The sequence below is a fragment of the Streptomyces sp. NPDC037273 genome (assembly GCF_055603625.1).
Genome location: NZ_JBVJVO010000011.1, coordinates 1 through 114,929, shown reverse-complemented (window position 1 = coordinate 114,929; position 114,929 = coordinate 1). Strand labels below are relative to the sequence as shown.

Annotated in this window: 99 protein-coding genes and 2 pseudogenes (1 of these 101 running past the window's edge); 66 read left to right on the top strand and 35 right to left on the bottom strand. The window is 70.9% G+C overall.

The genetic code is table 11. The features are described 5' to 3' along the window. The 5 genes from fasR to fabF form a co-directional block, all read left to right on the top strand. On the top strand, positions 1–207 hold the 3' portion of the coding sequence (gene fasR / locus ACZ7G1_RS26745; RefSeq protein WP_017239141.1) for a fatty acid biosynthesis transcriptional regulator FasR. It extends 975 nt beyond the left edge of the window; only the last 207 of its 1,182 coding nucleotides appear in the window; the start codon falls outside the window, past its left edge; its stop codon occupies positions 205–207. Positions 208–296: 89 nt separating this feature from the next. Further along, a complete protein-coding gene (locus ACZ7G1_RS26740) occupies positions 297–1,214 on the top strand; it encodes an ACP S-malonyltransferase (protein WP_470873313.1) in 918 nt (305 codons plus the stop codon). Between the two features lie 18 nt (positions 1,215–1,232). Then, positions 1,233–2,264 (top strand): beta-ketoacyl-ACP synthase 3, encoded by a 1,032-nt coding sequence (locus ACZ7G1_RS26735; protein WP_470873311.1) that lies wholly within the window; start codon positions 1,233–1,235, stop codon positions 2,262–2,264. Between the two features lie 60 nt (positions 2,265–2,324). Continuing rightward, positions 2,325–2,573 (top strand): acyl carrier protein, encoded by a 249-nt coding sequence (locus tag ACZ7G1_RS26730; protein WP_017239144.1) that lies wholly within the window; start codon positions 2,325–2,327, stop codon positions 2,571–2,573. Between the two features lie 79 nt (positions 2,574–2,652). After that, positions 2,653–3,915 carry a beta-ketoacyl-ACP synthase II gene (fabF, locus tag ACZ7G1_RS26725; RefSeq protein ID WP_470873309.1) on the top strand — a complete coding sequence of 421 codons (1,263 nt, stop codon included), beginning with the start codon at positions 2,653–2,655 and terminating at the stop codon, positions 3,913–3,915. A 258-nt stretch (positions 3,916–4,173) separates the two neighbouring features. On the opposite strand, the gene ACZ7G1_RS26720 is transcribed toward fabF, so the two are convergent. Together ACZ7G1_RS26720 and ACZ7G1_RS26715 are read right to left on the bottom strand one after the other, a co-directional pair. After that, positions 4,174–5,727: an outer membrane protein assembly factor BamB family protein gene (locus ACZ7G1_RS26720; RefSeq protein WP_470873307.1), complete on the bottom strand. Its 1,554-nt coding sequence runs from the start codon at positions 5,725–5,727 to the stop codon at positions 4,174–4,176. 67 nt (positions 5,728–5,794) lie between these two features. After that, on the bottom strand, positions 5,795–6,289 hold the full coding sequence (locus ACZ7G1_RS26715; RefSeq protein ID WP_470873305.1) for a DUF3145 domain-containing protein: 495 nt from the start codon (positions 6,287–6,289) through the stop codon (positions 5,795–5,797). A gap of 258 nt (positions 6,290–6,547) precedes the next feature. Here ACZ7G1_RS26715 and ACZ7G1_RS26710 point away from each other — a divergent pair, with 258 nt between their 5' ends. Then, the gene (locus ACZ7G1_RS26710; RefSeq protein WP_470873304.1) at positions 6,548–7,429 is read left to right on the top strand and encodes an SGNH/GDSL hydrolase family protein; all 882 of its coding nucleotides are present in this window, start codon (positions 6,548–6,550) and stop codon (positions 7,427–7,429) included. A gap of 56 nt (positions 7,430–7,485) precedes the next feature. On the opposite strand, the gene ACZ7G1_RS26705 is transcribed toward ACZ7G1_RS26710, so the two are convergent. Continuing rightward, positions 7,486–9,921: a beta-glucosidase gene (locus ACZ7G1_RS26705; RefSeq protein ID WP_470873302.1), complete on the bottom strand. Its 2,436-nt coding sequence runs from the start codon at positions 9,919–9,921 to the stop codon at positions 7,486–7,488. Positions 9,922–10,079: 158 nt separating this feature from the next. Between ACZ7G1_RS26705 and ACZ7G1_RS26700 the strand changes: the two genes are divergently transcribed. Next, a complete protein-coding gene (locus ACZ7G1_RS26700; protein ID WP_470873301.1) occupies positions 10,080–10,649 on the top strand; it encodes a TetR/AcrR family transcriptional regulator in 570 nt (189 codons plus the stop codon). 11 nt (positions 10,650–10,660) lie between these two features. Here ACZ7G1_RS26700 and ACZ7G1_RS26695 read toward each other — a convergent pair whose 3' ends face one another. Next, on the bottom strand, positions 10,661–11,458 hold the full coding sequence (locus tag ACZ7G1_RS26695) for an NAD(P)-dependent oxidoreductase (RefSeq protein WP_470873300.1): 798 nt from the start codon (positions 11,456–11,458) through the stop codon (positions 10,661–10,663). 49 nt (positions 11,459–11,507) lie between these two features. Between ACZ7G1_RS26695 and ACZ7G1_RS26690 the strand changes: the two genes are divergently transcribed. After that, positions 11,508–12,425: a LysR family transcriptional regulator gene (locus ACZ7G1_RS26690; protein WP_470873298.1), complete on the top strand. Its 918-nt coding sequence runs from the start codon at positions 11,508–11,510 to the stop codon at positions 12,423–12,425. A gap of 32 nt (positions 12,426–12,457) precedes the next feature. Next, positions 12,458–13,171, top strand: coding sequence for a carbon-nitrogen hydrolase family protein (locus ACZ7G1_RS26685; RefSeq protein WP_470873296.1), 714 nt, complete (start codon positions 12,458–12,460; stop codon positions 13,169–13,171). Positions 13,172–13,304: 133 nt separating this feature from the next. Here ACZ7G1_RS26685 and ACZ7G1_RS26680 read toward each other — a convergent pair whose 3' ends face one another. Beyond that, positions 13,305–15,491, bottom strand: a complete 2,187-nt coding sequence (locus tag ACZ7G1_RS26680) for a M4 family metallopeptidase (RefSeq protein ID WP_470873294.1) — start codon at positions 15,489–15,491, stop codon at positions 13,305–13,307. Positions 15,492–15,638: 147 nt separating this feature from the next. Between ACZ7G1_RS26680 and ACZ7G1_RS26675 the strand changes: the two genes are divergently transcribed. Then, positions 15,639–16,601, top strand: a complete 963-nt coding sequence (locus ACZ7G1_RS26675; protein WP_470873292.1) for a LysR family transcriptional regulator — start codon at positions 15,639–15,641, stop codon at positions 16,599–16,601. Positions 16,602–16,618: 17 nt separating this feature from the next. Here ACZ7G1_RS26675 and ACZ7G1_RS26670 read toward each other — a convergent pair whose 3' ends face one another. The 4 genes from ACZ7G1_RS26670 to ACZ7G1_RS26655 form a co-directional block, all read right to left on the bottom strand. Continuing rightward, positions 16,619–17,428, bottom strand: coding sequence for an EI24 domain-containing protein (locus ACZ7G1_RS26670; protein ID WP_470873290.1), 810 nt, complete (start codon positions 17,426–17,428; stop codon positions 16,619–16,621). Between the two features lie 53 nt (positions 17,429–17,481). Then, complete coding sequence (locus ACZ7G1_RS26665) at positions 17,482–19,221, bottom strand: protein kinase domain-containing protein (protein ID WP_471204277.1); 1,740 nt, start codon at positions 19,219–19,221, stop codon at positions 17,482–17,484. Positions 19,222–19,354: 133 nt separating this feature from the next. After that, positions 19,355–19,777: an organic hydroperoxide resistance protein gene (locus ACZ7G1_RS26660; RefSeq protein WP_086831271.1), complete on the bottom strand. Its 423-nt coding sequence runs from the start codon at positions 19,775–19,777 to the stop codon at positions 19,355–19,357. A 63-nt stretch (positions 19,778–19,840) separates the two neighbouring features. Next, positions 19,841–20,860 carry an NADP-dependent oxidoreductase gene (locus tag ACZ7G1_RS26655; RefSeq protein WP_470873286.1) on the bottom strand — a complete coding sequence of 340 codons (1,020 nt, stop codon included), beginning with the start codon at positions 20,858–20,860 and terminating at the stop codon, positions 19,841–19,843. Between the two features lie 105 nt (positions 20,861–20,965). Between ACZ7G1_RS26655 and ACZ7G1_RS26650 the strand changes: the two genes are divergently transcribed. After that, positions 20,966–21,400 (top strand): MarR family winged helix-turn-helix transcriptional regulator, encoded by a 435-nt coding sequence (locus ACZ7G1_RS26650; protein ID WP_470873285.1) that lies wholly within the window; start codon positions 20,966–20,968, stop codon positions 21,398–21,400. A gap of 19 nt (positions 21,401–21,419) precedes the next feature. Here the strand turns inward: ACZ7G1_RS26650 and ACZ7G1_RS26645 are convergent, their stop codons facing one another. Further along, positions 21,420–22,403, bottom strand: coding sequence for an SCO2400 family protein (locus ACZ7G1_RS26645; RefSeq protein ID WP_470873283.1), 984 nt, complete (start codon positions 22,401–22,403; stop codon positions 21,420–21,422). A 298-nt stretch (positions 22,404–22,701) separates the two neighbouring features. Here ACZ7G1_RS26645 and mreB point away from each other — a divergent pair, with 298 nt between their 5' ends. After that, on the top strand, positions 22,702–23,772 hold the full coding sequence (gene mreB / locus ACZ7G1_RS26640) for a rod shape-determining protein MreB (RefSeq protein WP_470873281.1): 1,071 nt from the start codon (positions 22,702–22,704) through the stop codon (positions 23,770–23,772). A gap of 103 nt (positions 23,773–23,875) precedes the next feature. Beyond that, positions 23,876–24,037 (top strand): annotated as a pseudogene (locus ACZ7G1_RS26635) (histidine kinase); the annotation flags it as partial. A gap of 164 nt (positions 24,038–24,201) precedes the next feature. Here ACZ7G1_RS26635 and ACZ7G1_RS26630 read toward each other — a convergent pair. The 3 genes from ACZ7G1_RS26630 to ACZ7G1_RS26620 form a co-directional block, all read right to left on the bottom strand. Beyond that, on the bottom strand, positions 24,202–24,348 hold the full coding sequence (locus ACZ7G1_RS26630; protein ID WP_470880234.1) for a hypothetical protein: 147 nt from the start codon (positions 24,346–24,348) through the stop codon (positions 24,202–24,204). Positions 24,349–24,457: 109 nt separating this feature from the next. Next, positions 24,458–25,597 carry a non-hydrolyzing UDP-N-acetylglucosamine 2-epimerase gene (wecB, locus tag ACZ7G1_RS26625; protein WP_470880236.1) on the bottom strand — a complete coding sequence of 380 codons (1,140 nt, stop codon included), beginning with the start codon at positions 25,595–25,597 and terminating at the stop codon, positions 24,458–24,460. Between the two features lie 639 nt (positions 25,598–26,236). Further along, on the bottom strand, positions 26,237–28,327 hold the full coding sequence (locus tag ACZ7G1_RS26620) for a CHAT domain-containing protein (RefSeq protein WP_470880238.1): 2,091 nt from the start codon (positions 28,325–28,327) through the stop codon (positions 26,237–26,239). 200 nt (positions 28,328–28,527) lie between these two features. Between ACZ7G1_RS26620 and ACZ7G1_RS26615 the strand changes: the two genes are divergently transcribed. Then, positions 28,528–29,064, top strand: coding sequence for a GNAT family N-acetyltransferase (locus tag ACZ7G1_RS26615; protein ID WP_470880240.1), 537 nt, complete (start codon positions 28,528–28,530; stop codon positions 29,062–29,064). Between the two features lie 88 nt (positions 29,065–29,152). On the opposite strand, the gene ACZ7G1_RS26610 is transcribed toward ACZ7G1_RS26615, so the two are convergent. Together ACZ7G1_RS26610 and ACZ7G1_RS26605 are read right to left on the bottom strand one after the other, a co-directional pair. Continuing rightward, the gene (locus ACZ7G1_RS26610; RefSeq protein ID WP_470880242.1) at positions 29,153–31,042 is read right to left on the bottom strand and encodes a TerD family protein; all 1,890 of its coding nucleotides are present in this window, start codon (positions 31,040–31,042) and stop codon (positions 29,153–29,155) included. 529 nt (positions 31,043–31,571) lie between these two features. Further along, on the bottom strand, positions 31,572–32,273 hold the full coding sequence (locus tag ACZ7G1_RS26605) for a YoaK family protein (protein WP_470880243.1): 702 nt from the start codon (positions 32,271–32,273) through the stop codon (positions 31,572–31,574). 1,708 nt (positions 32,274–33,981) lie between these two features. Here ACZ7G1_RS26605 and ACZ7G1_RS26600 point away from each other — a divergent pair. Beyond that, positions 33,982–34,545, top strand: coding sequence for a GNAT family N-acetyltransferase (locus ACZ7G1_RS26600; protein ID WP_470880245.1), 564 nt, complete (start codon positions 33,982–33,984; stop codon positions 34,543–34,545). 116 nt (positions 34,546–34,661) lie between these two features. Here the strand turns inward: ACZ7G1_RS26600 and ACZ7G1_RS26595 are convergent, their stop codons facing one another. After that, a complete protein-coding gene (locus ACZ7G1_RS26595) occupies positions 34,662–35,267 on the bottom strand; it encodes a hypothetical protein (protein ID WP_470880247.1) in 606 nt (201 codons plus the stop codon). A 375-nt stretch (positions 35,268–35,642) separates the two neighbouring features. On the opposite strand from ACZ7G1_RS26595, the gene ACZ7G1_RS26590 reads away from it, so the two are divergent. After that, a complete protein-coding gene (locus ACZ7G1_RS26590) occupies positions 35,643–37,367 on the top strand; it encodes a lamin tail domain-containing protein (protein WP_470880248.1) in 1,725 nt (574 codons plus the stop codon). A 280-nt stretch (positions 37,368–37,647) separates the two neighbouring features. Here ACZ7G1_RS26590 and ACZ7G1_RS26585 read toward each other — a convergent pair whose 3' ends face one another. Then, positions 37,648–38,160, bottom strand: coding sequence for a GNAT family N-acetyltransferase (locus ACZ7G1_RS26585; RefSeq protein ID WP_470880250.1), 513 nt, complete (start codon positions 38,158–38,160; stop codon positions 37,648–37,650). A 141-nt stretch (positions 38,161–38,301) separates the two neighbouring features. Between ACZ7G1_RS26585 and ACZ7G1_RS26580 the strand changes: the two genes are divergently transcribed. The 5 genes from ACZ7G1_RS26580 (at position 38,302) to ACZ7G1_RS26560 (ending at position 42,436) form a co-directional block, all read left to right on the top strand. Further along, positions 38,302–38,664: a DUF1304 domain-containing protein gene (locus tag ACZ7G1_RS26580; protein ID WP_470880252.1), complete on the top strand. Its 363-nt coding sequence runs from the start codon at positions 38,302–38,304 to the stop codon at positions 38,662–38,664. Continuing rightward, on the top strand, positions 38,661–39,227 hold the full coding sequence (locus ACZ7G1_RS26575; RefSeq protein ID WP_470880253.1) for a TetR/AcrR family transcriptional regulator: 567 nt from the start codon (positions 38,661–38,663) through the stop codon (positions 39,225–39,227). Before ACZ7G1_RS26580 ends, ACZ7G1_RS26575 begins: the two co-directional genes overlap by 4 nt. Positions 39,228–39,861: 634 nt before the next feature. Next, on the top strand, positions 39,862–40,455 hold the full coding sequence (locus tag ACZ7G1_RS26570) for a hypothetical protein (protein WP_470880255.1): 594 nt from the start codon (positions 39,862–39,864) through the stop codon (positions 40,453–40,455). Further along, a complete protein-coding gene (locus tag ACZ7G1_RS26565; protein ID WP_470880257.1) occupies positions 40,452–41,456 on the top strand; it encodes a nucleotidyl transferase AbiEii/AbiGii toxin family protein in 1,005 nt (334 codons plus the stop codon). The genes ACZ7G1_RS26570 and ACZ7G1_RS26565 overlap by 4 nt, the downstream gene beginning before the upstream one ends. A gap of 590 nt (positions 41,457–42,046) precedes the next feature. Next, positions 42,047–42,436: a VOC family protein gene (locus ACZ7G1_RS26560; protein WP_470880259.1), complete on the top strand. Its 390-nt coding sequence runs from the start codon at positions 42,047–42,049 to the stop codon at positions 42,434–42,436. A gap of 224 nt (positions 42,437–42,660) precedes the next feature. On the opposite strand, the gene ACZ7G1_RS26555 is transcribed toward ACZ7G1_RS26560, so the two are convergent. Continuing rightward, positions 42,661–43,227 (bottom strand): TetR/AcrR family transcriptional regulator, encoded by a 567-nt coding sequence (locus ACZ7G1_RS26555; protein WP_470880261.1) that lies wholly within the window; start codon positions 43,225–43,227, stop codon positions 42,661–42,663. A 160-nt stretch (positions 43,228–43,387) separates the two neighbouring features. On the opposite strand from ACZ7G1_RS26555, the gene ACZ7G1_RS26550 reads away from it, so the two are divergent. Then, positions 43,388–45,184 (top strand): MFS transporter, encoded by a 1,797-nt coding sequence (locus ACZ7G1_RS26550; RefSeq protein ID WP_470880263.1) that lies wholly within the window; start codon positions 43,388–43,390, stop codon positions 45,182–45,184. Here the strand turns inward: ACZ7G1_RS26550 and ACZ7G1_RS26545 are convergent. Continuing rightward, positions 45,068–45,835 (bottom strand): class I SAM-dependent methyltransferase, encoded by a 768-nt coding sequence (locus tag ACZ7G1_RS26545; protein WP_470880264.1) that lies wholly within the window; start codon positions 45,833–45,835, stop codon positions 45,068–45,070. The two genes, ACZ7G1_RS26550 and ACZ7G1_RS26545, sit on opposite strands and share 117 nt — an antisense overlap. On the opposite strand from ACZ7G1_RS26545, the gene ACZ7G1_RS26540 reads away from it, so the two are divergent. The 3 genes from ACZ7G1_RS26540 to ACZ7G1_RS26530 all read left to right on the top strand — a co-directional run bounded on the left by ACZ7G1_RS26540 (position 45,725) and on the right by ACZ7G1_RS26530 (position 47,581). After that, positions 45,725–46,021 (top strand): hypothetical protein, encoded by a 297-nt coding sequence (locus tag ACZ7G1_RS26540; protein WP_470880356.1) that lies wholly within the window; start codon positions 45,725–45,727, stop codon positions 46,019–46,021. The genes ACZ7G1_RS26545 and ACZ7G1_RS26540 overlap by 111 nt on opposite strands. Before the next feature lie 309 nt (positions 46,022–46,330). Beyond that, on the top strand, positions 46,331–46,615 hold the full coding sequence (locus ACZ7G1_RS26535) for a DUF2283 domain-containing protein (RefSeq protein ID WP_470880265.1): 285 nt from the start codon (positions 46,331–46,333) through the stop codon (positions 46,613–46,615). A 351-nt stretch (positions 46,616–46,966) separates the two neighbouring features. Continuing rightward, complete coding sequence (locus ACZ7G1_RS26530) at positions 46,967–47,581, top strand: YdeI/OmpD-associated family protein (RefSeq protein WP_470880266.1); 615 nt, start codon at positions 46,967–46,969, stop codon at positions 47,579–47,581. Positions 47,582–47,809: 228 nt separating this feature from the next. Here the strand turns inward: ACZ7G1_RS26530 and ACZ7G1_RS26525 are convergent, their stop codons facing one another. Next, positions 47,810–48,121: a hypothetical protein gene (locus ACZ7G1_RS26525; RefSeq protein WP_470880267.1), complete on the bottom strand. Its 312-nt coding sequence runs from the start codon at positions 48,119–48,121 to the stop codon at positions 47,810–47,812. Between the two features lie 241 nt (positions 48,122–48,362). After that, entirely contained in the window at positions 48,363–49,028 is a 666-nt protein-coding gene (locus ACZ7G1_RS26520; protein WP_470880268.1) for a class I SAM-dependent methyltransferase, read from the bottom strand. A 387-nt stretch (positions 49,029–49,415) separates the two neighbouring features. On the opposite strand from ACZ7G1_RS26520, the gene ACZ7G1_RS26515 reads away from it, so the two are divergent. Together ACZ7G1_RS26515 and ACZ7G1_RS26510 are read left to right on the top strand one after the other, a co-directional pair. After that, complete coding sequence (locus tag ACZ7G1_RS26515) at positions 49,416–53,372, top strand: CHAT domain-containing protein (RefSeq protein WP_470880270.1); 3,957 nt, start codon at positions 49,416–49,418, stop codon at positions 53,370–53,372. Positions 53,373–53,376: 4 nt separating this feature from the next. Beyond that, positions 53,377–53,610 (top strand): hypothetical protein, encoded by a 234-nt coding sequence (locus tag ACZ7G1_RS26510; RefSeq protein ID WP_470880272.1) that lies wholly within the window; start codon positions 53,377–53,379, stop codon positions 53,608–53,610. Between the two features lie 65 nt (positions 53,611–53,675). On the opposite strand, the gene ACZ7G1_RS26505 is transcribed toward ACZ7G1_RS26510, so the two are convergent. Continuing rightward, complete coding sequence (locus ACZ7G1_RS26505; RefSeq protein ID WP_470880274.1) at positions 53,676–53,873, bottom strand: DUF397 domain-containing protein; 198 nt, start codon at positions 53,871–53,873, stop codon at positions 53,676–53,678. Next, positions 53,870–54,733, bottom strand: a complete 864-nt coding sequence (locus tag ACZ7G1_RS26500; protein WP_470880275.1) for a helix-turn-helix domain-containing protein — start codon at positions 54,731–54,733, stop codon at positions 53,870–53,872. Before ACZ7G1_RS26500 ends, ACZ7G1_RS26505 begins: the two co-directional genes overlap by 4 nt. A 525-nt stretch (positions 54,734–55,258) precedes the next feature. Here ACZ7G1_RS26500 and ACZ7G1_RS26495 point away from each other — a divergent pair. The 6 genes from ACZ7G1_RS26495 (at position 55,259) to ACZ7G1_RS26470 (ending at position 60,074) form a co-directional block, all read left to right on the top strand. Further along, positions 55,259–55,768 carry an ATP-binding protein gene (locus ACZ7G1_RS26495; protein ID WP_470880277.1) on the top strand — a complete coding sequence of 170 codons (510 nt, stop codon included), beginning with the start codon at positions 55,259–55,261 and terminating at the stop codon, positions 55,766–55,768. 271 nt (positions 55,769–56,039) lie between these two features. Further along, positions 56,040–57,080 (top strand): phosphotransferase, encoded by a 1,041-nt coding sequence (locus ACZ7G1_RS26490; RefSeq protein ID WP_470880279.1) that lies wholly within the window; start codon positions 56,040–56,042, stop codon positions 57,078–57,080. Then, positions 57,077–57,970: a lactate/malate family dehydrogenase gene (locus tag ACZ7G1_RS26485; protein ID WP_470880281.1), complete on the top strand. Its 894-nt coding sequence runs from the start codon at positions 57,077–57,079 to the stop codon at positions 57,968–57,970. The genes ACZ7G1_RS26490 and ACZ7G1_RS26485 overlap by 4 nt, the downstream gene beginning before the upstream one ends. Next, positions 57,967–59,070, top strand: a complete 1,104-nt coding sequence (locus ACZ7G1_RS26480) for a hypothetical protein (RefSeq protein ID WP_470880283.1) — start codon at positions 57,967–57,969, stop codon at positions 59,068–59,070. The genes ACZ7G1_RS26485 and ACZ7G1_RS26480 overlap by 4 nt, the downstream gene beginning before the upstream one ends. Positions 59,071–59,262: 192 nt before the next feature. After that, on the top strand, positions 59,263–59,766 hold the full coding sequence (locus tag ACZ7G1_RS26475) for a hypothetical protein (protein WP_470880285.1): 504 nt from the start codon (positions 59,263–59,265) through the stop codon (positions 59,764–59,766). Positions 59,767–59,876: 110 nt separating this feature from the next. Beyond that, positions 59,877–60,074, top strand: coding sequence for a DUF5999 family protein (locus ACZ7G1_RS26470; RefSeq protein WP_470880286.1), 198 nt, complete (start codon positions 59,877–59,879; stop codon positions 60,072–60,074). 69 nt (positions 60,075–60,143) lie between these two features. Here ACZ7G1_RS26470 and ACZ7G1_RS26465 read toward each other — a convergent pair whose 3' ends face one another. Continuing rightward, the gene (locus ACZ7G1_RS26465) at positions 60,144–60,368 is read right to left on the bottom strand and encodes a hypothetical protein (RefSeq protein WP_470880288.1); all 225 of its coding nucleotides are present in this window, start codon (positions 60,366–60,368) and stop codon (positions 60,144–60,146) included. Between the two features lie 572 nt (positions 60,369–60,940). Between ACZ7G1_RS26465 and ACZ7G1_RS26460 the strand changes: the two genes are divergently transcribed. Then, on the top strand, positions 60,941–62,584 hold the full coding sequence (locus tag ACZ7G1_RS26460; RefSeq protein WP_470880290.1) for a hypothetical protein: 1,644 nt from the start codon (positions 60,941–60,943) through the stop codon (positions 62,582–62,584). 189 nt (positions 62,585–62,773) lie between these two features. Here the strand turns inward: ACZ7G1_RS26460 and ACZ7G1_RS26455 are convergent, their stop codons facing one another. Then, positions 62,774–63,541 (bottom strand): hypothetical protein, encoded by a 768-nt coding sequence (locus tag ACZ7G1_RS26455; RefSeq protein ID WP_470880291.1) that lies wholly within the window; start codon positions 63,539–63,541, stop codon positions 62,774–62,776. Positions 63,542–63,806: 265 nt separating this feature from the next. Between ACZ7G1_RS26455 and ACZ7G1_RS26450 the strand changes: the two genes are divergently transcribed. From ACZ7G1_RS26450 to ACZ7G1_RS26440, 3 genes are all read left to right on the top strand, one after another. Beyond that, complete coding sequence (locus ACZ7G1_RS26450; RefSeq protein WP_470880293.1) at positions 63,807–65,567, top strand: helicase HerA domain-containing protein; 1,761 nt, start codon at positions 63,807–63,809, stop codon at positions 65,565–65,567. Positions 65,568–65,762: 195 nt separating this feature from the next. Further along, positions 65,763–66,692, top strand: coding sequence for a hypothetical protein (locus tag ACZ7G1_RS26445; RefSeq protein WP_470880295.1), 930 nt, complete (start codon positions 65,763–65,765; stop codon positions 66,690–66,692). A gap of 1,244 nt (positions 66,693–67,936) precedes the next feature. Next, complete coding sequence (locus tag ACZ7G1_RS26440) at positions 67,937–68,287, top strand: hypothetical protein (protein WP_470880296.1); 351 nt, start codon at positions 67,937–67,939, stop codon at positions 68,285–68,287. A gap of 136 nt (positions 68,288–68,423) precedes the next feature. Here ACZ7G1_RS26440 and istB read toward each other — a convergent pair. After that, positions 68,424–69,258 (bottom strand): annotated as a pseudogene (istB, locus tag ACZ7G1_RS26435) (IS21-like element helper ATPase IstB). 920 nt (positions 69,259–70,178) lie between these two features. Between istB and ACZ7G1_RS26430 the strand changes: the two are divergent. The 22 genes from ACZ7G1_RS26430 to ACZ7G1_RS26325 all read left to right on the top strand — a co-directional run bounded on the left by ACZ7G1_RS26430 (position 70,179) and on the right by ACZ7G1_RS26325 (position 93,322). Next, positions 70,179–71,123, top strand: coding sequence for a hypothetical protein (locus ACZ7G1_RS26430; RefSeq protein WP_470880298.1), 945 nt, complete (start codon positions 70,179–70,181; stop codon positions 71,121–71,123). Between the two features lie 14 nt (positions 71,124–71,137). Further along, on the top strand, positions 71,138–71,479 hold the full coding sequence (locus ACZ7G1_RS26425) for a hypothetical protein (RefSeq protein WP_470880299.1): 342 nt from the start codon (positions 71,138–71,140) through the stop codon (positions 71,477–71,479). After that, positions 71,476–72,015, top strand: a complete 540-nt coding sequence (locus tag ACZ7G1_RS26420) for a hypothetical protein (RefSeq protein WP_470880301.1) — start codon at positions 71,476–71,478, stop codon at positions 72,013–72,015. Before ACZ7G1_RS26425 ends, ACZ7G1_RS26420 begins: the two co-directional genes overlap by 4 nt. Continuing rightward, the gene (locus tag ACZ7G1_RS26415) at positions 72,012–74,597 is read left to right on the top strand and encodes an ATP-binding protein (RefSeq protein ID WP_470880302.1); all 2,586 of its coding nucleotides are present in this window, start codon (positions 72,012–72,014) and stop codon (positions 74,595–74,597) included. The genes ACZ7G1_RS26420 and ACZ7G1_RS26415 overlap by 4 nt, the downstream gene beginning before the upstream one ends. Next, a complete protein-coding gene (locus tag ACZ7G1_RS26410) occupies positions 74,594–74,959 on the top strand; it encodes a hypothetical protein (protein WP_470880303.1) in 366 nt (121 codons plus the stop codon). Before ACZ7G1_RS26415 ends, ACZ7G1_RS26410 begins: the two co-directional genes overlap by 4 nt. Then, on the top strand, positions 74,956–77,397 hold the full coding sequence (locus tag ACZ7G1_RS26405) for a hypothetical protein (RefSeq protein ID WP_470880304.1): 2,442 nt from the start codon (positions 74,956–74,958) through the stop codon (positions 77,395–77,397). Before ACZ7G1_RS26410 ends, ACZ7G1_RS26405 begins: the two co-directional genes overlap by 4 nt. After that, the gene (locus ACZ7G1_RS26400) at positions 77,394–78,506 is read left to right on the top strand and encodes a C40 family peptidase (RefSeq protein ID WP_470880305.1); all 1,113 of its coding nucleotides are present in this window, start codon (positions 77,394–77,396) and stop codon (positions 78,504–78,506) included. The genes ACZ7G1_RS26405 and ACZ7G1_RS26400 overlap by 4 nt, the downstream gene beginning before the upstream one ends. 257 nt (positions 78,507–78,763) lie before the next feature. Further along, positions 78,764–79,162 (top strand): hypothetical protein, encoded by a 399-nt coding sequence (locus tag ACZ7G1_RS26395; protein ID WP_470880308.1) that lies wholly within the window; start codon positions 78,764–78,766, stop codon positions 79,160–79,162. A 230-nt stretch (positions 79,163–79,392) separates the two neighbouring features. Continuing rightward, a complete protein-coding gene (locus tag ACZ7G1_RS26390; RefSeq protein WP_470880310.1) occupies positions 79,393–79,983 on the top strand; it encodes a hypothetical protein in 591 nt (196 codons plus the stop codon). 404 nt (positions 79,984–80,387) lie between these two features. Further along, positions 80,388–80,867, top strand: a complete 480-nt coding sequence (locus tag ACZ7G1_RS26385) for an ATP/GTP-binding protein (protein WP_471204274.1) — start codon at positions 80,388–80,390, stop codon at positions 80,865–80,867. A gap of 59 nt (positions 80,868–80,926) precedes the next feature. Further along, on the top strand, positions 80,927–81,631 hold the full coding sequence (locus ACZ7G1_RS26380; protein WP_470880314.1) for an SAF domain-containing protein: 705 nt from the start codon (positions 80,927–80,929) through the stop codon (positions 81,629–81,631). After that, on the top strand, positions 81,631–82,473 hold the full coding sequence (locus ACZ7G1_RS26375) for a hypothetical protein (RefSeq protein WP_470880315.1): 843 nt from the start codon (positions 81,631–81,633) through the stop codon (positions 82,471–82,473). The genes ACZ7G1_RS26380 and ACZ7G1_RS26375 overlap by 1 nt, the downstream gene beginning before the upstream one ends. After that, on the top strand, positions 82,463–83,983 hold the full coding sequence (locus ACZ7G1_RS26370; RefSeq protein WP_470880317.1) for a CpaF family protein: 1,521 nt from the start codon (positions 82,463–82,465) through the stop codon (positions 83,981–83,983). Before ACZ7G1_RS26375 ends, ACZ7G1_RS26370 begins: the two co-directional genes overlap by 11 nt. Beyond that, the gene (locus ACZ7G1_RS26365; protein WP_470880318.1) at positions 83,983–84,888 is read left to right on the top strand and encodes a type II secretion system F family protein; all 906 of its coding nucleotides are present in this window, start codon (positions 83,983–83,985) and stop codon (positions 84,886–84,888) included. Before ACZ7G1_RS26370 ends, ACZ7G1_RS26365 begins: the two co-directional genes overlap by 1 nt. After that, complete coding sequence (locus tag ACZ7G1_RS26360) at positions 84,885–85,766, top strand: type II secretion system F family protein (protein ID WP_470880320.1); 882 nt, start codon at positions 84,885–84,887, stop codon at positions 85,764–85,766. The genes ACZ7G1_RS26365 and ACZ7G1_RS26360 overlap by 4 nt, the downstream gene beginning before the upstream one ends. A 51-nt stretch (positions 85,767–85,817) precedes the next feature. Continuing rightward, a complete protein-coding gene (locus tag ACZ7G1_RS26355) occupies positions 85,818–86,048 on the top strand; it encodes a hypothetical protein (protein ID WP_470880322.1) in 231 nt (76 codons plus the stop codon). Between the two features lie 32 nt (positions 86,049–86,080). Continuing rightward, a complete protein-coding gene (locus tag ACZ7G1_RS26350; RefSeq protein ID WP_470880324.1) occupies positions 86,081–86,497 on the top strand; it encodes a TadE family protein in 417 nt (138 codons plus the stop codon). Further along, positions 86,497–86,973 carry a TadE/TadG family type IV pilus assembly protein gene (locus ACZ7G1_RS26345; protein ID WP_470880325.1) on the top strand — a complete coding sequence of 159 codons (477 nt, stop codon included), beginning with the start codon at positions 86,497–86,499 and terminating at the stop codon, positions 86,971–86,973. Before ACZ7G1_RS26350 ends, ACZ7G1_RS26345 begins: the two co-directional genes overlap by 1 nt. Then, complete coding sequence (locus ACZ7G1_RS26340; protein WP_470880326.1) at positions 86,970–87,428, top strand: pilus assembly protein TadG-related protein; 459 nt, start codon at positions 86,970–86,972, stop codon at positions 87,426–87,428. The genes ACZ7G1_RS26345 and ACZ7G1_RS26340 overlap by 4 nt, the downstream gene beginning before the upstream one ends. Before the next feature lie 8 nt (positions 87,429–87,436). Further along, positions 87,437–90,865 carry a LysM peptidoglycan-binding domain-containing protein gene (locus ACZ7G1_RS26335; protein WP_470880328.1) on the top strand — a complete coding sequence of 1,143 codons (3,429 nt, stop codon included), beginning with the start codon at positions 87,437–87,439 and terminating at the stop codon, positions 90,863–90,865. A 143-nt stretch (positions 90,866–91,008) separates the two neighbouring features. Further along, on the top strand, positions 91,009–91,743 hold the full coding sequence (locus ACZ7G1_RS26330) for a prepilin peptidase (RefSeq protein WP_470880330.1): 735 nt from the start codon (positions 91,009–91,011) through the stop codon (positions 91,741–91,743). Positions 91,744–92,152: 409 nt separating this feature from the next. After that, positions 92,153–93,322 (top strand): UDP-N-acetylglucosamine--N-acetylmuramyl-(pentapeptide) pyrophosphoryl-undecaprenol N-acetylglucosamine transferase, encoded by a 1,170-nt coding sequence (locus ACZ7G1_RS26325; protein WP_470880332.1) that lies wholly within the window; start codon positions 92,153–92,155, stop codon positions 93,320–93,322. Between the two features lie 77 nt (positions 93,323–93,399). On the opposite strand, the gene ACZ7G1_RS26320 is transcribed toward ACZ7G1_RS26325, so the two are convergent. From ACZ7G1_RS26320 to ACZ7G1_RS26310, 3 genes are read right to left on the bottom strand one after another with little or no spacing between them, the layout of a single operon-like run. Next, positions 93,400–94,530, bottom strand: a complete 1,131-nt coding sequence (locus ACZ7G1_RS26320; RefSeq protein ID WP_470880333.1) for a DegT/DnrJ/EryC1/StrS family aminotransferase — start codon at positions 94,528–94,530, stop codon at positions 93,400–93,402. Then, complete coding sequence (locus tag ACZ7G1_RS26315; protein WP_470880335.1) at positions 94,527–95,756, bottom strand: ATP-grasp domain-containing protein; 1,230 nt, start codon at positions 95,754–95,756, stop codon at positions 94,527–94,529. The genes ACZ7G1_RS26320 and ACZ7G1_RS26315 overlap by 4 nt, the downstream gene beginning before the upstream one ends. After that, positions 95,746–96,771 carry a dTDP-glucose 4,6-dehydratase gene (locus tag ACZ7G1_RS26310; protein WP_470880336.1) on the bottom strand — a complete coding sequence of 342 codons (1,026 nt, stop codon included), beginning with the start codon at positions 96,769–96,771 and terminating at the stop codon, positions 95,746–95,748. Before ACZ7G1_RS26310 ends, ACZ7G1_RS26315 begins: the two co-directional genes overlap by 11 nt. A 193-nt stretch (positions 96,772–96,964) precedes the next feature. Between ACZ7G1_RS26310 and ACZ7G1_RS26305 the strand changes: the two genes are divergently transcribed. Next, entirely contained in the window at positions 96,965–98,347 is a 1,383-nt protein-coding gene (locus tag ACZ7G1_RS26305) for a sporulation protein (RefSeq protein ID WP_470880338.1), read from the top strand. A gap of 686 nt (positions 98,348–99,033) precedes the next feature. On the opposite strand, the gene ACZ7G1_RS26300 is transcribed toward ACZ7G1_RS26305, so the two are convergent. Then, complete coding sequence (locus ACZ7G1_RS26300) at positions 99,034–100,032, bottom strand: DNA polymerase Y family protein (protein ID WP_470880340.1); 999 nt, start codon at positions 100,030–100,032, stop codon at positions 99,034–99,036. Then, entirely contained in the window at positions 100,029–103,478 is a 3,450-nt protein-coding gene (locus ACZ7G1_RS26295; protein WP_470880341.1) for a DNA polymerase III subunit alpha, read from the bottom strand. The genes ACZ7G1_RS26300 and ACZ7G1_RS26295 overlap by 4 nt, the downstream gene beginning before the upstream one ends. Positions 103,479–103,889: 411 nt before the next feature. On the opposite strand from ACZ7G1_RS26295, the gene ACZ7G1_RS26290 reads away from it, so the two are divergent. From ACZ7G1_RS26290 to ACZ7G1_RS26270, 5 genes are all read left to right on the top strand, one after another. Beyond that, positions 103,890–105,059, top strand: a complete 1,170-nt coding sequence (locus ACZ7G1_RS26290) for a tyrosine-type recombinase/integrase (RefSeq protein WP_470880342.1) — start codon at positions 103,890–103,892, stop codon at positions 105,057–105,059. Next, the gene (locus tag ACZ7G1_RS26285; RefSeq protein WP_470880343.1) at positions 105,056–107,557 is read left to right on the top strand and encodes a hypothetical protein; all 2,502 of its coding nucleotides are present in this window, start codon (positions 105,056–105,058) and stop codon (positions 107,555–107,557) included. The genes ACZ7G1_RS26290 and ACZ7G1_RS26285 overlap by 4 nt, the downstream gene beginning before the upstream one ends. Next, the gene (locus tag ACZ7G1_RS26280; RefSeq protein ID WP_470880344.1) at positions 107,554–108,069 is read left to right on the top strand and encodes a hypothetical protein; all 516 of its coding nucleotides are present in this window, start codon (positions 107,554–107,556) and stop codon (positions 108,067–108,069) included. The genes ACZ7G1_RS26285 and ACZ7G1_RS26280 overlap by 4 nt, the downstream gene beginning before the upstream one ends. A 79-nt stretch (positions 108,070–108,148) precedes the next feature. Further along, positions 108,149–108,319, top strand: coding sequence for a hypothetical protein (locus tag ACZ7G1_RS26275; RefSeq protein ID WP_470880346.1), 171 nt, complete (start codon positions 108,149–108,151; stop codon positions 108,317–108,319). A gap of 492 nt (positions 108,320–108,811) precedes the next feature. Beyond that, positions 108,812–110,620: a vWA domain-containing protein gene (locus ACZ7G1_RS26270; RefSeq protein ID WP_470880347.1), complete on the top strand. Its 1,809-nt coding sequence runs from the start codon at positions 108,812–108,814 to the stop codon at positions 110,618–110,620. A gap of 189 nt (positions 110,621–110,809) precedes the next feature. Here the strand turns inward: ACZ7G1_RS26270 and ACZ7G1_RS26265 are convergent, their stop codons facing one another. Further along, complete coding sequence (locus tag ACZ7G1_RS26265; RefSeq protein WP_470880349.1) at positions 110,810–112,108, bottom strand: metal-dependent hydrolase family protein; 1,299 nt, start codon at positions 112,106–112,108, stop codon at positions 110,810–110,812. A 153-nt stretch (positions 112,109–112,261) separates the two neighbouring features. Between ACZ7G1_RS26265 and ACZ7G1_RS26260 the strand changes: the two genes are divergently transcribed. After that, entirely contained in the window at positions 112,262–112,705 is a 444-nt protein-coding gene (locus ACZ7G1_RS26260) for a GNAT family N-acetyltransferase (protein ID WP_470880351.1), read from the top strand. A gap of 256 nt (positions 112,706–112,961) precedes the next feature. On the opposite strand, the gene ACZ7G1_RS26255 is transcribed toward ACZ7G1_RS26260, so the two are convergent. The 3 genes from ACZ7G1_RS26255 to ACZ7G1_RS26245 are packed head-to-tail and all read right to left on the bottom strand — an operon-like array spanning position 112,962 to position 114,749. Further along, the gene (locus ACZ7G1_RS26255) at positions 112,962–113,225 is read right to left on the bottom strand and encodes a metal-sensitive transcriptional regulator (RefSeq protein ID WP_470880352.1); all 264 of its coding nucleotides are present in this window, start codon (positions 113,223–113,225) and stop codon (positions 112,962–112,964) included. A 52-nt stretch (positions 113,226–113,277) separates the two neighbouring features. Continuing rightward, positions 113,278–114,171 (bottom strand): sulfite exporter TauE/SafE family protein, encoded by an 894-nt coding sequence (locus tag ACZ7G1_RS26250; RefSeq protein ID WP_470880354.1) that lies wholly within the window; start codon positions 114,169–114,171, stop codon positions 113,278–113,280. Next, positions 114,168–114,749, bottom strand: coding sequence for a rhodanese-like domain-containing protein (locus tag ACZ7G1_RS26245; RefSeq protein WP_200430224.1), 582 nt, complete (start codon positions 114,747–114,749; stop codon positions 114,168–114,170). Before ACZ7G1_RS26245 ends, ACZ7G1_RS26250 begins: the two co-directional genes overlap by 4 nt. Between the last annotated feature and the right edge of the window lie 180 nt (positions 114,750–114,929).

Genomic DNA, 114,929 nt, shown 5'->3' with positions numbered 1-114,929 from the left:
CTCGAAACTCTCAGTGTCTATCTGGAGCAGGCGAGCAGCCTCGAAGGCGCCGCCCGGATGCTCTTCGTCCACCCGAACACCGTGCGCTACCGGCTTCGACGTGTGACCGACGTCACCGGCTGGTCACCCTCCGATGTGCGTTCGGCCTTCACGCTGCGGATCGCCCTCATCCTGGGGCGCTTGGCCGACGGAGATCCGCAGTCCTAGACTTTTGTCGAAGACCAACAATTCCCCCGACGGTTCTTCGTCCTTGTCCCCACGGGCGCCGGGAGCCGTCCCCAAGAGAGAGTGTGAGGGTGCTCGTACTCGTCGCTCCCGGCCAAGGCGCTCAGACGCCCGGCTTCCTGACTCCCTGGCTCGAACTCCCCGGCGCCACCGACCGCATCGCGGCCTGGTCCGACGCCATCGGACTCGACCTCGCCCACTACGGCACGAAGGCGGACGCGGACGAGATCCGTGACACCGCCGTGGCCCAGCCGCTGCTCGTCGCCGCCGGCCTCCTGTCGGCCGCGGCGCTCGGCGACGTGGCCCCCGGCGCCGTCGCCGGTCACAGCGTCGGCGAGTTCACCGCCGCCGCGTTCGCGGGCGTCCTCGACGACACCGCCGCGCTGCGTCTCGTACGCGCCCGTGGTCTCGCGATGGCCGAGGCCGCCGCGATCACCCCGACCGGCATGTCCGCGCTGCTCGGCGGCGACCCCGAGGTGACCGTCCCGCACCTGGAGAAGCTCGGCCTGACCGCCGCCAACGTCAACGGCGCCGGCCAGATCGTGGCCGCCGGCACCCTGGAGCAGCTGGCCGCCCTGGAGGCGGACAAGCCCGAGGGCGTCCGCCGGGTCGTCGCGCTCAAGGTCGCCGGTGCCTTCCACACGCACCACATGGCCCCGGCCGTGGCGAAGCTGGAGGAGGCGGCGGCCCAGCTGTCCCCGGCCGCCCCGAGCACCCGCTACGTCTCGAACAAGGACGGGCAGGTCGTCACCGACGGCGCCGAGGTCGTGGCCCGCCTGGTCGGCCAGGTCGCGAACCCGGTCCGCTGGGACCTGTGCATGGAGACCTTCCAGGCCCTGGGCGCGACGGCGCTGATCGAGGTGTGCCCCGGCGGCACCCTGACCGGCATCGCCAAGCGTGCCCTGCCGGGCGTGGCCACGGTCGCGCTCAAGACTCCCGACGACCTCGACGCGGCCCGTACGCTCATCGCCGAGCACGCGGCCGTCTGACAAGGAGTGTCGAGAAACATGTCGAAGATCAAGCCCAGCAAGGGCGCCCCGTACGCGCGGATCCTCGGTGTCGGCGGCTACCGCCCCACCCGGGTCGTGCCGAACGAGGTGATCCTCGAGAAGATCGACTCGTCCGACGAGTGGATCCGCTCGCGCTCCGGCATCTCCACCCGCCACTGGGCCTCGCCGGAGGAGACCGTCACCGCGATGTCGGTGGAGGCCTCGGGCAAGGCCATCGCGGACGCCGGTATCACCGCCGAGCAGATCGGTGCCGTGATCGTCTCGACGGTCTCGCACTTCAAGCAGACTCCGGCCGTCGCCACCGAGATCGCCGACAAGGTCGGCGCCGGGAAGCCGGCCGCGTTCGACATCTCCGCCGGCTGCGCGGGCTTCGGCTACGGCCTGACCCTCGCCAAGGGCATGATCGTCGAAGGTTCGGCCGAGTACGTCCTGGTCATCGGCGTCGAGCGGCTCAGCGACCTGACGGATCTGGAGGACCGCGCGACGGCCTTCCTGTTCGGCGACGGCGCCGGTGCCGTGATCGTCGGCCCCTCGGACGAGCCGCACATCGGCCCCACCGTCTGGGGTTCGGAGGGCGACAAGTCCGAGACGATCAAGCAGACCGTGCCCTGGAACGAATTCCAGGTCGGCGACGTCTCGAAGCTCCCGCTCAACGAGGCGGGCGAGATCAAGTTCCCCGCCATCACGCAGGAGGGTCAGGCGGTCTTCCGCTGGGCCGTCTTCGAGATGGCGAAGGTCGCCCAGCAGGCGCTGGACGCCGCCGGCATCACGGCGGACGACCTTGACGTCTTCATCCCGCACCAGGCGAACATGCGGATCATCGACTCGATGGTGAAGACTCTGAAGCTGCCGGAGCACGTCACGGTCGCCCGTGACGTGGAGACCACCGGCAACACCTCGGCCGCCTCGATCCCGCTCGCGATGGAGCGGCTCCTGGCGACCGGGAAGGCGAAGAGCGGCGACACCGCGCTCGTCATCGGCTTCGGGGCGGGTCTCGTCTACGCCGCGACGGTCGTTACCCTCCCCTAGGCACCCGGATCCTTCCGGAAGCCCCCTTTTACCGAAGTAACCGCAAGAAGGAGCGCCACTATGGCTCACACCCAGGAGCAGATCGTCGAGGGTCTCGCCGAGATCGTCAACGAGATCGCCGGCATCCCCACCGAGGACGTCCAGCTGGACAAGTCCTTCACCGACGACCTGGACGTCGACTCGCTGTCCATGGTCGAGGTCGTCGTGGCCGCCGAAGAGCGCTTCGACGTCAAGATCCCGGACGAGGACGTCAAGAACCTCAAGACCGTCGGGGACGCTGCCGACTACATCCTGAAGCACCAGGCCTGATTCGGCCCCTGCTGACTCGGTCCGCCACCCGGCGGTGGCGCCGTATTCCGACCATCACACACATGGAGAACGAATTCCTGTGAACTCGACCAATCGCACCGTGGTCGTTACCGGTATCGGCGCAACCACACCGCTGGGTGGCGACTCCGCGTCGACCTGGGAAGGTCTGCTCGCCGGACGCTCCGGCGTCAAGCCGCTCGAAGGCGAGCGCTTCGCCGAACTGCCGGTACAGATCGCCGCGACGGCCGCCGTCGACCCCGGTGACGTCCTGCCCCGCCCGCTGGCCCGCAAGCTGGACCGCTCGGCGCAGTTCGCGCTGATCGCGGCCCGCGAGGCGTGGGCCGACGCGGGCTACACCGCCCCCGCCGGCGAGGACGAGAAGATCGTGCCCGAGCGGCTCGGCTCCGTCATCGCCTCCGGCATCGGCGGTGTCACCACGCTGCTCGACCAGTACGACGTGCTGAAGGAGAAGGGCGTCCGCCGCGTCTCCCCGCACACCGTGCCCATGCTCATGCCCAACAGCCCCTCCGCCAACGTCGGCCTGGAGGTGAACGCCCGGGCGGGCGTCCACACCCCGGTCTCCGCGTGCGCGTCGGGTGCCGAGGCGATCGGCTACGCCGTCGAGATGATCCGTACCGGCCGTGCCGACGTCGTCGTCGCCGGTGGTACCGAGGCCGCGATCCACCCGCTGCCGATCGCCGCCTTCGCCAACATGATGGCGATGTCCAAGAACAACGACGAGCCGACGAAGGCCTCGCGTCCGTACGACACCGGCCGTGACGGCTTCGTGCTCGGCGAGGGCGCGGGCGTCGTGATCCTCGAGTCCGAGGAGCACGCGAAGGCCCGCGGCGCGCGCATCTACTGCGAGGTCCTCGGCCAGGGCCTTTCGGCCGACAGCCACCACATCGCGCAGCCCGAGCCGACCGGCCGCGGCATCGCCGCCGCGATGCGCAACCTGCTCGACTCGACCGACCTCAAGCCGTCCGAGGTCGTCCACCTGAACGCGCACGCCACGTCGACGCCGCAGGGTGACGTCGCCGAGATCAAGGCGCTGCGTTCGGTCCTCGGCGACGACCTCGACCACGTCGCGATCTCCGCGACCAAGTCCATGACCGGCCACCTCCTCGGCGGCGCCGGCGGCATCGAGACCGTCGCCACGGTCCTCGCCCTCCACCACCGCCTTGCCCCGCCGACCATCAACGTCGACGACCTCGACCCCGAAGTCGACGCCGACGTCGTCCGCGGCGAACCCCGCGAACTCCCCCAAGGCACCATCGCCGCCATCAACAACAGCTTCGGCTTCGGCGGCCACAACGTGGTCCTGGCGTTCCGCAGCGTTTGATCGGCGTCTGATCCGCGTCACACAGTGAGGCCCGCTCCCAGCACTGGGGGCGGGCCTCCGCCACACCCGCCGGACGGCGTCCGGCACAGCGCCCCGAAGCCCGCGAAGCGGCGCGAGGGACGCACGAAGAAGAGGCCAACAGCTTCGGCTTCGGCGGCCACAACGTGGTCCTGGCGTTCCGCAGCGTCTGACCCACGCCAACAGCACCACGAAGGCCCGCTCCCAGCACTGGGGGCGGGCCTTTCGTGTGGGTGGGGGTCAGCGGAGGGCGTAGGCGGCGGGTTCGGTGTGCATGAGGATTTGGTTGAGGATGAGGTGGCCGCCGGGGACGGGGACGAGTTCGGGGTAGATGGAGAGGTCGGCGCGCTTGGTGGTGCCGGGGGCGATGCGGGCGGTGGGTTTGCCGGTGGTGGGGGCGAGGAGGGTGATGGCGCCGCTGCCCTCGTTCTCGAGGACGGCGAGGCGGCCGTCGGGCTCGGCGGCGAGGGCCATGGTCTGGTGTTCCGAGTGGTACGACCAGACTTGGCGGCCGTCCTTGAGGGAGTAGGCGACGGCGTTGTCGGCGACGATCGCCTCGCGCTTGGAGAGGGTGACGAGGAGGCCGTCGACGACGAGGGGCCTGAGGGCGTCGTCGTGGGTGACGGCCTTGGGGGCGGAGAGGACGCCGTCGGGCCCGGAGAGGGGTACGGAGACGGTCGGCGCGCCCTTGTCGTCGAAGCCGAGGAAGGCGTGCGTGCCGCGCGTGTCGTCCTCGTCGACGGCGACGACGACCGGGGAGACGGAGACGACCGCCGCGGAGGCGTCGGACTCGACGGGCAGGGCCCTGGTCCACCGCGGTGTGCCGGTACGGGTGTCCAGGGCGAGGAGGCGGGCGCCCTTGCCGCACTGCTCGACGAGGAGCGTGCGGGTGGCGTCGGCGTCGACCGCGAGGGTCTCGCAGCCCTTGGGCACCTTCCGCTCCCAGCGCTGTGTGCCCGACGCGGTGGCGCGGGCGCGGACGGAGCCGTCCTCGGCGCTGACGGCGGTGGTGCCGCCGACGCCGAGGGCCTCCTGGACGAGCCCCTGGCCGTCGAGGTTCCGCTGCCACAGGACCTTGCCGTCGGAGGCGCGGACGGCGAGCAGGCGGGCGCAGGGCTTGTCGTGGCGGCCGTACGCGATGAGGCCGACGCCTTCCTCGGTGTCGGGGGTCATGGCGCACAGGGCTTCGCGGGTGGGTGCGGGGACGCTCCAGCGGGTCCTGCCGTCGGCGGAGTCGTAGGCGAAGAGTCCGTCGATCCGGCCGTGGGCGACGGTCGTGCCGAGGCTCCAGAAGCCGGTGGCGTCGTCCCCCGCCTGGCCGACGCCCGGCACGCTCCAGGCGACGGACGGCTTGTCGTCGAGCGAGGCGGTGGCTGAGGGCTTGGCGGGGGGCTTCGCGGGCGCCTTGCCGGCCCGCGCGGGCGCCGCGTCGTCGTCCCCGGCCGTCACCGCCCAGACGCCGGCGGCGACGAGGGCGAGCGCCCAGACCGCGGTGGCGGCAAGGAGGTAGGACCGTCCGGTCGTGGCGGTATGGGTACGGGTACGGGTACGAGTACCGGGCTCCGCGTCGGTCTTGGCGAGGCCGACGGCCGGCCGCGCGTCCTGGATCCCCGCGTCCTGAACCCCCTCGTCGCGGTTCCGGCGCGACGCGAGGAGCGTGGTGCCCAGCGCCCCGCAGACGAGGGCGCAGGCGAGGGCCGCCCAGCCCGTCGGCCAGGCGCCGCCGAGCGCGCCGGCGGCCAGGAAGACGACCGCGGCGCCGAAGAAGGCGCCGGGCACACCGTCACGTGTCATTTCTCTCCCCCCGGGCGCGCCCCCTGCGCGCCCGGGCGGGAATGTACAGCGTGTGGGTGAAGGGCTGTCAGACGACCTGGTGGAGCCAGCGGACGGGGGCGCCTTCGCCCGCGTACCGGAAGGGTTCCAGCTCGTCGTCCCAGGGCTTGCCGAGGAGTTTCGCGACCTCGGCCTCCAGTTGGGTCTCGCCCTGGAGGGAGCGCGCGAGGGCGGCCCGCAGCCGGTCCTCGGGGATCAGGATGTCTCCGTGCATGCCGGTCACGGCGTGGAAGATGCCCAGGTCGGGGGTGGCGCTGTAGCGCTCGCCCTCGGCGGTGGGGCAGGGTTCCGCGGTGACCTCGAAGCGGAGCATCTGCCAGCCGCGCAGCGCGGAGGCGAGCTTGGAGGCGGTGCCGGTCTCGCCCTGCCAGGAGAACTCGGCTCTCCAGGTGCCGGGGGAGGCCGGCTGGCGGATCCAGTCGAGCTGGACCCTCGCACCGAGGACGCCCGCCACCGCCCATTCGACGTGCGGGCAGAGCGCGCGCGGTGCGGAGTGTACGTACAGGACTCCACGTGTCGTCACCGGGACCTCCAGTGTGGGACGAGGATCGCCTTCCCGGCGGCCTCAGTAAACAGCATCAGGAGTGAAACGTCACAAACCGCCAAAAAGGGGACAGGATGTGACGTGATGTAATTTACCGGAGCCGGTCGGCAAAGGTGCCTCTGGTTCGACGGGGGAAAAGCTACCGTGCCGCACCGTCATCGGTGTGACGTACGGTCGGTCCGGGGGCGGGTGAACACGAAGCTTTCACTCGCCAGGACGCCGAAGGAGGGGCCGGGGATGCGCGGCCGACGCCGATTCCGTACCTCTGCCGCCACGGTGACGGCGGCTCTGCTGTGCGCGGGAGCGCTCGCCGGCTGCACGGCCGGGGAGCCGGCGACGAAGGCCGTGACGGCGAGACCGGTGCCGAAGGCGGCGCCCCTGTGGGACGTCTCCCCCGCCTCGGTCGCGGCCGTCGGCGACTCCGTCACCCGCGCCTTCGACGCCTGTTCGGTGTTGACGGACTGCCCCGAGGTGTCCTGGGCGACCGGGACGGACGCGGCGGTGAACAGTCTGGCGCTGCGGCTGCTCGGCCCGGCGAAGGTGGCCACGCACAGCTGGAACCTGGCCCGGACCGGCGCCAGGATGGCGGAGCTGCCCGAGCAGATGGCGGGCGCGGCGGCCGAGAAGCCCGAGCTGGTGACGGTGATGATCGGCGCGAACGACGCCTGCCGGCCCACCCCCGGGGCGATGACCCCGGTCGCCGATTTCCGCGCCTCCTTCGAGGCGGCGCTCGCCCGGCTGCGGGCGGGCGCGCCGAAGGCGCAGGTGTACGTGTCGAGCGTGCCCGACCTGCGGCGTCTGTGGTCGACGGGCCGGGTGAGCCCGGTCGGCCGCCAGGTGTGGAAGCTGGGGATCTGCGGCTCGATGCTCGCGGACGCGGAGGACCTCGGTGCCGCGGCGGAGCGGCGGCGGGCCGAGGTGCGGGACCGGGTGGTGGCGTACAACCGGGTCCTGGAGGAGGTGTGCGCGAAGGACGCGCGCTGTCGTTACGACGGCGGCGCCGTCTTCGGTTTCCGTTTCGACGGCGGCCAGTTGAGCCCGTGGGACTGGTTCCATCCGAGCAAGGACGGGCAGGCGCGGCTCGCGGAGCTCGCGTACCGCCGGATCACGAAGGAGTGAGGGCCCCGGGGCGGGCGTCAGGTCCGCCCCGGGGCCGGTCGGTGGGGTGTTCCCGGTCAGATGTCGAGGAGCGTCGTCAGGCGGGCGTCGCCGAGGGAGTGGGCGGCCACGACCTCGTAGGCGCCGGTGACGAGGGTCCAGTCGTGCTTCTCCTCGTCCCAGATCTCGAAGGCGCGGCGGGGCAGCGCGATCGTGGCCTCGACGGTCTCGCCGGCGGCGGCCTCGACGCTCGCGAAGCCGGCGAGCCAGCGGGCGGGGCGCTCCACCGTGTCGGACACCGGGGCCAGGTAGACCTGGACGACCTCGCGGCCGGGGCGGTCGCCGGTGTTGGTGACCTCGACGGTGACGGTGTCGGGGGTGGCGGTCAGGGAGTCGTACGACCAGGTGGTGTAGCCGAGGCCGTGGCCGAAGGGGTAGGCGGGGACGGCGCCGGCCTTGTCCCAGGCGCGGTAGCCGACGAACACGCCCTCGGTGTAATCCAGTCGGCCGTCGGTGGGGGTGACCTCGGTGACGGGGACGTCGGCGAGGGCGACGGGCCAGGTGGTGGGGAGGCGGCCGCCGGGCTCCTCGGCGCCGGTGAGGACGTCGGCGAGGGCGGCGCCGCCTTCCTGGCCGGGGAACCAGCCGAGCAGGATCGCGGCCACGTCCTCGCGCCAGGGGAGTTCGACCGGGGAGCCGGCGTTGACGATGACGACGGTGTTCGGGTTGGCGGCGGCGACGGCCCGTACGAGGTCGTCCTGGCGGCCGGGGAGGGCGAGGTCCTTGCGGTCGAAGCCCTCGGACTCGACGCGCTCGGTGGTGGCGACGACCACGACGGCGGTGTCGGCGGCGCGGGCGGCCTCGACGGCTTCGGTGATCAGTTCGTCGGGGTCACGGCGCGGACCGAGGTGGACGAAGGAGAACATGACGGCCGGCAGCGGGGCCGCGAACTCCTTGTCGAGGGTGTGGAGGAGGGAGACCTCGACGGTCTCGCCGGCGGTGAGCGCGACCTTGGCGCGCTCGACCGGCGAGCCGAAGAAGGCCTCGAAGGGGTCGGTCTCGGGGCCCATCGCCTGGACGCCGTCGAAGAGGGTCTCGCCGCCGACGGAGAGGCGGAAGGCGCCGAGGCCGCGGGTGCCGAAGGCGTGCTCGCCGGTCTCGCGCGGGGTGAAGCTGCCGACCACCTCGATGGAGGCGAGCGCCTCGTGGGTGACGCCGGCCGGCAGGTCGTCGCCGATCCACTGGACCTGGCCGTTCGGCAGGGAGCCCTCGCCGAGGAGTGTGCCCGCGGCGTCGCGGCAGCGGGCGCGGAGGGTGAACCCCTGTTCGGCGGGGGCGAGTTCCTCGCTGGGGTCGGCGCCGATGGTGAAGGTGAGCGCCCCGTCGGGGAGTGCGGCGGTGAGGCCGTCGAGCGGGGAGACGACGTGGTCGGGGAAGACCTGGGCGGAGCCGCCGCCGAGGACGCGGGCGTCGCGGGCGGCGGCGCCGGAGAGGGCGACGGTGCCGCTCTTGAGGGGCAGGGCCCGGTTCTCGTTGCGTACGAGGACGAAGCCGCGGCGGGCGATCTCGCGGGCGAGGGCGTCGCCGTCGATGGTGGCCGGGGGTTCGGTGACGGCCGCGGGGGCGCCTTCGAGGGCGCCGACGCGGGCGGCGAGCCGCAGGACGTTGCGGACGGCGGTGTCGACGGTGGACTCGGCGACCTCGCCGGCGCGGACGGCGGCGGCGAGCGCCTCGCCGTAGACGGTCTGCGGGCCGGGCATGGCGACGTCGAGGCCGCCCTCGATGTCGCCGGTGGTGGAGCGGGCGGCCATCCAGTCGGAGACGTTGTAGCCGTCGAAGCCCCATTCGCCGCGCAGCACCTCGTTGACGAGGTGGTGGTGCTCGGTCATGGTCACGCCGTTGACCTGGTTGTAGGCGGTCATGATGCCCCAGGGGTGGGCGTTCTTGACGATGGCTTCGAAGGGGGCGAGGTAGACCTCGCGGAGCGGGCGCGGGGCGACCTTGTTGTCGACGGTGAAGCGGTCGGTCTCGGCGTCGTTGGCGACGAAGTGCTTGACGGTGGTGCCGACGCCGCCGTCCTGGACGCCCTGGACGTAGCCGGTGCCGATCTCGCCGGTGAGGTACGGGTCCTCGCTGTAGGCCTCGAAGTGGCGGCCGCCGAGCGGGGTGCGGTGCAGGTTGACCGTGGGCGCCAGGAGGACGTGGACGCCCTTGCGGCGGGCCTCCTGGGCGAGGAGGCGGCCGGCCCGGCGGGCGAGCGCGGGGTCCCAGGCGGCGGCGAGCGCGGTCGGGGAGGGCAGGGCGACGGACGGGTCGTCGGCGGTCCAGCGGACGCCGCGGACGCCGATGGGGCCGTCGGACATGACCAGGGACTTCAGGCCGATCTCCGGCAGGGCGGGCAGGGACCACATGTCCTGGCCGCCGAGCAGCCGCGTCTTGGCGTCCAGGTCGAGCTTGCCGAGCGCCGTCTCGACGGCCGCGTTCCTCACGGTCTCCGCGCTGGTGTCCGCCATGGCCGTACCTCCTCGTTGACGTACCGATGACCCCGATGCGCCCATCGTGCACCGACCTACCTGTAGATCGGTAGGTGACGTTACGATTCTGTTACTTCCATGCGCAGGCGAGGAGGTACCGTCCTGTCGGGACGAACCTGCGAGAGGAGGCCACGGCGATGGTGCGGGCCAGGAGCGAGGAGCGGCGCGCGGACATCCTGCGCGCCGCCCTCGAAGTGATCGCCGAGCGCGGCTACCGGGGCGCCACCCTCGGCTCCGTCGCCGAGCGCGTCGGGCTGACCCAGCAGGGGCTGCTGCACTACTTCCCGACCAAGGAGGCGCTGCTCGTCGCCGTGCTCGAAGAGCGCGACCGCTGGGACACCAGCGGCGGCAGGGACCGCGAGGGCTGGCGGCTCGACCTGCTCGAATCCCTCGTCGAGTACAACGCGATGCGGCCGGGGATCGTGCAGACCTTCTCCGCCCTGCTCGGCGAGAGCGTCACCGACGAGCATCCGGCGCGGGCCTTCTTCACCGAGCGGTACGCGCAGGTCAGGGCCAACATGGCGGACGTACTCCGGCTGGAGTTCGGCGACCGCCTGCCGGGCGGCCTCACCCCGGAGCGCGCGGCCCCGCTGCTCACCGCCGTCATGGACGGTCTCCAGTACCAGTGGCTCCTCGACCCGTCCTCGGTGGACATGCCGGGTGCCTTCCGGGACTTCCTGCGCCTGCTTCGCGGGGACACGCCCTAGCGAGCCACGGCTCAGCGGGCCACCGCCGCCAGGTCCTCGGCGAGCAGGGCGGGGTCCTCGGTGAGGGCGGTGTGGACGGCCTCCAGGAGGGGGAGCTTCGCCAGGGCGGTGGCCAGGGCGACGTCCTTCGCGGCGAGGGCGACGGGGAAGTGGGAGCCGGTGGCGGTGGCGCGGCCGACGGCTCCGGCGAGGGGGCCCGCGCCGAGGGTGCGCAGGGCGAGTTCGCGGGGCAGGCCGAGGGTGTCGGCGAGGCTGAGGGCCTCGGCGACTAGGGCGACCCCGCCGATGACGGCGTTGATGAGGACGAGCTTGAGGGCGGCGCCGGTGCCGGGGCCGCCGCAGGCGGTGACGGCTCCGAGCCGGTCCAGGACGGCGGCGACGGGGGCGGTGTCGCCGCCCGCGAGGATCAGCAGCTCGCCGGTGGCGGCCCGGTCCACGCTGCCCATGACGGGCGCGTCGATCAGGGTGACGCCGGCGGGGAGCTGGGCGGCCAGGGCGGCGACGGCGTCCGGGCCGATGGTCGAGGTGTCGATCCAGTGGGTGCCGGGGCGCAGCGCCGGGATGAGCTGGTCCGCGACGGCGAGCGCGGCGGCGGGGTCGGCGAGCATCGTGACGACGACGTCGGCGTCCCGGACGGCCTCGGCGGGGGTCGCGGCGCGGACGGCTCCTTCGGCCACGAGGGCGTCGGCCTTGGCGGGGGTGCGGTTCCAGACGGTCAGGGGGTGTCCGGCGCCGAGCAGCCGGCGGGCCATCGGCAGACCCATGGATCCGAGGCCGAGGAAGGCGATGTTCTGCTGCGTGTTCTCCATGTCCTCGACGCTAGGCGCGGCCTGGTCATGCGACAAGCGAATGTCTAGCATGGTCGGCATGCCTGTCTCGCATGGCCTTTACGAGGCGTTCCTCGCCGTCGCCCGTGAGGGCTCCTTCACCGCGGCCGCCCATGTCCTCGGCTACACGCAGTCCGCGGTCTCCCGTCAGGTCCAGTCCCTGGAGGAGGAGATGGGGGCGGAGCTGTTCGAGCGGCTGCCGCGCGGGGTGCGGCTCACCGAAGCGGGCCGGGTGCTGCTTCCGCACGCCGAGGCGGTACGGGACCGGCTGTCCGCCGCGCGGGCCGAACTGGCCTCGCTGCGCACGCTCGACGGCGGGCTGCTGCGGCTCGGCGCCTTCTCCAGCGCCACGGCCTCCCTCGTACCGCGTGCGCAGGCCGTGTTCAGGGAGCGGCATCCGGGGGTGGCGGTCACCCGGGTCGAGGGGCCTTCGGTCAAGCATCTCGGTCTTGTCGTCGCCGGCGAGGAGGACCTGGCGGTGGTCAGTCCGGCGCTCGGCGCTCCCCCGTCGTCCGGTGTGACGCTGCGGCATCTCCTCGACGAGCCGATGCTGGTGGCGCTGGAGCCGGGGCATCCGTACGCGGGGCGGCGGGCGGTGCGGCTGGCGGAACTCGCCGACGAGGAGTGGATCGTCGGGAACGAGCGCCTGGAGGACACCCTCTTCCGCCCGGCGGTCGCCGCCGGGTTCCGGCCGCGCACCGGGCTGCTCGCGCACGACTGGATCGCCAAGCTGGGGGCGGTCGCGGCGGGGCTCGGGGTCACGCTGGTGCCCGCGCTCGCGGCGGCCTCGGTGCGCCGGGACGTCGCACTGGTCACGATCCACCCGGACGACGTGCCGTACCGCCGGATCTGCGCGGCGACCCCGCCGGTCCCTACGGTCGCGGCGACCGCGTTCCTCGCGGTGCTGCGCGAGACGGCCCGGGAGCTAACAGACTCTCACCTATATTGACCCTTACACGTGGGCGCGGGAGGATGGCGGCCATGATCGTCGCAGCCACCCAGTTCGCCCCGGTCGCCGGGGACATCGACGCCAACGTCCGTACGATCGCCGGCCTGGTGAGGGCGGCCGGGGCCGCCGGGGCCCGGGTCGTGGTCTTCGCCGAGCTCTCCCTGACCGGGTACGAACCGTCCCTGATCCGGGACTCCCCCGCGCTCGTCCTCGCCGAGGACGACCCGCGCCTCGACCCGCTGCGGGAGGCGTGCCGGGCGGCCGGCGCGGCGGCCGTGGTCAACGGGCCGGTGCGGACTGCCGGTTCGCGCCCCGGGCTGACCACGCTGGTCATCGGCCCGGACGGCACGCTCCTCACCCGCTACGACAAGCGGAACCTGTACGGGGTCGAGGCCGAGGCCTTCGAACCCGGCACCGTCGACGGGCGGTTCACGCTCGACGGGGTCCGGTTCGCCCTCGCCACCTGTTACGACAACCGATTCCCCGAGCTCGCCGAGCGGGCCGCCGCCGACAACTGCTCGGTGTACCTGGCGAGTTCGGTGCTCGGCGCCGACAACGACTCCTTCGAGACGGTGTACCCGGTACGGGCCAGGGACTTCGGCCTGTACGTGGTGCTCGGCAACGTCCTGGGGCCCAACGAGGACGGCATCGGCACCGGCCGGGCCGGCGCCTGGGGCCCGGACGGCGGGCGGATCGCCGACGCGGGCCCCGACGAGCCGGGCTTCGTCCTCGCCGAGGTCGGCTGACCGTCCACGGACCGGGCCGGCCCCCCGTACCGGCCCGGCACGCGCGGAAGCCGGGCGGCCGTGGGACATACGGCCGCCCGGCTCCGGGATCGCCGTCACGGAACCCCCGGTCCGCGACGGCGCCCCGTCCCCGTTACGGGGCGCTCAGGCCCAGCGTGTACGCGCCGGAGCCGCTGTACGCGTGGACCACGTACCGGTAGTAGCCCGCGGTGCCGTAGTAGCTGGTGTTCTCGTCGGCCGATGCCGTGCCGCCGACCGCCACGTCCGCCCAGGCCGACCCGTTCCACTTCTGCAGGTACAGGTCGAAGTCGGCGCCGGCCGGGCCGCGGAGGCAGCCCGTGTGGGTGCCGGCGGTCGCCGAGTAGTAGTACGAGCCGTCCGGCTGCGCCTGGGCCTGGCCGGAGGCCAGGGTGCCCTGGTAGGTGTTCTCCGCGCCGGAGCAGCCGGTGGGCGGGGTCGTGCTGCCGACCGTCAGCTGGTAGGTGACCGTGTGCGTGGCGGAGCCCGTACCGGTGACGGTGATCGGGTAGGTGCCGTTGGCCGTGCCCGCCGCGACCTGGACGGTCATGGTGGACGAGGAGCCCGAGGTGACCGAGGAGGGGCTGAAGGAGACGGTGACGCCGCTGGGCGCGCCGCTCGCGGAGAGCTGGACGGTCTGCGCGCTGCCGCCGGTGGTGGAGGTGTTCACCGTGGAGGTGACCGAGGCACCCGCCTGGACCGAGCCCGAGGACGGGTTCAGGGCGAGCGAGAAGTCCGGGGTGTTGGTGCCGCCGCAGTCGGTCTCACCGGACTGGGCCGGGACGCCGACCGCGTTCCAGGCCGCCTTCACCGCGTTGCACTCGACGCTGCCGTAGGTGTTCTTGGCGCTGGTCAGCGTCGCCTTGCGGGCGGCGAGGTGGTTCCAGGAGGAGGTCTTCATGAGCAGGGCGCCCATGAACACCTTGCCGGCCTTCTGGATGCCGATGCCGGTCACCGAGGAGGGACCGCCGGAACATATGGGGCTGCTGGGCTTGCCGCCGCCCGGGTTGGAGCCCTCGGCGAGCAGGTAGAACCAGTGGTTCTGCGGGCCCGCCGCCGCGTGCACCTCGGTGCCGGAGGTCAGCTGCGGGTAGCAGTTGGGGTCGCCGCCGACGAGGGAGGGGTTGTACATGTTCCGGATCGGCTTGCCGTCGCCGAAGAAGTTGACCTTCTCGCCGACCGTGTAGTCCGGGGTGTCGTTCGGGTTGTTGGCGTAGTGCTCGGTGAGCGCGCCGAAGATGTCGCCCGTCGACTCGTTCATGCCGCCGTTCTCGTTGGACGAGCCCGAGCTGCCCGGCGTCCGGTCGAAGATCTCGTGGCCGTACTCGTGCGCCACGACGTCGATGCCGGTGAGCTGGTTGGAGCCGGTCTGGGCGCGCCCGTACGTCGTCTTCGTGCCGTCGTAGTAGGCGTTGACCTCGGAGAGTCCGGCGCGGGCCGGGACCATGCCGCCCTGGCCGTTCTGGCCGTTGTAGCCGAACCACTCCTTGAGCATGGAGTGTTCCTTCTGCGCCGCGTACATGATGTCGACGCAGGCGGTCACCAGGTCGTTGGCGCCGTTGTTGCCCCACGGCGAGGAGCCGGTGTAGGCGCTGCCGTTCTGGCCGCCGCACTTGAAGCCGCCACGCGTGGTGTCGGTCATGGAGGAGGCGGCGGTGTCGATGGTGACGTTGCCGTTGTGGTAGCCGCGGCCGTCGGCGTGCAGGATCTTGTCGGTGGCGCGGGTGACGGCCCCGGTGCGCGCGTCGACGAAGGTGTCGAGGGAGCTCGGCGCGTTCTGCGCGGTGCGGCCGATGACCAGGGTGTGCCAGGTCAGCACGGCCTTGCCGCCCTTGAGCAGGACGGTCAGCTCGGGGGCGCTCGCGCTCTCCACGGAGGCCAGCTGGCCGCGGGCGGTGGCGAGGGCCGCCTCGGCGGTGACCTTGGCCTTGGTGGAGACCTTGAAGGCCGGTACGGGGGCCCCGGTGACCTCGCGGACCTTGCCGGCGCTGTCGGAGACGACGACCGCGTCGCCGCCGACGACGGGGAGGCCGCGGTAGGTGCGCTCGTACGAGGCGTAGTACAGGCCGTTCGTCCACGGGGTGACCGAGGTCCGGACGAGGTCTTCGTCCGCGCCGTGCCGCAGCTCGTCGAGACCGCTCGCCGCGGCGCCGTCGGCGGCCGCGAGCGCGAGGGACTTTCCGTGGCCCGGGGGTACGGGCTGCGCCTGCGGGGCCGCGGTGGCGGTGCCGGCGAGGGCGGTCGCGAGGCTCGCCGACAGTGCCAGGGCGGCCACGGTCGCCGTGAGTCTGGTGGGGTGCAACGTCTGCTCCGATCGGGGTGTGGATCGTGGTGGGGGAGACGGATCGTCGCGCCGAGTATGGGCGTGGACATGGCTAGTTCGGGACATCTCACGCGGCATAAGACGCGGGTTATGGTGCGCCCGCGCGGTGCTGCGTACGCTGCTGAAATGCAGCTGGAGTTGAGGCATCTTGAGGCCGTCTGCCGGATAGCGGAAGCGGGCAGTCTGGGACGCGCGGCCGGGCGGCTCGGCGTCTCGCAGCCGGCCCTCTCCGCACAGTTGCGCCGCATCGAACGCGTCGCCGGCGGGGAGCTGTTCCTGCGCGGCCCCCGCGGTGTGGAGCCCACCCCGCTGGGCGAGTTCGTCCTCTCCAAGGCCCGGCTCGTGCTCGGCGAGATGGACGCGCTGGCCGCCGGGGCCCGCGCCGTCGCCCCGCACACCCCGCTGCGGCTCGGCTGCATCCTGCTCGTGCTCGTCGACCGGCTCCTCGGGGAGCTGGAGGAGGTCATGGCCGGGCAGGACATCTCCGTCACCGTGGAGCACTCGGCGACGACCCTCACCCGGCAGCTCGGCGCGGGACGGTACGACGCCGTCCTCTACGGCGAGGTCAACGACCACGAGGTGCCGCTGCCCGAGGGGACCACCGCCCGCACCCTGATCCCCAGGGAACCCTTCTGCGTACGGCTCTCGGCGGCCCACCCGCTGGCCGGCAAGGACCGGATCGCCCTGGCCGAGCTGGCCGGCGAGTCCTGGATGACGCTGGTCGAGGACGACGACGGCGGCCCCGAGGCCCTGGTCGCCGCCTGCCGGAAGGCCGGTTTCACGCCCGTCCTGCGGCACCGCGTCGCCGACCGGCAGATGCACTACGGTCTCATCGCGTCTGGCCGCGCGATCTCCATGAGCCAGCCGACCGCCCCGCCGGCCGAGGGCACCGTCCTGCGCCCCCTGGAGGGCGACCCCGTCATGGGCCGCATCCGCCTCGCCTGGAACCGCGCCGCCGTCCCCGCCCCGCACGCGGACCTCATGTACCGGGCCGCGGCCCGCGCCTATCTGGCGAACGTCGACAACAACGCCTTCCACCGCACCTGGTGGGACGCCCGCCCGGAACTGCACCCCGTCATCGAGGGCTGAGCCTCCCGGCGGCCGGGCTAGCCGACGGAAAGGCCGCCGTTCTCCCGATCGCCGTTCTCCCGGTCGTCGTCCTCGGTCTCGTCGTCGGCCGTCTCGCCGCGCAGGTCGCGGACCATGAGGGTGGCGCCGGCGACCGCGCCCGGCATCAGGAAGACCGCGACGAACGGGACGAGGAAGGCGAGGGTCAGGGGTACGCCGAAGCCGAGCACGGCCAGGCGCCGCTGCCGCAGCATCCCCAGCCGCTCCTTCAGTTCGACGCCACGGCGCTGGAGCGCCACCGCCGTCAGCTCCTCGGCGAGGAAGAACCCGGAGACGCAGAAGCCGAGCGCGGGCACGACGGTCTGGCCGACCACCGGGATGAAGCCGCAGGCGAAGAGCAGGACGCCGTAGAACGCGACCCGCAGCAGCACCCGCAGGCTGTCCCTGGCCGAGATCCACAGCTCGCGCCAGAGCGGCAGCCCGGACTCGGGCACCTCGCCGCCCTCGCCGCGGTCGACCTCCTCGGAGAGGGACTCGTAGAAGGGCTGGCCGACGAGCAGCGTGACGGCGGTGAAGGTGATGACCGCAAGGAACAGGCCGAAGGCGAAGACCAGGGCCGTCAGCGTCCCCCGGAACAGTCCGAGCCAGGGCGAGGTCCAGTCGTCGGCGAACGGCGTCGCCCACGCGGCCAGGTCGTCGGCGCCGTAACCGAGACCGACGAGCGCGCCCACGTACAGGACGAGCGTCACGAGACCGGGCAACAGCCCGAACCCGAACCACCGCCCGTGCCGGCCCACCCACTTCTGGCCTTCGACCAGGTACTTGAAACCCACCCCGAGATCACGCATGGGGCTCACCCTATCGGTGCCCCCGACGGCCGCCCGGGGGCCACCGTGGCAGGTCAGCGGCCCGATGTGCGGAAGGTGTCGACCGCCGTGTCGAAGTACCGCCGGGCCTCCCCCGCCCGGTCGAGGGGGGCCGACGCCCACACGTCGTACAGCGTCCCCGCCTGCTCCCAGCAGACGTCGACGGTGTGCCGGGGCCCCTGCGCGCTGGTGAAGCCGTTCCAGGTGAACTCCCAGCGCGCGGCGGGCAGTCCGTTGTGCCGGGTCTCCTCGACCGTCGCGTCGCGGTACCCCGGATTGGTCTTCGGACCGCTCGCGTCCGCGTCCCGCATCAGCCCGATCGCCCCGCCGGCCGGGATCGCCCTGATCCTCACCCCGACCCACGCGGCCCCGTCCGGCGTCGTGTAGAACACCCGCGCCCCGTCCGTCGACCGCCGCGCCCCGGCCGGCACGGCCAGCGTGAACCCGCGCTCGTCCTCGACGGTCGTGTACCCGGCGGGGGCGGCGGGCGACGGGGAGCCGGCGGTGCCCGTGGGCGTCGGCGACGCCGGGGCGCTCGGGGCGCTCTCCGGTCCCGCCGCCTTCGACGGCTCGTCCCGTCCGGCGAGCAGCACCGCCACCGTGACCGCCGCGACGGCCGCGGCGATGACCGCGGCCACGAGCGGCACGGCGAGCCCGGCCCGGCGCGCGGGCCGGGCGGCGGGGTCGGTAAGGGGGTCGGTACGGGGCTCGGTGGCCGCGCGGTCGGGTGCCGCGGGACCGGCCGGCGTCTCCGGCGCCGAGGGCAGCCGCGGGGTGGCGGCCTGCGCGTGCCCGGGGGCGGTCGGCGGGCGGACCGGCGTCGGCCCTTCGCCACCGGCTCCGGCGGCGCTCGGCAGGACCGGGGTCGGTCCGTCGCCCCGCGCGGCCGGCGGCCGGACCGGCGCGGGCGCTTCTTCCGGGTCGTCCCCGGTCGCGCAGGCGGCGAGCATGCGGCGGGCTTCGGCGGGGGCCAGGCGGCGGTCGGGGTCGCGTTCGAGGAGGCCGAGGACGACGGGGAGGAGGGGGCCGAGCCGCTCGGAGGGGCGGATCTCCTCGTACACGACGGCGTGCAGGACGGCGCCGATCGAGTCGCGGCGGAAGGGCGAGGTGCCGGTCGCGGCCGCGCAGAGGAGCGCGCCGAGCGACCAGAGGTCGGATGCCGGGCCGGCGTCGTCGCCCTGCATCCGCTCCGGCGCGGTGTACTCGGGGGTGCCGACGAAGACGCCGGTGCCGCTGAGGGTGGTGGCGCCGGGGAGGCTGGCGATGCCGAAGTCGGTGAGGACCGCCCGGCCGCTGCCCTTCTCCAGGAGGACGTTGGCCGGTTTCACGTCCCGGTGCAGGACGCCAAGGGCATGGGCGGCGCCGAGCGCGTCGAGCAGGTCGAGGCCGAGGCGCGCGGTCTCCCGGGGCGACAGGACGTGTCCCGCGGCCAGCCGGTCGGCGAGCGATCCGCCGTCGACGAGCTCCATCACGAGGGCGGGCCGGCCCTCGTGCTCGACGATGTCGTGGACGACGACGACGTGCGGGTGCCGGATGCGGGCGACGACCCGCGCCTCCCGCAGCGCGCCCGCCGGGTCGGCGCCCTCGTCGAGGGCGAGGGTCTTGACCGCGACCGGGCGTCCGAGGAGTTCGTCGGTGGCTTTGCGGACGACGCCCATGCCGCCCTGGCCGAGCCTCTCCCCCAGGCGGTACCGCCCGCCGATCAGCCCGTGGCCGGCCTGTTCCGGCCCGTTGTACGACGACACTCGACTCCCCCGTCCGCTGGACAGGGACATGATGCCGTAGCCGACGGGTTCCGGACACGGCGAGGGCCGCGGGCCGGCCCGCCGCCACGGCCGTACGACGAGGGCGAGGGCCGCACCCCGGTCGGTCGGAGTGCGGCCCTCGCCCAGTGTGCGGGTACGGCGGTCAGACGGCGAGCTCGACCGTGATGTTGCCGCGGGTCGCCTTGGAGTACGGGCAGACCTGGTGGGCCTTCTCGATCAGGCTCTTGGCGGTCTCGGCGTCCACGTTCGGGATGGTCGCCGAGATCTTGACGATGATGCCGAAGCCGTCGTCGTTCTTGCCGATGCCGACCTCGGCGGTGACCGTCGAGCCGGAGACGTCCGCGTTCTCGTTGCGGGCGACGACGCCGAGCGCGCCCTGGAAGCAGGCGCTGTAGCCGGCCGCGAAGAGCTGCTCGGGGTTGGTGCCGGCGCCGGATCCGCCCATGGCCTTCGGCGGGTTGACGACGACGTCGAGCTGGCCGTCGTCGGTGGCGACGCGCCCGTCACGGCCGTTCTCGGCGGTGGCGACGGCGGTGTAGAGGACGTCCGACTGCTGGATGGACATGCGGGTACTTCCTTCTGCGGTTCGCCGCGACTCGCGCCCACGATCGCGACGGCTGAGGGAAGACTAGCGGGTCACCGAGACGATCATCTTTCCGGTGTTGTCGCCGCGGAGGAGTCCGAGGAAGGCGTCGACGCCGTTCTCGATGCCCTCGACGAAGGTCTCGCGGTGCTTCAGCTCGCCGGAGCCGAGCCAGCCGCCGACCTCCTGGACGAACTGCTTCTGCAGGCCGTAGTGGTCGCCGACGAGGACGCCCTGGAGGCGCAGCCGCTTGCCGATGATCATCGCCATGTTGCGCGGTCCGGGCACCGGCTCGGTGTCGTTGTACTGGGCGATCATGCCGCAGATGGTGGCGCGGCCGTGCACGTTGAGCGAGGAGATCGCGGCTTCGAGGTGGTCGCCGCCGACGTTGTCGAAGTAGACGTCGATGCCGTCCGGGGCGGCCTCCCTGAGCTGGTCCTTGACCGGGCCGTTCTTGTAGTTGAAGGCGGCGTCGAAGCCGAGCTCCTCGACGAGGAACTTCACCTTCTCGTCGGAGCCGGCGGAGCCGATGACGCGGGAGGCGCCCTTGAGCTTCGCCATCTGGCCGACCTGGCTGCCGACGGCGCCGGCCGCGCCGGAGACGAAGACGGCGTCGCCCTCCTTGAAGGAGGCCACGTCGAAGAGGCCGGCGTAGGCGGTGAGGCCGGTCATGCCGAGCACGCCCAGGTAGGCGGAGAGGGGGGCGAGGGCCGGGTCGACCTTGGTGGCGCCCCTGGCGGGGACGTCGGCGTACTCGCGCCAGCCGAGGCCGTGCAGCACGTGGTCGCCGACGGCGAAGCCCTCGGCGTTCGAGGCGACGACCTCGCCGACCGCGCCGCCGTCCATCGGGGCGTCCAGCGCGAAGGGCGGGATGTAGGACTTGACGTCGTTCATCCGGCCGCGCATGTACGGGTCGACGGAGAAGTGCAGGTTGCGCACGAGGATGCGGCCCTCGGCGGGCTCGGTGACCGGGGTCTCGCGCAGCGCGAAGTCCGCGGGGACGGGCCAGCCGTGCGGACGGGCGACGAGGTGCCACTCACGGCTGGACGCGGGAAGAACGGACATGAGCACGGCCTCCAGAAAAGCTTTGGATCACAAAAGGTTGACTACCTCAAACAACCATGCGCCTAGATATTTCATGTTGTCAAGTATCTGGGTAGACTGCCGCCCATGGCCACCTCTCGCACGGACCCCCTGACCCTCGAAGTCGTCGAGCTGATCGGCACGGTCGTGGCGCGCTACTACGAGGAGTACGAGCAGGCGGCCGCGCAGCACGCGCTGACCGGCGCCCAGGCCCGCGTCCTCGGCCTGCTCTCGCTCGACCCGCTGCCGATGCGCCGCATCGCGCAGAAGCTGAAGTGCGAGCCCTCCAACATCACCGGCATCGTCGACCGCCTCGAAGCGCGCGGCCTGGTCGAGCGCCGCCCCGACCCCGACGACCGCCGCGTCAAGCTCGCCGCCCCCACCGAGGCGGGCCACGAGACCGCCCGCCGCCTCCGCGACTCCCTCGACTTCGCCCGCGAACCCCTCGGCGAACTCTCCGAGGCCGAGCGGACCCTCCTCCGCGACCTCCTCCGCCGCATGCTCGGCGCCGACCTGGCATAGGCCGGGCCGGACCCGGGACCTACACGCACCACCAGAGGAAGCGGGTGCAGGTCTGCTCCGGGCTCGGGGTGGTGGTCGGGGTCGGGCCGGTGGTCGACGGGCCGGGGGTGCCCGGGGTGGGCGATCCGGTGGAGCCCGGGGTGCCCGAGCTCGTGGAGGGCGTCACGGTCGGCGAGCCCGGCGCGGTCGGCGAGCCGGTCTCCGTCGGCCCCTGGGCGGGGTCACCGCCGCCGCCCTGACCCGTACCGGAGGCCGGGCCCGTGCCCCCTCCCGGTCCCGAGGCCGCCGGTCCCGGCCCGCCGCGCCCGCCCGCACCGGCGGCCGCGCTGACCTGGCGTGGGCGGGCGGACGTGGCGCTCGGGGCCTCGGTGACCGGCGACGGGCCGGTGCCGTCCGGGGGCTCGGTGGCGTCGGAGGGCCCCGGGGTGAGCGGGGTCGCGGTGACCTCAAGCTCCTCCACGGCCGTGGCCGCGCCGTCCTGCGGCGGATCCTCCAGGGCCAGCCGGGCGAGGCTGAGCGTTCCCGCCGCCAGGACCAGGCCGACCGTGCCGACCAGGACCGTACGGCCCCCGCGCGACCGGGAGCGCCGCCCCTTGCGCGCGGCGGTACGGCCCCGCCCCTCGCGTTCCTGAGCGGCGGCGATCCGCGCGGCACGGCGACCGCCGGCGGCGGGGCGGGGCCGCTCGACGACGTCCAGTTCGTAGACGTGCTCGGGCGCGTAAGCGTCTTCACGCACGGGCTCGGGCGCGGGCGCGTACGCGTCTTCGCGCACGGGCGCGTACGCGTCTTCGCGCACGGGCGGGTAGGCGTCCTCGGCGACGTACGCGGGTGCGTAGGCGTCCGGGGCGGTGTAGGCGTGGTCCGGGGTGGGGACCTGGACGGGAGCCGGCCGGTGGGCCGGTATGTGGGGGGTCTCGTACCGCAGTTCCTCGACGGGGGTCCCGCACCCTGCGCAGGCGAGGGCCCCGTTGAGATGCCGCCGGCACGCGTGGCAGTAGTCCATGGGGCCCGCAGGCTATGCGCCGAAGTGCGGTGGCCAGGGGTCGGGGAGGTGAGGATTGTGTGAGGAAACCGCAGGTCGTCGGCGGTGCGTCGCGATTCTCCCGCTTCGGGAAGGATCACCTCCACGGGGCCCCGCCCGTACCGGCTCCCCCGTCACCACCCCCGTGACCGCCTCCGCGTGGGGCCCCGGGCGGCGCAGCCCAGCGCGCGCGGCGCCCCGGACGGCCCGACGATGCGAACAGGAACGCGATGAGCGAACCGCCTCGCCCGTGCCAGCACCGCACTCCGGAGGATCCGCCGTGACCGTCAGCCTTGAGCAGCTGCGTCGTTGCCATGTCGCCGTCGACCTGGGTGCCGCCCGCACCCGGGTCTTCGTCAAGGGCGCCGGACTCGTCGTCGACGAGCCGAGCGTCGCCGCCGTCAACACCCGTACCGGAGCGCTGATCGCCGTCGGCGCGCTGGCCGAGAAGATGACCGGCCGCACCCCCGACTACATCCGGGTGGTCCGCCCGGTCTCGGGGGGCACGGTCGTCGACATCGAGATGGCGCAGCGGATGCTGCGTCACCTCCTGGGCGAGAAGCTGCGCCGGCAGCTGCGCCGCAAGCCCCGGCTGCGCGCGGCCGCGTGCACCCCGCACGACAGCGATCCGCTGGCGCAGCGCGCCGCCGTGGAGACCCTCGTCGGTCTCGGCGCGCGCCGGGTGGAGCTCGTCGACACGCTGATCGCCGCGGCGGTGGGCTGCGGCCTGCCGGTCGAGCAGCCGACCGCGACCATGATCATGGTCTGCGGGGCGGCGACGACGCAGGTCGCGGTGTTGTCGCTCGGCGCGATCGTGACGGCCGAGCGGATGCCGGTGGGCGGCGACGCCATCGACCACGCGGTCATCCAGCACCTGCGCCACCACCACGAGCTGATGCTGCCGAGCCAGTCGGTCCGTCCGCTGCAACTCGCCCTGAGCGGCAATGGCCTGACGCCCCACGGGCCCGCCAGGACCGAGATCCACGGCCGTGACGTGGCCACGGGCCTGGCCCGTTCGGTCACGGTCGACACCGCCGCCGTGCGGGAGGCCATCCACACCCCGCTCACGGCGGTCCTCGACGGGATCGGGAAGGTGCTGCGGGACTGCCCGCCGGACCTGGTGGCGGACCTCGCGGACCGCGGGATCATGATGGTCGGCGGCAGCGCCCTGCTGCCGGGCCTCGACCAGATGCTGCGCGAGGCCACCGGCATGCCGGTGCACATCGCCGAACGCCCGGACGTCTGCGCGGTCCTGGGCCTCGGCGCCATGCTGGAGGGCAAGGTCCAGCCGATGGTCCTCGACCCGCTGGGCAGCGGTGTCCGCGAGGCGGCGACGGCCGACGAGGACTGACGTTCCGGAGGATCGGCGGGTGACCGGCGAGAACCGGCCACCCGCTTGCCACCCGGCGGTACACAAATCGGCCATAGAGCATGATTCGTACGACAATGAGACCATGACGATCATGGATGAGGACACGGACGAGGACACGCCCCGCCTGCCCATGCTGCTCGAAGCGGTCCTCAGCGTCGGCACGGACCTCGAACTCCGCACCACGCTCCAGCACATCGTGGACTCCGCCACCGAGCTGACCGGGGCGCGCTACGGGGCGGGGGGGGGGGGGGGGGGGGGGGGGGGGGGGGGGGGGGGGGGGGGGGGGGGGGGGGGGGGGGGGGGGGGGGGGGGGGGGGGGGGGGGGGGGGGGGGGGGGGGGGGGGGGGGGGGGGGGGGGGGGGGGGGGGGGGGGGCGGGGGGGGGGGTTCCCCCCCCCCCGGGCCGAGGTCAGCCCTTGGCCGCCTTGATACGGGCGGAGCGCACCATCAGGACGCCGCCGAGCACCAGGGCGACGGCGACGAGGGTCGCCACCAGACCGGGTGTCCCGCCGGTCATGGCGAGCTGACCGCCACCCACGACCACTCCGGCGCCCACAGCGCCCTTTCCTGCCGACCCGTACACGGGTCCTCCTTTCGCCGAGAGCCCGCCGGCCGTTCCGGATGGCTCGATGCCGCCGCGTGGTCGCGGCGACTGCTGGGGGTGTTCAGCGGCCCGGCGCGGCGCCCGGCAGGGGCATGCCGTCGGCCAGGGCCGTCGCGAGGGCGTGAATCTGGTGTGAGGCGCTGCCGTCCCCGTACGGCGACGGCGTCTCCCGCAGCCGATCGTCCACGCCCGGATCGGCGAGCATGGCCCGCGCGGCGTCGAGCAGCTCGGGTCCCGGTTCGACGAGACGGCTGAATCCGGCTGTGACCGCCTCGGGCCGCTCCGTGCTGGTACGCACCACGAGCAGCGGCTTCTTCAGGACGGTGACCTCCTCCTGGACGCCCCCGGAGTCGGAGACGAGGAGCCGGGCACGGGCGGCGAGGGCGAGGAACGTGGGGTGGTCTACCGGGTCGACCACCGTCAACCTCTCGAGAACATGCTCCAGACCGAACTCCTTGGCCTTGGCCCGGGTACGGGGGTGCAGCGGCAGCACCACACGCTCGCCCAGGTCGGCAAGGGCCCCGAGGAACGCGCCCAGGCGCGCGGGGCTGTCGGTGTTCTCCGGCCGGTGCACGGTCGCGAGCACGAACGACCCCTCGACGCCGTGCTCACGCGCGACACGCTCGCACGAGGCAGGATCGGGCAGCGACATCAGCGTGGCCTCGACGACGGTGTTACCCGTGACCCGTATCCGCTCGCCCACCGTTCCGGCCGCCAGCAGATTCTCCGCGGCCTCCGCGGTGGCGGCGCAGTGGACATCGGCCAGCACACCGACGACGAGCCGATTGATCTCCTCCGGCATCTCCCGGTCCCCCGACCGGAGCCCCGCCTCGACATGGACCACCGGTATGCCGCAGTAGTGCGCGGCCTGCGCCCCGGCCGACGTGCTGTTCGTGTCGCCCTGGACCACCACCACCCGCGGCGGATCCTCCACGAACGACCGGGCCAGCTCCGCCGTCAACGAACCGATCTGCGCCCCACGCCCCCACGGCCCCGTCGCCCCGTCCAGCAGCAGATGCGGCCGCGGCAGTCCGAAGTTGGAGAAGAACGTCCCCGACAACGCACTGTCGTAGTGCTGTCCCGTGTGCACGACCCGCGCCCGCTCACCCAGCAGACGGATCAACGGCGCCAACTTGATGATCTCGGGACGCGTGCCGAGCACCACCGCCACATCGCCCTCACCAGCGCGCTTCTCAGCCATGTCGTCCATGCTTCTGCCGCGCACAGCGAAGTCACGGGCTCTCCCGCGCGCGGCCTGGTACCCGAAGCCACGGCCGGATCGACACGACAGCTGCGCGCAGCGTACGAGTCGTCGGTTGGCCGAAAAGGCTTTCCATCCACTCTTGTGATGAAACTGTGTTCAAAGCGCGGAGATGTAATGTCACTGGTTTGAACGAATGGGATTAGTCGGCCAGTTGGTCTTGAATCGGACGTCGACGCAGGCGTACTTGTGCCCGTATGGCGTCTTGCCAGGAGTCCCCGCGGCCTGGCGCGACCATCTGAATCCGGCCACTGGACGCGCGGACCGGTCAGGCGGCGACGGCCGTCAGGATCCGCTGGATCGACCTCGGCCTCGGGGACGGCGCGTGCCTCACCCCCGGCCCGTCGACGGTCCTACCTCGGCACAAACTGCGCACGGCCGCCGCTACCGTCAGAGCGACGTCCACCGGATGTCCCACCACCGCATGGCGGCCCACAGCAGCGGCGTACCTCGCCGGCCTTCCTTGCGCGGCGCGGCGCGGGACCGGGGCGGTACTCGGCACTCGGTCAGGGAAGGGGCCGACCTCGGGGCGGCGCGGGGTCGCACCGGTGGCCTCCGCGGTCTGGCGACGCCCCCGGCTCATTCCAGGAAGGCGGCGCTTCCCCAGTCGAAGATGGTCGGGTGCTTGAAGTTGGCGAGGGGCTCCGCCACGAGGGCCCCGATGCCGTAGTCGCCGAGGCGCCGGGCCACCGCGGCCCACTCCCGTTGCAGACCACACAGGGCGTTGGCGAACGCCTCCGGGTAGGTGCTTCCCTCGACGAGTTCGATCGCGAGGAGCGCACCGAAGAGCGTGGCAGCGTCTCCGTCGACCGGCCACAGGTGCCCGATGACCGCTTGGTCGGGGCCCGCCAGGGAACGGGCGATGCCCCGGTCGTCATAGGGACCCTGCGTGTCCGCAGCCGCGCTGTCGCAGGTGTTGAACACCACGAGCCGCCGGGTCGAGGCCGGGGGACGTGTCACGCGAGCGAGGTCGTCGAGCAAGACGCTTTCGGTGGCACTCAGGACGATGGCGGACCGGTCGGGGTCGTAAAGAGGGTGACTACCGTGTGCGACCACCCAGATGACGTCGTAGTCGTCACGCTGGAACTCGGCGAGGAAACGGTCACCAGTGAGGTCGGGGCCCGTCAGCACGTCGACCGTCGCACCGGCGCAGGAAAACAGGGTCTCGACGATGGAGGCTTCCGCGCGAGCCGAGGGAGCCTCCCCGCACCACAGCTGTACGCGTTCCACCGGTCGGTCCGGCAGTGGCGCGCGCAAACTGACCGCCAAGGGTAGAACCGGGCCGTCGGCGCGGGCCAGCATCGCCTGCACGGGGACCAGGCTCGGCAGCAGCGAGACGAAGGCGGCCGCCCTCTCTGTGGACGCGAAGTCCGCCAGGTCCGCCACATCGAGATGGGCGTGCAGGGCGTCGGACAACTCACCTGCGTACGCGGGGTCCTTGCGTCCGCTGGCAGGGACCGTCAACTTGGTGTCGTCGTGGCCTTGGGCGACCAGGGCGTGCCCCAGCGCCCTGTTGAAGGCTGTGGTGAGTCGGGCGAGCGAGTCGGAGGGGTCCGGGGACGGGGCCGAGCCGGGCCGGAACCAGGCCCTGCTTCCGGCGTTCGCCAGCGTCAGGCACCGGTCCGTACGGCTTTGGTCCGCCGGCACGCCACGCCAGATGCTCTGCAGACGGGCGAGATGTGCGGCGTCACCGGACTGCAGGAACCGGGACTGGAGCCGGCCGACTATGGAGAAGACGAAGCCTCGATCGCGCGACACCTGCGCGGGATCGTCGTCGCTCTCGACGAGAGCGACGACCGCCTCCACCTGGCGCAACAGTGCGGGCAGGAAGGCCTCGGCCTCACCCACCGGCATCCCCATGAAACGCTGCACCTGGAGGGAGAGGCCTTCGAAAGGGGCCATGGACACGTGCCTCACCGCCCACGCGGCGATCTCCGCAGGCGAACGGTGGGTCACAGGGGGCTGCGCACCGGCCAGTGCCGCGGCGATGGCGCCAGCGAATGGGTGCCCCGGGTCGGAGAACAGGAGGCGCTCCAACGCGTGGCCAAGGAGGCTCGCTCGCGGATGGGAGCCGCGCGCGGCCAGGTACAGCGTCAGGGCGAGCGTCGCCTCGGCCACGTGCGGGTCCCCAGTCGGCAAAGTCCGTACGCAGGAGAGGAGAACCGGTTCTCGGAAGCCCTGAGCCAGGTGCTCGGAGGAGCCGTCGAGGGCCAGACGAAACACCATAGGGGCCAGAAGGACGAGGCAGCGCGCCACGGGCGCGCCCCAGAGCGGATTCCGCAAGGCGCGGTCGACCGGTCCCATGTCGATGTCGACCGAACCACCCTCGTCCTCCGCGATGGCGAACGCCCGATGCAGCCATTCCCACGTCGCGAGCGGCTGCGCACACTCGAACGCCAAACGCGCCGGACCCCAGCAGACACCCAGCCCCAGCAGCACGCGCGCTCCCTCCGGCACCTCGGGAGCGGCAACGGGAGCGCTTCTCAGGTCGCTCAGGAGCACTCTCGTGAATCGCTCCCAGGCGTGGGGGGTGTCCTGCAGGGAGTCCTGATGGCGGCGGAGGTGGGTGAGCAGCCGCACCACACTGTTGGGGTCGGTGGGATCGACGTCGAAGTCGAACGGCAGGTCGAGGTGTCCGGCAGCTGAGGGGAACAGTTCGACCGGGTGCACGGGCGTCACCCTATCGGGCACGTGCCGGGGGGCGACGACATCTCCGAGTCCTCGTCGGTCAACGCCTGCTTCCGCACCAGCCACCGACCCGTCGGCCTTACCACCGCGCCTGACAACGTCCGTCGACCGAGAGCGACAGCGTCCGGTGTCGGCGGCGAAGCGGCTTGGCCGGTGCTTGGCGGAGAGATCATGATGGGGGAATGCCTGACAACCGATCCTCCGTGGCACCGACCGTGGTCCGCCTTCCCCAGTACACGAAGGCGGATCAGGAAGAGATCCTTGGCAACGGCGACGATCCCTTCGGTGTCGCCTCGACCAGCCTGACCTGGTTGCCGAAAGAAGAACACTTCGGCATCAGACACGAAGACCGGCTCGTGGCACACACCGGCCTGCGGCGACTGCCCGTCGCGATCGGCGACACCGAGACAGAGGTGGTGGGCGTCGGTGGAGTGGCCGTCGCACCCAGCATGCAAGGCCACGGCCTGGCGCGGCGCGTGGTCACAGCTGCTCTGGAACACGCCCGCACGATGGGTCCTCGGCACGCACTCCTGTTCTGCCGACCTCCCCTCGTGCCGCTCTACCAGCGCCTTGGATGGCATCCGCTCGACCAGGACGTACTCGTCGCACAGCCCGAGGACCGCCTGGTGACCATGCCGCTGCGGACCATGGTGACGCCCCTGCACGACGATTCCCGCTGGCCCGCAGGGCCAGTACGTCTGCTCTCGCTCCCCATGTGACACGGGGCCACCCGGCACGGCGACACGGGTTCTCCCATCGGCCCACCCTCCGTGGCCGCCGACGGAATCCCGTGCCGGCCCCGTCGGACTACTGCACGTCGACCCCGTAGCCGCGGACCACAGCCTCGAGATCATGGTCGTATCCCTGCCCGACCGCACGGAATCGCCACAACGGGCCGCGCCGGTAGATCTCGGCGAGGAGCAGAGTGCGTTCGCTGGTGGCGGCGTCCAGTGTCGCCTGGGCCGCGGAGGGTGCGTCGGCACCTGGTGTGAGGGTGAGTTGTACGGCTCCGATGTCGCCGAAGGTGGCGGGGCCATCGATGGCGGCGGCGACCGCGATGCGGTGAGCGGCGGGTGGGAGCGCGGCGAGGTCGATGGTGATGGTCTGCTCGGTCGGACCGTCGCAGAGGAGACGGACTGCGCCGTCGGGGCTCTCGGGGGCACCGTAGAAGACGAAGTCGCCGTCGGAGGAGACCTGTTCGTCCTCGTCGAGGACGAACGCCACGACATCGATCTCGCATGCGGTCTGCCGTGCCCAGGAGGCGCCGATGTGCCAGCGGCCGGCGGATGGATGGCCGGGGACGTCGATGACTCCGCCGCGGGGGAGGAGTGCGGTCGCGGAGCCGCTTCGGGCGGGCGGGGCGGCCGGCTCGGGGATGGGTGTCGCGAGCCATTGCGACGTGTGTACGGGCAGGCCCAGTGAGGTGACGCGGGCCATGCGGCGGTCACCTTCACCGCCGGGTAGGACGACGACGTCGGTGACACTCGCCGAGAGGTTCAGCGCGGCGGCCCAGCCCACCTCGACGACCCTGGCTCGGGCCGCTGCCGCCTCCTCGTGGGTTCCGCCGAGCACCAGGATCCGGCGCCGGGAGCGGGGAGCAGGAGCAGGCCTGGGTGCGGACCGCGGAGAGGGCAGAGACAGCGGCTCAGCGGACACCGCGGCCGGGAGCGGCTCAGCCGGCTCCGATGCAGGGGCGAGGGGCTCAGCGGAGACGGGCTTCTGAAGTGTCTCGGCCGCGTCCGGCGCCGGTTTGGTGGCCACGGACCGCTGCGTCACGTGCGGCGTACCGGGGCGCACATTGCCCAACAGCCCGAGGAAGGCGTGCTCGTCGAGAACCGGGACACCCTCGACGGCCGCGCGCCTGGCCTTGGTCGACCCGGAGCCCGCCTCGTTGGTGACCAGAGCACTCGTATGCCGGCTGACCGACGACATGATGTTCAGGCCCGCGGCGACAGACCGAGCGACCAGCTCCGACCGCGCGGTGGCTGTCTGGCCCGTGATGGCGACTTTCATCCCCTGGACCAGCGGGCCCCCGGGCTCAAGACGGCCGGGGTTGCGGTAAGCGCACGGAGTCTTCGGCGGACTCGGAGTGAACTGCGGGTCCTGCCGGGGCGGACACGCCACCAGAGGCAGGGGCAGGTCCAGCCGCGCCGCCTCGGCGAGTGAAGCGCGAAAGATCCCCGCGAGAACACGGGTGTCATCGAGCGCGTCATGCGCCCTGGTCTGCGCCACCCCATAGTGAGCAGCCAGCGACGCCAGACTCAGATCGCCGGTGGGCGGCTCCACCCGCCGATTCAACGCCAGCGTGCACAACCGCTGCGCCACCGGCAGATACAACCGGGCACGCGCGAACTCGTGAGCCAGGAAGTCATAGTCGAACTGCGCGTTATGGGCCACAAGAACCCGGTCCTGCAGCAGCGCGCCGATACGTCCGGCGACCTGGTCGAACGACGGTGCGCCCGCCAGGCGCTCCGCGGTGAGCCCGTGGACATGCACCGGCCCCGGATCACACCCAGGGTTCACCAGACTGCTGAACTCCCCGGTCTGCGTCCCATCGGGTCCGAACGTCAGCACGGCCACCGACAGGACCCGGTCGCGTCGAGCGATCAGACCGGAGGTCTCGACATCCACCAGCGCCCAGTCATGGGCGTAGTCGGGCAGACGGGAAACATCGAGGGCGGCGGCTTCCGGAAGCATGACGGTAAGGATGATCTGGTGCGATCATTGATTCAAGCCGAAGAATGCTTTGTCCCTCTATGTCACGATTAGCGCCATGCTTGAGCATGACGACCGGCAGCCCGGCGCAACGCCTTCGCTCGGTCCGTCGACTGTCTCACCGGCGGGACGACAAGCCACCTCCGGACGGCGATTCTCCAAGACCACCTGATGGGCTCGCCACGCGTCGGGGAGCTTCGGTGGTGCGTCGAAGTGGACCAGGTTCGTGACCCGTGTCCGTCAGACGGCCACCAACTTGTCCGAGCAGTTCGCGCGGCATCCCCGCGCCGCCGCAACGGCCCCAGTGGCGGACCACCACATGCCGTCGAAGAGAACCCCGGCCATCCCCAGACCCTGGCCCTACCCCACGCAAGCTTGGTACCCCGACACCTCGGATCGGCAGGGTCTGGTCGGGTTGGCGAGCGACTGGCCAGGGCACTCGCCAGCCCCTGTGCAACGGCAGGCGAGGAGCTGCCCCGACTACCCCGGCGAACACCCCTGTGTGGTGGTTCTACTCACGTTGGGGCAGCGAAGGAGGCCGGCTTTGCGGTCCTTGGTTTCGGGAGCGGGCTACCGCGATGGCACTGAGGAGTAGGGCGAGGGCAGTGCCAAGTACGGCTTCTGTCCCGGCGTGGATGTGCAGGAGACCGCCGGTGAGCGCTCCTGCGGCCAGCATGGTGACCGATGCCGCGCGTCGGAGGCTGGCGGGGCCAGGGCGGTCCACCGCGAGTCCGGTCAGCGTCCGTGTCATCACGGTGGTGGTGAGATCCGGTACGGCCAGGCGGTGTACGACGGCATTCTGCAGTCCCATCCCACAGGCCAGCGGCACCAGGACCGCGTACCGGCCCCAGCCGGCCGCCCGAGCGGCGAGCGCGAAGGCGAGCAGCAGGGCTTGGAACGTGATCAGCTGAGCGAACAGATTCCCCGGTTCGTACATCCGGCGCCACATGCCGCCCGCGAAAGCCCCGGCGAGGAAACCTGCCAGCGCAACCGCCGAAGCCAGGGCCGACAGCTGTGCCACGCCCGACAGAGCGAATCCGAGGAAGACCACGTTGCCGGTCATGTTGGCCACGAACACCCGTTCCAGCCCGAGGAAGCTCGCCGCGTCCACCAGTCCGCTGACGAACGTCAGCACGAGCAGCAGGGGAGCGAACCGGTCGTAGCGGTGCCCGCCGGGGAACAACCATCCTGCGATCTTCCCACCACCGCTCACCAGCAGCTCTCCCCGCCGATACGGCCCTGGCCCCCGCAGGCGGACCCGCACGGGGGAACGCCGGCTTCGTTGCTGAGTCGCGTTCCTTTCATCTCCTCACTGGAGCAGAAGGTGGCGAGGCAGCGGGGTGTTACACGCCGGGCCGTGGTCGGCTCGACCGCCATGCCACAGAGGAGATCCCTCGGGAACGGCCATCACCCTGCCCGATTGAGGTCAGGATTGACGAGGAGCGCGGGCCGAGGGCCACGCACGCCCATTGGTGCTTCCACGCCCTGGCGGTGAAGGCCCTGAAAGGTCAGGAGCTCGACGCCGTTCTGGCGGAGGTCTTCACCAACGTCACTACCGCTGGCTGGGATCGGGGAGTGTGGTGGTGCGCTAGCTGTGCCTGCGGCAGCACGCGCCTGCCAGCCTCCCGGGCAGGATCGCACCCACGGCCTGGCTTCGAGGACAAGGGTCACAGACTCGCGCGACACCTGAACGTCGTCACACGAGGGACCCTGCTGCGGCATGGGCGTGGGCATCCCGTGGAAGGACGAACATGACCCGGGATCGCAAGCGCAAGTTGGCCGTCCGCGCTCTGCAGAAACGTACAAGGCAGAGGTACACGCAGGCCGCCAAGGCCCTCGGCTCATCAGAACTGTGCCCCGTCGGTGGGAGGCTCCGTCTTCCTGACCTGCTGCACGAGTGCGCCACGCTTCCCGCAGCGTCATCTGCCGATGGCGGTGACAGCTACTTCGACTCTGGACCTTCGGCCTTTCACCCCCGCGTCCTGGGGGCTGCCGTCCCCTTCTCCACCGAGCTGCAGCTGGCCGGCGTCCTGGCGGGAGAGGTACACCCCGCGGAGCTCACCCTGGAATCGGTGGACCTCACGAGCGCGCGGTCGTCGTGTGCGGAGAGCGTCGGTTCGCGATGACCCGCGAAAGCGGATGCTGCGTTGGATCGGAGGAGGATCCGGCCCTCCTGGAAAAGCTTCCCGAAGCTGACCTTCTCATCAGCGCCGCCGTCGGAATCGGCGCCTACACCGAGGTCGTGCAGGCCTGGCTCGACACCTGCTTCGTCCCCTTGGACGAGATCGACGACTTGCTCTGGGGGAACGAGGACCGGGCCCTGTCCATGCGGCATTCGGTGGAGCGCGAGCGATTGAGTCTGGACCGCGTGGCGCGCAAGGAAGTTCGGCGACTGCGCGCGGAGACCACTGTGTGCCGGGCATGCGACAAGCCCCGGCGTGGCTGGGACATGCAGGCCCATCCGCTGTACTGCTCGCCGACACCTCTCCCCGCCCCGATCCCCGGCCCCGCCGGTTCCGTTCTGACCGGCCAGCGGCACAGTGGCTACCTGGGCCGCCGTGCCGCGCACGTGGGTCAGCCGGTCAGAGGCCGATGCCTTCGGTCGTCGCGCTGTCCTCCCACGGCTCGCCCTCGTGGTTGGACTCCCCAAGACGCGGACGACTTCTTGGCGCCAGGCCGCCTGGGCACCCAGTACCTCGGGCCGCGCGCCGGGGCCTGTTCCCTGTACCCGCGGGGATGGTCCCGGCGTCCCGGACGCGACCCAGGGTCGGGCCACCTGCTCCCCGTATCCGCGGGGCATGTACGGCACTGCGGACTCGCCATCCACGCTACACGCCCGGCGCCACCTGGAGACAGACGCGCCCTGACCATCCGGATAATCGGTTGGCCGAGCGCGAGCAGGACGGGGCAGGATGCCCCGCATGACACTGCCCACCCCCCAGCTGCACACCGCCCGCCTACGACTGCGGCCGTTCGCCGAAGCCGACGCGGCGCCGCTCTACGCGCTGCACAGCAGCACCCACGTGATGCGTTACTGGGACTCCCCGCCGTGGACCGAACCGGCCCGCGCCCAGCGATTCCTCTCGGCCTGCCGGAGGGTCGAGGAGGAAGGCACCGGAGCGCGGGTGGCCGTCGAACGCGTATCCGACGGCTCGTTCATCGGATGGTGCGGCCTGACCAGCTGGAACCCGGAGTTCCGTAGTGCGTCCCTGGGCTACGTCTTCGACCCCGCCGCGTGGGGCCGCGGTTACGCCACGGAGACCGCGCATGCCGTCCTGCGGTGGGCGTTCGACACCCTGGACCTGAACCGCGTCCAGGCCGAGACCGACACCCGCAATGTGGCGTCCGCCCGGGTCCTGGAGAAGCTCGGCTTCGTCCGCGAAGGCACCCTCCGCGAGGACTGCGTCGTCAACGGCGACGTCTCCGACTCCTGGGTCTTCGGTCTCCTCCGCCGCGAGTGGAACCCGACAACAACCAGCCCCTAGAACGAGACCCGCCCACCTCCAGTCCGCAACCCCCGCCTTCCACCGCACAGTCGCGTGCCCCCGGGAATGGAGAACGGCTTCCCGTCCGACTGCTGCCTCAAGCACTGGTCAGTGCGTCATTCGTGACCAGCGATGGCCTCTGCGAGCGGCGCGAAGAGCAGTGTCCAGTTCCCGGGCAGCAGCTTCACGGACGTGAGGTAGTGGTGGACCACCGTCCGCTCGTCCGGGCGGCCGCCGCCTCCGTTCTCCAGGATGGCCTGCAGGCACGCGCCGATGCCCTTGGCGAGGCCGTACCCGTCGAACCCCAGCCGGGTGTATGCCTGCTGAACGTCCGCCGGCGGGGTGAAGGACGCCTCCCAGTCGCTGGCCGTGTCCAGCAGATAGAGCAGGTGACTCCCCGGGGACGGCAGGCCGGCGCGCAGGCCTCTCGTAGTGAACTCGCGCGCTGTCTGCTCCCAGACCAGCTCCGACTCCTCGACCGCGCCGGCGACGAGGTCCGCCCAGTAGGCATCGCCGTGCTGGCCATCGGTCTGCCGCATGTGCTCGGCCGCGAATGCGGCCATCGCCCCGGGGTCGTCTATCAGCGGCGAGACGACGAGGTCGCTGGTGTAGTCGAAGCCGAAGAAGTAGCGGCGCTCGTCGAGCGTGAGTGACTCGACGCCAGCCACGTGGCCGACCCGTCCGGGCAGGGGATCGAAGCGCTTGGCAAGGTCCTGTTCCATGCCGGGGAGAGTAACCGTGGCCTCTGACAGCGCCATTGAAGCGGCTCGGGTCGAGGAGGTGAGGTGTGGCCGGAGCGAAGTCCAGTGACGCGGAGCCGGGGTGCCACCAGGATCCGAAGGCACTGGCATCGGCATCAGCGCGTTGAAGGCCACGGTTCAACGGGCGATTCCTGTACGAGCAACAGCGCTGTGCCCGACACCTGGTGCACACCGCGCAACGCGCGTAGAAGTGACATGGGGCGGAAACCTTCCGGTACCCCGCAGGCAACCCAGCCCGCCTAGAACTGCCCTGCCGCCACGGCGCGTCCCCTCCCACACACGCGCCCGGTGCGGTGCTCCGCGAACCGTCCGCAACCGCTCGCGAAAGGCACCCTCATGTCACCTAGTCACATACCTGTCAGACGACGCCCCGGCCGCGTCGCCGCGCTCGGCGCGGCCCTCCTGGCCGCCGCTCTGACGCTGGCAACGCTGACCACCGCCCCGGCGGCGAATGCCGCCGCCTCGGTTCCCTCGCAGGGATCGCCGACACAGCTCGATGTCGGCAACTGGAACGTCGAGTGGTTCGGCGCACCGGACTTCGGCCCGACGAACGAGGCGCTTCAGCAGCAGAACGTTCACGACGTCATGGCGGGCGCCGACATGGATGTGTGGGGCCTGTCCGAGGTCGTCAGCACCTCGGCGTTCGACACACTCGTGGCCGGCATGCCCGGGTACACGGGAGTCGTGGCCAACGACCCGATCGTCACGAACGGTGCGCAGTACTACTCGGACTTCGGCGACACCGAGCAGAAGGTCGCTCTCGTCTGGCGCTCCAGCATGGCCACCCTGGTGAGCGCGAAGGTCATCCTGACCGGCCAGAACGCCAACTTCGCGGGCCGCCCGCCGGTGGAGTTCACGCTGCGCGGCACGTTCGACGGTGTCACCCGCGACCTCGTCTTCATCGTCCTGCACGCGAAGGCCGGGTCCACCCAGGACGCGTGGAACCTGCGCAATCCCGCGTCGCAGGCCCTCAAGTCCTACCTCGACACGACCTACCCCACCCAGAACGTCTTCGTCGTCGGCGACTGGAACGACGACGTCGACACCTCCATCACCGCGGGGAAGGCATCGCCCTACGCCAACCTCGTGAACGACGCGGCACGCTACACCTTCCCGACACGGGCCCTGTCGCTGGCAGGCGTCGCCTCGACGGCGGGTTACCCGGACTTCATCGACCACCAGCTCACGACCAACGAGGTGCAGGCGAAGTACGTCGCCGGCTCGGCGACCGCCTTCCAGCCCCAGGCATACATCCCGAACTACGCGACGACAACCAGCGACCACTACCCGGTGCTGGCCCGCTACGACTTCGTCCTCGGTGGTGGCGGCGCGAACCAGCAGCCCACGGCCTCGTACACGCACTCCTGCACCGCTCTCACCTGTACCTTCACCGACGCCAGTACCGACCCCGACGGCACCATCGCGAGCCGCGTCTGGGACTTCGGCAACGGCCAGACCGCGACGACGACGAACCCGACCGTGACCTACGCAACGGCCGGGACCTACCCGGTCTCGCTGACCGTGACGGACAACGGCGGGGCCACCCACACCACGACCAAGAACGTCAACGTCACCACCGGCACCGGCGGCGGACCCGCCAACGTCATCATCAACGAAGTGCTGGCCAACGAACCGGGCAGCAACACCGCCGGCGAGGCCATCGAGATCGTCAACACCGGCGGCACCGCCACCAGCATCGCCGGCTGGACCGTCTCGGACGGGTCGGCGGTGCGGCACACGTTCGCGGCCGGCACGACGCTTCAGCCCGGCAAGGCGATCACCGTCTTCGGCGCCGCCTCCGCGATCCCCGGTGGCATCGTCGCGGTCGCCGCCGGCACGGGCGGCCTCAACCTGTCCAACAGCGGCGACCAGGTAATCCTGCGGGACGCGTCCGGAGCGACGGTCCAGACACTGACCTACAGCTCAAGCCAGGCAAGCTCCGACGGCGTGTCCATCAACCGAAGCCCCGACGGCTCGGCGACCGGCAGCTGGGTCAAGCACGACACCATCAGCTCCCTGTCCCGCTCGCCCGGCCAGCGCGCCGACGGATCGGCGTACTGAGGCACCATCCGCCGACCCCACCTCGAAGCGATCGCCGAGACCGCATGCTCGTGACGGCCTCCTGAGCCATTCGCATGCCTGTCCTCGGCCCGGGCATCCCTGCCGGATCGTTCCTGCGGGCCCGACCCCGGCCCGGGCCGGGGTCGGGGCCGAGCCATCAGCGTGGAGTGGGAGAGCGGGGGAGTGGGGGAGTGCTGGTCATGACGATGGCTGTGCCGATGGGGCCTCGCCGCATGCCACGGCCCAGGCGCGCCCCACTCCCCGCACCCCGCGCCTGAGCTCAGCGCACCAGCTCAGCGGCCAGCAGATCCATCAGGAGACCGTCGTGCCAGGTGCCGTCCGGGCCTCGCTCGTACTGGCGCATCACGCCGACGGGCCGGAACCCGACCTTCTCGTAGCAGCGGATGGCGGGCGTGTTGTCGGCGGCAGGATCGATGACCAGCCGGTGGTATCCGCGGTCGTCGAGGAGATGTCGGGCCAGGGTGCGGACGGCGTCCGTGCCGAGACCCCGGCCATGCACCGAAGGATCGACGAACACGTCGATTCCGGCGTGGCGGTATCCCGGGTCCTCCTCCGCGTACCACTGGATCATGCCGACGATCCGGCCGCCGTGCCGGATCGTCAGGCAGTGGGTGGACGGATCGTCCAGATCGGAGACGACCTCTCCTTCCAGATCGTCCTCGCCGAGCCACCGCGCGCGGACCTCGGGCGTGGCCCGGATCGCGGCCAACGCGGCGACGTCCTCAGGGACGGAGGGACGCAGAACGACACCAGCACCGTACAACTCGCTCATGAAGCCCAGCCTGCCCCACGACCCGGCACCCGTACCGCTGCTTTTCCGTGCAGGCCGACGGGTTCCGACTCCCGAGGGAGAAAATGGACAGGTGTCCAGCTATCATGGACACCTGTCCATTATCTATGAAGAAGGCAGCCCGTGAACGTAACCGCGCACGTACTGGTCGCGCTGATCGCCGCCCTGCACGCGTACATCCTGGTCCTCGAGATGTTCCTCTGGGAGAAGAAGCCGGGTCGCAGCCTCTCCGGCTTCGACGCCGACATGGCCCGCGCCACCGCCCCGCTCGCCGCGAACCAGGGCCTGTACAACGGCTTTGTGGCCGCAGGGCTGGTCTGGGGACTGATCGCAGGGGACCCGACAGGCTTCCAGGCCCAGGTCTTCTTCCTCTCCTGCGTGATCATCGCCGGCCTGTACGGCGGTTTCACCGCCAATCGGCGCATCTTCGTCGTCCAGGCCCTGCCCGGGGCCGTGGCGCTCGCCGCCGTCCTGCTGGCCCGGTGACCGACGCGCAGGAAGACCCCCGCGCGGCACGGACCCGGGCCAAACTGCGCCAGGCACTCCTGGAGGAATGTGCCCACCGTCCTCTGGCGGAGGTCAGCGTCGCCGCGCTCGTACGCCGGGCGGGCGTCGGCCGCGCCACCTTCTACCTCCACTACGCCGACCTGGAGGCCCTCGCCGTCGACGCCTGCGCCGACATCGTCCGCGAAGCCGTCGACGCCCTCCACGCCTGGCGCGGTACACCAGACCCCTCCTCCCCGCCCGCCGCCCTGCCAGCCTTCTTCCGCGACCTCTCTCTCCACCGCGACCTCTACCGCGAGCTCCTGCGCCCAGGCGGCAGCGGCCCCCTCGGCCACGTACTCCACCAGGACCTGCGCGCCCGCAGCCGCACCGAGCGCGCCCTGGCCGGCGCCCCGGAACCCGACCTCGTCGCCTCCGCCGTCGCCGCCACCTTCTCCGGCGTCCTCGCCGACTGGCTCCACGGCCTCATCGACGCCACCCCCACCGAGATCGCCCACCGCGTCTGGCGCCTCCTCATCAACCTCCACCGAACCCCTCTGCCCTGACGAAGGCACTTCCGGAACGTGGGCGGCCGGCCCTCGCGAGCCGTCAGCCTCGGCCACTTCGGCGGGCCAAGGCGCCGCGAACCCCCGCGTGTTTCCGCTGCGGGGAGTCGGCAGCGCACCCGCCGACCGGTGATGGCACCGCTCACGCAGGACGAAGCCGTCGGAGTACGTACTCCGACGGCCAGCAGAGGGCTTGAACAACCGTGTTGGTGACGACGAAGTACCCCGGGCTCACCCAACCGTCCTCTTTGCTCACGAGCCCCGGACCGTCCTCGCGGTAGTAGTGACGCAACATACGGCGCAGGAGCGGAGTCCCGGCCACCAACAGAACCGGAGCCGTGACGACTGCACCGACTGTCACGGTGAGCCGGACTGCATGGATCCTGGCTACGTTCTCTATCCGCATCGTTCCAGTCTGCCGTTCCCCTGACCCCTGTCCCAGCCCGTGCCTTTGCGATCCGCGCCGCGAGGGAATGGGAGCATTCCCTCGCGGCCTTCGCACTCCGCTCCCGGCCCCCGTCTCCGATTCGTCCTTGACTGTGGTCCTACGGCTCGCTGGACGGAAACTCGGAGGTGCCCGCGCTAGCGCGTCTGACAGACTCCCCGCGATAGGTGCGCGGTTCCAGGGGTGGGGATGAACGAGGCCGACGACGTCTTCGAGACGCATGTGACGGTGCGGTGCCGGAGCGACGAGGAGCTGGACCGTCTCGGTGCCTGGGCGGCGGATCGGGACCTGAAGCTCACCACCATCATTCTCGCGCGGGGCCGCACGCCGGTTCAGCCGATGCTGACGTTGCGCGGGCGGGCGGGTCTTCCGGCGGTGGTGTCCGGGCTGCGGGAGGCCGGTTTCGAGCCGGCGCGGGTGAAGGTGGAAACGGTGCCGTGGAGTGCGGAGCCCGCGGGACCCGGCGGGGGTTACTACGAGCACCACGTCAAACTGGCGCTGCCCGCCGTGTACGACCGGGTGGCACTTGAGGACCTCGTCGTGCCGCATGGCGCGCATGTGTCGTGGAACGCTCGCCGGGTGTTGCCGGGGCCCGGTGGGCGGCACCAACGCTTCGTGACCCAGCGTCATCCGGGGCCCGCGGACGTGGCGGCCCGGGCCTGCGACGCGCTCGTCAGCGCTTTGATCGCTGTTGGGCACGAGCCGGTGGCGGAGGAGCGGGAATTCGTGGTCTCCGACAGTGATCTGTCGTGGGATGAGGGTTGGCTGGAGGAGAGCGTATGAGCGAGAAGCAGTGGACGCCGTCGATTCCTGACGGGCCCGACAGTGTCACCGAGCCCGTCGCCGACCGTGTACGCCGCAAGACAGAGGTTCCTCAGACGCTGATCGCGGGAGTCGGCTCCGTGGCCGCGCCGCACCGCATCTTCGACCCCGCGCTCAAGCACTTCGACGAGGCATTCCGGCCCGCCGACGGGGTCGTCGAGGACCCAGAGCTACGGGCCCGCTGGCAGACGGCCCGGCGTGCTGCGCTGGACCTCGTCCTCGCGGCGGTGGCCGGGTCGCCGTGGGCCGGTTCCCTCGTACTGCGTGGCAGCATGCTGATGGGGGCGTGGTTCGGCGACGCTGCCCGCGCCCCCAAGGACATCGACTTCGTCGTCGTCCCCGAGACCTGGCGCATCGAAGAGGCCCGGACCCGGACGATGCTCGACGGGATCGCGGCGGAGGCCGAGGGCCTAGCTGAGGAACGTATGACGGACCTGTCGATCTCGGCGGCCGGAGCCGTGTCCGAGTACATCTGGACGTACGAGCGGGTGCCTGGTCACCGCCTGGTCCTGCCATGGACCGCCTCCGGGCTTCCCGGGGGCCAGGTCCAGCTCGACTTCGTCTTCAACGAGCGCCTCCCGACTCCTCCGCGCCTCGCCGAGGTCGCGGGCGTCCGCCTGCCGGCCGCGGACAGGGAATCGTCCTTGGCCTGGAAACTCATGTGGTTGACCTGCGACATGTATCCCCAGGCCAAGGACCTGTACGACGCGGTCCTCCTCGCCGAGAGCTGCACCCTGCCGCTGTCCCTCCTGGAGACGGTGCTGCGCGAGGCGGACGAGTGGCCGGGCCATCCGGACGAGCCGCTGAACCTGGGGATGTTCGAGAGCGCTGTCCGCCAGGTCGACTGGACGGGCTTCGACGACGCCCACCCGGACACAGAGGCTGCTCGGCGCCACCTCGGCCACCGTCTACTCACCGCCCTTGCTCCGACTCTGGGAACGGCTGGTCTTGCTCACGGGTAGCGGTTCTGGCTCACCTTTTTCGTGCAGATGCTGCGGTGAGTGACAGCTGAGCGCGCGCCTTCAGGCGGCTTGCGAGGTCGCCTGAGAATGGGCGTTGGGCAGGGCTGCTGAGTCACAGTCGAGCAAGCCGTCCGAGTCGGGCGTCGGCGCGGTGACAAAGCGCTGCCGCGCGAACCGGGTGAAGGCCAGCTACGCAGCCTGAGAGGTCAACTCCGCCGTCGACCGCCCGGCCTCCAGTTAGGCACGTAGGACATCGAGGGCTTCCTCGATCCGCGGCCTGTCGTGCATGTCAGCCCTACCCGGTTCGGTGAATCAGCACCCTGCCACCCCGTCGAGCCGGAGCAAATCCAGCCCTGCCAGTGAGGCAACCGCCTCCCAGGCTCGCAACGCTCGGTCAGTGCTGCACGGAACCTGCCCAGAGCCACGACTCGTGATGAAGGCCATCAGGGAGACAGGCTCCGGCCGCGCGGCCGTCACTGACTGGTGTTGATTCGCTGTGTGGACAGCCTTAGGGTCTATGGCGATATCGCGTGTCGGTCACCGGCTGGGTGAGGCATGGAGGTATCGGGACATGCCTTCGGAGGCATTCCTTGTCAGTCGAGTTGAACCACACGATCGTCCATGCCCGGGACAACCGGGAGTCCGCGGACTTCTTCGCGAACCTGCTTGGCCTTGAGATCACCGGTGAGTGGGGGCCGTTCATCGCGGTCGGCCTGAGCAACGGCGTCACGCTGGACTTCGCCACTGTCCCGGCGGACAGCATCACTCCTCAGCACTACGCCTTCTTGATCTCCGAGGAAGAGTTCGACGCGGCGTATGGGCAGATCAGGCAGCGCGGCATCGAGCATTACGCCGACCCGCAGCGGAAGCAGCCCGGCGCGATCAACCACAACGACGGTGGCCGCGGCGTGTACTTCATGGACCCGGCGGGCCACGCCATGGAGCTCATCACCGTGCCGTATGGCGGCTGGACCTCGTAGCAACGTGCGCCGAGGGCCGCGCCCCCGCAAGGGTGGTGCGGCCCTCGGCCTGCTGCTCGCGCAGGTGCGATCGCCGCTGGCGCCCTGCGCCGCCGGCCCCGATGCACGGTGGGTTCCATCGGCACCGAGGAAACGACACCCTGTTCGGCCGTCGCTCTGGTGAGCATTGCTCGGTGTCGCGGTGTCGCGGTGTCGCGGTGTCGTGACCGGTGGCCTGGGCGCGGTTACAGCAGGCGGTCGACCAGTCCGTCGACGTAGTCCGGGGCGAGCGGGACCATGCCGAACAGGACGCGGATGTACATCGGTGCCAGGACGTGGTCCAGCACGTCGAGGGCCTCGGGGGCGTGCTCTCCGCGTTCGCGGGCGCGGTCGAGCATGGACTGCAGTTGCCGGGTGCGTTCGCCGCGGAGTTCCTCGGCCGCCCGTACGCCCTGCTCGCCGCTGCCGGACAGGGCGACGGCCAGGTGGAGTACGGCGGGGCCGTCGGGGCCGGTGATCTCGCGGGCTACTTGGGCGGCGTAGGTGCGCAGGTCGCCGGCCAGGCTTCCGGTGTCGGGCATCGGTGACTGTGCGTTGAGGCGGGTGAGCGCCACGTCGGTGAGCAGGGTCTCCAGGTTGCCCCACCGGCGGTAGACGCTGCTGTCGGCCACGCCCGCGCGGGTTGCGACCTCACCGACGGTGAAGTTGCCGTAGCCGCGTTCGCCGATGAGGTCGGTGACGGCCTGGTGGACCTGGGCGCCGACGCGGGCGCTGCGTCCGCCGGGCCGCCGGGCTTGCTGTCGCGCGTTCATTCCATCACCTTAACGCAGTTGCTGCTTGCGTTTGCGAGGGTACCTCTCTACAGTCACCTAACGCAGTCACTGGCTGCGTTTATCTTGCTCAGTCGTACCCCCGCGCCACGGCCCGCGTCGCTCCCGGCCGGGTGCGGCAACGATCGAAAAGGGGATCCAGATGACGGCACCGCGTACGGCCTCAACCAGTCGACCGAACCGGGCCGTGCTGCTCGCGGTGACGTGCCTGGGCCAGTTCATGGTCCTGCTCGACAACACGATCGTCGGGGCGGCACTGCCCGACATGCAGCAGCGGCTGCACACGACCTTGACCGGTCTGCAGTGGATCGTCGACGCGTACGTACTGTTCGTGGCCATGCTGCTGCTGTCCGGCGGTGTCTTCGCCGACCGGTTCGGCCGGAAGCGGGTGTACCTGGCCGGTGTGGCGGTGTTCACCGCCGCGTCGGTGCTGTGCAGCCTCGCGCCCTCGCTCGGCTGGCTGATCGTCGGCCGGATCTTGCAGGGCGTGGGGGCCGCGGCGCTGAGTCCCGCCTCGCTGGCCCTGCTCGCCGCCGCCCATCCCGTACCGCAGGAACGCGTGAAAGCGATCGGGCTGTGGGCCGGCCTCAGCGGGATCGGCCTGGCAGCGGGCCCCGTGGCCGGCGGTGTGCTGACGGACGCCTTCGGCTGGCCCGCGATCTTCCTGGTCAACCTGCCCGTCGGCGTCGTCCTTCTCCTGGTCGGTCTGCGCCACCTCGACGAGTCCCGCAACCCCAGCGCCCCCGCGATCGACATCCCGGGCACGGTGCTGTCCGTCCTCGGCGTGGGCGTGCTCACCTACGCACTGATCGAGGGCGGTGCCCGCGGCTGGACGTCGCCGGTGATCCTGGGCAGCTTCGCCGCCGCGCTGCTGCTCCTCGCCGCCTTTATCGCCGTCGAAGCGCGCCGCTGCGCTCCGATGCTGCCGCTGCGGCTGTTTCGGCAGCGGTCGTTCACCGTGTCCAACGCGGCCATGGTCGTGGTGGGGTTCGCGCTCATGGGGTCGTCGTTCTTCTTCTCCCAGTTCTTCGTGTACGTCCAGGGCAGCTCGATCCTGCGCGCCGGCCTGCAAACCCTGCCGATGTCCCTCGCCATGGTGGTCGTCAGCCCGTACGCGGGTAGGCTCGCCGCCCGCCACGGCTTCCGCCTCGTGGCCACCACCGGCCTGGCCCTGGCCGGCCTGGGACTCCTCGCGCTCGGCACGGTCCACGCCGACACCGGTTACGGCAACGTGTGGTGGCGGCTGGCAGCCGTCGGCACCGGCTTCGCCCTGACCCTGTCCCCGCTGACGGGGGCTGCCATCCAAGCGGTCGGCCCGCAGGAAGGCGGCCTCGCATCGGGCATCAGCAGCACCGCCCGGCAGATCGGCGCCGTGCTCGGCGTCGCGGTCCTCGGCGCCGTCGTCCGCGCCCGCCAGTCCGGCGGCGCCACCTTCGAGGCCGGCCTCGACGACGCCTTCATCGTGGCCGGCGCCGTCACCTTGGCCACCGCCGTGTTCACCGGCCTGTGGTCGGCGACATCCAGGCCCACGGAAGGCCCCCCTCGCCCTACAGCGCCCCACTGCCCCCGGCCCCGACACGGCCACCGCCTCGGCCAAGGCGCCCGCCGGCAGCCCGAGCTAGACCAGAACCGTCCCCCCGAGCCGTTTCCGACCGCAGCCCGGCCGCACCCCTCCCCAGCGAGGAGCACCTGTCGCCTGATCCGGCCACCGCCCGCTGCCCGCACACGACCGGGTGGCGTTCCTCAAGCCCCCGATCACCTCGCCGAACATCGACGTGGGCACCTACACCTACGACGACGACCCGGACGACGCCACGGATTTCTAACCGTTCACGCCGGCGCCCCGGAACCCCGGCACCTGTTTCCCGCCTGTGCGGGGATGGTCTTGTCGAGCGGGAGAAGGCGATCCCGTAGTACCCCTGCTCCCCGCGGCCGCTGAAGGCTGAGGGATGGGTTCATGGGTGTGTGGCCGGCGTGCGATGGTCAGGAGGTGCAGGCTGGACACGACGAGTTGCGGATGGCTGTCAGCGAACCGTGCGACAGCCAGGGCCGTTTCAAGCGCTTTCGGGCCGAGGTCCTTCGTTCCGGTCCGGCGTTCTTCGGCTTTCAGCGCTTCGTAGGCGGGTCCGTGCACCCCGTAGACCGTCAGGTCACCAAGGCCGGCCTGGCCGGCCTCGGCGCAGAGCTCTGCGGGGTCGTGGTAGTAGGTGGCGGGGCCGTCCCGGCGGACGCGCAGCCCTGTCGTCGCGATGTCCAGCGCACTGGGTGAGTGCAGGTCGATGAGTTTTGCATACCGGTTGAGCGCCGCTGCGGCGACCAGACCACCGGGCCTGACGACACGGTGAGCCTCCCGCCACGCACGGGCACGCCCGGTGCTATCCGGGAGGTGATAGAGCGGACCCAGCATCAGCACAGCGTCGAAGGAAGCATCTGCCTGCTCTAGTTGCCGCGCATCTCCCACGGAGGCAGCCAATCCCTGATGGCGGGCCTGGCGTACGTGCTTGTCCACCGGGTCGACGAGGAGAACCTGATAGCCGCTGTCGGTGAGCCAGCGAGCATGTACTCCAGGCCCACCGCCGACATCCAGCACGGACGCGGGCGGGGGCGGAAGATGGGCCCGCAGGAGTTCCTGCGTCCGCAGCAGCTCGACTGTCCCGATGGTGCGCCCGGAAGTGAGGCGGCCGGCCTCATCGCCGGCATCGTAGAAGGCGGCGATGTCCGCAAGGAGCGCGATGCCGACCTCCAGTGGGATAGCAGGCTATGGATCGGAGAATGACAGGGCCGGCCGCACGCCGCTATGCAAACCGTCCGGGGCAAGGAGCGGGGCCCGCTCATGACGTCGGCGGCCGGCATGCGAGCAGCTTTCCGTGTACCGCACTGTGCGCATTCACGGCTCTGGCAAGATTTTCGTAGCCGGAGATCATCTTGGCTTTGGACGGCTCAGCGAGCCTTGCGGTACCACCCGCATGACCGGCATCGTCAAGGCTGTCCGGGCGCGGCCTTGCAGCTCGCCGCCTCAGCATCTGTCAGGCCGAGCCCCGGTAGGCACAGAGAAGGCGCCCGACACCAGCCATACCAAGGGGACGTGACAGCCGTGGCAGACCTCAGAGTGACGTACGACAAGACCGCGAACGCAGCGTACGTCTACCTCACCGATCCCGATCCGCAGGTTCGCATCAGAACCTCGCGCATGTACCCCTGTGATCCGGTGGAGGTCGACGGCATGATCAACCTCGACTTCGACGAGCAAGGACGCCTCATCGGCATCGAGGTACTGGCGGCCGACTCCAAGCTGCCCGAGTACCTGCTCGAGTCGTCTGAGCGTCTGGATGCCGCAGGTGCATCAACTGGCGGGCCGTCCCCAACCTGATGCGTCTTGCGCCGCATCAGGTTGGGGACGGCTCGTGAGCGTCCGATCCGATCCCGGCAGCGGGGGAGTGGAGGGTTGGGTGATGTTGGCCCGCACTGTGGATACGGTCTCCTGACCTGTCTGGCCTCGTGTGCGGGCCCGGGAGGCTGTTTTCCCTGCTTGAGCGTTGCGGTCCGCACGTTCTCGGGCGGTCGTTCGCTGGGTGGGGAGCCGGGTACGGGGGAGCCGGAGGTGATGTGCAGGCAGTCGTGGTCCACGGTGACTTCGGTAAGGCCGAGACGACCCGCGCCGACAGCTCGGCCTCAACGGTGCACCTCAACAAGTTGTCACGGGGGTTGCGGCTAGCCTGAGGTGGTGACTGGTAGCGAACTGGATGAGTTGATTGTTGCTGACAGCGCGGCGCTGCGGGCCTGGCTGCTGGACAACCACACGGCTTCTCCGGGCGTGTGGCTCGCCCTGACCAGAAAGGGCGGTTCCGTTACCACGCTGACCTGGCAGCAGGCGGTCGACGAGGCGTTGTGCTTCGGCTGGATCGACGGGCAGGCCCGCAAGCGTGACGAGGAAAGTTCCTGGAGGCGGTTCACCCCGCGCCGGGCCCGCAGCGTCTGGTCGCAGCGCAACGTGACCAACGTGGCACGGCTGGAGGCGGCCGGCCTGATGATGCCCGCCGGCCGCGCCGCGGTGGACGCCGCGAAGGCCGACGGGCGGTGGAGCGCCGCCTATGCACCGTCATCGGAAGCGGAGGCGCCGGCCGACCTGCTGGCCGCGATCGCCGCCGACCCGGCGGCGCAGGCGATGTTCGAGGTACTCACCAAAACCAACCGCTTCGCCCTCATCAACCGTGTCAACGCCGTCAAGCGGGCCGAGACACGCACCCGCAAGATTGCTGAGTGCGTGGCGATGCTGGCCCGGCACGAGACCATCCACCCGCAGCGGGCCAGGCCGGCGGACCCCCCGATGTCGTGACCGGGCGTCTGCCGGAACGGACAAGCCCACGCTGGTGAGCGGAACCGTTCTCGGAACTCCTCCTTCTCCGCTTCGAGAAGCCTGAAGGTCTCCGCTCGTGCGCGGTGGAAGCTTGGATCGAGAACGGCCTCTGCACCAGAATCAGGCGGTCGGAGCAGGCGTTGATGGCGCACCGCGAGGCAGTGCTGCGTGCCTACGGGCTGAGCATGACGCAGTACACCTCGATGTTTAGCCTCTCGCGCGAAGCGGCATGTCCGGCGCCCAACTGGCCCGCTCCTGCGGGGTGACGCAGCAGTGCATGAGCAGCGTGCTGACCAGTGTGGAGACCAAGGAGCTCATCCGCCGCGAGACGTCCCCGGTGCACGCCAAGGTCCAGATCGCGACCTCACCGATGAGGGCCAGACGCTGCTGGACCACGCTTGCCGGGAGGTGGTCGTTCTTGAGCGCGCGCTCACCGACGCGTTCACGCCCTGCGAATGCGCCGCACTTGGCGAGGTGCTGGATCGCGCCACCACCGTCCTGGTCCAGCCGACCGGCCACGCGACAGCCCCGCCCGCCGGGTGAGCCCGCGGGTACACCCGTGGGGATGGTCCTTCGAAGGTGGGTTGGTGGGGCTCGGGGTCGTCCTGTTTCCTGCGTCCGCGTGATCCCTACGACACCGAGTTCCGGGGGGGGGACTACCCGGTCTGCTCCCGGCCTGTGCGGGGGCGGTCCCCTGACCGGCACGGCTCCGCAGGGCCGATGTCCCGGCTCCGCGCGCTTGTGGGTGTCCGGGCGGCGTCTATCGGGGTGTGGTCTGTGTGACGCGCCAGAGGCGGCGGGGGAGGTCGCCTTCCTCGAAGGCGTGGACTTCGTCGAGGGTCCAGCCGTCGGCGAGGGAGTCGACGAGGTGACGGGGGAAGAAGTGCACGGCGAAGCCGCCGTGTTCGTAGATGTCGTCGCCGTGGGCGGTTCCGGCGCCATAGTGGGCGTCGCCGGTGTGACGGACGGTGTAGACGAACGTCCCGCCGGGGCGTAGGACGCGGCGGATCTCGCCGACCAGGGCGTGGATCTCCTCGGTGGACAGGGCCATGCACAGCAGCATGTGGGCGAAGACCGCGTCGACTGAGGCGTCCGGCAGAGGCAGCGGCTCGCGTACGTCATGGAGCGCAGCGCTCACCCGCTCGGCGACGCCCTGCTTCTGGGAGGCACGCCGGAGTTGCTCAAGGCCGGTGGGGCTGAAGTCGGTGGCCTGGACGGTGAAGCCCTCACGGGCGAAGTACAGAGCGTCGCGGCCATGGCCGGCACCCAGCTCCAGCACCTTTGCGGCTCCGGCCGCGCGGAAGACCTGCGCGGCATGCGCGGCGGGTGCGGACGGCTCCTCGCCGTACATGCCGGGGTGGGCGGCATAGGTGTTCTGCCAGTGCTGCCGCTGTGCTTCGGCCAGGTCCTTGGCGTCGTCGCTCATGTCTGCTCGTTTCCCTTGCCCGATCTGCCGGACAGCCTAGAGGGCGCTGGCCAGGGCCTGCCGGACCTGGTCGGCTGTGGGGATGCCGGCCAGTCCGTCGGGTGTCCGGTAGAGGCGGCAGGTCAGGGTGGGCGTGCGGTCAGGCTCTGCGAAGGGGTCATGGTTGTTGATCAGGATCGTCGGCGAGCCGGTGAAGCGTGCGGTCTCGGCAGTGGCGTGGTCGATGATCGCTTGCCACTCACAGCGCGTGATCCGGCGAAACGGCGGCCTCTCGCCTCACTGGACGCGACGGTGCCTCTGCGTCACCCGTCATTCCCTGATCCATCGTGGCGTGGTCTCCTTGGATCACTAAGCAATGAACATATTGTTCAGGCAAGGTAGTTGGGGGTGCACGTGGCGAATGGGGTGTTGGGCGAGGCCAAGCGCACGGTCGAGGCGCTCAAGGCGCTGAGGCGTCCGCTGGGCCCTTCGGATGCCCCGGACGACGCTTTGGTCGCCAGGATGGCGGACCTGGTGGCCGCCCAGGGCGATGCTGACGAGCCTTGGCTCCTGCTTGGGTGGCTGTATTGGTTTCGCCACGAGATCCACGGCCGGCAGGAGGATCTCGACGGAGCGGTGGACTTGCTCCACCGCTTCTTCGCTCCGAAGAGTCCTGGCGACCTCGTGCCGGAGGCGTTGAAACCCGTACTCGCGGATCAAGCCGGTGCCGCCTTGGACGGGTTTGTGGGAGGGGAGTTCGGGGTGCCTGCCGAGGAAGGCGGGCAGTACGCGAGGGTGATCGCCGACTATCGTCGCTTCCTGCTCGGAGCGTCCCATCCGGGCCACGAGAAGTACCTGTACCACCTCTCTTCCTTAGGAGTCGCGCTCGCCAAGTGCTACCAGATGGACGGTGATCCCGAGGATCTCGATGAGGCAGTCGACGTCTTGGACGAGGCCGTTGATCTGGCGCCGCCCGGGGATCCGCTCCTGCCGGTCGTTCGGTACAACTTCGCGATGGCTCTGCACTCGAGGCACGAGCAGACCGGCCATCCCGCCGACCTCCAGGCCGCCACCGACGCCTGCTCCGAAGCGCTGCTGCTGGCCGAGGGTATGGACTGGCACGACAACTTGGCCGCGGTCCTCGGTGGAAACGTCATCCGGTGTGTCCAGGCCGCTGCGGAGGAGGGGCGATGGGACGAGGCCCTGGAATACTGCGCGCAGGCCATGCGGCATCCCGAGATGAACGCGATCTGCCAGGACACCCGGGCGCTGGTACTGGTCCATCGCTTCACCGCCGGCGACGGGTCCAAGGCAGACCTCGACGAGGCGATCACGCTTCGGGAATCACTGCTCGCCGAGCGACCGGTGACCATGAACGGCAAGCAGCTCGTCAGGGTTGCCCACCGTCTGGGGAACGCGTATGTCCTCCGGAACAGTTGCACAGACGATCCCCGTGACCTTGATGCGGCGATCGACTGCCTGGAGCAGGCGTTGCGCGACTGCGCTGCGGACCCGTCGACGTACGAGGATATACAGACCGACCTCAGGACCGCTGTGCTGACGAGGCGGAGGCGCCATCATCGGTCGTCCCCCTCATCGAGCGACCAGTTCCGGAACGACCCGAGTCGGCTCATCGACCTCACCACACCCCTAGAGGCCGCTCCACCCGATGCGGGAGCGTCGGACTCGGTGCGGGCGGCGTTCCGCCTGGCCCAACTCCGATTCGAGGCGGGGCAGCACGTGAGACGGTACCGGAACGGCGCGGGCCTGCCTGCGCTACTGGCCGCCGTCGCAGCACGGCGGCAGACACTGGCGATCATGCACGACGGCCATCCCCTTCGGGCCGGCACTCTCGCCATCCTGGCCAACCTGTGGAGCGGCGTCGCCGAGCACACGGGGGAACCCGCACACATGGACGCGGCGGTCGGCGCGGCTCGGGAAGCTCTGCAGGTCAGCGGCGCGACCAACAACCGGCAGGTGGAGGCGAAGGCACTGGACGCACTGGGATTGGCTCTGCTGGGGCGCGGAATGAGGACGGAGAGCGGAACCGACCTGGACCACGCCATCGACGCGCTGCACCAAGCGCACACGCTCCGGCCCCCCAGTGCCATGAGTCTGAGCAATCTCGTGGCGGCCCTGGGGGCTCGCGCCGAGCGTCGCTCCGGCACATCGGACCTCGACCAGGCAGTGGGGCTCGTCAAGGACGCTCTCCGGAAGCCGGGCATGGTCACCGCCGTACTTCTCTCCCGGTACTCCGCCGTGCTCCTCCAACGTTCCCGGCTCACCGACGATGCCGAGGAACTGGTGGAATCACTTGCCGTGGCAAGGCGAGCCGTGGAGATGCTCGAGCCAGGGGACCGCTATCAGCAGTCCGTCCGTCACACCCTGGGCAACGCGATGCTCGAGACCGCGCGGCTGCATCCCGACCGTGTTGATCTCGACGCCGCCCTGGACCTGCACAAAGACCTCGTCCGCGATACTCCGGCTGATTCCCCCGAAATCGCGGCGTACAAGCACAACCTCGCGATCGCGCACCAGATGCACTACGAGAGGAGCTCCCTCGCGGCAGTCGTCGAGAGTGTGATCGCCGAGGACCGGGGAGAGGCCCCTGGCACCCCTGGCCACATCTCGGGCGCGGTCCTCGGACCTTTGACGGCCGCCGCCATGGACCCCCTGACGCCGCCGTCACAGCGCATCCAATGGGCGTGGCACGCAGCTCTGCTCTCTCACCGGGTCAACGAGGAGCAGGCACAGATGTGGCTCGACTACGCCATCGGGCTCATCCCGCTGCTCGCCCCCCGTCGCCTCGCGCGATCCGACCAGCAGGACGCGGTGCGCAACCTCTCCGAGCTGATCTCCACCGCCGCCGGCTCCGCTCTGGAGTTCGGCGAGCTGAAACCCTTTGCGCCACTGTCGCCTGTCTCGCCGATCGTTCAGCCTGAACTGCGCAGTCTTCACGCGCTGGAGTCAGGCCGGGGGATCCTGCTGCGCCGTGCCATCGAGGTACGCGGTGACGTCACGGCACTGCGGCTCGCGCACCCGGAACTGGCGGCCACTTTCGTACGCCTGCGCGACGTGCTGGACGGAGTGGGTGCACCCGCCAGCATGACTGAAGACCAGCACTTCGGTTCGGAGGAACGTCGGGCGGCGGCCGACCGCCTTTCGGCCGTACTCCAGGAAATTCGCTCCCTCGACGGATTCACCGACTTCGCCCAACTGCCCACGACCCAGGCGCTGACGAAGGAGGCCGCCCACGGTCCGATCGCCGTTCTCAACTGCCACGTGGGGCGCTGCGACGCCGTGCTGGTCACGGAACGAGGACTCGACTACGTACGGTTGCCGGATCTGACGTACGAGGAGGCGGTACGGAGAACCGCCGAGTTCCAGGATGCTCTGGCGGCCGTGGCCGCACCGGCCACGGACTGGCAGACCCAGATCGCCGCGCAGGAGCGGCTGCATGACGTCCTGGCCTGGCTGTGGGACGTCGTGGCCGAGCCGATCCTCACGGAACTGGGTTTCGACTCCCGGGTGCAGGGCGATGGCCCGCCGCCGCGCATGTGGTGGGCGCCTGGAGGCCTACTGGGGTCCCTTCCTCTCCATGCCGCCGGCCATCACCTGGCATCGGTCCACGAGGGCGACGACCGGACCGTCCTGGACCGCGTCATCTCCTCGTACACACCGACTGTCAACGCCTTGCGTCACGCCCGGCGCGCACCACAGGCCTCCCCGGCACCGGCACGTTCCCTGATAGTGGCCATGCCGGTCACTCCCGACGCCGCACCGCTTCCCGGAGCCGCACATGAGCTCCGGGACGTCGCCTCCTGGCTGCCGGAACCGCAGGTACTCACCGGCCCGGCCGCTGCCTCATCCCGAAACGCACACGTCGTTCCCACGCGCGCCACGGTCCTCGCAGCCCTCGCCGATGCCACGGCGGTTCATCTGGCCTGCCACGCGGTCACCAACGCGACGGACCCCTCCCGGAGCGGACTGCTGCTATGGGACCACGACGGCGCGCCCTTGACCGTCGCAGACCTCGCCTCAGTGAACCTGGACCATGCGCAGCTCGCCTATCTGTCGGCATGCCGGACCACGCACACCGCTGATGAGCAACTCGCCGACGAAGCGATCCATCTGACGACCGCCTTCCAGCTCGCCGGATTCCGCCACGTCGTCGGCACGCTCTGGGAAGTGGACGACAGCGTGGCCGCCCGCATCGCCAGGCACTTCTACTCCGCGCTCACGACACCCGATGGCCTCGATCCCACCCGCTCGGCAGCCGCTCTCCATTCCGCGGTGCTCTCCGTGCGGAACGACTACCCACTCACGCCGTGGTTGTGGGCGGCTCATCTGCACGCGGGTGCCTGAGCGGATGTACCACCGTGCGGGATGGCAGGGAGGCAGGAAAACGAGGCCGTACGAGGCACTGGAGCGCGTCGCGGCGGAGAGGCACGTCCCGGGCGCCGAGGACTACGCGGGCCGCGTGCTGGACGCCGACCTGACCCGCACACGGTTCGTCGAGGGCGCCCGCTCCTTCGTCGCCCTGCCCGGCCAGGCCTTCGCGAAGCACTTCGGCCGCCCTGCCACGTCCAGCGCCGCCGCCTGATCCGGCCGCGCGGCATCGCGGCCATGAGTCGTAGTCGTGGTCGGGCGGGCCCGCCGTGAGAGGGATCAGACGTTCAGAGACGTGGCATGGCCGAGGAACGTGGCGAATGCGTGGGGTCCGAACGAAAGGGTGGGGCCGGCCATGTCCTTCGAGTCGCGGACGTAGAGGAGGCCGGGGCTGGTCGCGACCTCGACGCAGTCCTGCTCGCCCGCGCTGTACGAGGATTTGAACCAGGCCGGGCTGTCAGGGGCGGGGGCGGTCATGAGTGCTTCTCCTCCATGATTTTCTTGATGGTCTCGCGTGACTCGTCGGGGGATTGGGCGGTGGCGACGATCTGGTCGAAGGCTCGCTCGAAGACCGTGACGTCGTCGGTGCCTTCGACGAAGGTGCCGCCGCGCAGGTTCTCCAGGTTGACCACCGTGGGCCACGGGGTGGGGAAGCTGAGAATGCTGAACATGCCGGCCAGGCCTGGATGTCCGTGGCTGCCGAGCGGCATCACCTGGATGGTGATGCCGTTGCGGGTGGAGGCCTCCAGGAGGTACGCGAGCTGGTCGCGCATCGCGTGGGGGTCGGGGAACCTCTGGTGCAGCGCGGCCTCGCCGATCACCGCCCACAGGCGCAGCGGGTTCGGGGAGCGTTCGAGCACGGACTGCCGGGCAAGGCGGAGACGGGTGAGCGCGTCCTTGTCCTCGTCGGTTCTGGTGATGGCGGAGGAGCTGATGACCTGCCGGGCGTAGGCGCCGCGCTGCAGCAGGCCGGGGATCAGGCTCGGTGAGAAGAAGCGGACTGCCTCCGCGTCGGCGTCCACGCTCAGCAGGTCCTGATAGGAGTCTCCGACGGCGCCGAATCCTGCCCACCAGCCCTTCTTGCCGGCGTCTCTGGCGAGAGCGACCATGGCGCCCGTGAAATCGGGGTTGGTGACGCCGTAGTGGCGAAGGAGGTCCTCGACCTCGTGGGCGGAGATGTGCCGCCGCGCATTCTCGACCTTCGACAGGGTGGGCTTGTCCCAGCCCATGAGCGCGGCGGCTTCCTCAAGGCTGAGGCCGGCCTCGTCGCGCTTCGCCGCCAGCTGCTCTCCGAGGCGGCGACGCCGCAGGGTGGGCCTGGCCCTCTGGTTCGGCATTACTCCCCTCTCTCTTGGCCGGGGACGTTGTGTCACCCGTGGGTGCGTGTCTCGCGCGCTTGGGTCGCATTGTGCCCCCGCTGGGTTTGACGCGTCGAGGGTGGACAAGAATTCGAGTAGGTGCGCCTGTTGCGCACCTGGTGGGTTCAAGAGCACTCTAGTTCTCGTGAAGAAGTGACAGTTCGTCACAGCCAGATCGCTTGTGACGTTCCGTCGCAAGGCTGAGCGTGCCCGCACGCCGTCCGGCCTAGGCGACCATCAGGCTCTGCGATCCGCCCCCGCCTCCGTCGGGGACGGTCCCTGGTGGCCGCCACACCTCAACTCGGCAGCCTCCAACGCAGAGGAATGGCCATGACCACGTCCAACCCGAGCACCACCCCGAACCCCCAGCCCGGTCGCGTTGCCGGTCCCGGCGCGAACTCCGTCCGTGACCACGGCCCCGTCGCCCGCCGGACCCCGGACACCTGCGACCCGTATCGACCTCTACAGCGCGCCCGGCCCCCGCAGCCCGAGGGGAGCGTCCCAGTGACGAACACGGTGAACGCATCCGCTCCATCGGATGGCCGGCGCAGCCCGAAGACCATCCACGCCCAGAAGTCGGGTGACAAGCCGGACCACATCACCCCGGCCTCCGTCGGACCGCCGAGCTACCGCGCCAACTACGTGGCTCGCGACACAGCCCCGAGCAAGGCCCGACATGGTGTCGTGCTCGCCTTGAAGACCTGGGGCCTGGAGCAGCTGGCCGACACGGCCGAACTCCTGGTCTCCGAGCTGGTCACCAACGCCGTCGTCCACACGGGATCGCGCACCGTCGGTGTGGTCGTGACCCGTACCGACGAGAGAGTCGTCCGCATCATGGTGTTGGACACCGACCTCGGCGAGACGTTCCCGCAGGCCTGCCCGCTTGGCGATGGGGAGTCCGGCCGCGGCCTGCTCATCGTCGCCGCCCTGGCCGACCGGTGGGCCGTCGAGCGGGTTGCCACCGGCAAGCGGATCTGGTGCGAGCTCGCCGTCAAGCAGGTGGTGGAGTCATGACCGCCGATTACCGCGAGCCGAGCAGGCCTGCAGCCGCCGACCTATATGACCAGGGGGTCGCCTCCCGGCTCCCCTCCGACGGCCAACTCCTCCCGTATGCCGACGGGAGCGGCCCGCACTGCACGGCAACGGGCGTCATGGTCCTCGCAGTGACGGGCGGGTGGTCGGCGTGATGCCCCCGGCGACGGCCGACGTGCTCGCGATGGCGGGTGAACAGGTGCTCACTGCGGCACGGGCCGTGTGGCCAGGTGCCGAGGTGGTACCGGGCCCGGTGACACCGAGCGTCACCAGCTACGTGCAGCGCCTGACCGTCGACAGCCGCGACCTCTTCGCGAAAGTGTCCGTCTGTGGGGTCTCCCTGGTGTCGCTGCTGCGTGGCGCGTGCGGTGACCTGGAGACAGTACGGGCCCGGCAGGCGGCCTATCTGGCCTCGCCCGGCTCGCTCACGGCACGAGAGGTGGTCCAGCTGCGGACCCTGACCGGCCCTGCCCAGCTCGGAACGGTGACGCTCGCCGGCTACGGCCGCGGCGTGCTGTTCACCGAGCCGCTGTCGGGACCGACCCTCATGGATCTGATCGAGGCCGAGCCCGGCCGCACGTGTGAGCTCCTAGGCCTGGTCGTGCGGGACGTCGCCGAAGGTCTCGCCCGCGAGGGCGTCGCCGCAGCCGTGGCGAGCGCACCGATCGGCGAGCGCGGCATCGCCGGCACGTTCGCCCGAAAGTTCAACGGCCTGAGCGGCGGGCTCTACCTGCGGCAGACCCGTCACGGCGAGGTCCTCGACACGGTCGTGACCAGGCTGCGCAGGGCCCGCCGTGTCCCTCCCGCTCCCGCGGGGACGGTTGTTTTCGGCGACCTCAAGCCAGAGCACGCCACCTTCCCCACGGAAGGCGGCCCTCCGGCGTACCTCGACCCGGCGTTGATGCACGGGCGGGCGGTCGCGGACACGGCCAAGCTTGTCTCCCGTACAGCCCTCGGGCTGATCGCACGCCGACCACCGGCTGCCCGCGTGGCCCTGGGCGGGATCGACTCGTTCGTCCGAGCCTCGGCCCGCCGCACGACCGCCGACGAACGCACCGGATGGCTGTGCGAGCTCGTGGTCCTGGTCCTCATGGACACCCTCAACATCCTGTCCACCTACCTCACCGCCCCGCCCGAACTGCCCTTGTCCACGCACGCGGCCGGGGTGAGGGACCGCGCCCGCCACACCGTCGACCTCCTCGACCAGGCCACGGCCCCGCTCGCGGTCACCGAGGACGGGGCGACCTGGTGGCGCCTGTATCTGACCCGCGTACGAGAGGCGGCAGCCGCATGAGGATCGGACTGATCGGAGCCGGAGCGGTCGGGCAGAGCGTCGGTGCGCTCCTCGCCGTCTCCGGGTGGTGCGGTGAACTGTTCGTCGCCTCCGGGACGGAGACCGGCGCCCGCGGCCTCGTCACCGATCTGGAGGACTTGACCCTGGTCACCAGGTCGCGCATGCGGGTCACGGTCACGACCCCGGAGGCCATGGGCGCCTGCGAAGCCATCGTGTTCTCCCCTCGCTCCCCCTTCACCAACAGGGCCCGCCGTGATGTACGGATGGCCGGGCTCCACGCGAACGGGCCGGTCATCGTCCACCTCGCGCGGCAGCTCACCGGCTACACCGGCGTCGCCGTCATGGTCACCAACCCCGTCGACGTCCTGGCGCGCCTCTTCGCCGAGCGGAGCGGGTGCCGGCGGGTCCTCGGGATCGGCGCGGCGACCGACACCGCCCGCTACCGCCTCACCCTCGCCCGCCACCTCGGTGTTCCTGTGGGAGCGGTCCGTGGGCACGTGATCGGCGAACACGGCGATGCCGCCGTGATCTGCGCGTCCACCACCACCGTCCACGGCGAGCCCGTCACCGTCCCGGTACGACAAATGCGCGACGAACTGGCTGCCCGGCCCCGCCGGATCAGCGACGGCATCGGCCGCACCCGCCTCGGCCCCGCAGGCGCCGTGCTCGACGCCCTCATCTACAGCCTCGGCATCGCCGACGGCACGACCGAGGTGTCCGTCCGCCAGGACACGGGCGTCTGGCTCGGGATGCCCGTGCAGTACACCGACAGGAACCCGGCCCTGTGCCCGCCACCGCTCGACGACTCCGAGGCCGCCCAGCTCGATGCGGCCACGGAGAAGCTCCAGCGCGCCTACACCCAACTCACCAAGGAGATCCGACCCGTATGAGCACCGTCCGCATCACCACCGCCGACGGCCAGGCCGTCACCGTTACCAGTACGACCGACACCGTCCCCACCTGGACCGCCCGCTACCTCGGCGGCTGGTGGAATGCCGAGCCCGCCACCGAGATCGACGGACCGACCGTCTCCGCCGACCTCGAGGTGGCCGAACTCCTGGCACTGGCCGACGTCGTCGAGCAGGGCGCGGCGGAGCCCGTCGAGTACGCCGGCGCCCAGCTCCTCGTCGTCCGGGACGGCGCACTGGTCACGGCCGTGCAGCAAGACCGCTCGCTCGCCTACCGCTGGGACGAGGAGTGGAAGCTGCTGCGGATCGTCGGCACCGACGAGACCGAGATCGCCACCGCCGCCGCCCGCCTCGCCCGCGAACTCCTGCGCGCCCAGCTCCTCGACGACGGATGGGCCATCCTCCACGCCTCCGCCGTCACCGACGTCGAAGGCGCCACCATCCTCACCCTCGGCGACAAGGGCGCGGGCAAGACCACCACCGCCCTCACCCTCGCCCGCGCCGGCTGGCGGCTCCTGGCCAACGACAGGCTCTTCGCCCGTGTCGACGACGGCATCGTGCGGGTGCTGCCCTGGCCGTCCGCCGCGGCGTTCGGCTTCGGCCTCCTCGACGCGCTCGACCTCTTCGAGACCGTCCGCACCCGCCTCGCCTCCGGCGAGCAGATGCACCCCACCCAACACCAGAAGGTCACCGACGCCCTCCTCGCGGGCCGCCGCGAACCGCTGTGGAAGACGAACGGCAAGGAACTCAAGCCACAGCTGTGGCCCGACCAGCTCACCTCGTGGCTCTCCATGCCCCTCGCCACTGAGGGCCACGCCGCCGGCATCCTCTACCCGCAGATCACCGCCTCCTCCGTGCCCCGGCTCACCGGCAGCAGCCGCGGCGTGCAGCCGGGCGACTTCTTCGACCAGACCACCGAGGACCGGTACCCCGACATCTTCGGCCTCCTCCCCACCCCCGGCGACCGCACCACGCTGCGCGAGCACCTCGACGCCCTGCCCCACCAGGGACTTGTCATGAGCCACAACCCCGCCACGAACGACACCCTCCTCAAGGAGGCTGTGACTCGCCTTGGCATCTGACCGCTCGCACCCGATCGGTCCGTACTCACAGCAGAACGGGCACGACTCCGGTCCTGCGCGCTCGGCGGCCCGGCTGAGGGTCTGGCGTCCGAGACGTACAACCGGTGGGTGCGCACCGCATGCCCTTGGTGAGTGCCCGTCGCAGGAGCCATTGATCCTTGCCGAAATCAGCCATGTCGAGGAGGTACGAGAGTGTCATCGGCAGAGATCTCCGGCGGGCGTGCAACACCGGAATCGGATTGGACGGCGCTGAGACAGCGCGTTCTGGCCCTGCTCGCGGTCATCGAGGACCGTGAAGCGGTCGTCCCCTTGGGCGGCGATCTCTTCGACGTCGTCATCACCGCCGCCGGACCTTCGGGCTACCGGGCAGTCAAGGCCATGACCGCACTCGAGCGCTGCGGCCCGGTGGTGGCGCAGGCCGGCAGCCCTTGGCTGTGGTGGCTGGTCCCGCCCCACACGACCTCGACGTGGCGCCACCATCCGTACGGGATCAGCGTCGGAGCGCCCGCGACCATCCGGCTGCCGCCAACTCACCGCACATCCCCGCCCGCCGACGGCGGAACCTACTGGCTGCGCCCGCCCCAGGACGGGGCGCTTACCGCCGCCGGACCACTCCGAGACATCCTCGACCAGAGGGAACCCATGCCGGCCCCCCATGCCTCCGTCGCGCTTCTCTTGACGGGAGTGCACCTCTAGTCCGCCGCGCCCGTGGGCTGTCCCTCCTACGCCCACGGGCGCGGCCTCCACCGCCCTCCGCCGAGCACCCGCCCCTGCCTCCCCGCGCGTACGGCCGGGTTCGCTGCGACGTGTGCGACCACCGACCCCCATGCCTCTCGGCGGGCTCCCCGGACCAGGAAGCCGCCCTCCTCATCGCCCATCAACCTGACTGGGGCTGGGCACTGCGCGGCAATCGCCTCCTCTCCTTTGACGACACCGGAAGCCTCGCCCCCGACGGCGCCGTCGTGCACCCGTACCGTTCCGAGGTATGGGAAGCGGCCGCATGAACATGCGCCAGATCCAAGTGGACCTCAGTCGCGCCGAACACCGGCGGCCTGGCTGCCATCGTCCTCGGATTACAGGACCGGATCCGCCGTCATCCGTACGGGGCCGACCTGCCCACGATCCGCGAACTGGCCCGCCACCTTCGACAGCGCGAGGCCCACATTCGTACGGGACTCAGGACCCTTCAGCTGCTGGGCGTCCTCGTCCTGCGCCACGGGCGGGCGTTCCGGCTCGCGCCGGGCGAGCCTCACCCCGAAGACATCGCTCTCGACCGAGACGTACGCCGCCGGGACCACCGCGTCCCCACTCGCTGCTGGCCGGCAGCCGTCAGCCGCTGTGGCAGGCGAACGGCAAAGAGATGAAGCCCCAGTTCTTCCCAGACCAGCTCGACGGCTCGCGGCCCTCCCGTACCAGGCTCTGTCCCTCGGCCTCGACGCGGCTGCCAACGCGGCCCTGCTGGAGAAGACGGCCGCCGGTCTGCTGGACTGAGGCGCCATTCCCACCTGTCCCGGGCGTCGAGCCTGCCTCGTCTTCAATGGCTCGCCACGCCTACGCCCGGGCGCGCTCAACGTCGCATGCCTGTACTCGTCACGACTCATCATGGCGCTCACCACGAGGAGTTGTGTCCTTGTGATCGCGATGCGTTCTCGGTGGTCAGAGCGATGGTGAAGGCGAGACCGAAGGGTGGAGCGTCCACTCCCGAGCTCGTCGAGGAGACGCTGCCCTCAGTACGCAGTTGCCCTCGTCGCAGCGGGGAACGCGCGCCCGTCACAGGCGTGCGGACCCTGGCGGAGAAGCCCCAGCAGACGGTGGAGGGCGCTCCCATGAGCGTACGAGATGAGCGGCGCGGCCTTGCGGGTGTGGCGCGGTGAGCCTGGATCCGGAGGTCCGGCGTGGTGGCGGGCTGCCGTTCGGGCAGGTGGTGTCGCGGTGGGTCTGTGATCCCCGCTACTCGACGAACCTCAGAACCCTGTACACGATCTTGGTGACGTACGCGGACATCGGGGCGCGGAACACCGCGAGGGGCCGGCCGTACCGGGGTGAGCTGGCGGCGCAGTTGGGAGTGTCGGTCAAGACGTTGGACCGGACGCTGCTCGAAGGGGAGTGCGCGGGGGTCTTCCGGGTGGAGCGACGTATCGACCCGTCGAATCCGGGCGTGCACGACGCGAACGTCTACCACCTGTATGACGCCGAGTTCTGGCGGGGCGAGTGGACTGATCCGCTGCCTTCGGGGCGCGCGGCGGCGGAGGCCGCGGCCGCGGTCGTCGCGAAGCGTGTGGAGGCGAAGCGCAAGGCGGGGATCGTGCCGAAGGGGGGCCGCCGCAAGAAGCCTTGCCACGTTCCTCGGGAGGGGGTGGCGTCACCCGCGACGCCACCTCGGACGAAGGGGGGTGGCGTCACCGGTGACCCCAGGGGTGGCGACATGGGTGACGCGGGGGTGGCGTCACGGGTGACGCCCAAGGTCTATAGCCCTGTCGAGAACCCCGATCGAGAACCCGCTGCCCCGTCCCTCCGTCCCATCCGGGAGGTAGCGGGCGCGTCGGCAAGAACGTCGGACGGAGGGACGGACGGGGGCGAAGGCATCGTCGAGAATCGGGCGGCAGCGGGGGCATCGGCTCGTGAGGAATCGTCGCTGACGGGTTCCTCGGTGGAGCAGGACGACGGAGGCGATCGGGATGGTGTTGCCGCACTCGGGTCCGGGACCGTCGCACGGCCCGTGCCCGTCACGCCTGGCGTGGAGATGCTGCGGGCGATCGCCGTGGAAGCGCCGGAGTGGGCGATCACGCACGCCGACACACTGAGGGACCAAGGCCTGGTGGCCACCGGGATGCTGGAGAGCGGGTTCACCGCGCAGGAGATCCGGCACGCGCTGCTGTCCAAGCCATTGCCGCAGCCGGTCCGGACCTCTGTCGGCGCGATCGTCGCCCGCCGTTTGCGCGACCTGCTCTCGGTCGGCCCCGGCGCCCGGATCCGACCGATCCCCACCCAGCAGGGCGGCGGCCACGACCTGGCACGGCGGCAACCCCACGAACCCGACGAGACACCCGTACCGGCCGCACTCGCCGACAAGCGCGCCCAACTGGAGGCGGAGGCCGCGGGGGTCGGCCGGCACCGACCTTGCGCCGGGGACGAGGGCCTGTGCCCCCGCCTCGCCCTGCCCGGCGCCGACCTGTGCGCCGTCTGCCCTGACGGGGAACAGCCCACCTGCGCCTCCGGATGCGGCCGGAGCGCGGTCGCGCACGGGATGGTGTGCGCGCTGTGCGCTCAGCCGCCCATGACCGTGGAGATGGGCGACTGTCCTGGGCGAGGCGGCCGGCCGTGCGGGCGCGCGATCGTCACGACAGGCCTGTGCCGTACGTGCAAGTTCGATGCCGAGGCGGCCAGGCTTGCCGCAGAGGCCGAGTGGGAAACCGCCCGAGACGCGGCCGTCGCCGCCGCACAGGCGCCTGCCCTACCTGACGACGAGCCCGACTGGGATGTCGAGGCCGGATCTGACCAGAGTGGGGCATGAGGGTGGCGCTCGACATGGCCAAGGCCTGTCCAGCGGATCATGCCGGGCTCATGACGAAGGGGAACAAGGCGCCGCACGGCGGTGGCGAGCTCCCTGCCCCCGGGCAGGGCAGGGGACTCGCGGTGCCATTCCCGGGCCGGACCGATGGGTCGCTGCTTGCCCAGGGCGTGGGGCGTGCTTCGCGCCCCGCTAGCAGTCCTCGCCGAATTTCACGGCGCGTAGCGTGACGGGCTGCCCGTTCAGGGGCGTACCGGCGGCCGGCTCCTGGGAGCAGACCTGCCAGTTCGACTCCACGATGACCATGCGGTCCGCGCCGGATGCGTCGGCGACCGTGAGGCTGGTGGAGGAGTCGAGGGTTGCGCGAGCGACCTTGACGGACTTGCCCTTGAAGTTCGGCATGGTGGATCCGGCTGCCGCGACGTCGCCGCCCGCGTCCTTGGCGGGGCAGGTCTCGTCCAGCTTGACGGTGCCGAAGTCGACCTTGGTGGTGCGGGGGTGTGAGCCGGGCCGGGGAGACTGGGAGCAGACCTTCCAGTTGCGGTCGTCGAACTGGTTGCGGCCACGGCCGAGGGCGTCGTGGGAGTCGAGGTAGTAGTAGCCGAGCTCCTGCGCCCTGTCCTGCGCGGACTGGAGTCCCATGCCGACGAAGCTCGGGAGCTGTGCGGTGGCGGGATTCTTCGGGGCGGTGGTGGGTGCGGACGGCGTGGCCGGAGCAGTGGTCGGTTCGGGTTCCGGCGACCGCGTGTGTGTGGTCGCCGCGACCGGGGTCGAGGGCTTGTCGTCCTTGGAGTCTCCGTCGCCGACTATCGCGCCCAGCAGGACCAGGAAGGCGAACACGCCGCCGATCGCGATCGCGACGATGGCGGCGGTCGACATCTTCTTCTTCGAGGGCGGCCCGTACGGCCCCGGGGCGGGGGGATAGGCCGGCTTCGGGTGCCCCGGATACTGCTGGCTCACTGTTCCTCGCTCTACGTATCGCATGTGATGAGCGAGTGAACATATCGTGCGTAGATCGTTGGGTGAAGAGGGGAGTGCCTCCCTCTCGTTTTCCGGCCCTCGCCTCCTTCGTCACCATCGGCTGAGCGGCTGCGACTTACCACGCCACGGCGCAGGTCGTTACCCATCCGAGACGGCACCACGGCGCTTGTGGTGAGTGTGGTGGTGAGGTCCTTACCGAAGCCTGAGGGGTCCGCCGGTCGCCGAGTCGTTCGAGGTGCAACTGATGTCCGCCCCGTCCTTTCAAGGCCTCGATGAGGCCATCGACAACCTGGTGGAAGCCGCCGGGCACTTCCTTATGGGGCAGGACCTGGACGGGGTACGGCGTACGGATGCGACGTTCTGGCGACCCGGACGGCGCGTCGTGATGAAGGACGCCGTGGGGCCGGTGCGCCGTGCGTCGTACCGGGCCGGTTGGCAACGGCTTGCTGTCCGTGTCGTGTCGCTTGCGGCAGCCGCCGGGGGAGCGTACGGGTATCTGTACGACCCGGAGGCTGCTACCGCGGCCCTCACGTACGCGACCCCCGTCGCCGCGCTCGCCGCAGCCGCGAGCGGTGTCGCGATTCGGGTCAGGGGCCGGGAGCGACGAGAGTTGCGGGAGGAGTGGGTGAGGCCGCTGCACGAGGCGCTTGCCGGGCCGCTCGGCATCTCCGAGTACACCGACCCCGACAGCTACCTGCACGTGCCCGTCGACTTCGCCGACGACGAAGCGCGGATCCGGATCGATCTCCCGCCGCACCTCGGCTTCAACAGGGACCACATCGCCGAAGTGATCAAGCAGAAGCTCGCCCTGCAGAACGTGTCCTTCTCCTGGCATCCGGCCGGCCGCGACCCGCATCTCCTCGTCCGGAAGAAGGACCGGCCGCCGACCTCGCTCGGCCTGGCCGATCCCGGGGTCTCAGATCTCCTCGCGTCCGCTCCCGAGTCCGCGCCCCTCATCGGCCTGGGCGCGGGTGGCAAGACCGTCTCCGTCGACCTGGACCACGACTCGCCGCACGTGCTGATCTCCGCTGGCACCGGCGGTGGCAAGTCCACCATCCTGCGGACGATCGCCAGCCAGTTCCTGCACAACGGCGCCGAGGCCTTCATCCTCGACTTCAAGCGCATCAGCCACATTTGGGCCCGCGGCGTCCCCAGCGTGCACTACTGCCGTGACATCGCCGACATCCACGACGCGCTCATTCACCTGCGCCAGGAGGGGCAGCGCCGCATCCGCCTCGCCGAAGAGCTCGGCGACGACGTCCTCACCAGCGAGCCCGAACGGGTCGGCCCCCGCATCGTGATCCTCCTCGAAGAGATCAACGCGACCATGGCCCAGCTCAAACGCCACTGGGACAAGACCCGAGGAAGCTGCGACCCCAAGACCTCACCCGCGATCGACGCGCTCGCCGAGATCCTCTTCATGGGCCGGCAGGTACGCCTGCACGTCCTGCTCGTCGCGCAGTCCGCCACCGCACGCGCCCTCGGCGGCCCCGAGATGCGCGAGAACTTCTCCACTCGCATCCTCGTCCGCTACACCCTCAACGCCTGGAAGATGCTCGTCCCCGAAGTCCACCCGGCACCGAAACCCACCCGCCACCCGGGCCGTGTCCAAGTCGTCCTCGGCGGCACCGCCCGCGAGACGCAGGTCCTCAACCTCTCCGAGACCGAGGCCCGGGCCTGGGCCATGGCGGGGGCCCCGGGCTGTGAAGAGCCGGTCAGGCTGCGCAAACCGGTCCTCTTACAAGCCTCCGCCGACCACCCGCCTCAGGTACGGAACGACGTCAACGAGGCGGGGACACCGTCCCTGGAGGATCAGTTCATCGGGCTGCGCGAGGCACAGTTGGGACTGGCTGGCGTCTCACTCGCCGCCCTTCGATGGGCCCGCGCCAACGACCCCGAGTTCCCGGAAGCGCGCGGAAAGAGAGGAACGGAACTCCTGTACCGCAGGGGGGATCTCCGGTGCTGGGCGCGTAACCGCCCCCGCAGCGCTGACCGAGCCGGCTGACGACCGACGTCCCTGCCCTCCCCATAGCCTGGATGGGAGATCGTCGGTGAAGTTCCTAACCACATCATCTGCGGGCGCGACCTCCCTGGACACCACCTGGTCGTTGTCGGCAGCCAGTTGGTGAAGGGTGACTGCGGCAGCGTGACGGCCACAGCAGTCCCCAGAGTTCTGCGAGCAGCTAGTCGGGGCAGCGTCATGGGCACCACGGCAGCGGTCCGTGAACGGACCCTTGGACGTCTCGCGAACCGGGTTCACCCTGCCGAACGTCGCCAGGCGCTGACGCAGTACCTGCGTCACAGCGTGGCATCAGCGAGCTGGTCGACCGAACGCGAAGCCCATGAACTGTTCGGACGCCTGCACCTGGAGCACGAGCTGTTCAGCCAGGCAGCCAGCCACTTCACCGCGGCCGGCAACGGCAAGCTCCTCAAGGAGCTGAGCAGACGTCTACCCGAAGAACCGCTCGACCTGCCCGTGCCACGCGACTGGGCGGACCTGCCCCGATGGAAACGCAAGAGCACCTTCCTCAGCGCCCGCATCGCGGCCGACCTGATGCCCGACTCGCAGGTCCGTGCCTGGGCAGACCTGGCCATGCAAGAGATCTCCAGCCTCACGACCATCCGGCCCGATTTGCCGTACGTTCACGAGGAAGCCAGCGGACTGCTCGCAGCAGCAGCCCCTGCCTTCACCACCGAGCAAGCCCGCCGGTTCCTGGCCCTCACCGAGCAGTGGCACGCGACAGGAACGACAACAGACCCCAGAGTCGGCGACCCCGACGCGCGGATCCTCCTTGCCATCGCCCGACACCACACCGGCCCGGAACGCATCGAAGCAGTCGACAGGGCATGCCAGGCGATGCTCGCCAACTACACGATGTCGCAGGCCATCCTGGCAGCGGGAGACGTTCTCAAACTGTCACCCAGTGTCGTTGCCGAACGCTGCAGTGCCGCCGCCAGCAACGGGGGAGTGGTCGCAGCCCTCGCCCTCGTCCTGGCCGGCGCAACCGCTGACGAGGCCCGCCCCTCGCATAGTCACTGCTGGACGCCACGCTCCAAAAGCCAGGTGCCGCTCCGCTGCCTGCGGCCGCAAACCTGCCCCGCACCGCAATGCTGGCAGGTCACCTGCTGACATCCTCAGACTGTGACGCTCTCGCGGAAGCCCTGGATCGCCAGGCCCGAGAACACACGAACACCGCCTACGTCCGCCAGGATGCTCTATACGCACTCAAGCCCCTGGCCGCGCGACTAACCCCTCAGCGCCGCTCGCAGCTCCTGACAACCGCCATGGACGCACTCAGAGGGCTCCTGGATGACCGCGACGCAGACGACCACAACACCATCCACCCCTACGAGCGATTCCGCTTCGACAGCGGCCCGAGCACCCTGCGGTACGCAGGCCTCAGCGCGGCATGGAGACCCCGTCAAGACCGCAGCTCTGCCTTTGCTGGCCCACCACAGCAAGGACATCGACCGTCGCATCACACACGACCTCGACACCCTGCCCCGCGAAAGCCTCATCCCACTGATCCCGAGCCTGTCAGGACACCCATCGGCGTGGGTCCGCGCCCTGGCCACCCGCCTGTGGTGCCACGTCACCGACCGACCGGATCTGACCGACCTCGGCCACCAATTCGCCCACGATCCCGCCCTCCCCGTCCGTCATACGTTGGCCCGATTCCTCCCCGACGCGCCCCCACGCTCCGCCATCCAGGCCATCCTCCGGCAGGACTGCCGCTGCACTGTACGCCTGGAGGCCGCAGCGTCACTCCACAGAAGCTGACAGCTCTGTGAGTTGTACTCCCTCCAGGACTGCCAGGTGGATGGGCCTCATCAGTGAAACGGGTCGTGGTAACTGTGTCTGTTTTCGACGGGTTGTTTTGGCCCCACTGGAACGGGTTCTGGTGGCCCCACCCCTCGTTTGGGTGAGGTCCCAGGGCTGTCCCGGGGTGGAGCGAGCGGTGTGCGAGAGACGCGGGTCGGTGACCGGTAGCGTGTGGTCCACGGAGCCTGCCCGGGCGCGTCCCCTGACAGGCATGCGAACGGGCGGGCGCGTTGTCTTTGCGACAGCCCGTGACGGGTGGGCTGCGGCCGATGTCAGGGGATCCAGTCACCGTTGGCCGGTGAATGGATCAAATGCACCAGTCGCCCCTGACGTGCCTGCCCAGCCCGACACGTTGTTGTCTATCCGGGGCACCAACGAAGACGTTGTTGCCTTCTTTGCCGGGGTCGCAGACCTCGACGCGACAGAACCGGCCGACTTCGAGCTGGAGGACGGGGTTCGGCTTGCCTCCGGGGCCCCGGCTGGAGCAGTTCGCGCGGGCAGGCTCAGGGGACGCGTACTGCTTCGTCGGCGAGGGCGGAGAGGAACGTCCAGTGGTGTATGTGAGCCTCGACGGTGAGGCCGGACCGCTCGCCGTCGGACTGCCGGAAATGGTGCGGCTGTGTCTCGTGGCACCGTGGTGGCGGGATGCTCCCGGACGGACGGCCGAGGAACTCCAGACGGTCGCCGACGAGTACCGGGAGGAGCTGCCCGAGCTCGCCCGACGACGCGACCGAGCGGCCTGGGCGCTCGGTCTCGATCCAGCCGCACTTCCGTCCGAGGCGGCAGCCCTGGCCCGGCTCGTGGAACTCTCGCGGGGACCGGTCGCAACGGCCTGCCTCGTCGTCGGATACGAGGGCGATCCGCTCGATCCCCTGTTCGGCGCCGACCCCGGCCGACCCTGATCGGCGTACCATCCCGGACCGGACCGGGCCGGACCGGTGTCGGGTCGGCCAGCCGTCCGCGGCCCGGGCCGCAGCTGACTGGCCAGCGGCAGGTGGTCGAAGTTCGTTGAGACGGATCATTCGCTCCGGGGATCGGTCAGGCGGCGGCAGCCTGCCGCTTGGCGGTGGTGCTGGCGAGGCGGAAGGACTGGGTGCGGGTCTGGATGATGTGGGCCTCGAAGGTGAGCCGGTCGACGATGGCCTGGCTGAGCCGCTTGTCGGTGAAGGTCTGGTCCCACTCGGTGAACGGCCTGTTCGAAGCGATCGCGATCGCGTGCCGTTCCTCGCGCTCGGTGAAGATCTGGAACAGCAGCTCGGCGCCGTGCCGGTCGAGCTTGACGTAGCCGAGCTCGTCCAGGCAGAGAAGGTCCACCCTGCCGTACTTCTTGATCGTGCGGCCCAGCTGCTTGTCGCTGGCGGCCTCGGCCAGCTCGTTCACCAAGTTCGCTGCGGTCGTGTAGCGGACGCGTGAGCCTGCCTCCGCGATCGCGGTGCCGAGCCCAACCAGAAGGATGGGACTTGCCAGTGCCGGAGTCGCCGATCAGGCAGAGCGGGTTGCCGGCCTGTACCCAGGCGGGCTGGGCGAGGGTGTTGATGACCTCGGGCGGGACGTTGGGGTTCTTCGAGAAGTCGAAGTCCTCGATCCGCTTGTTTCTGGGGAAGCCCGCCTCCTTGACCTACCGGAACTTGCGCCGCTCGTCCCGGTCCTCGCACTCGCTCTCCAGCAGCTCGGCCAGGAAGTCCGCGTAGGACGCGTGCTCGCGCAGGGCCTGGGCCGCGAACTCCTCCCAGCGGCCATGGACCGTGGACAGGCCCAGGCTCCGGCAGGCCGCGTCGATCGTGGCCGACGGGTCGGCCCCGCGCTGAGCGGGCAGGCCGAAGGAGCCCCACCGCCCCGTGGTCGCGGGGGCGGAGGAGGTGCTCTGCGTCATGCTGAGCCTTTCGGTTGGATAGAGAGCAACTGGCCGTAGGCAGCCAACGAGTGTTCCGGCCGGGTTGCCGGCGGCAGTTCAGGACGACGTGCGGGCAGCGAGATCACCCGCGCAGCGACGATGTCCTGGTCTTCGGGCCCGTCCTCGGCGGCAGTGGCAGTCGCGGGCGGGCTGATCACGACGGGCGGAGGTCCGCCGCCGGCGGCGACGGCCTTGCGGGCCTCGATCGCGACGAGGAACCGGCCTGGAGAACCGCGTTCATCCCCGCGATCACAGCTTCGCCGGGCAGTCGGCGGTGCAGAAGGAGGACGTCGATCAGGGCCCGGGTGCCTTCCGCCCGTCCCCTAGCCTCGCGGGCAACCGCCCAGAACGCGTCGTGGACCGGGGTGAACAGCCCGTTCTCGCGGGCCGCGGCAAGGCCGGTGGCTCCAGAGCGCCGGGCTTGGTCCGCAGGATCTCCAAGTAGTGGTCGAGCGGATCACGGAAGCCGTAGCGGCCGGCCAACCTCGGGTGGCGCACGACGATCTCGTGCCGCTCGAAGACCCAGACCTCGTCCAGGACCAGGACCACCGCCTTGAACACCTCGTTGCGAGCGCCAGCACGAGTGCGCCTTGTCCTGCCGTGGTAAGTGGGGCCCGAGACCACCAGAGCTGACTTACCACCACGCTTACCAGCAGTTCAGCGGCTACGTACCAAGCCACTGACCATGAGGAGTTATGGCCTCGTGACGACTTGGTGGTCCGGATGGTCAACGGCACGGTGAGCACCCAGTCGAAGAGTGAGGCATCGACCCAGACGAGCTCTTCGAGGAGGCACAGATGCCACTCTCCCCGCCGCGCCGCGACCGGCGCGCGCCCTCTGCCCCGGCCGGGGACCGGGCAGTCCGCAAGACCTCCGTCCTACGTGTCCGGCGTGCGGCTGTGACCCGGTTCGGAGTGTGGGCGGCGCTCGCCGCCGGGCCCGTCGCGCTCCTCGCGAGCTGCGGCCGCCCTGCCCCGGCAGCCGTTGAGCGGTCCGCCACCGTGACCCGGACCGTTCAACCGGAGACCACGATCGAGAGCGGCCCGGCCGGGTACGCCGAGCTCGTTCTCGGCTTGTGGCTGGGCGCCGGGTCGGACGTGAACGGTGCGTCGGCCCGGCAGCTGCGCGTGCTCGCGCCGTCGGTACGGATCCCGCAGTGGGGGCAGAAGGCGGTGACCGTCGAGCGGCTCGCCGCAGTGCGGACCGTGCGGCAGAACCCCGGCTGGTCGGTCACCGTCGCCGCCCAGATCACGGAGGCCGCCGAGACGCCCGAGCGCGAGAGCGCCGCCGGGCTGCGGTACTTCACGATCCCCGTCGTCCTCCAGAGGCCGGGCAAGTCAGACGCGATGGGCTTCGCCGCGGCCGGGGCGCCGATGGAGGTCGCCGGTCCGGCCGCCGGGCAGATGCCCTCCTCCCCGTACGGGAGGGCCGTCGAGGACGGTCCGCTCGCAGACAGCGTGAGCGGGTTCCTGACAGCGTTCCTGGGCGCGGAAGGCGGCGCAGACCGCTACCTCGCACCTGAGGTGACCCTGACCCGCCCCGAGGCCGGCGGCTACATCGCGGTCGAGGTCGACCAGCTCCTGGCCGACCGTCGCACGGACGGCCAGGAACGCGGCAGGGACGGCGCCCCTGTTCGTGTCCGCGCAGAGGTGACCGCGACCGACACCGCGGGCCGCAAGTGGCCGCTGTCGTACGCACTCTCCCTGACAGCCCGTGCCGGCCGCTGGGAGGTCGCCTCGCTCGATACCGGCCTCGGCGCGCCGTCCGACGGTCCGCCGCCGCCCTCTGCCTCTTCCTCCCGTTCCACCGACTCGGCTGCGCCGGGTCGGACACCCGCCTCCTGAAAGCGAGACACCCTATGAACTCCGTCGACAACGCCGTCGTGATGGCCGCCGCGTTCGAGGACATCGGCAATCACCTCTTCGGTATGGGAGAGAGCTGGGCCGAACGCGCTCTGAAGCTTTTCATCCTCGCGGCCGTCGTCATCACGGTCGTCACGAAGATGAGCCTGAAGGCCGCCATCGGCGCCGTGATCGCCCTGGTGATCTGCCTGGGTATCTACAACGCCCGTACCGAGCTCTCCGATGCCTTCAAGGAGGAGCTGACCGACGTCACCACCTCGGATCCGGCCTCCCACTCCATGGGGCCCGTGCACGCTGGGACGGGTCGGCAGGGAGCTGAGGGCGAGCGGACCGCATGACCGCCACTGCCCCGGCCCGGGTCGGCCGTACTTACACCCGGGCCCGCCTGTTTCCCTGGGTACTCGGCAAGGTCGGCGACTTCGTCCTGTGGCTCGGCCCGTACAACGCGCCCCAGCTGATCATCGCCGCCGCCGGGGTGTTCCTGCTCATCAAGACCTTCTCGTGGTGGGCAGGGCCGCTCGGCCCGATCCCGGTCGTCGCGCTGGGGGTTGCCGTGTGGGCGGCCCGGGCCAACCGGATCGCCGGCCGGGCCCCGCTGTGGATCGCCTACGGCGTTCTCCAGCGGGCGCTCCAGCCCCCCACCGGACGGATCGGTGGACGTACCGCCCGCGTTGCCCGGCCGACGTCGCTCACCGGGACGTTCCTGATCGAGCACACCTCGGCCCCTGCGCCCGTAGACCACCCCACCTCTGCGGCCACGGCCACCACATCCGGTTCCCGCACCCGCCCCCGGCCTTCGATCCGGGGCGGGAGCCCGGCCCCCACCCCGCTGCAGCAGTTGCTGCGCGAGCGACAGAAGGCAGCCGCACGATGAAGCTCCCCATCCGCCACATCGTCGACAACGTTGTGTGGTCCACCACCGGCACTGCCTGGGCGATCTGGTCTCTCACCCCGGGCGGATCCCGCTACATGGACGACCGCACCCGCGACGAGCTCATCTCCCAGGCCACGGCCCTGGTCCGCTCCCTGCCCGGCACCGCCCGCCTGTACGGGCTATGTGCCCGGCTGGATCCCGCTGAGGTCGTCGCGAAGACCGTGGAGGGCGTCGACTACCGGCGGCACGAGGCGTGGGCGGAAGTCGCCCAGGAGCGCCTGCGGCTGCTGGCCGGAGAGGACCTGGCCTCGCCGGTGGAGATGCACCGCCGGACCCTGTGGCTCACCGTGCCGCTGGAGCAGACCGGCGCCAAGGCGCAGTGGACGACGGCGGCGGCATCGGCGTGGGCAGAGCTCTCGGGCATCCTCGGCCTCGCCCCCGCGCCGGTCACAGGCCGCGAGACCGCCGCCTGCCGGGCGCGGGTCGAGCAGCTGGAGGCGGAGTTCGACGGCAGCCTTCCGCTCCGGCGGGCGCTCCCGGCGGAGATCGTGTGGATGTACCAGCATGCCGTCGCCCGGGGCCTGGACGGTGAACTCCTCGGTCAGGCCGAGCACTCGCCCATGCGGGGCAGCCACTTCGTGCAAGGAGAACTTCGCGCGCCGTCGCATGCCGACCTCGGTCAGGTGCGGCTCCTGGAAGGCGGCGACCACCAGGACGCCAAGAGCACCCGTCGGGGGAGTGGCGGCAGCCGTGCGCGGAGGGCCGGGATGATGGTCGGCCGCCGGTGGCTTCAGATCGATTCCGAGGCCGGCACCTCCTACCAGGCGCACCTGGCGCTCGCGGAGATGCCCCGGCGCTTCACCGCCGCCGGCGGTGACTTCTTCGCCGAACTCGACCGGATGCCGTTCGGTGTCGACTGGGTCGTCGACATGACCCTGGTCGAGGCCGAGAAGGTCCTCGCGGCGGTCACGAAGAAGAAGCGGGACCTGGTCGACCAGGCCGACCAGTACGCCGCCCGGCGGGCGACGGGCCTGCCCGAAGACCTGCGCGACGCCGCGGACGACCTGGGCGACCTCGGTATCCGAGTGTCGCGTACGAGCGTGGAGGTCGAGGTCCAGGCGGTCACCGCCATGACGGTATGGGGCACCACACCAGGAGAATGCGACAAGCGGGCAGGCGCGCTCCAGACCCGGCTGCGCAGCGCGAACTACCGCCTGGTCCGTCCCATCGGCGGACAGGAACAGCTCTTCACCCTCGGCCTCCCGGCCGCGCCCACGCCGCCCGCCACCCGCCAGTACGTCCAGTACCAGCTGGGCGAGGACTGGGCGATGCACGGCGCGTTCACAGGGCACACCTTCGGCGACCCGACCGGCGCCATGATCGGCTTCTCCCAGGACGTCGGCACCGTCTGCCCGACCCTCCTCGACATCGCCGACGCGCCCGTCCGCAACGCGAGCGCCTCCTTCGCGCTCGCCGGCGATCTGGGCGGTGGCAAGTCGACCCTGGCCAAGCTCATCGCCAGCTCGATCGTCGACCGTGGAGGCCGGTGCATCGCCATCGACCGCACCAAGTCCCGCGAATGGGCCCGCTTCGCCCGTACCGCGGCCGCCGGCCGCTGTCAGGTCGTCGACGCCGCCCAGGCAGAGCTGTCCATCGACCCCCTGCGCGTCTTCCCCGACCCCGCCGTCGGCGCCCGCTACGCACTCAGTTACCTCATGCTCCAGCTCGGTGTCGGCCCGATGACCGAACACGGCGCGCTGCTCAAGGCCGCCGTGAAGCAGGCCGCCGCTTCACCCTCCCCCTGCATGGCCGGGGTACTGGACGCCCTGAAGCAGATGGCCCGTGACGACAGCCCGCGCGGCCAGCGCGCGCACGCGCTGGTCGAATGGCTGCAAGTGGCCGCCGACGAACCACTCGCCGCAGCCGTCTTCGACCCCGATCTTCCCCCGCTCGACCTGCTCTCTGAGGTCTCCTCGGACTTCGTGGTCATCACCACCACCGGCCTGACCCTGCCCCCGAAGGAGGCGGCCACCAACCCCGAACTGCTGCGCAGCCAGCCCCTGGAAGCGCTCATCGGCCGGGCCGTTCTCTACCTGATCGCCGCGCTCGCCCGCGAGGCCGCGTTCACCGATCCGCGCTTCACCCTCCTGCCTCTCGACGAGGTCTACTGGCTGACCTCCTCCGCCGAGGGCCAGGCGCTGATCGACGAGATCGTCTACGACGGCCGCAAGCACGGTGCCGGCGTCGGGCTCGGCTGCCACGACGTCGACGAACTCGGCACCCCCACCACCCGCGGCCTGCTCGCCTACCGCTTCCTCGCCCGCACCGCGGACCCGGTCCTGGCCGCACGCGGCCTTCAATGGCTGGGCCTGGACGGCACCGACGAGGAACTCCTGCGCATGGTCACCACCGACCTGTCGCCGTTCGGAAAGAAGGACCGAGCCGGCGAATTCCTCGCCCGCGACCCCCGCATGAGCATCGGCCGCTTCAAGGTCCTCGTCCCCGACATTCACCGCATCACCCACGGCATCTACACCACCCCCACGACCCTGTCCGCCACGACCGCCGGGAGCCCGCGATGAGCAACACCTTCCACCGCCCCCTCGCCCAGCGCGTCGGCGCCCTGCTCGCAGGACTCGCGGTGTGTGCCGCACTCGTGGCCGCGCTGACCCTCGTGACCACCGCCGCGCCGGCCGGCTGGTGGCCGCACACCGCTGACGCCTTCGCGAGCACCCCCGCCACCCACACCACACCGGCGACCGGCCAAGTCGCCGACACGTGCGCGCGGATCGTCGGACCGGCACGGGAGTACTGCCTTCGAGGCGGCCCCCAGGCCTCATCGGCTCAGAAGCGCGCGCTCACCCCCACTGCGCTGCTCCTGCTCGTCCCCGTCGCGGCCCTCGCCACGGTCGCGGTCCGGCGCCGTGAAACGGCGACCCGATGACGCCGGGGCGCGGCCGCCACGCCGCCGCCGTCGCGGGCCTGACCGTCCTGTTGTGGGCGGTGGCCGGCGCGGGCACCGCTCTCGCCGCCGACCCGGGCGGGGGCCTGCTCGACCCGTTGAACGTCCAGACCTCCGAGGGCGCACCCCTCGACCACTACGACCTGGTCAGCGGCGACCCGACCGCAGGGGTCTCGGTACCCGGCACGGTGAACGGCGGCGGCGTCCTCGAATCCGTCCAGATGATGCTGGCCTCCGGCCTCTTCGCCGGCGCCCGTACCGTCACGGGCCTGGCCTGCTGGCTTGTCGACTGGGCCTACAAGTTCCCGGTCATCGACAAGCTCACCGGCCCCGCGCAGAAGGTCTCCGACGCCTACGAGACGAACATCCTCCGCCCTCTCGGCCTGGCCGGCATGCTCATCGCCTGGGCGTTCGTCTTCGGCCTGGTCCTCGTCATGCGCGGCCGCGTCGCCCGCGGCGCCGGCGAGATCCTCCTGACCCTGCTCATCTCCGCGTTCGCCGCCACCGCCGTTGTCCGCCCCACCGTCCTCCTCGGCTACGACGGACCAGTCCAGCAGACCCAGCGCGCCGCGCTGGAGGCGGCGACCATCACCACCAACGCCGGCAGCACCGCAGGCAGCCGTGACACCGGCCCGTGTGCCCTGGTCACCGGCCCCGCAAAGGAAGCATGCCTGCGCAACCAGGCGAAGACCAAGCCTCCAGCGTCCTCATCCAAGACGGACCGTACGAAGCAATGCGACAGCGTCACAGGCCCTGCCCGCGAGACCTGCCTGAGCGGCGAACGCCCCCTGAACGCGGCCGCGGTGTCGCAGCCGATCACCCAGACCCTCACCGACACCCTCGTCGTCCAGCCCTACATGCTCCTGCAGTACGGGCGGACGATCGAGAAGGACAGCCCCCTCTACCCGGTCCACAAGAACCTCGTCACCAAGACGACGGACAAGCCCACCCCCGACCCCGACAGCCACTGCAACCGCGTCACGGGCCTCGCCAGGGAGCTCTGCCTGCGCGGAGAGCAGGACGCCACGGGCAAGTTCGACAAACTCGGCGACGAAGGCAAGGCCGTCACCGCCTACATGGGCCGCGGCTCCTGGGACCGAGTGATCGGCGCCGCCCTCGTCCTGATCGCCGCGATCGTCATCTTCCTCCTCGTCCTGGCCATGGCCATGGCCCTGATCGCCGCCCAGATCGGCTGCGTCATCGCCGCGATCGGCAGCGGCATCGTCTTCGCCTGGGCGCTGCTGCCCGGACCCAACCGGGCCGTCCTGTGGCGATGGCTGGGATCACTGGCCGCCTGCCTGCTCACCCTCCTCGGCGTCGCCATCGCCATCCCCCTCTTCGGCCTCATCGCCCGCGCCCTGCTCGCCGACAACGGCACCCCCCTGCTGGAACGTCTCTTCCTCCTCGACGGCGTCGCCGTTGCCGCGCTGATCGGCCACCGCCTGATGAAACGCAGCGCCCAGCGCACCGGCCAGACCTTCGCCAGCCGCATGCGTTTCTCCCGCATCGGCGGCAGTCACACCATGAACGAGAACACCGCCGCGACCGCCGCCGCCTTCTCCTCCCTCGGCTACAGCGGCGCTGTCGGCTCCCCGGCCCACGCCTCCCTCCTCAGCCGCGGGGGACGTACGGGCACACTGGCCGGCTTCATGGAGGGGACCGGCGGGCCTGGCGGGATGCTGGTGGCCGCGGCTGTCGCAGAAGGCCGGCACGCCATCGCGCCGCTCGCTCTTGGCCTGCGCGCCGCACACACCGCCCTCATCGGGCCGAAGCGGCCCCCGATCCAGCCCGAACCCGTGGGCCCCGACGGACTGGTTCTGCCGCACAACACCCCAAACGCCTCCGGGAATACCAGCGCCACAACTGCTTCCCCCACCGCCGCACCCGGCAGCCCTTCTTCCACCTCATCCAGGGCCGAGAGGGAGGGGACGCCCCGCCCGCCGCTCGTACCGGCCGGAAGCCGTCTGGAGGCCTCGCTCCGCCGCACCCGGGCCGGCCGGGTCCTGGTCGGCACCACGAAGACCGCGTTCTACTCGACCGTCGGACTGCCCGCCACCTGGACCCGACTGCGCCGCTTCGGCGACGAGATGTCACGGGATCTGAACACCGAGCTCGGGCTCCAGCGCACCCACTACCAGCGAGTCGCCGACCGCTGGGCCGGTGACACCGCTGCCGCCTTCACCCCCCGGCGCAGCGAGGGGCACCGTCCCCATGCCGAGGACCACCGCTCCTACCGGGCCGCCTCGACCGGGGCACCCCGCGCCGGCCAGGCACCCCGCCCTGAGAGGACCAACACCCCCACCGCCCAGAGCCCTACGGATGCCGCTGCCACGGCCGGACCGGACGGTGCACCGCGGACCTGGCGCGAGACCTGGCGCGAGGAGTACGGCGGCCGTGACCACGCCGGAGGTGCGGAGTGAAGCGCCGCATCGGCTGCGGCACCATCCTCCTGGCCATGCTCGCCGCCCCGGTCCTGCTCGTCGTGACTGTCACCGCCCGCCCGGCACCGACTCCCGCTCTGGAGACGGTGGGCCAGGTCGCCGGTATCCCGCAGCGGATGCTCACCGCCTACCAGAACGCCGCCACCCGCCTCCCGCGTGAAGTGCCCTCCTGCAAGGGCATGCGCTGGGCCGTACTCGCCGGGATCGCCCGCATCGAGTCCAACCACGCCGCAGGCCGCACCATCACCGCCCAGGGCGACATCACCCCGCGGATCCTCGGCCCCGTCCTCGACGGCTCCGGCGCCGGCGGCAACCACACCGCCTTCCCCGACACCGACGGCGGCCGCTGGGACGGCACCGCCACCAGCGAGCGCGCGGTCGGCCCCTTCCAGTTCCTGCCCTCCACCTGGACGAGCTCCGGCCGCGACGCCAACGACGACCGGACCATCGACCCGCACAACGCCGACGACGCAGCCCTCGGCGCCGCCGTCTACCTCTGCGGCAACGGCCGCGACCTCAACGACCGCACCCAACTCCGCGCCGCGATCTACCAGTACAACCACTCTACCGCCTACGTCGACGACGTCCTCGGCTGGATCGACCGCTACAGCCAGCTCTCCACCGGCACCATCCCCATCGGCCAACCCGCCACCGGCAATGCCCGCACCGTCATCAACGCCGCCCTCGCCCAGACCGGCACCCCCTACTCCTGGGGCGGCGGCAACGCCCACGGCCCCAGCACCGGCATCTGCTGCTCACCCAGCGGAAAGAGCGGCGCCCACATCCGCGGCTTCGACTGCTCCGGCCTCACCCTCTACGCCTACGCCCAGGCCGGCATCACCCTGCCCCGCACCGCCTCCCAGCAAGCCGGCAAAGGCCGCCGCATCCCCGCCTCCGCGGGAATCCAGGCCCTGAGCCCCGGCGACCTCGTCTTCTTCGCCTACGACCCCACCCGCGACTCCACCATCCACCACGTCGCCATCTACCTCGGAAACGGACAGATGATCAACGCCCCCCGCCCCGGCACCCAAGTGCGCTCCGAAGCGCTCTGGGACGACGGCTTCGCCGGAGGGGCCCGCCTGCTGTGAACGCCCACCCCACCTCGTACGGCCGCCCTCTCCTGCTTGGTCTGGCCCTTCTTCTTGCGGGCGCCGCCGTCCTCCTTGATGGCACTGGTTCCGGGTCAAGGCCCGCCTCGGCCGGCGCCCGGCCTACGGCCACACGCACAGCTCCCTTCGCGGCAAGCCACTCGGCCACCTCCACGCGCCCGTCGGCCGACCCCGGTGGCGTGCGTGACGATGCCGCGCCAGACCGAACCGCCGAAACCCCCACCACCCGTCCCAGCGTGAGCACCCAGGCCATCCCTAGCGACCAGCCGGTCTCCGGTGACGGGCTGGCGGGTGACTATGCCATCCAGCACCTGCTCGACCGCTCCACCCCCACAGACCTGCCGCCCTCGACCGCACGCCACCTCACCCGTCTCGCCACCCGGGTCTGGATTGCCGAGGCCACCGGAAACGGCCGCTCCACCTGGCCCGCCTACTTCGCCGGACAGACCTTGCGCGCCCCCTACCACGACGTACGGGTGCAGGCGGCCGTCGCACACCAGACGGGCCAGCCCGCCGGCCACGTCGAGGTCCGACTGGTATGGGCAGGCGCGGACGCGGCGGGAGAGTTCAGGGACGGGCGGACCGCCCGTGTACTGCTAGAGCTTCACCAAAACGAGTGGGAGCCCGTCCGGTGACGCGGGACCTAGCGCCTCGCTATTCCATGGCTTTTCGTACCGATTTCAGCGAGCCCTTTTCGAATGAATCCAGCCCGGCTTGCCGAAAGTCTGTCAAGTGCCCTAACTGGCTGTGTAGTTGGGTGTGTCTTTGCGTAATGTATGGCGCATACCCTGCGGCCACATCACTACCCCGGAACGGACATCGCGCAGGTGAGGGCAAATGCCCGCATATGCCACGGGAGGCGAGAATGACCCGCACGTTCAACCGGCAACGGTGGCGGAAAATCACATTGGCGTGTGCGACCGCCGTTCTCGCGGTCGGCTGCACTAGCAATGAGTCTGCATCGCCGAAGCCACCCGCCACCTCGGTTGCGGCCACGACGCAGGAGCCGACACAGAGCGAAACCCCGGCTGACCCGGTCGAGACCGCGAAGAAGGAAGCGATTGCCACCTACCTCTCCTACTGGAAAGAGGTGGAGAAGCGCTACGCCGACAGGACCCACAAGGCTGGCGACTTGAAGGGGTACGCCGCTGCGGCGGCCTTGGCGCAGGTGGAGAACGACACCGAGAGGATGCGGAAGAGAAACACCCTTGCTCTCGGTACGGTCGCAGTGGGCAACCCGACCGCGGCAAGTGCGGACATCAACCGCAAGATCCCCAACGTCATCATCTCGAGCTGCCTGGACATCTCACAGTGGCAGGTCGTCAATGCGGACTCCAAGAAGCCAGTAGCCCTGCCCAAGGAGCGGCTGTTGCGCTATGTCATCAAGGCCACCGTCGAGAAGTGGCCTGAAGGCTGGCGTGTGATCCGCGACGAGCCGCAGGGCAAGAAGTGCTGACCCCGGGACGCCTAGCTGCTGCGGCAGCAGGCGTGCTCGGCGCCACGGTGATCTCCATCGCCCCCGTTCACGCGGACACACCTGGCGGCGAGGGCGGCACGGACTGCGGTCCCTACTTCTGCCAAGTTGAGGTTGATGTGCCAGGCACAGGTGGCGGCAGCAGCGGCGGCTCACCGGCGGCAGGCGGCAGCTCAGGAGGTGGCGGGGGCGCGCAGGACAAGCCAGCCACTCAGCCGGTCTGCACCTACAAGAAGCTAGACCCCCAGCCGCCCGCGGGCAGCTTGGACTGGGAAGGGCACAACCCCGGTGACGGAGCCGTGTACGAAGAGACGTGCACCTACGACAACGGAATGACGGAGTTCTCGCAGGTGCGTAATGTCTGGCGAGCGACACCACCCGGTGCAGTGGCCGTAGACCCCGCTGTTCTCGCCCAGCAGGCTGTCGACCAGATGACTCTGCGCGGGCCCGACATCGGCATCGTGCCGAAGCCCGGTGGCATGGGCCTGGTCGGGATGCCGGTCTACCTGTGGACCGAGCGGGGCCCGGAGACGTACGGGCCGAACACCGCCTCGGCGTCGGCCGGCGGCGTCACCGTCACGGCGACGGCGAAGGTGCAGCGGATCGTGTGGCAGATGGGTGACGGGAAGACCGTCACCTGCACCACCGCTGGAACCCCCTACAAGGCGTCGTACGGCAAACGCCCGTCGCCGGACTGCGGCCACCGCTACAACCAGCCCTCATTGAAGGGTTCGTACCACGTGGTGGCGACGTCGACGTGGGCGATCGACTGGCAGGCCACCACAGGGCAGAGCGGCCGGCTGACCCAGACCCGGCAGAGCGCGGTCGACATCCGGGTCGGCGAGCTCCAGGCCGTCGGCAGCTGACACCCGTTCCGCGATCACTTCGCATGTCGCGTCGTTTCACTCAGGAGAGGCGAAAGACCGTGAGCAAGACCGCCGTTTCCCCGGCCGCGGGCCAGGTGCCCGCACAGCCGGCACCTCCGCAGCTCCCCGGTGCCGCGGCTGGGTTCAGGGCCCGCCGTCGGCGCCCCGGCATGTACGCGCTCGCCGTCGCGCTGATCGCGGCCGGCGGCAGCGGCGGGTTCCTGGCGTTCCAGGCGACGGGGGAGCGGACCCCGGTCCTTGCGGTCGCCCGCTCGGTGCAGGCCGGCGACGTCATCAAGGATGCCGATCTGATCGAGGCACAGGTCCAGCTCGACCCCGCCCTCAAGCCCGTCCTCGCGGCCGACCGGGACAAGGTGGTCGGCAAGCGGGCCGCCGTCGCTCTCACCCCCGGCTCCCTCCTCACCCAGGGGCAGGCGACCACGCGGACGTTGGTGAAGGCGGGGGAGCGGCTGGTCGGTATCGGGCTGAAGGCGTCGCAGATGCCCGCGACCCGCCTGTCCCCAGGGGACAAGGTCCTTGTCGTGGCCACCCCCGCTGAGGGGCAGACTGCGGCAGATGAGGAAGGGAAGCAGCGAGAGCCGGTGCAGATCGCCGCGCGGATCGTGAAGGTGGGGGAGAAGCAGCCCGCCACCGGTGACACCGTCGTCGACGTCGCCGTGCCCTCCCAGTTCGGGCCGGCGCTAGCCGCCCAGGCCGCGACCGGCGATATCGCTCTCGTCGTCGACTCTCCCGGCGGTTCGTGATGACCGTCATCGCCCTGGCCGGCTTGCCCGGCGCTCCCGGGACCACGAGCACTGCGCTCGCGCTGCTGCGCACGTGGCCACTGGAGGACGGCAGGCGTCTGGTGCTCGCCGAATGCGACCCGGACGGCGGCGCCGTCCTGCCAGGCGCACTCCAGGGCCAGATCCAGGCCGACCGCGGCCTGCGCAACCTGGCGCTCTCCTCACGGACACAGGACCTTGTCACCGCTTTCTGGCCCCAGCTGATCGCGCTGGAGAACGACGAGAAGCACAGCGAACGCAACCGGCTGCTGTTGCCTGGCCTGACCTCCCCGGACCAGGCTCCGAGCCTCAGCCCCGTCTGGGGACAGATGGCAGACCTGTTCGCCGGCATCGAGGAGCATGGGCACGACGTCCTGGTCGACCTCGGCCGCTCCGGCGCCTTCGGACAAACCGGCATCCTTGCACTGCGTGCCGACACCGTGCTGCTGGTCCTGCGGGGAACCGTGCGCAGCGTCCACGCCGCGGCCACCCGCATCCCGATCCTGCGCGCCATGCTGGACGGCGAGTCCGGCCGCGGCTCCGGCGCCCTCGGCCTGCTCCTCATCAGCCAGGGACCGTACGGGCCTCGGGAGGTCGAGGCTGAGCTCGGCGTGCGGGTCGTGGCGAGCCTGCCGTACCGGCCGGAGGAAGCGGCCGTCCTGTCCGACGGCGCTCCGGAAGGGGCCCGGTTCATGACGTCGAAGCTCATGAACGCAGCCCGCGACGCGACCACCCCGATCCGCCAGCACGTCGCCACACGCCGTGCCCGGCTCGCCTCCCCGCTCGCGCAGCGGCTGCTGAAGGGAGCACCCGGTGCGCGCTGACCCCGTCTACCCCAACTCCGCCCCCGTTCCCCAGCCCGCGCCCCCTGCACATGACCCGCGCAGCTTCGTTCGCCAGACCGCCGCGCTGGCCTACGGCAGGACCGCTCCCGGGTATGCGCCCGCGAGCACCCAGGCTTTCACCCCCGGCGCCCGTGGTGCGGTGCACGTGCGAGTGGACGCGAAGGCTGCCAGCGAGATGAAACGGCAGGTCAACGACCATCTGCTGGCCGAGACGAAGCTGAACTCTGGTCTCGTCGGCAAGATTCGCGAACAGCGGGCCCGTGCCCTGATCAGCGAGCGGGTCGCCGTGTGGGGAGATGCGGCCCGCCAGGTCCGGGTGGTGACCCCCGCCGAGGAGGAGCAGCTCGCGGCTCTGGTCTTTGACATGCTGTTCCGCTCGGGCCGCCTCCAGCGGCACCTGGATGATCCGGCGGTGGAGGACATCTGGATCAACGGGCACGACCGGGTGTTCTTGAAGTACAGCGGCGAAGGTGAGCCTGTTGCGGCTCACCCGGTCGCCGAGTCGGAGGAGGAGCTTCAGGAGCTGGTGCGGGATTTGATCCGTAACAGCGGACTGTCCGGCCGTACGTTTTCCACGGCCAGTCCTGATGTGGCGATCCGTCTCCCGGACGGCTCTCGTCTCCAGGCACTGCATCCCGAGATCACCGGGGAGCGGACGTTCGTCACGATCCGGCGCCACCGGCTGCAGAACGCCACGCTCGACGACCTCGTCACGGCCGGCGCCATGGACACCACGATCGCGGCGCTGCTGCGCGCCTGTGTCCGTGCGCGCCGCAACGTGATCGTGGTGGGGGAGCAGAGCAGCGGTAAGACGACTCTGATGCGGGCGTTGCTGCGGGAGATCCCGCAGCACGAGCGGTTCGGCACGGTGGAGACCGAGTTCGAGCTGTGGGCCCACCAGAACGGCTATCACACCCAGGTCGTGCCGATGGAGGCTCGCGAGTCCAACGGTGAGCGGGTCGACGGGCGTGCGGTCGGTGAGATCACGCTGCTCGATCTGATGTACCGGGCCAAGCGGATGTCGCTCAAGCGGGTCATCGTCGGGGAGGTCCGCGGCCCGGAGATCACCGCGATGATGCAGGCACTGACCAGCGACCGGCCCGGTTCCATGTGCACGATGCATGCCTCCGAGCCGCACGTCGTCTTCGACCGCATTGCCGAGCTGTACCTGCTGGCCCGGGGCAACTTCTCCGAGCAGCTGGCCTACCGGCAGATCGCCAACGGTCTGCACTTCGTCGTCTTCATGTCCGTCGACGAGTCCGGTCCCACACCCCGCCGCCTGGTCTCTCATATCTGGGAGATCACGGGCATCGGTGAGAACGGCCGTCCCGCCTACAACGAGATCTTCCGCCCCGCCGCCGAGGACGACCTGCGGGCCGTGCCCGCGGCCCCGCTCTCCCCGCGCTCCCGGCGCCGCCTGGAGCTGGCCGGGTTCGCCACGCATCTGCTCGACCAGCCGGTCGGTCACGCCTGGACGGGGGGAGTGTGATGGGAGCTTTGTGGTGGACCCTGTGCGGGGTCCTCATCGCCGGCGGCGTCCTCGCCGCCATCGTCGCGACCATCGGTACGACCGCCCCCAAGACCGCCGGCCGGGCATCCCGCCTGCGTACGGCATGGCGCGGCCAGGGAGGGCAGAGAGAAGCGGCCCGCCGCCGAGCCCTGCTCACCATGGCCGGGGTCACCTTCGTGGTGGTGTGGTTCGTCTCCGGCGTGTTCGTCGCCGCCCTGCTGCTTGGCGCCGGTGTCGTCGGGGTGCCGTGGCTGCTCGACGCGGGCTCCGGTGGCAAGGCCCGGATCGTGAAGCTGGAGGCGCTCGCGGACTGGACGCAGCGCCTGTCGGAGATCCTGCGTCTGGGCTTTGCGCTCGAACAGGCCTTGGTCACCAGCCGCAAGAACCCGCCGGCGGCGCTCGCCGAGGAGGTCGCCGAGCTCGCGGACAAGATCAAGGCCGGATGGCTGCCCGTGGACGCGTTGCGTGACTTCGCCGACCGCCTCGACGACGTGACCGCCGACAAGGCGTGCGCCGCGCTCATGCTCTGCGCCGTCGACCCCGGCCCGGGGCTCGCGCAGGTCCTCGAGGACACCGCCGCCCAGCTGCGCGAGGAAGTCGCCGCCCGCCGCAAGATCGAGGCCGACCGTGCCAAGTCCCGCACCGCCATGCGTTCGATGACCCTCATCTGCGCGGCCCTGGTCCTGATCGGCTTTCTCATCCCCTACACCGCGCCCTACGCCACCGCACTCGGCCAGCTCGTCCTCGCCCTGCTCGGAGCGGCCTTCGCCGCCGTGCTGTGGTGGACCAGGAAACTCGCCAGCCACACACCCGTGCCCCGCTTCCTCATCAACGACTCGCGCAGCCGCGTCAAGCAGCCCGAACCGGTAGGGGAGCAGGCATGAGCCAGACCGTTCTTGTCGTCTGCGGCGCCACCCTCGGCGCGGGCATCGCTCTCCTTGCCCGTGAACTACTGCCTTCGGCGCCACGCCTGGGCCCTGTCCTGCGCCGTCTCGATCCGCCCGCGGCCCGCCCTGGACAGCAGCCGGCCACCGCCACGACCTCCCCGCTTGGTGGCGCGTGGGCCGGACGGCTTGCCGAACGACTCCGGCTTCCCCGGGCCGACCTGGACCTGCTGGCGCAGAGCCCGGAGCAGTTCGTGACCAACAAGGTCGCGCTCGCTCTGCTTGGGCTGCTCGTCCCCCTCGTTCCGGCGATCGGCTGGGTTCTGATGGGCTTGTCCGTGCCGCTTTTCGTCCCCGGCCTCGCCGGTGTCCTGCTCGCACCGGTGCTGTGGTTCGTGCCCGACTGGGCGGTGAAGACCGAAGCGGCGAAAGCCCGCACCGAGTTCGCGCACGCGGCCGCGGCCTGGATGGACCTGGTCGCCACCCGCATGGCCTCCAACGTCGCCGCCGACCAGGCCCTCGAGGACGCTGCCCGCATCGGCCACGGCTGGGCCTTCGCCCGCATCCAAGAAGCCCTGCTGCGCGCCCGCACGGAGAAGTCCTCGCCCTGGGCAGCGCTCGACGACCTGGGCACGCAGCTCAACCTGCCGGTCCTGACAGACGTCGCCGACATCATGCGCCTGTCGTCCGACGACGGCGCCTCCGTCTACGACACGCTGCGCAACCGCGCCAAGGGTCTCACCAACGAACTGTTCACCGCCGACGCGGCCCGCGCGAACGCCGACAGCGAAAAGCTCCACACCCCAGCCGCCCTGCTGGCCGTCATCGCCATGATCGCCATGGCGTTCCCGGCCGTCCTCAACATCTTCTCCATCTGACCCACCACCAGGCCCCGCCAACGCGAGGCCATCCGACCGGAAGGACCCACCGTGAAGAGCCCGCTCCTCTACGCCCAGGCCGCGCTCACCGTCACCGCCGGCGCGCTCCGCTCCCACCTGGAAGACATCAAGAACGGCGACACTGACGACCGGGGCGACAGCCCGATTTCGACCGTCGTCATCATCGTCGCCGCAGTGGCCGGTGCCCTCCTCATCGCCGGCGGACTGGCCGCCGCCTACGGCCGCGCGAACGGCAAGCTCTCCGGCATCCTCGGCGGCTAACAGCCATCCGCGACCAAGACACCATGCCGGCCATGCCCATCCGCAGCCTTCTGCCGCAGGCCCACGACCGGGACCGAGGATCCACCTCCCTCCAGGTGGCGATCATCTTCCCGGTCGTCATCCTGCTCCTCTTCGCCATCGTGCAGGGCTTCACCATCGCCTGGGCACACAACGCCGTCGCCACCGCCGCCCGCGAAGGCGTCTCAGCAGGCCGCATGTACGAGGCCCGACCCGAGGACGGAGCCACCAAGGCCCGCAAGGCAGCCGCCGACCTCGGCGGCAACCTGCTCACCGGCGTCCATGTCTCCACCTCCGGCACCACCCGCGACCGCATGAGCATCCGCGTCGAAGGCCAGGCCGTCTCCCTGGTCCCCGGACTGGGGGGCATCACCGTCAAATCCTCGGCGTCCGGCCCCATCGAGCAGTGGCGGCAAGCAGGAGGCAACTGATGGCCGAACGACGAAAGTTGCGCTTGGGCGTCCGCCTGCGCACGCGTGGCCAGCTAAGAGGAGACCGGGGCGACGTCGCGATCGAGGCGGTCATCGTCGTCCCCCTGCTCCTGGCCCTCGCCCTGGTCGTCATCGCCGGCGCCCGCCTGTCCCTGGCCGGACAGACCGTGGACGCCGCCGCCCAGGCCGCCGCCCGCGCAGCCTCCCTCGAACGGACCCCGGACGCCGGGCAGTCCGCCGCACAGACCGCGGCCGCCGATGTCCTTGCGCAGGAGGGCCAGCCCTGCACCTCCACGAGCGTCCGTGCCGCCACCAGCGGCCTCGGCGCCGCTCTGGGCGAGACATCCACCGTCACGGTCACCGTCTCGTGTCGCGTCCTCATCGGGGACCTTCTGCTGCTCGGCGGCGGACCCAGGGTGCGGACGATGACGGCCAGCTTCACCTCCGTCGTCGACACCTATAGAGGACGCGGATGACCACCACCAACAATCCCCAGGCCCACCCGCACCGCCACAGCCGCCTGGGCGGTGACCGAGGCGCCATCTCACCGTTCGTCGCCATCATCACCGTCCCCCTTCTCCTGCTCGGCGGCCTCCTGGCTGTGGACGCCTTCGGTGTCAGCCGCACCCACGAACGCACCGACGCCGCCGCTACCGAAGCCGCCCGCGCCGCAGCCCAGGCCATCGACCCCGCCAAAGCAGTCGCTGGCCAAGCAGTCATCGCCGACCCGAACGCCGCGAGCGCCGCCGCTCGCGCCTACCTCGCCCGCGCCGGCTTCCGAGGCACCGTCACCGTCACCGACGGCGGACGACGCATCCAGATCCACGCCACCGGCAGCTACCGCGGCCGCTTCGTCCCCCACACCTGGACGGTGACCGCCATCAGCTCCGCCACGCTCCTGCACGGCATCACCCAACCCACGAAGGACTGAGACCGCCGATGCCCGCACACCGCTCCCTCGCCAGACGCCTGCCCCGCGCCTTGGCCTCCCTCGTTGTCCTCGCCGCGGTCACTGCCGGCCTGCCCTGGATCCTCACCAAGACCACCGCCGCCGTATGGGCCTCCGGCATCGACGCCTTCACCCACCTACTCACCCGCACGGACACCGGCGCCGCGTTTCTCCTCGCCCTGGTCGCTGTCGGCTGGATCGCCTGGACCACCTTCGTCCTCTCGCTCCTGGTCGAGATCCCCGCCCAGCTCCGCGGCCGCACCGCACCCCGCCTGCCGGGCCTGCGCCTGTCCCAGCGCGCCGCCGGAACCCTCGTCAGCGGCATCCTGGTCCTGTTCGCCTCCAGCACCCTTGCCACCGCCGCCCCCGCCCTGGCTGCCAGCGCCCCGAGTGTGTCCGCGGCTACTGCTGCTGCCGTCCCGGCCACCACCCCCCAAACCCACGGCGCTGCGACCAACGCGGTCACCGAGAAGACCGCCGAGCAGACCTACACCGTCCGCGCCGTACGGCCGGCCGAGAGCCTGTGGTCCATCGCCGAGCAGCTATACGGGCACGGCGAGCAGTACACCAAGATTGCCGACGCCAACGAAGGCCGCACGATGGCCGACGGCACCGTGTTCCATGCCGACGCACCCATCAGGCCCGGCTGGGTCCTGCGCCTCCCGGACACCCCCGTCGTCGACGCAGTGCCGCCCGGCCCGGCTTCGCGGCAAGCCGACGCGTACACCGTGGCCAGTGGGGACACCCTGTGGCAGGTCGCAGAGGAACAGCTCGGCGATGGCGACCGCTACACCGAGATCTTCGACGCAAACAGGAACAAGCCCCAGCCTGACGGCGGCCGGCTGACCGATCCCGACGACATCCGTACCGGCTGGAAGCTGACCATCCCGCACGCAGCCGCCCCCACCACCCCGCCGGCCGAGACGACCTCACCTCCGCCACGGGCCACCGACAAGCCCGCCGCCCCCGCGAAGCCCGCCCCGGCAAAGCCTGCTCCGGTCGCACCGGTGCCAGCTCAGACTGCTCCAGCGCCGCCGACCACAGCACCTACGGCCGTCCCAGACCGGACCAAGACCCCTGCCCCAGCACAGACCCCCACACGTACCACCACCCCGGCCCCCGCGGCATCGCCACCGGCGGTACCCACAGGCCCGTCGTCAGCTGTGCCCTCCATCTCGGCCGAGCCCGCGGCGCCTACGTCCGAGGAAGCCGACGGCAGCCGGATCTCCGACATGGCAGGCATCGGGATGCTCGCCGCCGGCAGCCTCCTCGTCACCCTTGCCACCGTGCGCATGCTCCAGCGTCGCCGCCGCAAGCCCGGTCAGCTGCCTGCCCCCATCGACAACGAAGCGGCCGAGCAGACCCTCCACGCGGCCGCCGACCCCGGCAGCCTCGAACTCCTCGACCTCGCCCTGCGCACCCTCGCCCACCACGCCGACGAGCAAGGCCTCGCCATCCCGGCCGCGACCGGCGCAAGGATCACAGCCCGCACCGTCGAACTCCTCCTCCCCACCATCCCGCACCCCACCCAAGGCCGCGACGACGATGACCTCGACGATCTGCCCCTGCCAACAGAGGAACCCCCCGCCCTGGCGCCGTTCACCCTTCTCGGCCCGGGCCGCTGGGTGCTGGACCCCGCCCAGGACCTCCTCGACCCCTCCGACGCGGCAGACATCCCAGCCCCCTATCCCGGCCTGGTCACCCTCGGCACCGACCCCGACGGCAACCATCTCCTGATCAACCTGAACCTCTCCCGCGTCCTTCTCCTCGATGGAACCCCCACCGCCGTACGCGACACCGCGCGGGTCCTCGCACTCGAGGCCGCCACAAGCACCTGGAGCGACCACGCCGAGATCATCACCGTCGGCCTCGGCGACGAACTCCCCGCCCTCCTCCCACAAAATCGCCTCCGCGCCGTCCCTCACCTCGCGGCCGCCCGCACCGACCTCGCCGAACTTCTCCTGGAACAGCGTCAGCAGGCGGACGGCGACGACGCTCCGCCTCGCATGCCCTGGACCTTGGTCTGCGCCGTCGACATAGAGGAAAACGAAGCAAAGCTCCTGGCCGACACCCTCACCGCGGCCCGCGAACTGCCCGTCGCACTCGTCCTGCCCGCCCAGGGAACCGCCGGGGCCTTCGGCGCCTTCGACGACGCAATCCACCTCGCCGTCGGCACGACCCGTCCCCAGCACGTCGACATCCTCGACGCCGACCTGATCGTCCAAGCACTGCCCGAAGACGACTACCAGGCTTTCGCCGACCTGCTCCGCCAGGCCGACCAGCCGGCCCAGCCCGCCGAGGAACCCTGGACCCAGGTCCCACCGACCGCCGTGACCATCACCGACACAGGCCGCACAAACCCGGCCAGCACGCCGACCACCCCGTTCGCCGCGTTCACCGCCACTCGTCCCCTCGCCCCCGTCCCCGCGCCCGCCACCCACGCACCCGCGCCAGAGCAGGGCATCGCGGAGACGACACCGGAGAAGGAAGAGACGGACAGAAGGCCAGACACGACTGGACCCGAGGCTGCGTCCGACATCAGCATCGCGGAAGCACAGGACCAGGGCGCCGCTTCCCAGCAGCAGGCCGGTACCACCTCGCCCTCCGAGGCCGAAACGCTCCCCGCACAGCAGGCACCAGCCGCCACTGATAACGGCCGGAGCACCGGTGAGGCCGAGTCAGGCGACGCGGTCGACCTGCACGCCCCCGAGGTGCAGGTTCTCGGCCCGGTCGCCGTCACCGGCATCAAGGCTTCCGGCCACGGCCCCAAGCTTGCCCAGCTCGCCGCGTACCTCTACTTCAAGCCCGGCCCGCCCGACGCCGTCCGCGAAGCGATGGACCCCCGCTCGCCCTGGGGTACCGCCACCCTCCAGACCCGCATCTCCCAGCTCCGCAACAGCCTGGGAACCGACCCCGACGGCGGTCTCTACCTGCCGCGCGACCGCACCGGTATCTACAGACTTTCCCCCAGGGTCCGCAGCGACTGGGACCGCTTCACCCGACTTGCGGAACGCGGTCTGACCCGGGGCCCCTCCACAGGCATCCAGGACCTCGAGGACGCCCTGTCCCTGGTGCGTGGAATCCCCTTCGGCGGAACACCGCCAGCCTGGGCAGCCGCCCGCTACCAGGAGATGCTCGTTCGGATCACGGACACCGTCCACACCCTTGCAACCTGGCACCGCACCGGCCCCCGCCCCGACCTCGACGCCGCCCGCCGCATCATCCGCCAGGGTCTCGACGTCGACGACAGCGCCGAACTCCTCTACCAGGACTGGATGCTCATCGAGGACCAGGCCGGCAACCACAACGGAGTCCGCGCCGCCTACGAGGCCATCCTTACCATCAACCGCCGCCTCGACGTCAGCACCGAAACCGAAACCGACGACATCTACGAGCGCCTCGTCAAGCGCAGCGCCTGATCCGAACGGACCACGAAGAGGGAACCACTACGGCTGGGCGGTTCCCTCTTCCATCACCGACGGCTGGATGCCTCCCTCCCCATGTGACTGCGGACAAGCGGTTTCGCCCCGGAGACCCGCACCCACTGTCTAGGGTCGGTCCCGTGAACGCCCTGCTGATCGCCTGCGCCACCCTGTGGGGCGCTGGCACCGGGCTGCTCGTCCCGCGTGCCGCCTACCGACTCGCCGTGGAACCGGAGGAACCGTGGCGAGACCACTGCCCCGCCGGGCATCTGCTCGTCGGGCCCGGCCGAGGCTGGCTCGGAGGTCCCGGCCGGCAGGAGTGTGCGACAGGCACCCCGATCACAGCCCCGCTGCTCACCGCCCTCGCTTGTGCCGCGCTCGCCCTCGCCACTGGCGAGCCCCGACCCGAGTTGGCTGTCTGGCTACTCGCCGCCCCGATCGGTGTCCTCCTAGCCTGTATCGACGTCCGCGTCCACCGGCTGCCAGACAAACTGACCCTGCCACTCGCGGTCGCCCTGCCGCTGCTCCTCGGGGCGGCCGAACTCCTGCCGCGCAACGTCGGCTCCTGGCCCAACGCGCTACTGGGCGCTTTCGCTCTGGGCGGCGCCTATCTGCTGCTCTTCCTGATCAATCCGCGAGGCCTCGGCCTAGGTGACGTGAAACTGGCACTGCCGTTGGGCGCGGCCCTTGGATGGTTCGGTTGGGAGATCCTCTGCGCGGGGACATTCGCGGGCTTTCTTCTAGCCGCGGTGTACGGGCTCGGCCTGGTCCTGCTACGGCGCGCCAGCCGCTCCTCGGTGATCCCTTTCGGGCCTTTCATGCTGCTGGGAGGGTTGCTTGGCCTCCTCCTTGGGGCGCTCACTATCACGCTCTGAGCCCGCGTGGTCGCCAGGGAGTTGCAGGCCGGAGGGCGATGACGTGACGTTCACGGATGCGGGAATTCGATCGGCGACATCTGCTTTGACGGCGGCGGTTCGACGTCCGGCAGGTCACACCCTGGCCGCAAGCATTGCGAACGCCGTGAAGAGGCTGGCCGGAGAGGCTGTAGCCCGCCTGAGCGTCTGACCCAAGACCGCTGGCCCCGTACCCCCGTAACGAGCCGGTCCGCCGGTGGACGGCATCGTCGGCGACCTTCGAGCCCGAGACGTTCCTGTGGATCGTCTTCCACCCTGCGCCGCGCAAGCCCCATGGGACGCCTTCCCCTCAGGTGTGACGGTCCAGCTGGGCTGTCCGGGCAGGCGCTAGCGTGGACCGGACGACGTCCGCGAACAGAGGAAGCTCCCCGTGACGCAGCACAGCAGTGAGCCGTTCCGGCTGATTGTGACCGGAGGCGGCACCGGCGGTCACACGTACCCTGCCCTGACCGCGGTTCGGACCCTCCAAGCTCGGCTCGCCGCGATGGGCCGTGCGCTGGAGGTGCTGTGGGTCGGAACGGCGGACAGCCTGGAGTCCCGCGTTGCGGCGGCCGAGGGGATCGCCTTCGTGTCGGTCGCCACGGGAAAGATCCGACGCCACCGCAACCCGGTCATGATGCTGTCCCCCGCGAACGTGCGGGACATGGCGCGCGTGCCGCTCGGCGTCGCCCAGGCCCGCGCCGTGGTCTCCCGATTCCGCCCCGACGTGGTGCTTGCGACGGGCGGGTACGTCGCCGTTCCGGTCGGCGTGGCCGCCTCGCTGTGCAGCCGGCCGCTCGTCGTCCACGAGCAGACGGTCCGTCTGGGCCTGGCCAACCGGACACTCGCGGGTAAGGCGACGCGCATCGCCGTCTCCTCGGACTCCACATTGCCGCTGCTGTCGGAGGCTTCCCGCAAGGTGGCGGTGGTCACGGGCAACCCGGTACGCCCCGAGGTGCTGACCGGCCAGGCGGACAAGGCGATCCAGACCCTCGGGCTGCACGGCTTCCACCGCAACCTGCCGACCGTGTACGTCACCGGCGGCGCGCAGGGCTCGGAGCAGATCAACGGTCTCGTGGCCGACGTGCTGCCGTGGCTGCTGGGCGGCGCCAACGTGATCCACCAGTGCGGCCCCGACAACGTCGAAACGCTGCGCACCCGCGCCGGTGCTCTCCCCGCCGACCTGGCGTCCCGGTACCTGCTGACGGGCTTCGTCGGTCCGGAGCTGCCCGACGTCCTCGCACTGGCCGACGTGGTGATCTCCCGCAGCGGAGCGGGCACGATCGCCGAGCTGACTGCCCTGGGCAAGGCCGCCGTCCTCATCCCGCTCGCCACCTCGGCTGGCAACGAGCAGGCCCACAACGCCAGCCACCTGAACGACGCCGGAGCAGCAGTCGCGCTCCTCGGCACGGTGACGGCGGCGCAGTTGCGTGAGGCGGTCGGCCCGCTGCTGACCGACACCCGCCGCCGCGCGGACATCGCGGACCGGGCGCGCTCCTACGGCCGGCCGGATGCCGCCGACCGGCTGGTGGACCTGCTCTTCTCGGCCACAGGGCGCTGACGGGCGGGAGCCCGGGGAGGGAGGTCCGCCCCGGGCTCCCGCGCGCCGCAGCTACCGGCCGGCGGGCAGGGCCCGCGTCACTGCCGCTTCCCGCAGGCCGCGTCCTTGAGGGCGGAGGTGACGTGGCGTACGTCGTCCTTGGTTATGTACTGGTGGAAGGGCAACGACAGGATCTCCCGCCCGGCCTGCTCGGTGACGGGCAGATCGCGCCGCCACGGGGCGAAGGCGGGCTGGAGGTGGTTGGGAGGGTAGTGGACGCCGACCGCGATCCCGGAGGCGATCATCCGCTGGAAGACCTCCTCGCGGCCCTCGACCCGCACCACGCACAGATGCGGCACCGTGCGGTCCACGTCCACGTCCACCAGCGTGATGCCCTTCGCGCCGTGCAGCGCAGCCCGGTAGGCCCGCCACAGCTCCTGGCGCGTGACCTCGGTCGTCTTGAACTTGGGGAGCTGGGCCAGGCCGATCGCCGCGTTGATCGAGGACAGCTGGTAGCGCAGCCCGAAGCCCTCCACGCGGTAGGTGGTGGAGGCCTGCCGCTGGGCCTGCGAGACGACGACGCCGAGCATGCGCAGCTCGCGCAGGGTGGCGGCCTCCTCGGCGTTGCGGGGGATGACCATGCCGCCCTGTCCGCAGGTGAGGTTCTTGACCGGCCCGAACGAGAAGCACGTCAGGTCGCCGGTATTGCCGACCCGCACGGAGCCGCGGTAGGAGCCGAAGGCGTGGGCGGCGTCCTCGATCACGGCGATGCCGCGCTCGTGGAGGGTGTCGTGGGCCCCGCCCAGATCCACGGCCCGGCCGCCGAACAGGACCGGCAGTACGGCTCGGGTGGCGGGGGTGAGGGCTTCCAGGACGGCGGCCGGTTCGATGCACAGGGTGTCGGGGTTTACCTCGATGAACCGGGGCGTGGCCCCGCAGGCCAGGATGGCCTGGATGGTGGCGCAGAACGTCATCGAGGGGACGATCACCTCGTGGCCGGGGCCGATGCCGGCGGCCAGCAGGGCGCAGTGCATTGCGGCCGTGCCGGAGGCGGTGGCCACGGCGTCCGGCACGCCGAGGAACCGGGCGACTTCCTGCTCGAACTGTTCGGTGACGGCGGTGTGTCCGTACTGGCCTTCGGTCAGGACGCGCCCCACGGCGTCGAGTTCCGTCCCGTACAGGTAGGGGGTGGCGTTGCGTGCGGCGTCGGGCCGCGGCGGGGTGGTCACGATTCCTCCCGGGTGGGTCGGATGATCGGTCGGAGCCGTGAGATCGCCTTGTCCAGGGCCGCGGACACCTCTGCGGGCGACGGTCCGGCGGCGGTGATCATGCCGATCTTGTGGCCGGACTGGTCATGCGGGTGCACCAGGTCGCCGGGCTGGGCGTACAGCTCGATGCCGGTGACACCGGGGACGTTGCGCGCTTCGGCGGCCCCCTCCCACGTGACCAGTTCGCCTTCCGCGTCGAGGGGGGAGCCGAGCAGTTCCACGCCGGCGTGCGCGTTGCGTGTCTGCCTCAGATAGGCGTCGAACGGCTCGCCGAGCGCGAGTGCGATGAGCGCGCCTACGACGTTGACGCCCAGGGCGGCCTCGTGCAGGCGCGGGATGCTGTCCCCGCTCAGGCGCGGGTTGGCTTCGACGATGCGGCCCTGGCCGTCCTCGCCGAGGACGAGGTCGAAATTCGCGGGCCCGTCCGTGATGCCCAGCGCACGGCACAGCCGGACGGCGACTTCCTCTAGGTGACGGTGCTTGGCCGGGGAGAGTTGCGCCGTGATGATGCGCCGAACGACGCTCCTGCCGGCCACGAGGTGTTGGTCCTTGATGCAGGTCATGAGCGATGTGCCGCCCTGGAGGAACAGGTCGATGGTCAGCTGTCGCCCGTGGACGAATTCCTCGGCGATCACGGCCTGTGAGGCGGAGTGGGCGCTTGCGCGGGCGATGGCTGCGGGGAGGCCGTCGGGGTGGGTGACGCGGGTGATGCCCTTGCTGCCCGATCCGTCCACCGGCTTGACCATGAGCGGGAAACGCAACTCGGCGGCCTTCGCAGCGACTTCGCCCGGGTCAGTGGACGTGGTCCACCCGTAGTCGGCGACGCCGCAGGACGCGACGACCTGGTGGAAGGCGGCCTTGTCGAGGCCCGCCAAGGCTGCCTGCGGGTACACGTAGGGCATGCCGTAGCGCAGGCCCAGGACACGCCAGGTGAGCAGCGCGGCGTCGGTCGCGCCGACCACGATCCCGGCGGGCCGCGTGTCGCCCAGCGCTTCGGCGATGGCGTCCGCGTCCCGGGTGGAGACGTTGATCGCCGCGACGGCGAAGGGGAACGCGGGGGCGTCCGGGCGCATGTCGACGGCGATGGTCGCAATTCCCCGGCGCCTGGCCTCCTCGTAGAGAGGGATGTGCTCCTCCGATGCGCCGAGCACGAGCAGCGCGTGGTGCGGCAACTGGTCACCGGACACGGTCACGCTCCGGGCTCGGGGCCGCGATGCCGGCGGCGGGGACCGGGGGCTGCGCGCTCGGGGCCTGCACCACCCGGCGGTCCGGGTGGTGCAGGTACCAGGCGACGGTCTCGGCGAGACCGTCGTCGAGAGAGCGGCACGGCCGGTAGCCGAGCTGCTGGACCTTGGCGCAGTCCATCGCGTACCGCAGGTCGTTCGCGGTCCGGTCCGGGACGTACACCACGCGGCTCCAATCCGCGTCGCAGGCACGCAGCAGCAGCGCCGTCAGCTCCCGGGTCGTCAGGTCCGTACCCAGGCCGAGGTTGTAGGCCTCGCCGGGCATGCCGTCGCGCAGCACGAGCTCGACGCCGGCGCAGTTGTCCTCGACGTGCAGCCAGTTCCGCACGTGTTGGCCCTGCCCGTGCACGGTGACCTTGCCGCCGCGCATCAGGGCGGAGATGAACCGGGGGATGACCTTCTCCGGGTGCTGGCCGGGCCCGTAGTTGTTCGAGGAGCGGGTGACGCACACCGGCAGCCCGAACGTGACCGCGTACGACAGGGCGACCAGGTCCGAGGCGGCCTTGCTCGCGGCGTAGGGGACAGTCGGGCGCAGTGGCGCGTCCTCAGTCGCGGCACCGTCCAGGAGCGGCCCGTAGACCTCGTCGGTGGACACGTGGACGAACTTGGACACCTCGGCCTTGGCCGCGGCCGCCAGGAGCCGCTGGGTGCCCAGTACGTTCGTCGCCGCGAACGTCCCGGCATCGACGAAGCTGTGGTCGACGTGGGACTCGGCGGCGAAGTGCACGACCGCGGTGTGGCGGGCCATCAGGTCGGTGGCGAGCGTGGTGTCGAGGATGTTGCCGTGAACGAACGTGAGCTTCGGCGATTCGAGCGCCGGACCCAGGTTGTCCAGGTTGCCCGCGTAGGTGAGGGCATCGAGGACGGTGATCCGCTCGACGTCCTCGGCGGCGAGCATCCGCTTGACGAAGTGGGATCCGATGAAACCGGCGCCGCCGGTGACGAGCAGTTGGCGCATGCGCGTCTCCATTCCGGGGGACGGCCGCCCTGCCCTGTCGCGAGGAGCGGTCCGACCGGCTTCCAGCACACTCCCGGAGGGGTCGAGCCCGACAGGCACACGGAGGGGGCCCACAGAACACAGAAGCGGTAACGGTGTTGCTGCCCGCGGGCCTACCCTCGAAGCCCGGCCACCGGCAGGCAGGAGATCCCTCATGGCGCCGGCACCACGCAGGACCCACGAGCCGAACCACCGCCTCGGCGCGCTCCTGGCCGCGAGCGGCCGCAGCCGCAAGGGCCTCGCGCAGCGGGTGAACGAGCTCTCCACGCAGCGCGGTCAGCCGCGCGCATACACCCATACGAGTGTCGGTAACTGGGTGGACAAGGGCATGATCCCCGACGCCCCGGCGCCCGAGCTCATCGCCGTTGCGCTGGGAGAACGCCTCGGTAGGCCCGTCACCCTGGCGGAGATGGGCATGGCCGGCCTCCCCGTCGACCCGGCCGCGATGGGGTTGGATTTCCCCAGAGACCCCGGCGAGGCCGTACGCAACGCCGCGAACTTCTGGAGCACCGTGCACCGACGCGACTTCATCGGCGGCGCGTTCGCCGTTGCCGCCTACACCACCCCGGTCACCCGCTGGCTGGTCCAACCCGCCGCGCCACTGCCCGGGCACCGTGGCAACATCCAGGTCGGCCGCGCGGACCTGGAGGAGCTATGGCAGGCCGCGAGCGAGGCCCGCTCCTGGGACTCGAAGTACGGCGGTGGCAGCTGGCGCTCCAGCAGCGTCGCGGACTGCCTCCGGCACCGCGCGAGCCCGCTGCTGGTCGGCACCTACCCGGAGAAGATCGGCGCCGAGCTGTACTGCGTAACCGCCGAGCTCGCCCGGGTCGTCGGCTGGGCCGCACTGGACATGGGCCAGCACGACGCCGCGCAGCGGCACTTCATCCAAGCCCTCGCGCTCGCCCGCGCGGCCGGCGACACCGAGGTCGGCAGCCACGTGATGTCCACGATGGCACTGCAGGCCATGCTGCGCGGCTACCCGAGCGAGGCCATCGACATGGTCCAGGGCGGCTACGAGCGCGCGAAGGGATCGGCGAGCCCGCGGGTGCTGGCGTTCGCGAAGATGGTCGAGGCCCGGGCACACGGCCGGTCACGGGACCCTCGGGCAGCGTCGCGCGCCCTGTCCCAGGCGGAGACGCTCCTCGGCCGCGCACGGCCCGGCGACGATCCGCAGTGGATCAGCTACATGAGCCACACCCGGCTCGCGTCGGATGCGGTCGAGGTGTGGCGGGACCTCGGTAACCCGAAGGCGGCGTTCACATGGAACCGGCACGCCGACGCGATGCCCGAGGGCTCGTTCGCCCGCTCGGTCGGACTGCGCCTCACGGTGCTCGGGACGGTGCACCTGCAGGGCGGCAACCTTGAGGAGGGCGTCACGATGGGGCACCGGGCGGTCGACATCCTCGCGCGGGTGCAGTCGACGCGTGCGCGGGACTACGTGCGGGACTACACGACGGAGTTGCGCCGCTGGCCGAAGGAGCCGGCGGTCCGGGACCTGCTGCAGCGGGCACGCACGGAGCTGGCCATGGCCAGCTGAGCGGCCATCATCCCGGAGTGCGGCCGTCCCGTCTTCGCCTCGGCCAGCCGCACGCGGGACTGTCAACGGTTCCTGCTCCGCTCCCGGGCATACAGGAGGCGGGCAGCCCGGCGGGCGCGGGCAGCGGCGTGACGTACAGGCGTTGCGCCGATGTTGTCCAGGTCGACCCGGTACCGGCCGCCGCGCTCCTCGTAGGCCCGGATCGAGTCGCCGGGCCCGAGGAGCCCGAGCGAGGTGTACCGGGCCCTGACAACTCTGCGGCCACCACCGGAGAGGAATCCCGGATTTCGGCTTGGTGTCGAGCCGGTGCCGCTGCAGTTCAGCTCGCACGCCGCCAAGGTCCGCCGCTAGGAGCGGCTCCCCCATTCGGGATCCGCCAAGCCCCAACCCGGGTCGCGGCCGGGGTAGACACAGTTTGGGTCGGCCACCCCCCACCCCGTGTCGCACAGACCCCATCCGATGTCGCGACGCATGCCATCCCCTCCCTGTACCAGGATCCGCACAGGACCGTTGATCATCGACGCTATCTCTGACCAGGAGATTCGGGTAGCTCGAAGAGCTACTGACGTCAGGTCGCGGGATCGCGGGCCGAGACGAGGCTGGCCACAAGACGAGGCGTGGCCCCACCGTGCGCGCCGCCGGGGGCAAGTGATTCGGCGGCAGACAAGGCCGTGCTTTGTTGCGAATCAGCTGGCTGGCCGGAATGCGGCGGCGCTGGCGACGATCCCGTGGTGGTAGCGGGCGCGGGCGCGGTCGAGGGCGGTTTCGAGGTGGTGGGCTTTCTCGTCGTGGGTGTCGAGGGTGAGCTGGTGGGTGGCGGTTTCTGCGGGTTGGAGGCGTTCTGCGCGGAGCGCGAGTGTGCGGACGCGGGCGCGTTGGAGCCCCAGCGTGGCCAGGAGTTCGCGGCTGGTGGCGGAGAGGGCGGGGGTGTGGGCGGTGGCCTCGGGCAGGGTGCGGGTGCGGGTGGTGGTTGTGCGGTCGGCGTAGGTGACAGTGAGGGAGAGGGCCTGGGCGATGTGGTGGTCGGCCCGCAGCTGCGCGCCGAGCTGTTCGGTGAGTCCGAGGACGGCACGGTGGTGCCGGTCGGCGTGGAGTTCGTCGTGGTCGAACTGGTGGGTGCGGCTGAGGGATTTCGGCGCGGCTGCGGGGATGACGGGGCGGTCGTCGATGCCGTGGGCTCGCTGGCGGGCCTGGCGGCCGGCGGCGACGCCGAGGATCCGCTGGAGGGTGGGGAGTGGGGTGTCGGCGATGTCGCCGACGGTGGTGATGCCGAGCCGGCCCAGCGCGCGGGCGGCTGCGGGGCCGATGCCGGGGAGCGCGGCTGTCGGCTGGGGCCGGAGGAAGGCGGCGATGCCGTAGGGGGTGGGGTCGATGATGGTGGCGGCGCCGGGTGGGGTGCGGGCGGCGGCCATCGCGGTGATCGTCTTGTTGGGGCCGGCGGCCGCGCTGCTTTGGACGCCGTGGAGTGCGAGGGCGCGGAGGCGGATCACGCCGACGAGGCCGGCCGGGTCCTGTTTCCAGTAGCGCAGGGCGCCGGTGAGGTCCGCGTCGGCGGAGGTGTCGGCGGGGTGTGCTTCGACCTGGGGGGTGATGTCGGTCAGGACGGCGAGGAGCTGCTCGTAGAGGTCGGGGTCGGGGGAGGGGAGGTGGAAGTGGATGCGCATGAGGGTGCGGGTGGTGGTCATCCGGCGCTCCCGGGGCTGGTGTGGCCGAGGCGGTTGAGGTCGGCGGATCGGGTGCCGGCGGGCTGGAGGTCCGCGTAGGGGTGCAGGCGGGCACCGGTGGTGCCGTCCTTGAGGGTGCGGGTCGGGGGCCTTGTGGGCTGGGCGGGGGTGGGTGCGGGTGTGGTGCGGCCGATGAGGTCGAGGACGGCCTGGGGGCCGTGGTCGCGGCGGGCCGCGGCGAGTTCCTCGAGGTTCCACACCATGGAGCCGACGACGGTGCGGCGCGGGCCGCGTGCTTCGACGGTGCCGCGGACCAGGAGGAGCCCGGAGTAGAAGACGGTGTGGGCGCAGGCGTCGTGACTGTCTTCGAAGAAGGCGATGTCGACGAGACCGGAGCCGTCTTCGAGGGTGACGAAGATGACCCGCTTGCCCGAGGGGATGGGTGGGGTCTGGGTGGAGGCGCGGATGCCGGCGACGAGGACCTGCTGCCCGGGGTGCATCTGGCGCAGGTGCTTGGCATCGACGGCTCCGAGCTCCCGCAGGAGCCGGTGGTGGTGCTCCATCAGGTGCTGGCTCACGTCGATCTTGAGGATGGTGAGCTCGGCGTCCATGCGTTCGCGGCTGGACATCTCCCGCAGGCCGGTCGGCCCGGCGGTGATGAGGGAGTCGTCGAGGGGGAGCTGGCCGGCGCCGGGCCGGCTGCGGGCCTGGCGGTGCAGTTCGGTGGCCTGCAGCAGCAGGTCCCGCCGCGTCAGATCACCTTTGAGCTGGTCCAGGGCGCCGATCAGGATCAGGCGCTCGGCGATGGGCAGTGAGGGATGGGCGCGCTGCCAGAAGTCCTGCAGCGAGGTGTAGGGCTGGCCCGCGGCGACGCGGGTGACTTCGTCCTCGCTGATGCCGCGCACCGAGGACAGGGAGAGCCGTACGCCGAAGCCGGCGTCGGTGGCTTCGACGGTGTAGGCGGGCTGGGAGGTGTTGATGTCGACGGGCAGGACGGGCACGCGGTGGCGTCGTGCGTCGGAGACGATCACGCGCAGCGGCCACATGCCCGGGTCGTGCTCGAGCAGACCGGCATACAGGGCGGCGGGATGGTGGGCCTTGAGCCAGGCGGACTGCAGGGCGGGGACGGCGAAGGCGACGGCGTGCGCGCGGCAGAAACCGTAGGCGCCGAAGCTGCTGACGATGTCCCAGACCTCGTCGAGGACGTTCGGGTTGTAGCCGCGGGCGCCGGCCTTCTCCCGGAACCACGCCTCCAGGCGCGGTAGGCGTTTCTCGTCGCCGAGGACACGGCGGGCGACCTCGGCCAGGGCCCGGTCGCAGCCGGTCATGACGGCGAGGATGTCGATGATCTGCTCGTGCCAGATCGTCACCCCGTAGGTGTCGCGCAGGACGGGTTCGAGGTCGGGGTGCGGGTAGGCGGGGGCAGCGCCGTGGCGGGCGGCGATGTACATCGCGGGCATGCCTCCCTGTACCGGACCGGGTCGGAAAAGGGAGATGTCGGCGATGACGTCCTGGGGGTCACGGGGCTGCAGCCGGCCGACGAGGTCCTGCTGACCGGGGGACTCCAGCTGGAACATGCCGATGGTGTCGCTGTCCTGGATCATCTTGAAGGCGAAATGGTCATCGAGAGGGACGTGGTCCGGGTTGTCGAGGTCGATCTGCCGGCCCGTGGTGCGGCGGATCTCCGCGACGGCGTGCGCCATCGCGGACTGCATCCGCACCCCAAGGACATCGAGCTTGAGCAGGCCGAGGTCCTCGACGTCGTCCTTGTCGGCCTGGACCATCGGGTACTTGCCCTGCGCGGTCGGCTGGACCGGGAGGCGCTCCAGCAACGACGCGTTCGACAAGATCACCCCACACGGATGCATCGCCATCCCGCGCGGCAGCTTGTCGAGCCCCTCCGCCAGCTCCCACAGCGGCCCGTACACGCCGGCCTCGGCATGCAGATGGCGCAGCTCGGGCAGCTCGGCGAGCGCGGAGCGGATGTCACAGGCCCGGATATGCGGAAAGGCCTTCGCGACCCGGTCCACAATATGCGGCGGCAGGCCGAGCGCGAGCCCGGTATCCCGCAGCGCGTGCCGGGCACGGTAGGTCTCCGGCATCCCGGTCACCGCAACCCGCTCGGCGCCGAACCGCTCGAAGATCTTGTCGTAGACCTCCAGACGGCGGGCCGACTCCACATCGATGTCGATGTCCGGCAGCGACGCCCGCCGCTCGGACAAGAACCGCTCGAACAACAGATGGTGCTCCAACGGGTTTGCGGTGGCGACGAACAGGGAGTGGTTGACCATGGATCCGGCGCCCGAGCCACGGGCCGCGACCCGGATACCCATGTCCCGGGTGTCGGCCACGACCTGCGCGACCGCCAGGAAATACGGCTCGTACCCGAGGCGGCCGATGATCCCCAGCTCGTACTCCAGCTGCTCGACCGAGCGCCGGTCAGCGGCGAGACCGCGGGCCACCATCCCCGCCTCACACCGCTGCCTCAGCAGCCGCATCGCCCCGCCCGCCCCGGCCTCGGCTCCCACGACCGTCGGCTCCGGGAAATGCGGAGAGCCAAGACCCAAGTCGGCGACCGGGTCGACAACACAGGACTCCGCCGTCCCAAGCGTCTCGGCCAGCAACACCGCCGCACGGCCCGGCCCACCGCCGGCATCCGCACAGACCCGCTCCGCCACCACCGCCATCTCCTGCGGCCCCTTGAGCCAGCGCTCACCGCAGTCCAGACGCCGCCGGTCAACCGGCCGCAGCAGCCGCGCCGCATCCAGCACATCCGCGAGCCGACGCTGACCCGCATCGGCGTAACGCACCGCGTTCGCGAGCACCGCCGGAATACCGAGCCGGTCCGCCAGACCGACCGTGTGCGCGGCCAGCCGCCTCGAGCCAGGCCCCATCCCCGCAAGACCCCACGACACCGCCTCCAGCCGAAGGCCCGCGCCCGCCAGCTCCCGCCACGGCTCAAGCAGCCGCTCGGCGACATCGGCCCTGCCCGCTGCAAGGGCGCGCACCGGCTCGGAAGCCGGGCCCAGCATCACCACCAGGTCCTCGTCCGCGAACTGCCCCAAGGTGTCCCAGGACGCAGTCGGCACACCTCCCGCGAGGTGAGCGGCGGAAACGATTCGGCACAGGCGGGCCCACCCGGCGGCTGACCTGGCCAGCAGCGTGACCCGCAAGGGCGCCTCGACGACGTGGGCGCCACCGCGGACCGGAGTCCGCCGCCGAGCCGGCATCCGCGGGGCGGCCGACAGGTGCGGCGCCACGGCCAGGTCCACACCGAAGACGGGGCGGACCCCGGCGGACATGGACGCCTTCGCGAAGCGGACCATCCCGGTGACACTGTCCCGGTCCGTCAGCGCCAGAGTCCTGATCCCGCGCTCCGCGGCCCGGGCAACCAGGTCGCCCGGGTGGGAAGCGCCGTAGCGGGCGGAGAAGCCCGAGGCGACATGAAGGTGCACCCCATCACCCATGACAGCCTCCGCCTAATACCCCCAAACCCGCACTAACCTCTTGGTCAGACTTCCACCGTACCGAACAGGTATTCGAACACGCGAGCGCGCGCGTCCGTTGGTGTGGATTTGAACGCTTGTTCTATCTTGGAGTCGCGGTGCTCACCGCGATGCCGCGAAGGAAGCGACCATGATCACGCCCGCCCCCACCAACCTGCCGACCCAGCAGTGCCCGCCCCAGCTCCTGGGTAGATGTGCTCGGTGCCAGGCCCCGTGCCATCGCTACGGCCATGGAGGCAACCCGCTTTCTCTCCGGGTGGGTCTGCTGTGGTGTGACGTGCGGTGAGGTGGGTTCGTTGAGCTCCTGGGACTCGTTCTCGGGGGGTGTGGCTCTGCGGCGGGTTGTTGCACGACTCGTGGCAGGAGATGCGGATGCGGGCGTTCCCCGTGGTGATGCCGTCCGGTCAGAAGTACTGGACGGTGCTCGATGACGACTTGGAGGTCGTCCCTGTTGTTGATCAGTGGCTTCGTACTCTGCGGTTCGGGCGGGACCGGGCGGAGCTGACGACGAAGGCGTACGCCGGCGGCGTTGCGCTCTATCTGCGGTGGTGTGCCGCGACGCGCCGGGAGTGGACCGCGGCCGGGCAGGATCTCGGTCTGTTCATGATCTGGCTGAAGCACACTCCCGTACCGCGGGACGGGGAAGCGCCGGTGATTCAGCCCGGCCCGGGTGGGAAGCCGGTGCGGGGCGAGCGGCGGATTAACAGGGTGCTGGTCGCGGTGCGGGGCCTGCTGGCGTACGCGGTGTCGGTGAGGCAGGCGCCACGGTCGGTGCTCGGGCAGATCTACGAGCTCGCGGACAGCCGGGATCTTCCGGCGGAGGCCCAGGGCGAGGACGGGGGCCTGTTCTACCGGCTTCGGCCGGTGCACTGGCTGCGGGAGCCGGAGACACGGATGGATCGTGCTCAGGACGCCGAGCTGGTGGCCATGTTCACCGCCGCCCGCAGCGCGCGGGACCGGCTGGTCGTCCTGCTGGTGGGCCGGGTCGGTCTGCGCCGGGGGCAGGTGGCGGGGCTGCGTCGCAGCGATGTCCATCTGCTTCCGGACTCCCGTGTGCTGGGCTGCGACTACCCGGGGGCTCACGTGCACGTGAAGCGGCGGGAGAACGCGAACGGGGCTTGGTCGAAGTCGCGGCACGCGTGGGTGGCGCCGGTGGACTTCCTGGTGGTGTCCGCGTGCGATCTCTACTACGAGGAGCGGTTGCGGCTGCTGGGGGCGGGCGGAAGCGACTTTCTGCTGGTGAACCTGTTCCGGGGGCCGCTGGGCGCGCCGATGTCGCCGGAGGCGGTCGGGGAGGTGTTGGAGCGGCTCGGCGTTAGAGCCGGGCTGGGCAGGCGGGTGGGTGCGCACATGGCGCGCCGGGCGTTTGCCTCGAATGCGGTCGATGCCGGGGCTGCGGCGGATGAGGTGCAGGCGCTGCTGGGGCAGAAGTGTCTGGACTCGCAGGCGCCGTACCTGTTTCCGGACCCGAAGCGGATCAGGGCGGCGATCGAACGGGTGCCGTCGCCGCGCGGGCTGGGCGGGCCGGGGGCGGGCCGGTGACGGCCGCGCGTGCCGCCGTCGCACCGAGCTGCGGAGAGCCGGCCGAGGATGAACGGCTGGGACAGATCCTGCGCGCCCTGGACGAGGACTTTCTGCGGGTGCTGGGGTGGGACTGGGAGCGGCGGGTGATCACCTGGCCCCGGCAGCATCCGGTGATCGGGCTGCCGGACTGCCCGGTCCCGGCCTGTCCTTCCGCGATCACCGTGCTGACCCACCCGATGTGCGGGGGCTGCCTGGAACGGTGGCGACTCGGACCCGAAGTGCCGCTGGACGAGTTCGTGCTCGTGCCGAAGAAGGTCAGCCGCGGGGTCGGCCAGGAGCCGTGCGCGGTCATGGACTGCGGGCGGCCGCGCGACACCGTCGCGGGCCGGCTGTGTCTGGCCCACCGGGACCAGTACGCCACAGCGGAGTGCCGCGGGCTGGACCTGGAGGCGTTCCTCGCTCACTCGCGGGTGAGGGGGCATGCTGCGCCAGGGCCGTGTGAGGTGGTGGCCTGTTTCCTCGCCCGCGCCGGTGGCCAGCCCCCGTACTGCAAGGCACATGTCCAGCGCTTCTACCGGGCCCGGCGGGTGCCGGGGTTCGACGAGGCGCACTGGCGCCTGACGGACAAGGCGATCTGCACCACGCGCGAGGCGAGTCTGCGTGGTTTGCCGGACCGGCTCGTCGCCGAACTCCTCTACGGTCTGATGATCCGTACCCAGGAGGGATTCCGGTCCCGCCCCGAGTGCCTGCGTCCCCTCTACGACCGGCTGCGCGCCCATCAGGTGCGCCGGCTGGACGAGGTGACGGACGCCGCAGCACACGGGAACCACCGCGAGCAGGTGACGATGGTGCAGGCCTGGCAGCGTGCTCTGCGGCTGCTGGACATGACTCCGGAGACCGAGCGCGTCAAGGACGTGTGGGACATGGCGGTCTTCGGCTACACCGGCCGTATCTCGTTCGTGCCCATTTTGCAGGAGCCCTTGCGGGAGGCGATGAAGGTCTGGGTGTACGACGATCTGCCCCGGCGCCGGAACAGGAACGCGGTCCAGCACATGCGCGCGGTCATCGCCGCCGTCGGCATGCTCTCGGAGAGCCTTCGGGTGCAGCGTGAGGACCGCGGCGCGGTGCCCGCCGCGTGGGGCCGCAGCGACATCGTCGCCTTCACCAACCGCCTGGGCTACTTCACCTCGACCGGCCGGCTCAGCGCAGCCCGGAGGCTGACGTTCACCCGGTTCGTCCGCCGGGTCCTGGCCCGCTTCCGCGCCCTTGGTCTTACCGCGGCCGGGCAGCTGCTGGAAGGGATGCCGGCCGACTTCGCGATCGCGCCGGAGGACATGCCCGACGAGCCCGCGGACACCGAGGCCGGCCGGGATCTGCCGGAAGAGGTGATGCGTGAGCTGTGCGCCCGGCTCGACGACCTGGAGGCCATGAGCGGGATGGAGGTCCGCGTCGCGACCGAGCTGCTCATCGACACCGGCAGGCGCCCCGACGAGATCTACACTCTCGCTTTCGACTGCCTGGGGCAGGACTCCGACGGCTCCGATGTCCTTGTCTACGACAACCACAAGGCTTACCGGCTCGGCAGACGTCTGCCGATCGGCGCCGAGACAGCCGCGGTCATCCGGCGCCAGCAGCAGCGCGTCCGCGACCGCTTCCCCACTGCGGACTCCGCAGTTCTGCGGCTCCTGCCACGGTCCAAGGCCAACCCGGAAGGCACCAAGCCCCTGACCGACATGTCGAGCCAGCACCGGGCCTGGGTGAACTCCCTGCCCGACCTGCTCGTACCGGTCGTCGTCACCGAAGGGGATCACCGCATCACCCGGCTGACGCCGTTCGACAAGATGCGGATCTTCCCCTACGCCTACCGCCACTGCTACGCCCAGCGGCACGCCGATGCCGGCGTCCCGGTCGACGTCCTCAAGGAGCTGATGGACCACCGCCTGGTCAGCACCACCATGGGCTACTACCGCGTCGGCGAGGAACGCCGCCGCGAAGCCGTCGACCGCGTCACCGCTCTGCAGTTCGACCGCCACGGCAACCGGGTCTGGCGCACCGCGAAAAGTCTCCTCGACTCGGAGCACGTCCGCCGCGCGATCGGCGAGGTCGCCACTCCCTACGGCGTGTGCCGCGAACCCTCCAACGTCGCGGCCGGCGGCCACGCCTGCCCGCTCCGCTTCCGCTGCCTGGGCTGCGAGCACTTCTCCACCGACATCTCCTACCTCCCCGATCTCCAGGCCCACCTCGCCGACCTGCTCCGCAGCCGCGAACGCCTCATGTCCGCCTTCGAAGCCGATGAGTGGGTCCGTACCCAGGCCATGCCCTCCGAGGAAGAGATCCGCCGCGTGCGCCGCCTGATCGAACGCGTCCGCACCGACCTCGACGACCTCACCCCCGAGGATCGCGCCCAGATCGAACAAGCCGTCACCCTCGTACGCCGCAACCGCACCGTCCACCTCGGCATGCCCCGCGTACACCAGCCCCTGCCCGACGTCCGACCGGCGAGGAACCCGACGTGACCACCCCGATGGACGCCGGCCGCCATGTCGGCACCGAACGACGACGGCGCCGCGTGCAGGACGCCATCACGACCGCGATCCGCGACGGCACCCCTCTGACCACCTCCGCCATCGCCCGCGCAGCAGGTGTCGACCGCACCTTCCTCTACCGCCACCGCGACCTGCTGGACCACCTCCACACCACCAGCCGCTCAGCCGCATCACCCGGAAACGCAGACGTCACCACGGCGTCACTTCGAGCCGACCTCGCCAACGCCAACGCGCGCGCCACCCGCCTGGCCTCCCGCGTCACGCAGCTGGAGGAAGCCTTGTCCAGACGCCTCGGCGAAAAGGCCTGGGCCGAATCCGGGCTGGGAGCCAGCGCCGATGTCGCCGAGCTGAAGACCACCATCACGCACCTCGAACAGCGCAACGCCGAACTCGCCCGGCAGATGGAGGAACAGGAGGCCGAACTAGAAGCGGCACGCGCGGCGAACCGGCAGTTGACGCGAGCCCTTAACCACAAGGAATGAACGACCATCCCGTTGGCAAGGGCCGCTGAGGCCGTGACCAGACCCCCGCACCGCTGCGCGCGGCGGGAAGCATGGTCTCGTGCTGTACGACCCCCACCGGACCAAGGACGCCCCCATCGCCGACGTCCTCCTGGGGCAGGACGGCCCCTTCCGCCGTCGGCCCGCGCCCGACGAAGACGACGCCGCCGTCCGAGACATCGAGGAGCCGGGCGCCATGGTGCCCGCGCCCCGGGATGAGAGCGGGCGGTGACGCTGCGGCGGTAGGTCCTGGCCGCATTCAGCTTCAGCTCTACCGACACGTCACCGTTCCTGGAAAACAACCGCTGTTCCTGGTTCTCGCCTGCGTAGCCAAGCGGCAGATGGCGGCGTCCTGGATCGCGGAGACAGTCTCGCGGGCCTGGGCGCCGTAGTTGGCGAAGGCCGCGTCTCGGCGTCAGCGGATGCGGGATGAGCCTCGGCGGGACGCTGGTGGGCGGGCCAACGGCGGCGAGGTGCGCGTCGAAGGACGGCGCCCATACGTAAGTAAGCGCTCTGCTATGTCGACTCACTCACTTATGGAGTAGAGAGTCTCATATGAGACGAATTGGATACATTTTCGGTCTGCTGTGCTTCCCTTCCCTGGAGAACCTTCATGCGTCTGCAACCCCGTCAGCTCACCCTGGGTGCCGCCCTTTTCGTCCTCGCCGGGCTGGGGGCGCCCGGAGCGAGGGCCGATGTCCCGACACCTGCCGCTGATACGTCGGTGATCACTGTGAGGACCGGAGGGGACCGGACCGGTGACACCGGGGTCATCCCTCTTGCAGGGGTGCGGCTGGCCCTCTTCGCGAACGAGGCCGATGCCGAGCCGGTCGCGGGTGCCTGGGCGCGGTGCACTTCCGACGCGGACGGGGACTGCAGCTTCACCGTGCCGGACACGGGGAGCGGGGGAGCGAACGCCGGGGTCCGGTTCTGGGTCCGTCAGCTGCCCGGCGGGGTGCCCGCGGGCTGGTTCGCCAACCCGTCGCTGCGTACGGGCAAGGGCAGCGGCTCGGGCTCGGTGGAGTCGGTCTACCAGTTCCGTACACCCGCCCTCGAAGGCGGGGAGACGTATTCCTCCCTCACGGACTTCATGCGCAGTACGGACTGGGCGGCGGTGCCGTACGTGGCTTCCGGCGGGATCTGGCAGCAGTCCAGGGTGAACCCGCCGCTGCCGTCGGCCTGCGGCCTGGACGTGGCGGTCGTCCTCGACCTGTCGGCATCGGTCGGCAGCGCGCTGCCGGACCTCAAGGCGGCGACCGACCGACTGACGGACACGCTCACCGGCACGCCCTCGCGGCTCGCGCTGTTCTCCTTCGACCGGAACTCTCCCAGTACGGGCACCACCAACCATCCCGCCCTCATGCCGGTCTCCACCAAGGACGGCGCGCAGGCGTTCAAGGGCCTGTACCAGGGGTGGACCCTCGGTTCCGGGACGAACTGGGACCAGGGGCTGAACGCGGTCGCGCAGTCGGCTCCGGATTACGACCTGGTGGTCGTCCTCACGGACGGCAACCCGACGCGTTTCGCCAAGCCGTACACGGGCGACGGGACCAACACCCACTTCGCGGACGTCGAGGGCGGGATCTTCTCCGCCAACGCGGTGAAGGCGAAGGGGTCCAGGGTCGTAGCCGTCGGCGTGGGCAGGGGCGTCGAGGGGATCTCGGGGATCAACCTGAAGGCGATCTCGGGCGAGGAGGCCTTCGATCCGGCGGACCCCGCGCCGCAGACCGCCGACTACTACCAGACGACCGACTTCGCGGCGGCGGGCGAGGCCCTGAGGAACATGGCCCTGGCGCAGTGCGAGGGCACGCTGTCCGTCATCAAGCAGATCGTGCCCGAGGACACGGAGGGCGAGGACGTCACCGGCGCCGAACCGGCGGGTGAGGGATGGCAGTTCGACGCCTCGACCACCACGGCCGGGATCGGCGGGCTGCCGGACACCGAGACCACGGTGAGCGACGGGACGGGCGGGGTCGTCTTCAAGCCGACCTTCCCGGCCGGGACCACGGATGCCGACGTCACCGTCACCGAGGCCCAGCAGCCGGGCTACGAGCTGGTCACTCAGGGTGCGAAGAACGCGGTCTGCACCAACCTCGATGACGGCGAGCCGGTGGACGTCACGAACACGGGGACGGCCTCCGCCCCTGCCTTCACGGTGGACGTGCCGCGTCTGGCGGCAGTGAGCTGCGTCGTTCACAACCGGCCGGTTCCGACCGAGCCGACACCTACCCCGACGGAGCCCACCCCGACTCCGACCGAGCCGACACCTACACCGACGGAGCCCACCCCGACGGAGCCGACGCCTACACCGACTCCGACCGACCCGACGCCCACGCCGACCTCGTCGGAGCCGACGCCTGGACCCACGCATCCGACGTATCCGCCGAACCCGCCCGGTGGTTACGGCGACGAACTGGCAGAGGCCGGTAGTGCCCGCGCGCAGTCGCTCGGACTCGTCGCTCTGTTTCTCGCCACCAGCGGGTCTTCGCTCGCGGCATGGAAGCTGCGCCGACGCGGCAGGTCCGCCCTCTAGGTGTATTGATCACGAGCGTTGCTCACACGGGTGAGGGACGCTCGGGTGGACCCGAAGAAAACGGCCTGGGCGGCCAGGGGATGCGCCTTGTCCGTCTCCCGGTGGTTCGGCCCGCGTCCGGACCACCGGGAGACCGCTGGTCCGGAAAGGGGCTTCGGACCGACTCGGTCCTCACCTGGCCCCGTGCTTCTACGGGACCAGGTGGGGCAGGCCCGCGGAGGCGAGGACGCCGGCCCGGTCGATGGCGACGCGTCCTTCCTTGAGGACGGCGTGCAGCTGGGCGGGGTCGGCGAGGGAGTCGATGTCGTCCAGGGGGTTCGTGCCGCAGACGACGAGGTCGGCGGCCTTGCCGGCGACCAGGCTGCCGGTGGCGTCCCCCACCGCGCACAGATCGGCCGCCTCGGAGGTGGCTGCCCGGATGGCCTGGAGCGGCGTCATGCCGCCGATGCGGACGAGGAGTCCCAGCTCCTTGAGGTTCTGCCCGTGGGGGGCGATCAGGCCCGCGTCGGTTCCCATGGCGATACGGATCCCGGCCTGCACGGAGCGGGCCACGCACTCCTGGGCGACCCGGTGCCAGTGCACGGCCTTGGCGTGCACGGCCGCGGGCACGGTGGACGGGTCGGGGTCGTGCATGGTCTCCAGGAGGGTGGGGACGAGGAACTGGCCGCGTTCGGCCATCTCCGCACGCAGCTCGTCGGTGAGGGCGTAGCCGTGCTCGATGCTGCGGACGCCGGCGCGGACGGCCGCGGCGATGCCGGGTTCCCCAATCGCGTGGACCGCGACGGGAAGGCCGCCGTAGGCCTCGGCCTCTTCCACGGCAGCGCGGATCATCTCGGGCCGCAGTCCGAGCCATTCGGGCTGGTCGTGCGGGGAGGTGACCCCTCCGCTGGCGGCGAGCTTGACGCAGTCGGCGCCGGCGGCGACGAGTTCGCGCACGCGGGTGCGGAGGTCGTCGACGGTGTCCACGATGCCGGGAGGGCTGCCGGGGAAGGCGACGGCGGTGGCGAGGGCGTCGATGCCGCTCGGGAGGCGGAAGTCGGCGTGGCCGGCGGTCTGGCTCAGCATGCTCACCGCGACCAGGAGCCGCGGTCCTGCGATGCGGCGTTCGGCCACGGCCCGCCGGAAGCCCGCGTCGAGTCCCATGAGGTCGCGTGCCGTGGTCACCCCGTTGTGCAAGGTGACCCGGAGCCTGTCGATCACCTTCAGCGTCCGGTAGCTGACGGGTTCGGCCGCACCCGCCAGCGGGCTCTCCACCGGGCCCGGCAGGGCGAAGTGCACGTGCGCGTCGATGAACCCCGGGCATACGGTCCGCCCTCCGAGGTCCACTCGGGTCGCGCGGCGCAGGTCGGGGTCGTCGGGGGCCTCGCTGGCGGGACCGCACCAGCGGATGGTGGGCCCCTCGATCACCAGGACCCCGTCGGGGACCGGCGGGGCGCCGGTGCCGTCGACGATCCGGGCGTTGTGCAGCACGACGGGGAGGGAAGACACGGCAGTCCTTCAGGGTCCGAGCGACGGTGTGGCGATCGTGCCACGCGGCGCAGGCCAGATCACGGAGCCGCTCGGCAGCGAGAAACGGCCTTCCGGTTTCCCCTCACAACTTTTACTTGGAAAAACCAAGTGCGCTGGATACCCTGCCACTCCATGACCGCAGGTAAGGGAAATGACGGGTACGAGCTCTCCACGGATCCTGACCGCCTCGATGTCGAGCTCGTGCACCAGTGGCTTTCAGCCGATGCGTTCTGGGCTCTGGGGCGGACCAGGGAAACGGTCGAGGCGTCCATTCGAGGCTCACTGAACTTCGCCGTCTACGACGCCGACGGCAGCCAAGTCGCCTACGCTCGCGTGGTCACCGACCACGCCACCTTCGCCTGGCTCTGCGACGCTTATGTGGAACCCACCCACCGCGGCAGAGGGCTCGGTACATGGCTGGCGAAAGCCGTCCGCGACCACCTTGCTCCTTATCGGCTCAAGCGTGTCCTTCTGTCGACCCTCGACGCCCACGAGGTCTACGCGAAGGCCGGATTCGCTCTCGTGCCGAACCCCGAGAGCTTCATGCTCCTGACCCACGACGGCGCCGAGGGGTAAGGGGAAGGCACGGGCCGCAGAAGTGGACAGGGCATGGGTGCCGCCGGCCGCCGGGGCGTGCGTCCCGGTGCGCCGCTCCCGGCCCACCGCGTTGGGGTCCACACCAGGGCCGTGAACCTGTACGCCCTGACTGTGACCAGGCAGGGTGGACTGTCTCCTCCCTTCTGCTTCTGCCCACGTCGGTCGTTCGGGGCGGACCGGGCTCCGGTTCGCTCCGAGCGACCGGCTTCTTCGTCCGGCTGGACGGGAGGGAGGCTCAGGTGAGGGTGAGGAAGAGCTTCTCCAGCTTGTCCTGTGTCATGGGCGGGTTCCCGGAACCGTCAGCGAGACACTCACGCATCCCGCTCGCCACGATCTTGAACCCGGCCCGGTCCAAAGCCTTGGAGACGGCTGCGAGTTGGGTGACGACGTCCTCGCACTCTCTGCCGGACTCGATCATGGCGATCACCGCCGCCAGCTGCCCCTGCGCTCGCTTGAGACGGTTCAGGACGGGCTTCATCGATGCTTCGTTCACCTGCATGGGAATTCTCCTCCTCCCCCCCATGGGATACGCCTGAGGACGTGCCCTCGCGTTATCTCGGCGCCGCGTCCTGGCGGACGCGGGGTACCGGCTGTGGTCGTGCCGTCCTTGACCGCCTCCGGAGTCGGACGGTGACCGCAACGCTTGCCGTGCCGCCCAGGACCGCCCAGGTGGCCGGGTGGGTCCACAGGCCGGAGTCGAGCTGCTGGGCGAGGACGAAGACGCCCATGACGACGACGAACCAGCCGAAGGACTTACGTAGCGCGTCCTGCGGGATGCGTCCGGCGAGGCGGGCGCCGATCAGGCTGCCGGCCACCGCCGCCACGGTCACGGTCAGGGCGATGCCCCAGTCGATGGACACCCCGGAGAGGTGTCCGGCGAGTCCGGCGAAGGACTTCATCGCGATGACCAGGAGCGAGGTGCCGACCGCGATGCCCATCGGCAGACCCCCGAGGATCGCGAGGGCGGGCACGACGAGGAAGCCGCCGCCGGAGCCGACCAGACCGGTCACGGCGCCGACGACCAGGCCCTCCACCGCGATGTGCTTCAGGGGCAGGTCGCGGTGCGCGGGCCGTGCCTTCTTCTTGCCGTTGCGGGGCTTGCGCAGCATCGCGTAGGCAGTGGCGAGCATCATCAGCGCGAAAGCGACGAGTAGGACCGTGCCGGGGATGTACTCGGCGACGCGGCCGCCGGCGTAGGCGCCGGCCATGCTGAAGGCGCCGAAGAGCAGGCCGGTCCGCCAGCGGACCCGGTGGGCCCGCGCGTGCGGGATCAGGGCGGCGAGGCTGGTGACGCCGACGACGAACAGGGAGGTGGCAATGGCCTCCTTGGTGTCCTGTCCGGCGAGGTAGACCAGGATCGGGACGGTGAGGATCGAGCCTCCGCCGCCGAGGATGCCGAGGCTGACGCCGATGAGCAGGGAGGCCGCGACGATCAGCGCGGTCACGACGCGCTCCGCAGCTCCGAAATGACGGTGCGGATGTCGGTGCGCGGGCCGCGGTTGTAGGGGAGTTTGGAGAGCAGAACGCCCATGGCGCAGGAGTTGCTGAGGGCGGCGTAGGTCAGGCCGGCGCCGACAGCGGTGCCGATGAGATGGATACCCGGAATCAGGATGCCGGCAAGTCCGGTGGCCAGGACGATGGACCCGGCGACGAGGCGAACCTGGCGCTCCATGTCCCACCGCTCGGGGCCCCGCTTCACGGGCGCGCCCACCCCCTCCCAGGCGTTCATGCCGCCCTCCAGGACCCGCAGGTTCGGCAGGCCAGCCTGGGCGAGGGCCTGCTCCGCCTCTCGGGCGCGCTGTCCCGAGCGGCACACGAGCACGACCTCCTCGTCCAGGTGGGACAGGAGCTCCGCGCGGTGCTCACGCAGGGTGCTCAGGGGCACGTTGTACGCGCCGGGGATGTGCGCGGTGCGGAACTCGCCGGGCGTACGGACGTCGAGCAGGCGCGGCGCCCGGTCCTCCTGGACGAGGCGGTGCAAAACGGCGGGGGTGATCGACTGGGCGGTGCGCTCGGTGCTCATACAAAACTCCAGAAGGTCTGTGCGAGGGGGTATGCAGGGGGCTGTGGGTCATGGCGGCGACCCAGGCATCAGAGAAAGAAGGGGGCCGGGGGGGGGGGGGGGGGGGGGGGGGGGGGGGGGGGGGGGGGGGGGGGGGGGGGGGGGGGGGGGGGGGGGGGGGGGGGGGGGGGGGGGGGGGGG

What these genes read in the sequence shown, in the direction of transcription:
- ACZ7G1_RS26690 (WP_470873298.1), top strand. Translation starts at nt 11,508, where the DNA reads ATGGTCGGCATGCCTGTCTCGCATGGCCTTTACGAGGCGTTCCTCGCC.
- ACZ7G1_RS26405 (WP_470880304.1), top strand. Translation starts at nt 74,956, where the DNA reads ATGACGCCGGGGCGCGGCCGCCACGCCGCCGCCGTCGCGGGCCTGACC.
- ACZ7G1_RS26350 (WP_470880324.1), top strand. Translation starts at nt 86,081, where the DNA reads ATGCCCATCCGCAGCCTTCTGCCGCAGGCCCACGACCGGGACCGAGGA.
- ACZ7G1_RS26570 (WP_470880255.1), top strand. Translation starts at nt 39,862, where the DNA reads ATGAACGAGGCCGACGACGTCTTCGAGACGCATGTGACGGTGCGGTGC.
- ACZ7G1_RS26585 (WP_470880250.1), bottom strand. Translation starts at nt 38,160, where the DNA reads ATGAGCGAGTTGTACGGTGCTGGTGTCGTTCTGCGTCCCTCCGTCCCT.
- ACZ7G1_RS26245 (WP_200430224.1), bottom strand. Translation starts at nt 114,749, where the DNA reads ATGAGCACCGAGCGCACCGCCCAGTCGATCACCCCCGCCGTTTTGCAC.
- ACZ7G1_RS26665 (WP_471204277.1), bottom strand. Translation starts at nt 19,221, where the DNA reads ATGTCCCTGTCCAGCGGACGGGGGAGTCGAGTGTCGTCGTACAACGGG.
- ACZ7G1_RS26540 (WP_470880356.1), top strand. Translation starts at nt 45,725, where the DNA reads ATGGCGGGCCTGGCGTACGTGCTTGTCCACCGGGTCGACGAGGAGAAC.
- ACZ7G1_RS26675 (WP_470873292.1), top strand. Translation starts at nt 15,639, where the DNA reads ATGCAGCTGGAGTTGAGGCATCTTGAGGCCGTCTGCCGGATAGCGGAA.
- ACZ7G1_RS26310 (WP_470880336.1), bottom strand. Translation starts at nt 96,771, where the DNA reads ATGCGCCAACTGCTCGTCACCGGCGGCGCCGGTTTCATCGGATCCCAC.
- ACZ7G1_RS26595 (WP_470880247.1), bottom strand. Translation starts at nt 35,267, where the DNA reads ATGGAACAGGACCTTGCCAAGCGCTTCGATCCCCTGCCCGGACGGGTC.
- ACZ7G1_RS26510 (WP_470880272.1), top strand. Translation starts at nt 53,377, where the DNA reads ATGTACCACCGTGCGGGATGGCAGGGAGGCAGGAAAACGAGGCCGTAC.
- ACZ7G1_RS26650 (WP_470873285.1), top strand. Translation starts at nt 20,966, where the DNA reads ATGGCCACCTCTCGCACGGACCCCCTGACCCTCGAAGTCGTCGAGCTG.
- ACZ7G1_RS26345 (WP_470880325.1), top strand. Translation starts at nt 86,497, where the DNA reads ATGGCCGAACGACGAAAGTTGCGCTTGGGCGTCCGCCTGCGCACGCGT.
- wecB (WP_470880236.1), bottom strand. Translation starts at nt 25,597, where the DNA reads ATGGCTGAGAAGCGCGCTGGTGAGGGCGATGTGGCGGTGGTGCTCGGC.
- ACZ7G1_RS26735 (WP_470873311.1), top strand. Translation starts at nt 1,233, where the DNA reads ATGTCGAAGATCAAGCCCAGCAAGGGCGCCCCGTACGCGCGGATCCTC.
- ACZ7G1_RS26340 (WP_470880326.1), top strand. Translation starts at nt 86,970, where the DNA reads ATGACCACCACCAACAATCCCCAGGCCCACCCGCACCGCCACAGCCGC.
- ACZ7G1_RS26550 (WP_470880263.1), top strand. Translation starts at nt 43,388, where the DNA reads ATGACGGCACCGCGTACGGCCTCAACCAGTCGACCGAACCGGGCCGTG.
- ACZ7G1_RS26445 (WP_470880295.1), top strand. Translation starts at nt 65,763, where the DNA reads ATGGGCACCACGGCAGCGGTCCGTGAACGGACCCTTGGACGTCTCGCG.
- ACZ7G1_RS26450 (WP_470880293.1), top strand. Translation starts at nt 63,807, where the DNA reads ATGTCCGCCCCGTCCTTTCAAGGCCTCGATGAGGCCATCGACAACCTG.
- ACZ7G1_RS26645 (WP_470873283.1), bottom strand. Translation starts at nt 22,403, where the DNA reads ATGGACTACTGCCACGCGTGCCGGCGGCATCTCAACGGGGCCCTCGCC.
- ACZ7G1_RS26555 (WP_470880261.1), bottom strand. Translation starts at nt 43,227, where the DNA reads ATGAACGCGCGACAGCAAGCCCGGCGGCCCGGCGGACGCAGCGCCCGC.
- ACZ7G1_RS26260 (WP_470880351.1), top strand. Translation starts at nt 112,262, where the DNA reads ATGACCGCAGGTAAGGGAAATGACGGGTACGAGCTCTCCACGGATCCT.
- ACZ7G1_RS26720 (WP_470873307.1), bottom strand. Translation starts at nt 5,727, where the DNA reads ATGACACGTGACGGTGTGCCCGGCGCCTTCTTCGGCGCCGCGGTCGTC.
- ACZ7G1_RS26365 (WP_470880318.1), top strand. Translation starts at nt 83,983, where the DNA reads ATGGGAGCTTTGTGGTGGACCCTGTGCGGGGTCCTCATCGCCGGCGGC.
- ACZ7G1_RS26500 (WP_470880275.1), bottom strand. Translation starts at nt 54,733, where the DNA reads ATGCCGAACCAGAGGGCCAGGCCCACCCTGCGGCGTCGCCGCCTCGGA.
- ACZ7G1_RS26705 (WP_470873302.1), bottom strand. Translation starts at nt 9,921, where the DNA reads ATGGCGGACACCAGCGCGGAGACCGTGAGGAACGCGGCCGTCGAGACG.
- ACZ7G1_RS26660 (WP_086831271.1), bottom strand. Translation starts at nt 19,777, where the DNA reads ATGTCCATCCAGCAGTCGGACGTCCTCTACACCGCCGTCGCCACCGCC.
- ACZ7G1_RS26610 (WP_470880242.1), bottom strand. Translation starts at nt 31,042, where the DNA reads ATGCTTCCGGAAGCCGCCGCCCTCGATGTTTCCCGTCTGCCCGACTAC.
- ACZ7G1_RS26600 (WP_470880245.1), top strand. Translation starts at nt 33,982, where the DNA reads ATGACACTGCCCACCCCCCAGCTGCACACCGCCCGCCTACGACTGCGG.
- ACZ7G1_RS26710 (WP_470873304.1), top strand. Translation starts at nt 6,548, where the DNA reads ATGCGCGGCCGACGCCGATTCCGTACCTCTGCCGCCACGGTGACGGCG.
- ACZ7G1_RS26415 (WP_470880302.1), top strand. Translation starts at nt 72,012, where the DNA reads ATGAAGCTCCCCATCCGCCACATCGTCGACAACGTTGTGTGGTCCACC.
- ACZ7G1_RS26685 (WP_470873296.1), top strand. Translation starts at nt 12,458, where the DNA reads ATGATCGTCGCAGCCACCCAGTTCGCCCCGGTCGCCGGGGACATCGAC.
- ACZ7G1_RS26300 (WP_470880340.1), bottom strand. Translation starts at nt 100,032, where the DNA reads ATGACCACCACCCGCACCCTCATGCGCATCCACTTCCACCTCCCCTCC.
- ACZ7G1_RS26730 (WP_017239144.1), top strand. Translation starts at nt 2,325, where the DNA reads ATGGCTCACACCCAGGAGCAGATCGTCGAGGGTCTCGCCGAGATCGTC.
- ACZ7G1_RS26425 (WP_470880299.1), top strand. Translation starts at nt 71,138, where the DNA reads ATGAACTCCGTCGACAACGCCGTCGTGATGGCCGCCGCGTTCGAGGAC.
- ACZ7G1_RS26590 (WP_470880248.1), top strand. Translation starts at nt 35,643, where the DNA reads ATGTCACCTAGTCACATACCTGTCAGACGACGCCCCGGCCGCGTCGCC.
- ACZ7G1_RS26255 (WP_470880352.1), bottom strand. Translation starts at nt 113,225, where the DNA reads ATGCAGGTGAACGAAGCATCGATGAAGCCCGTCCTGAACCGTCTCAAG.
- ACZ7G1_RS26670 (WP_470873290.1), bottom strand. Translation starts at nt 17,428, where the DNA reads ATGCGTGATCTCGGGGTGGGTTTCAAGTACCTGGTCGAAGGCCAGAAG.
- ACZ7G1_RS26290 (WP_470880342.1), top strand. Translation starts at nt 103,890, where the DNA reads ATGCGGGCGTTCCCCGTGGTGATGCCGTCCGGTCAGAAGTACTGGACG.
- ACZ7G1_RS26695 (WP_470873300.1), bottom strand. Translation starts at nt 11,458, where the DNA reads ATGGAGAACACGCAGCAGAACATCGCCTTCCTCGGCCTCGGATCCATG.
- ACZ7G1_RS26520 (WP_470880268.1), bottom strand. Translation starts at nt 49,028, where the DNA reads ATGAGCGACGACGCCAAGGACCTGGCCGAAGCACAGCGGCAGCACTGG.
- ACZ7G1_RS26390 (WP_470880310.1), top strand. Translation starts at nt 79,393, where the DNA reads ATGACCCGCACGTTCAACCGGCAACGGTGGCGGAAAATCACATTGGCG.
- ACZ7G1_RS26485 (WP_470880281.1), top strand. Translation starts at nt 57,077, where the DNA reads ATGAGGATCGGACTGATCGGAGCCGGAGCGGTCGGGCAGAGCGTCGGT.
- ACZ7G1_RS26505 (WP_470880274.1), bottom strand. Translation starts at nt 53,873, where the DNA reads ATGACCGCCCCCGCCCCTGACAGCCCGGCCTGGTTCAAATCCTCGTAC.
- ACZ7G1_RS26615 (WP_470880240.1), top strand. Translation starts at nt 28,528, where the DNA reads ATGCCTGACAACCGATCCTCCGTGGCACCGACCGTGGTCCGCCTTCCC.
- ACZ7G1_RS26655 (WP_470873286.1), bottom strand. Translation starts at nt 20,860, where the DNA reads ATGTCCGTTCTTCCCGCGTCCAGCCGTGAGTGGCACCTCGTCGCCCGT.
- ACZ7G1_RS26335 (WP_470880328.1), top strand. Translation starts at nt 87,437, where the DNA reads ATGCCCGCACACCGCTCCCTCGCCAGACGCCTGCCCCGCGCCTTGGCC.
- ACZ7G1_RS26420 (WP_470880301.1), top strand. Translation starts at nt 71,476, where the DNA reads ATGACCGCCACTGCCCCGGCCCGGGTCGGCCGTACTTACACCCGGGCC.
- ACZ7G1_RS26305 (WP_470880338.1), top strand. Translation starts at nt 96,965, where the DNA reads ATGGCGCCGGCACCACGCAGGACCCACGAGCCGAACCACCGCCTCGGC.
- ACZ7G1_RS26410 (WP_470880303.1), top strand. Translation starts at nt 74,594, where the DNA reads ATGAGCAACACCTTCCACCGCCCCCTCGCCCAGCGCGTCGGCGCCCTG.
- ACZ7G1_RS26360 (WP_470880320.1), top strand. Translation starts at nt 84,885, where the DNA reads ATGAGCCAGACCGTTCTTGTCGTCTGCGGCGCCACCCTCGGCGCGGGC.
- ACZ7G1_RS26480 (WP_470880283.1), top strand. Translation starts at nt 57,967, where the DNA reads ATGAGCACCGTCCGCATCACCACCGCCGACGGCCAGGCCGTCACCGTT.
- ACZ7G1_RS26375 (WP_470880315.1), top strand. Translation starts at nt 81,631, where the DNA reads ATGACCGTCATCGCCCTGGCCGGCTTGCCCGGCGCTCCCGGGACCACG.
- ACZ7G1_RS26700 (WP_470873301.1), top strand. Translation starts at nt 10,080, where the DNA reads ATGGTGCGGGCCAGGAGCGAGGAGCGGCGCGCGGACATCCTGCGCGCC.
- ACZ7G1_RS26565 (WP_470880257.1), top strand. Translation starts at nt 40,452, where the DNA reads ATGAGCGAGAAGCAGTGGACGCCGTCGATTCCTGACGGGCCCGACAGT.
- ACZ7G1_RS26295 (WP_470880341.1), bottom strand. Translation starts at nt 103,478, where the DNA reads ATGGGTGATGGGGTGCACCTTCATGTCGCCTCGGGCTTCTCCGCCCGC.